We start from the raw sequence: 108,259 nt of genomic DNA, 5'->3' as shown, positions 1-108,259 counted from the left end.
TCCACCAGGGAGCCCCGCGAGCTGTAGGGGGAAGGCATCAGCAGGGCCTGGACCTGCTCTCCCCCTAATGCAGCCGCCGCAATCACCGCCACTAGGGCCGAATCAATCCCGCCACTGAGGCCCAGCAGGGCCTGGCGGAAGCCGCATTTGTGGGCGTAGTCGTGAACACCGAGCACCAGGGCCCGAAACAGCTGCTCAGGGGCTGCTGGTAGGGGCGGCGTTGCTGAATAGGAGGGGCAATCCCAAATACCCACCTGCTCTCGGCAGCAGGCCAGCTGGGCCACCAACGCACCTTGGGCGTCCACCACGAAGCTGGCGCCATCGAATACCAATTCGTCGTTGCCACCCACCTGGTTCACGTAGACCACTGGGCAACCGAGGCCCTGGGCGGCCCGGGCCGCCAGCTGGTGGCGCAGTGAAGCCTTGGCCTGGCCAAAGGGTGAGGCCGAGAGATTGAGCAGGAGGTCGATTTTGTGGGGCCGCATGGCGGCAATGGGATCGGGCCCCACCAGCCGGTGGCCCTGTAGTTCTTCCTCCACCCAGAGGTCTTCGCAGATGGTCAGGCCCAGGCGCCAGCTGTGGCCGGCCCGCTGGAGCTCTAAAACCGCCTCCTCCTGGCCGGGCCGGAAATAGCGCTGTTCGTCGAAAACGTCGTAGGTGGGCAGCAGGCGCTTGCGGGCCACGATCCGCCATTGCCCTGCCTCGACCAGGGCAATCGAGTTGTAGAGGTTGGGCAGTTCAGCCGCCTCGATCGGTTCGGCAACGCCCACCAGCACTGCCAGGTCGGGGCAGGTTGCCGCCAGCTGACCGCTGAGCCCATCCAAAACTATTTGCTGTTGCAGCTGCAGAGAGCGGCGCAGCAGCAGGTCCCGGGGCGGGTAGCCCCAAAGAGACAGCTCGGGCGTCACTACCAGGTCGGCGCCTGCTGTTGCCGCCTCTTGGCAGGCGGCCAAAATTCGCGCCCCATTGCCCGTCAGGTCGCCCACCAATGGATTGATTTGGGCCAGGGCAAATCGCATTAGGGCTGCTCGAAATCTTCCTGCTCTAAACCTGCCTGCCCCTGCAGGCCATAGAGATTGTGCTGCAACAGGGTGGGTTGGAGGGCGGGCGGAATTTGGCTGGGATCGTGCTGCTGGCGAACCCGGGAGCTGGCGGTGGCGGGAATGGTGAGGGCTAGCTCGATCACCTGGCCGCCGATGGCCTCGAGGGCTTGGCGCTGCTCACAAGTGAACGGCCAGCCGGCCCGGGGTGCAATGGCCAGGCGGCAGCCCTGCAGCAGTGCGCTGGCCTGTTTCCAGCGGGGGATTTGGCCGGCCAGATCGCTGCCCACCACAAAAACCAGCCCGGCCTGGGGCCAGCGTTGCCGGGCCCTCTGCAGGGTTTCGATCGCCCAAGGACTACTCAACTCCTGGACCATCTGCAGGCGGGGATTGCCAATCGAATCGACCAGAACAGCCAGTAGGGCGGCCCTTTGGGCCAAGGGTGCCCCGTGGGCCTTGAGGGGGTTGTCGCTAGCCCAAGTGGCCACCACTGGATAGGTGGCGAGGAGTCCCTCCAGCAGGGCCTGGTGGCCGTAGGTGGGGGGATCGGCGCTGGTGCCAAATAGGGCGACTTGATTCACTGCAGGCAGCTCAGGGCAGCAGGGCCAGCAGGTGCATGCGGGCCTGCTGCGGGCCAACGCCGTCGCCTGGATTCACCTGCCAGGTGCTGAGCCAGGCCCCCACGGCAGGATCGCTTAGGGCGAGTCTGCGCAGCAGGGCCCCTGGCCGGCCTCCCCGCTCGGCACCCTTGAGCAATTCAGCTGCGGCCAGCCGGCCGGTTAGGCGGGTGGTGTGCACGGCCAGGGCGGCCTGGGCCATCGCCACCGGGGCAGCTGGGGCCAGGCTTAAGCCTCCGGTCAGGGGGGCGGCCATCAATAGCAGTTGGCGGATCAGGCCCAATACCAATTGGATGCCCAGTTGGGCGCCCCCCAGCAGGGCGCTGTGGCCGGAAAGGCGGGTTAGTAATTGCCTGGCACCGCTGGTCTGCATCTTCAGGCCATAGAGCTGGCAAAGCTGCAGGACCAGGGCTGTGTCGCAGGCCATGCCCGCTGCCAGATCAAGCAACACGAAGGGATTGGCGGCCACGCCGGTGGCCTTTAGGGCTGCATAACGGCCAATCAGGCTCTGGGCCGCCTGGCGACTGTGGCTAAGGCGCCAGTGTTGACGCTGCTGCTCGAGCCGATCGGCGGCCCGGAGGGCATTGATGGCCAGCAGCAGGCTGCCGTGCCGGCTCAGCAGACCGATTAGGGATTGGCGCAGCGGACCCATCTGGGGGGAGCTGGCCTCGCTGCGCACCCTGCCATCGGCGAGGAGCTGGGCCCGTCGCGGTGCTGCTGCCACAGGAATTAGTTCCAGCTGGCGGGCCTGGATCGGCAGGCGCCGGCGGATGCTGGCGATCAATTGGTCCCTTTCTGCTTCTGGCCAGCAATCGCAGCGGTTAAGGGCCAGCAGCAGCGGTTTGCCGCTAGCTAAAAGCACATCGAGGGCTTCTAGTTCCACCCGGTTGAGGTCGCCGTCAAGCACCAACAGCACCAGGTCGGCACCTAGGGCCACCCGGGCGGCCAGGCGCGCCCGGCCGGCGGCGGCAATTTCATCAATGCCGGGGGTGTCGACCAGCTCCACCTGCTCTAGCCCTGGGATTGGCTGATCCCAGGGCTCGCTCGCCTGGTGGCGGGTGCAGCCATGGGCCACATCCGTGGCGAAGGCCCCATGGCCCAGCAGGGCATTGAGCAGGCTCGATTTGCCCACTCCGACCCGCCCAAAAACAGCCAGCTTGAGCCGCTTCTGCTGCAGACGTTCGAGTTGGCGATCTACTGCTGCCAGCTCTCCTGCCAGCACCGAATTTTCCCGGCCGCTTAGTTGCAGCTGGCCGCGCCACTGCTCCAGGCCCAGGCGACAGCGCTCGGGGGTGGAGGGAGCTGAAGGGGGTGGGGCATGCCTCATGGGCCCTGGCCCTCGCCCGCAAATTGGGGCCGGCGCCACCAACCCGCCAGTACGGCCAAAACAGCCTCGGCGCCGATCACACCCACAAATCCACCAAATTCATCTACCACCACCCGAACGCCAGTGCTGTTGCGGCGGAAGCCGGTGAGCAGCCGGTCGGCTCGAATCATTTCCGGCACAAATTCCACCGGCTCACCGAGGGCCGCAGCGGTCAGATGGTCGTTGCCTTTCAAGAGGGCGGTGAGCAGGGCTTCCCGGCTGGCCACACTTAGTACTTCGTCTACTTCTTCGCCAAGCACCACCCACCATTCGGAGTTGTTGGCCAACAGTTCGGAGCGCAGCTGCTCCAGGGTGGCGTTGCCGCTCAGGCTTGGCGCGGCCACCCTCGGCACCATCAAATCCCTGGCGGTGAGGTCGTTTAGCTGGAACACCTTGGCAATCATCGCCGCCTCATCGGCTTCGATTTGTCCCTTTTGGGAGCCCAGCTTGGCCAGTAGGCGGATCTCGTCCTCGTCGGTGCTGATTTCGTTTTCGGCCGTAATCGCAGGCAGTAGGCGCTCGAGAATCAGTACCAGGGGCAGATTCAGCTGACTGAGCAGGTGCAGGGCAGGGGCACTGGCGAGGGCCACCGGCATGGCAAAACGGCTGCCCATCGATTTGGGCAGGATTTCACCTAGCAGGATCACCAGCACCGTCAGGCCCACTGAAAACAGCGGCAGGGCCACCTCAGGGAAGTCGTGCCTGTGGAACACCACCGCCGCCAGGCCGCCCAGCATCAGGCTGCCAAAAATGTTGAAGCCGTTGTTGGCGATCACAAGTACGGCCAGGGTGCGACCCAGGCGCTGGCGCAGTTGGGCCAGCCGCCTAGCCCCCCGCACCGGATGGGGGCGGTTCGCCAATTCATGGACCCTCGCCGGATTCACGGTCAGCACTGCCGCCTCAATGCCAGAGGCCAGGGCAGAACCTGCGATCACCACCACCACCAGCACCGCTAGGCCAACGATGTCGTTCATTCAGGGAGGGGTTGGAGCACGGGAATTGGCCTCTGGACCCCATTTAATCGGCTCTGCCAACAACTGCAGTTGGGGTTGAACCAAACTGGCATCGAACCGTTGCCCTTTCGGGCGCCATTTGATGACAATTTTCGCCCAGCGCCGCAGCCGATTTTTCGCGGAATTGGGCGGTGCTGCAGCGGTGATACCGGCAGCACCGATGGTCGTGCATCACGCCGATTGCGAGTATCCATTCCGCCAAAACAGCGACTTTTGGTACCTGACTGGTTTTGATGAGCCGGGCGCGGTGGCCCTGTTTTTGCCCCATCGCGACGATGTCCGCTTCGTGCTGTTTGTGGAGCCCAAGGAGCCCACGGCCGAGGTTTGGAATGGTTTCCGCTGGGGCTGCCAGGGGGCGGTGGCTGAATTTGGCGCCGACATGGCCCACCCCCTAGCTGAATTGCCCCAACGCCTGGCGGAGTATCTCAAGGGCGCCGAGGGGATTGCCTTTCGGGTCGGCCGCCATCCCTCCGTGGAGCCCCTCGTGCTGCAGGCCTGGGGTGAGCAGCTGGATCGGGCACCCCGCAGCGGCTCGGCGGCCCTGGGGTTGGTGGCCCCTTGTCCGCTATTACATGGCCTGCGGCTGCGCAAGGGGCCGGAAGAGCTAGAGCGCCTGCGGGAGGCGGCCCGCATCTCCGCGGAGGCCCATGAGTTGGCGCGGCAGGTGACCCGCCCAGGCCTCAGTGAGCGCCAGGTGCAGGCGGTGATCGAGCAGCACTTCCTCGAGCAGGGGGCCCGGGGCCCCGCCTATGGCTCGATTGTGGCCGGCGGCGACAACGCCTGCGTGCTCCACTACACCGCCAATGGCTCCACCCTGCGCGACGGCGATCTAGTGCTGATCGATGCCGGCTGCAGCCTCAGCGACTACTACAACGGCGACATCACCCGCACCTTCCCGGTGGGGGGACGTTTTTCCGCCGAGCAGCGGGCCCTCTACGAGCTGGTGCTGGCGGCCCAGGAGGCGGCGGTGGCCTCGGTGGCGCCGGGCTTTACCGCCGAGGGCGTGCACGGGACCGCCCTGCGGGTGTTGGTGGCCGGGCTGGTGGATCTGGGGCTACTGGTGGGGGATGTGGATGGCCTGATTGAGCAGGGCGCCTACAGGCACCTCTACATGCACCGCACGGGCCATTGGTTGGGCCTGGATGTGCACGATGTGGGGGCCTATCGACTCGGTGAACACCACGTGGAGCTCGAGGCCGGCATGGTGCTCACGGTGGAGCCCGGTTTGTACGTAAGCGACCGGCTGCCCGTGCCCGAGGGGCAACCGGCCATCGATGGGCGCTGGAAAGGGATAGGTATCCGCATCGAAGACGATGTGGCCGTAACCGATCGCGGCCACGAGAACCTGACGGCGGCCGCCCTCAAAACCACCAGCGCCATGGAGCGTTGAGTTCAGGGCAGGGCTTCAGCCCAGCTGCGGATGATTCGCAGGCCATCAACCTGGTGAAAATGCTCATCAAAGCTGCAAAGAATGGAGCCCATCTCCATGGCACTGGCGGCGATCCAAATGTCGTTGGTGGGGATCGGTCTGCCCTTACTCCTTAAATCCCGATAGACCAGGGCATAGGTGTCTGCGGTGGCAAGGCTGGAGGGGCATTGCCCTACCCGTGGTGAAGCTAGAAATTGGCTTAGTTCTTCCCGATTGCGTGCTTCTTGGCTGCCACAGGCAAAGCCCGCCAGCAATTCACCAATCACGGTGCTGCTGATCAAAAGTCTTTCTGCCCTATTGATTATTTCCACGCATGGCGCTGAGCCTCGCTTGAAATTGACGTAGGCATTGGTGTCGAGGGAAATGGGTCGCATGCCCTCAGCTCCAGAGCTCCAGATCCACCTGCTCTAGCGGAGCGATGGCAGCCTTAAAGGCATTGCCTTCCTCCTCAGACCAGGTGCCAGCCAGGTCTTCAAGATCACGATGGAGTCCGTCCACCGGGTGTTGCTCCCCGGTCAGCCGGCTCAGGGCTAGTCGATTAAGGCTGATGCCCTGATGGTGGGCTTGGTCTTTCAGTTGGCGCAGCTGGTCGTCGCCAAGGCCTCGGACGCTGATGGCAGCCATGGGGTGTAATCACTTTTGCTAGCAAGCTAGCGCCTGCTGATGGCATCTAATTGCTCCAGGCTGCCCAGCAGCTCTTCGGTGCTGGCGATCACCTGGTCGGCACCGGCGGCCAGGAGGCGGGCCTCGTAGGACCTGCGGGCCTCCGGGTTGCCATGGAGGTGGGGCGGTGCCACCGCCAGGCTGATGAAGCGTTGGTTGGGTTGTTGGCTGCGGGCCCGCTGAACCGTGAGCACATCCGCCACGGTGTCCCCCAGGTAAACCACCGCCGGAGCCCCGGGCCCGAGGGGCTTGCCCGCGAGGGCCGCCGCCAGGTGCAGCAGGCCTGTGGGATCGGGTTTGTCGGGGGCATCCCCCATGGCGATTAGGGGGGGCTTGACCAGGCCCAGCCTGGTTTCGAGCACATAGCGGCAGGAGGGTGGTTCGGCGCCACTGACGAAACCCCAGGCCACACCAAGGGCACTGAGCTCAGCAAAAAAGCTGGGCTGCACCAGCAGGGGCTCGCTGCCAATGAAGCCTTGCCAGAGGCTTGGATCACCTTCGGGATCGCCGCCGAAATAAAACCCACCAAACACCTCCACCAGGCTGCCTAAATCCGGCAGGGGCGTGTGGCCGAGGCGCCGCAGCAGCTCCAGGGATGCCTCCCAGTCGTTGTTCCAGCAACCCTCGCCCTTGAGGCTGTCGATGGCGGCGGGCTCGGGCCTTTGCTGGCAGTAGTGCTGCACCGTTTCAACGATGGCCCGCCGATAGCTGCCGGCCACATCGCGAATTACCCCATCGATGTCGAACAGCACGATGGCCTTTGGTGTCATGCCGCCGCTGAGTTCAACCAGCTGCATCCTGCTCGAACTGGGCCGCCGCCGCCTCGGTGGCTTGGCAGCTGAATAGGGCCTCAGCAAGGTCGGGGCTGAGCGTGAAGGTGGTGAGCCCCTCTGCGGCCAGGCGGCTGAGATCCTCCTTCTGGCGGAGGCTGGCAACCAACAGGCGCAGCGATGAACCCAGCCCATCCAGGCAGCGCTGCATGCCAATCACCTCCCGATGGCCATCGCGGCCTTGATCACTGATGCGACCCAAGTAGGGGGCGATGTAATGGGCCCCGAGGGCGGCGGCCAGCAAAACCTGGGGCGCCTCGTAGCAGGCGGTAAAGGTGATCGGAATGCGGTTTTGGCTGATCAGTTGTTGGGCCACTGCCGCGCCCAGGGCTGTGATGGGCAGCTTCACCAGGATTTTTCCTGGCACCATTGCCGCCAGGGCCTGGCCGCATTCGGCCATGGCGATCTGATTCGCTCCCCAGGCCTGGAGGTGAATTTCCTGCGCACCGAATTCCTCTGCCTGACGACTGAGAACCGCCAGGTTGGCCGTGGTGCAGCTTTGGCCAGCCCGCCTAAGCAGGCTGGGATTGGTGGTGACTCCGTGGAACAGGCCGGTGGGCAGCCATTGCCGCCAGGCTTTGGGGTCGGCGGAATCGAGCAGTAGGCGCAGCGTCATCGCTGGAGATGGGGGGTAGCGCCTTGGCGGCTGGTAGGTTAGTCGTTTGATGCGTAGCCTTGAGCGTCGACCCCATGACAGCCACTGAGAGCGTCCCTGGCGCTGCCGTGGGCGAAGCCCCAGCAGCAGCTATCCCAGCCGCCGCAGCAGTAGTAGCAGAAGACACCACTACCCAGGGTCGGCCCGTGATGCGTGGGGGCACAGCTGCCCTGGCCACCGCCACTATCGACGAAGACGGGGTGCCCTCCGGCTACACCCCCAAGCCCGACGAAGGCCGCTTCCTGGTGAAGATCCTCTGGCTTCCCGACAACGTGGCCCTAGCTGTCGACCAGATCGTGGGTGGCGGCCCTAGCCCCCTCACCTCCTACTTCTTCTGGCCCAGGGAAGACGCCTGGGAAACCCTCAAGACCGAGCTCGAGGCCAAGAGCTGGATCACCGACAACGAGCGCGTTGAGATCCTCAATAAGGCCACCGAAGTGATCAACTATTGGCAGGAAGAGGGCAAGGGCAAGAACCTGGACGAGGCCAAGCTGAAGTTCCCCGACGTGACCTTCTGCGGGACCGCCTGATTGGTGGTTTCGGCATTTCGATCATGCGGCGCTCCCCTCGGGGGGCGCTTTTTAATGCCACTTTTCCCCAAAAAAAATCCCCCAGAAACCAGCACTGCTGAAATCTGGGGGATGGGAGCTTGTCTAGGAAATTTAGTTTTCCTTGCTGGCCTGCATGCGGGCCTTGGCCTTGGCTAGGGCTTGGCCAGCCTTCAGCTTTTCAGGGCTATTGGCCTGACCCTCAAATCCTGCCACTGCCAGTTGGGCGGCCTCAAACTCGGCCTCTGCAGCGGATGCATTGATATTGCTGCCCAGCTCGGCTGCATTCACCAGGATGGTGACTTCGTCTGCTTCCACTTCGGCAAAACCGCCCATCAAGGCAATCGAAGACCAGCCGTTGCCATCACGCAGACGCATTACGCCGGTGTCGAGGGCGGCAAGCATGGTCACGTGGCCGGGCAGGATCCCGAATTGGCCGGTGGTGCTAGGCAGGATTACCTCTTCGGCGCTGCCATCGAAAACGCTCTGGTCAGGAGCCAGAACGCGGAGGGTGAGACTCATGGGTGGGGTTCCTCAGATCAACCCTTGGCTTCGGACAGGATCTTGGCGGCCTTGGCCTTGACCTGGTCGATGTTGCCAACGAGATAGAAAGCTGCTTCGGGCAGGTCGTCGAGTTCTCCGGCCAGAATCATGTTGAAACCCTTGATGGTTTCTTCGAGCTTCACGTACTCACCTTTCTGACCGGTGAAGATCTCGGCCACAAAGAAGGGCTGGGAGAGGAACTTCTCGATCTTGCGGGCCCGATCCACGGTGCGACGGTCGTCTTCCGACAGTTCGTCGAGACCAAGAATCGCGATGATGTCCTGGAGCTCCTTGTAGCGCTGCAGAGTCGACTGGACGGCCCTGGCGGTGCGGTAGTGCTCATCACCCACCACGGCGGGCTGGAGCATGGTGCTGGTGGAGTCCAGGGGATCCACGGCGGGATAGATGCCCTTGGATGCCAGGCCGCGGCTCAGCACGGTGGTGGCGTCCAGGTGGGCAAAGGTGGTGGCGGGGGCGGGGTCAGTTAGGTCGTCCGCAGGCACATAGACGGCCTGGATCGAGGTGATGGAGCCCTCCAGGGTGGAGGTGATCCGTTCCTGGAGCATGCCGACGTCGGTACCCAGGGTGGGCTGGTAGCCCACGGCCGAGGGCATGCGGCCTAGCAGAGCCGAAACTTCCGAACCGGCTTGCACAAAGCGGAAGATGTTGTCGACAAACAGCAGCACGTCCTGCTTGTTGGCATCGCGGAAGTGCTCAGCCATGGTCAGGGCCGAGAGACCCACGCGCATCCGGGCGCCGGGGGGCTCGTTCATCTGGCCGTAGCAGAGGGCCACCTTCGACTTGCTGAGGTCCTCGGAGTTGATAACGCCGGATTCCTTGAATTCTTCGTAGAGGTCGTTGCCTTCACGGGTGCGCTCACCCACGCCAGCAAACACGGACACGCCGCCGTGCTCCTTGGCGATGTTGTTGATCAGCTCCTGGATCAACACGGTTTTGCCAACGCCAGCACCACCGAATAGGCCCACCTTGCCGCCCTGGCGGTAGGGAGCCAGGAGGTCGATCACCTTGATGCCGGTTTCGAAAACCGTGGGTTTGGTTTGAAGCTCGGTAAGGCTTGGTGCCGAACGGTGAATAGAGGCGGTTTCAGTGGTTTTGACCGGGCCCTGCTCGTCTACGGGTTCGCCGAGCACGTTGAAGATGCGGCCCAGGGTGGCCTCGCCCACGGGAACGCAAATGGGCGAGCCGGTGTCGAGGGCTTCCATGCCCCGAACCAGGCCGTCGGTGCTGCTCATGGCCACTGCGCGGACGCGGTGGTCGCCGAGCAATTGCTGCACTTCTGCAGTCAGGGCAACGTTCTGACCGGCAGAATTTTTACCCTCAATCCGAAGCGCGTTGTAAATCTTGGGCAGCTTGCCGGCCGGAAATTCAACGTCGAGCACGGGGCCAATGACCTGCCGGACGATGCCTTTGGTGCCGGTGGCGGTAGCAGCAGCCATAAATAAGTAAGACGCAGGGAGCGCACGGCGGGACCATCCCGCCTGAAGCGGCACGACCTTATCACCGCGCCTGGCCGCCCATGGGCGGTTCGGTCAACCGCACAGGACCGGCCTGGTCAGCGGCTCCAGGGCCCCATAGGGTTGGCACTCAGCGGGCTCGAGTGCCAGTTGGCTGCAATCCGTTGCAGCAAGCTGCCTGGCCCGTATCCCTGTGGCGTCTCAGACGTCATGCCGTTGCTCCCGCAATTTATTCATGGCTGCTGTTTCTCTCAGCGTCTCCACGGTCAAGCCCCTCGGAGACCGCGTTTTCATCAAGGTTTCCGAGTCGGAAGAAAAAACCGCCGGAGGCATCCTTCTTCCTGACACCGCCAAGGAAAAGCCCCAGGTGGGCGAAGTGGTGCAGGTTGGTCCTGGCAAGCGCAACGACGATGGCTCCCGCCAAGCCCCTGAAGTGGGCGTGGGCGACAAGGTGCTCTATTCCAAGTACGCCGGCACCGACATCAAGCTCGGCTCCGATGAGTTCGTGCTGCTGTCCGAGAAGGACATCCTGGCCATCGTCAACTGACTTGCTCAGCTGATAGGCACTGACTGATCAAGCTCTTCTGAGTTTGATCAAACCAAGCTTTTTCCCATCCTTTCGATAGATCGCCTTCCATGGCTAAGCGCATTATTTATAACGAGCAAGCCCGTCGGGCTCTCGAAAAAGGCATCGACATCCTTGCCGAAGCCGTTGCAGTGACCCTGGGCCCCAAGGGCCGCAACGTGGTGCTCGAGAAGAAGTTCGGCGCCCCCCAGATCATCAATGACGGCGTCACCATCGCCAAAGAGATCGAACTGGAAGACCACATCGAAAACACCGGTGTGGCCCTGATCCGTCAGGCCGCCAGCAAGACCAACGACGCCGCCGGTGACGGAACTACCACCGCCACCGTCCTGGCCCACGCCATGGTCAAGGCTGGCCTGCGCAACGTGGCCGCCGGCGCCAACGCGATCACCCTTAAAAAGGGCATCGACAAGGCTTCCGAATTCCTCGTCAAAAAGATCGAGGAGCACGCCAAGCCCATCAGCGACAGCACCGCCATTGCCCAGGTGGGCACCATCTCCGCCGGCAACGACGAAGAGGTGGGCCGCATGATCGCCGACGCCATGGACAAGGTGGGCAAGGAGGGCGTGATCTCCCTCGAGGAGGGCAAGTCGATGACCACCGAGCTGGAGGTCACCGAAGGCATGCGTTTCGACAAGGGCTACATCTCGCCCTACTTCGCCACCGACACCGAGCGGATGGAAGCGGTGCTCGAAGAGCCCTACATCCTTCTTACCGACAAGAAGATCGGCCTGGTGCAAGACCTGGTGCCCGTTCTTGAGCAGATCGCCCGCACCGGCAAGCCCCTGCTGATCATCGCCGAAGACATCGAGAAGGAAGCCCTAGCCACCTTGGTGGTGAATCGCCTGCGCGGTGTGCTGAACGTGGCGGCCGTCAAGGCTCCTGGTTTTGGCGACCGTCGTAAGGCCATGCTCGAGGACATCGCCGTTCTCACCAACGGTCAGCTGATCACCGAAGACGCCGGTCTGAAGCTGGAGAACGCCAAGCTGGAGATGCTGGGTACCGCCCGTCGCATCACCATCAACAAGGACACCACCACCATCGTGGCCGAAGGCAACGAGGCTGCGGTGAAGGCCCGCTGCGAGCAAATCCGCAAGCAGATGGACGAAACCGACTCCTCCTACGACAAGGAGAAGTTGCAGGAGCGTCTGGCCAAGTTGAGTGGCGGCGTCGCCGTGGTGAAGGTGGGTGCTGCCACCGAAACCGAGATGAAGGACAAGAAGCTGCGCCTGGAAGACGCCATCAACGCCACCAAGGCGGCTGTTGAAGAAGGCATCGTTCCTGGTGGCGGCACCACCCTGGCCCACCTGGCTCCCGCCCTCGAGGAGTGGGCCAAGGCCAACCTCTCCGGCGAAGAGCTGATCGGCGCCACGATCGTGGCTTCTTCCCTCACCGCCCCCCTGATGCGCATTGCCCAGAACGCTGGTGTAAATGGCGCTGTGGTGGCTGAGAACGTCAAGAACAAGCCCTTCAACGAGGGCTACAACGCAGCTACCGGTGAGTATGTCGACATGCTGGCTGCCGGCATCGTGGACCCCGCCAAGGTGACCCGCTCTGGCCTCCAGAACGCGGCCTCCATCGCCGGCATGGTGCTCACCACCGAGTGCATCGTGGCCGACATGCCCGATAAGAAGGACTCTGCTCCCGCCGGCGGCGGCATGGGCGGCGGCGACTTCGACTATTGATCTCAGGGCGATTGCTCTCAGGGCGGGTGGTCTTCGGATCACCCAATCTCCAATTCTTCAGTCGTATCAAGGGGACCTGCGGGTCCTCTTTTTTTATGCCCGCCCGCCGGAGCCCCTATTCGGTAGCGAATTGAACAGAAATTGGAGCTTTAGTAGCGACTGCTACTAAACGCTGCGCCTTGGCCCCGCAGCTTGGTTCTTTCGCTCCCGCCCCCGTAGTGCAAGCCTTACAAAGCGCCAACAACGGCTTTGTGCTGTTGTGCGCGGCCCTGGTGTTGATGATGACGCCGGCATTGGCGCTCTTTTACGCCGGTTTTGTGCGCAGCCGCAACGTGCTCAACACGATGGTGATGAGCTTCTCGGCCATGGCCCTGGTCAGCGTGCTGTGGGTTTTGTATGGCTACAGCCTGGCCTTCTCCCCTGGCTCTGGTCCTTCGGCTCCATTTATTGGCGGTCTGCAGTGGGCGGGCCTTAGCAACTGGTCTGTGGCCTATGGCGATGGCCAGCTCAGCCATGGGGCGGTGGCCTTTTTCCAGCTCACTTTTGCGATCATCACGCCAGCCCTGATCTCCGGGGCGGTGGTGGAGCGGATGAACTTCCGCGCCTGGCTGGCCTTTGTTGTGCTGTGGAGCACCTTTATCTATCTGCCCCTGGCCCACATGGTTTGGGGTCCAGGGGGCTTCCTGGGGGTGGAGGGCCTGGGCGCCCTGGATTTTGCCGGTGGCCTGGTGGTTGAGATGGCCTCGGGTGTGGGTGCTGCCGTGGCGGCCACTGTGATCGGCAGGCGCCGCTCCTATCCGGGCCATGGCGCCCCGCCCCACAACGTGCCCTTCATCCTTCTCGGTGCGGGTTTGCTCTGGTTTGGCTGGTTTGGCTTCAACGGCGGCAGCGCCCTGATCGCCGGCAACCTGGCGTCTTTGGCCTGTCTCACCACCAATACCGCCGCGGCGGCGGCGGCGGTGGGCTGGATGGTGATTGAAACGATCCAGCGGGGCAAGCCCACGGCGGTGGGGGTTGCCACGGGCGCGGTGGCGGGCCTGGTGGCGATTACCCCGGCCGCTGGTTTCGTGAGCCCCCTCGGGGCGTTGTTGATCGGGTTTATGGCGGCCTTGATTTGCAGCTATGCCCTGCAGTGGAAAAATCGCAGTGGTTTGGATGACAGCCTCGATGTGTTGCCCATCCACGGGGTGGCGGGCTTTCTGGGCATGCTGCTAACTGGTGTCTTTGCCCTGCAATCGGTCAATCCCGCCGGGGCCAATGGCCTGCTGGCGGGCAACTCCGGCTTGCTGGTGATTCAGCTGAAGGCCGCTGGCTTTACGGCCCTCTGGGTGGGGGTGGGCACCTACGTGGTGTTGAAGTTGATTGCCCTGGCCATACCGCTGCGGGTGAGCGACCAGGAAGAGCGCCAGGGCATGGACATCCAGGCCCACGGCGAGGAGGCTTATAACACCGAATTCACGGGCTAAACCCAGCCATTGCCAGCCTCAGCTGGCAATGAAGTTCAGCGCCACTCCGTTGTTGCAGTAACGCTTGCCCGTTGGCTTGGGGCCGTCATCAAAGACGTGGCCCTGGTGGCCGCCGCAGCGACGGCAGTGGTATTCACTGCGGGGCAGAAGCAGTTTGAAATCCAGCTTGGTGACCACTCCGCCAGCAAGGGGTTCCCAGAAGCTGGGCCAGCCGGTGCCGCTGTTGTATTTGGCCTTGGAGCTGAACAGGGGCAATTTGCAACCTGCGCAGACAAAGGTGCCAGCCTTTTTTTCGTTGTTTAGGGCACTGCTGAAGGGTTGCTCGGTGCCCTCCTGGCGCAGCACCACAAAGGCCTCCGGGCTAAGGCGCTTACGCCATTGGCTTTCACTGAGTTGCCAGGCGGGATCGCCCGCTTTTGAGGCGGCCACCGCCGCTTTGGCGCCGCCAAGGAGGGCGACAAAGCCGCTACTAAGGCTGGCCAATAGTCCGCGGCGGTTCATGCAGAAGTAATTAGAGAAGTTGTATGCAGTAAGTGAGGCCTATTTCAACCAGGCCTATTTCAGCCAGGCCTATTCAGCCAGGCCTATTTCAGCCAGCCGGCGCTGAGCACCACGGCCAGGCCCAGGAAGATGGCTAGCAGGGTCCAGCTGATGCGGTTGAGGGTGTCCTCGGCACTGCGGGCACTGGTGAACATTGAGCCGCCGCTAGAGGCCAGACCGCCCATGCCATCGCCCTTGGGGCTGTGCAGCAGCACGCTGATAATCAGCAGCACGCCGCTACCAATCCATACCCAGGACAAAACCGAGCTGATCATCTGGGCTACTAGCTGCTGAGCAATGGGGCCAGGCTAGATGGCCAGGGCTTGCTAGACGCCAAGTGCCTGGGGAATGCGGCTCGGTTCGCTGGTAACGCCGGCTGGAATTACCAGGGATTGGCCACTCATCATGGCGGGCTTGGTCAGTTCAAGAATTTCCAGCAGGGTGGGGGCTATGTCGGCCAGGCCGCCGCCATCGCGCAATTGCACATTTGTGCCATGGCCGGGCAACTTGCGTTTTTCACCCTCCACCAGGATCACTGGCACCGGATTGGTGGTGTGGGCAGTCCAGGGGCGGCCATCGGGGCCCTCCATGGTTTCGGCATTGCCGTGGTCTGCGGTGATCAAGATGGTCCCACCCAGGCGGTTGGTGGCTTCCATCAGGCGGCCCACGCAGGTGTCGACCGTGGTGATCGCTTCCTTAGCGGCCTCCATTTTGCCGGTGTGGCCGACCATGTCTGGGTTGGCGTAGTTGATCACCACCAGCGAATAGATGCCCTTCTGAATGGCCGCGATGCAGCTGTCGGTGAGTTGATCAGCCGACATGGCGGGAGCTTGGTCGTAGGTGGCAACCCGCGGCGAGGGCACCAGGTGGCGGTCTTCGCCGGGGAAGGCCTGCTCAATGCCTCCGTTCATGAAGTAGGTCACGTGGGGATATTTCTCGGTTTCGGCGGTGCGGAATTGACGCAGGCCCGCCTCCGAAACCACCTGGCCCAGCAGTCCATCCAGCGACTCGGGAGGGAAGGCGACGGCAACAGGCAGGCCCTTTTCATATTGGGTGAAGGTGACCACCTGCAAATCGGGGATGGCTGGGCGCTCGAATGCCTCGAAATCCTTAAGCACCAGGGCACGGATCAATTGGCGTACCCGGTCTGGACGGAAGTTGAAACAGACCAGCCCATCGCCGGGGGCAATTAGGTCGTCACTGAGCCGCAGCGGCTCCAGGAATTCATCGCCCACGCCCTCGCCATAGGAGGCTTCTATGGCCGCTATGGGATCCAGCTCGCTTACGGCCTCGGGTGCGGTCAAAAGCCGGTAGGCCTTTTCGGTGCGCTCCCAGCGGTTGTCGCGGTCCATCGCCCAGTACCGACCGCAGAGGGTGGCGATCCTGCCTATGCCGGCCGCTTTGATCAGCTGCAGCACCCGGTTGATGAATTCACCGGCACTGTTGGGAGCCGTGTCGCGGCCATCGGTGATCACGTGGATGCAGACATCCTTGAGGCCCCGCCCAGCAGCCCAAAGCAGCAGGCCGCCGAGATGGTCAACGTGGCTATGCACTCCGCCATCGGAGCAGAGCCCGATCAGGTGCAGGCTGCCTCCGCTGATTAGCAGCTGGTCCGCCAGGGCATTGAGGGCTGGATTGCTGGCAATGCTGCCGTCCTGGACGGCCTGGCTGATCCGAACCAATTCTTGGCGAATGATGCGTCCTGAGCCAATCGTGAGGTGACCCACCTCTGAATTGCCCATTTGCTGATCGGGCAGTCCGACCGCAGCACCACTGGCCTCGATCAAGCTGTGGGGATAGGCATGCCAGAGGGCATCCATCACCGGAGTTGCGGCCGCCCGAATTGCGTTGTGGGCGTCGCCTGAACGGTGCCCCCAGCCGTCGAGGATGGCGAGAACCACCGGCGCAATGGCCATATTTGTGCGCTTTGAAGCGAATGCGGGACTATCCCCGGGCCCGTTAGGGGCTTGGGAGTCCAACCACTGGACCTGCTGCTGGGAGGGAATTGAACTCACCCGTCTCACCTAGCGGCATGATCCATGCCTTCTTGACAACCTACATCGAACTACATCGAACGTTCCTTGGCGATCCCGCCGATCCCATTTGGGTCAGCTTTTGGCAACAGGGCCTTGGCCAATAGCATGGGCGGCGTGGCTTGGAGCCCATGAATCGGCGCGAAGTGCTTTCTGCCCCTGACCTGGGCCGCACGGTGGATCGCCTGGCCTCCCAGGTGCTGGAGGGGGTCGGCGATCCCAGGCAGCTGATTTTGGTGGGCATCCCCACCCGCGGCGTGGCCCTGGCGGAGGTGCTGGCGGCGCGGTTGCAGGCCATGGCGGGCCATCCGATTGATCAGGGCAGCCTGGATCCCACCTTCCACCGTGATGATCTGGAACGGGTGGGTACCCGGATGGTGCAGCCCACGGATTTGCCGGCCAGCCTGGAGGGCCGCCAGGTGGTCTTGGTGGACGATGTGATTTTTACGGGCCGCACGGTGCGGGCGGCCCTAGAAGCCCTGCAGACCTGGGGCCGGCCCAGGCGGGTTTATTTGCTGGCCATGGTGGATCGCGGCCATCGCGAGGTGCCAATCCAGCCTGATTTTTGCGGGCGGGTGATACCAACCAGCCGCCATGAGGTGATCCAGGTGGCCCTGCAGGGCATCGATGCAGAGGAAGGGGTGTTTTTGCTCCGGCCTGATTAGGCGGCTTTTATCTACACAGCTTCGATTTCGTCGGCCCTCAGGTGGGCCCGGAATTTGCCAAAGGCAACTATCACCGGCAGGGTTGGGCTGATCACCCGTCCTTTCCAGTCGTTGAGCACGGTAACCACTTCACCCTGCTGGCCCTGGAGATCAAAGGCAACGCCACGGTGCTGGGGATGGTGAAACACCACCACGCTCTGGCAAACCCGCACCTGTTGGCCTGGCTGCAGTTGATTTTCTTCCTGCAACTGATCTACTGGCTGCATCAGGCCTTAAGCGCTCGTTGGTGGCCAATCTTGTCATGGGGCCGCTAGCGCTGGCAGGCCGATTCCGGACCGGCTTCCACAACCTTGCCACCTAGGCCCTTGCAGGCAGCCTTAAAGGCAGACCATTCATCCATACCCTTGGCCAGGCGGGCTTGTACCTGGGCATCGAGTTGGTCGGCCGGCACGGTGTGGGGAAGGCTGCCGTGGCCATCGTGCTCCCGCTCATGGGCCGCCATTTTGTTGATCCCTGCCTGCACCTTGGCTTGGAGGGGTTGGGCCTGGCCCCTAAACCAGGGGTGATCCAGGCGGTTTAGGCCATCTAGGGCTTCCCACCAGCGGGCTTCAGCCACAAGCTTTTTGGCCCTTTGCAATTGCTGTTGGTTGCGGGCCCAGATCTCCTTGAAGTTGTCGCCGGCGGCGGTGCCAGTGCTGTTGTGGTCTTCTCCGATCACGGCCAGCAGTTTCAGGGCCCCGCCCAGGTCGCCCTGTTGGAAGCGATCGAGGGCCCGGGTTTGCAGTTCGGTTTGCCAGCCCTCGAACTGCCGCTGGTCGGCGGGGGTGCCGGCGGGGGAATTGACCAGCTGGACCTGCAAACGCAGGGCCGCCAGCCACTGCTCCTGTTGCCAGAGCTGGGCAGCCTTGAGCCTGCGGCATTGACCCTGCTCCTGGGGTGCACTGCCGCCAAGCCAGCGCAGGGCCTCTAGCTGGTCGCTATAGAGCAGGCAGGAATCCAGGTTGCCCCTGGCACCGGCCTGCTCAAGCTTCTGGGGTAATTGGCGCTCCCACCAGTAGGTCGCGCCAAGAAATGCCGTCACCAACCCCAGGGTGATTCCCAGCCAAAACCGCGGAAGCTTGTTCCGGCGTAGGGCCAAGACAGTTGGGGAGATAGGCAAGCTCTGTTGTATCAGGTACCTGGCTCGTGGGCTAATTGGTTAGCAAGTTGGTTTATTCAGCGCACTAGGCCCAGCAGGCGCTCGCCCAGGGGGCTGTCGGTTTGGAGGTCGTGGAGTTGGGCGCTGAGTTGGCCTGCGCCATTGATCGAAAGCCTGGCCCGGATCCGGTCGCAGCCCTGCACTCCTGATGGAAGCAGGGGGATGGCCGCCGGTTGCTTTTCCCAGGCCCGTACCTGGCTGGCGCCGGCGCGGCGTTGGCGCAATACGGGCAGGCCGTTTTGAAATACCACCTCCCCCCTTTGTTCGTTTTGGGGCTCGCCCAGGTGCATTTCCAGGGAGGTTTGACCCTCCTGGCTGCAGGCCAGCACCAGCTCAAAGGGCCGCTCCGTGGGCCAGCTTTGGCCGGGCACAAACAGGGGATGCCAGTGGTGGCGATTTGAGCGCTGGTCCCAGCAGCGCAGCGACACCCCATGGCTGAGCACATCCATCAACCGCACCCCCGGGGTGAGGGCCAGGGCCCCTAGGGCCACCGCCTCAACGGGCCGCTTGCCGCGCAGGGGCACCCCCTCCAGCCGTTGCTGGATCCATTGCTGCAAAAGGGGGATTTGGCTGCTGCCGCCTACGGGCAGTACGGCGGTGATATGTTTCGGGGTGATGCCGGCGCTGCGGCCGGCGGCCAGCACCTGATCGAGTAAGCCATCGAGCTGGTCGATTAGGCCCCGCTCTGCCAGAAGAGCCTCCAATTGGGGGCGGCCCATCCGCAGCCCAAGCGGGGGCCGGCCGGCTGGGCCGTAGATCACCAGCGCCTCCTCCTGGCTGCTCAGCAGGCATTTGAGCCGTTCGGCCGCCTCCAGAAGATCCGGTTCAATCGGCAAATGCGGGCACAGTTCGGCCGCTATCCAGTGGTCGAGGTCCCGGCCCCCCACGGCAAGGCCCGCCTTACCAATTACCCGGGCGCAGCGCAGGGCCTGCTGGCTGCCCTTGAGGTCGCGGCCGGCAAAGCGGAGCAGCTGGGCGATCGGTGCTGCCCGCCCCTCGCCACCCTCCAGGGTCACCAGGGCCAGGTCGACGGTGCCGCCGCCCACATCCACCACCAACACAGTGCTGCCGGGGGGTAGTCCGGCGCCAATGGCGGCAGCGGTGGGTTCATCCACCAGGGCCACCTCGGCCACATCCAGCTGGCTGCAGACCTGGCTGAGCCAGTGCCGGTAGCTGCGATAGGTGTCGATGGGGGCCGTCAATACCAGCCGCTGGGGTTTTATCTCGCTGGGTTTGGCGGCCCAGATCTGTTCCAGCAGCAGGGCCCCTGCCGCCTCTGCGGCGCTGGCTCCGGGGCCGCCCGAGCCGATCAGGCGTTTGAAATCCCGCCGCAGTTGGGGGCTATTGCTGCGGGCCAGGCCGGCGTCCAGCACCTGGCGGCCGATTAGGGGCTTGGCCTGCTCCCCACTGGCAATCCAGAGCAGGCTGGGTATTAGGGGAGGGTTCTGGCAGCTGTAGGGAGGAAGGGCAATCAGCTCTGGCGAACCACCGGCGGGCTGGTATGCCACCACGGTGCTGCTGCTGCCCAAGTCAATCGCCAGGGTGCCGGTGTTTTCCATCCCTCTGGCCGCGACTGCCCTACGATCATCGCTAGAGACAAGATCAGGTGCGTTTGGGCAAGATGCAAAGTGCAATCGGTGTGAATTACAAGGAATTGGCCCAGCGGGCCGACAGCCTGATTCGCTACTCCAGCAACCGCTACCTCACCACCGTGCGCATTGCCTTTAGGGCCAAGCAGCGCCGTTTCGATGATTTTGATGGCCTACTCGATGACTCGATGGTCAAGCCCGTGCAGCGGGCGATCATTGAACTCAGCGACGAGCAGGATCAACCCGATCTGCTGCCTGGCTGATAACTAGCCGGAATGCTGGTTCAACAGGGTGAGGGCTGGCGTTTTCTGGTCGATCCAAGGCGTCACCCTTATGTTGTGTTGGTGGGTGGCTGCGGCTGGGCCACGGAGCTCACCGCAGCAGAGGCCCAGGAGCTGCTGCAGGGCGTGGCCAAGCTGCAGTCCCAGCACAGGGACCTTGCGGATCAGTTGATGGCAGAGGAATCGATCACCCTTGAGTGGGAGTTGGGGGAGCTTTGGCTTGAGCTGGAAGGTGATCGAAATGGTTGGGGCCTGCGTTTCCTGCTCAGTCCAGAGGCCATGCCTGGCCCTGGCCCTAAAAGGCGGGCGGTGGAGGGGAGCTGGAGCCAGGGAGCGGCCCCAGCCTTTGCTCAAGCCTTGGCAGCGGGGCTAGCTGGGTTCAATCCAGCCTGAGACCGGTTTAGTTGGTTTTGGGTCGATCAGTAGCTCTGATGGTTGCTGGGGTATTGATCCCTCCCCAGCCCAGGGATGGAAATTCCCCAGCTTTTCCCCAGGCCAGGCTGCCGGCAGCTAGCGGCCACCTGGGCCCTGGGGATTACTTGGCTGGCTCGTCCGAGTCCCTTGACTCTCCAGGTTTTGGCTTGATGTCCGGCTAAGGCCTCGCCCCTGCTTGGTTGGGCCCCTGTGGGGTCAGGCGATCTCAGCTTGCGAACGGTGGGCCCACGGTTTTTTGCAGTTGGTTGACGCCCTTGGCGGGGTGGGGGCTAACTGGGTTGGCAATTGATGGCGGCAAATGGCCCTGGGCGTGGCGAAGGAGTTGGTAAAGCTTCCTAAGGAGCAAGTAGCCCAGGTCGAGGAGGGACTGGTCAGCTTTCGCGCCGAGGTGCCCGAAGCCCTGCTCAGTGCCATGAAGATCTTCATTGAAGGCCATCCCAATTGGGATCAATACCGCCTAGTGCAGGCGGCTGTGGCGGGTTTTTTAGTGCAAAACGGCCTGGAGGATCGGGGGGTTACCCGCTGCTACCTGGCCAATTTGTTTCCAGGCCAAGCCAGTTTTAAAGGGAATTGATCTCTGCGAATAGTTGCCCGTAGGCCGCTGCCAGGGTGCAGAAGGTCACCGGCAGGGCCACCAGCAGTCCCACGGGCAGCACCAAAAAACCGGCCAACAGAATCAGCAGCACCACCAGGGTCAGGCCCAGGGCATGGAGCCAGTGGGGATCGACGGCAGCCCGGCCGCTGCGGAAGGAGGCCAGGGGTGATAGCCCGCCGATCAGGGTGAGCGGCAGGCAAAGGATTTGATCGGCAGCCAGATAAACCGCCACCGCCACTCCCGCCACCAGGGGGATGGGAGCAAGCCAGGGCTGCAGCAGGGTCAGCAGCCAGGCACTGGCCTGGGCAAACCGCAAAATCAATGCATTGAGCACCAGGATCAACAACAAGGTGCCGCCGCAGCGGGCCATGGCCCGGCCATCAAGGCGCATTAGGTTCTGGAGGCTGGGTCTCTGGCCAGCTAGGGCGAGTTGGGCTCCCCGCATCAGGCCCACCACCAACCAGAGGCTGGTGGCTGCATAGGCCAGCCAGGCCAGGCCGGCCAGGGCAACGGCCAGGCCATCGGGATGGCCAAATAGACCCACGATGCGGCTGCTCTCGTAGCGATAGAGCAGCTGGCTCAGCAGGTTGGTACCCCCACTAACCAGGGTGAAGCCCATCAACACCCAGGGGCAGTGGCGGAAGGCTTTCCAGCCCCTCTCCAGGGCCCCTCGAATGGCGATTGCCGGGTGGTGTTGGTGTCTGGGCTGGGGCAGCTGCATCGCCAGGGGGGCTAGCTCCCCTCCAGGAGGGAGAAGAGCTTCTGGGCACTGGCCTCAGGCACCGGCAGGATTGAAAGGCGGTTGCCCCGTTTGACCACTCCAAGCTCCTCTGGGCCAAAGGATTCCTTGAGCTGATCAAGGCTGAGGAAATTGCTAAAGGTGCGCAAATAGCGCAAGCGGGCGCAATCCCAGCGCGGCTTGGCGGGGCTGGCAGCGGGGTCGAAATACTTTGATGCGGGATCGAATTGGCTGGGGTCGGTGAGCCCGGTTTCAACCACCTCCATCAGCCCCACAATCCCCGGTGGCTTGGTATTTGAGTGGTAGAAGAAGGCCTGGTCGCCCACCGCCATGCTGCGCATGAAGTTGCGGGCCTGGTAGTTGCGAATGCCATCCCAGAGGGTCGTGCCCTCGGCCTGGAGATGGCTGATCCCGTAGACATCGGGCTCGCTTTTCATCAACCAGTAGGCCATCGCCTCAATCCTTGTCGGGCAGGGAAGCTACCAACTGGCGGAAATGGTCGCCGCGGGCTTCGAAATCACTGTATTGATCGAAGCTGGCGCAGGCAGGTGAAAGCACCACCTCAGGACAACCCAGCCTTTCGGCTAGGGCGGCTGCCTGGGTGACGCCCGCCGCCAGCTCTGGGCAGCAGACCACCGTGCCGCCATAGCCAGCGGCATCAAGCAGGGCGGCAAATTCCTGTTGGGCTGCGCCAAAGAGCACCACTGCCCTGGCCTGGGCCTTGAGCCCCTCGATCCAGCCGCTGGCATCGCCCTGCTTGGAGGCACCACCCGCCAGCACCACAAGGGGGCCCTGCAGGGCTTTGAGGGCCACCTCGGCGGCGTCGTAGTTGGTGGCCTTGCTGTCGTTGAAGTAGGTCGCCCCCCTGTGGCAGCGCAGCCGCTCGAGCCTGTGGGGGACCCCTGGAAAATGGCGAAAGGCCTTTTCCATTTGCTGGCCGCTGAGGCCCGCCTCCAGGCCGGCCGCGGCAGCTAGCAGCAGGTTTTGGCGGTTGTGGGCGCCGGGCATGGCCAGGCAATCGGCCGCCATTAAATGCTCAGGCCCGCCAGGGCCCTGGCGCCACACCCCATCGCCCTCAATCCAGAGCGCCGGACCTATGTCCTCCGGCAGCTGCGACCGCAGGGCCAAGCGCGGCCCCGCCGTTACCCAGGTGGCCCGATCCCAGCTGCTGGCACGGCTAAGGAGGTCGGGGTCATCGCCATTGAGGATGCGCACTTCGCTGCGCTCCAGCAGGCTGCGCTTGATGGCCCGGTAGTTTTCGAGGTTGCCGTGGCGCTCCAGGTGGTCTGGGGTGAGGGTGGTCCAGATGCCGATTTTTGGTGCCACCTGGGCGGCTGCTTCGATTTGGTAGCTGCTCAGTTCCACCACCATCCATTGGGGCAGGGATTGGCCCGGTTGCAGGCGCTCGAGCACCAGCTCGGCGGCCGAGAAACCCACATTGCCGGCCATCGGTGCATCCAGACCTGCGCTTTGGAGCAGGTGGCTGACCAGGTGGGTCACGGTGGTTTTGCCATTGGTGCCGGTGATGCCAATCCAGGGGCTGCCAGTGCTGGCGCGCCAGGCGACGGCCACCTCCCCTTCCACGGCCATTCCCTGCTGGCGTAGGGCCACCAGGGTGGGTTGATCCCAGGGGATGCCGGGGCTCACCACCACGCGGTTGGGCCGGGTTGCCAGGGCGGTGAAAGTTTCTGCTGTGAGGGGTTTCGCCAGTTCTACGGCAATGCCGAGCTGGCGGAGGCTGCCGGCAAGGGCTTCTTGCTCCGCCCCGCTTTGGCTATCGATCACCAATACCGATCCACCCTGCTGGCGGAGCAATTTGGCGGCCCCCCTGCCCGACCTACCCAGGCCGACCACAACGGTTAAACCAGCTGCGGCCCCAGGGTTCTCAGACAACGTTGCCTACAGCGTGAACTGGAAAATGGGCGATACTGGAATCGAACCAGTGACTCCTACCGTGTCAAGGTAGTGCTCTACCTCTGAGCTAATCGCCCCAGAAGCGCCAGCAACCTAGCAGCGCACCATCACGACTCTCCAGCGCTCCCGCTTGGTGCGTTCGGCGGCCTCGAGGGTCAGTTCACCGCGGCCGCTCCATTGCACCCGATCCCCTGGTTTTAGTTCCTGGCTGGGGCTGCTGACTGATTGCCAATTGAGGCGCAGATCCCCCTGGCGAATTAGCCCGGCCATGCGGCTCCTGGACAGGCCAAAGCCAGCAGATGCCAGGGCATCGAGCCGTAGGGAGGCCTCCACGCTGTTCAGTCGCCGGGGCATCCGCTGGGCGGGTAGTTGTAATTCCCCCAGGGGTCTGGCCTGCAGCTGCACATCGATGCTGCGCACCTGGGCCTGCTGGTCATCGAGTAGGTCTGCCAGCTCCGTGCAAACAATGGCCTGGGCCCCCCGATCGCCCCGCACCCACACATCTCCCAGGGCGCTGGGGTCCACTCCTGCGCAGGCCAGCAGACCCGAGCGAAAGTCGGCGGCAGTGGCGGGATCAAACAGAAAATTGCCACTAATTTCCAGCCCGCCCAGCCCGTCTTCCCCGTGGCGCCCGTCGCCCTCGCCCAGAAAGGGGCTGCTCTCTTGGTGTTGCAGTAGCAGTCGCCGCCGTTCGGCCCCCGGATGGCCGCCCCAGCTCTGCACATTTAATTCGGCCAGCAGGGCCAGTTGCTGCTCGGTCTCCTCCCGCTGTTGGCCGTCCAGAAAACCAGTCCAGAGCGGCTCCCAGCTCCTGAGGGCCTGGGCTGCCAATTCCAAGATGGATTCGCTGTTGCTGGCCATTGCTTCAGTCGTCGAGGCGCACCACGGCCCTGGGTTTGGCCTGTTGCAGCAGGGCCCAGGGCATTTCCACCCCAAAGGGCGTTTCAACCAGCAGTAGCCAGTTGCCCTCCTCGAGCCGGTTGCGCAGGCTGCGGATCCGGTCGTCCTCTTCCGAGCTGACGCTGGCGGCGGCGGCAAAGCTGCCCATCCAGCCCGATCCCATGCCCAACAGGGCTCCCACCAGGTGCTGGCTCCACTCACCGGCAAAGGCAAAGGTGTCTAGATCGGTCATGTAGGTAAAGGTCAGACCGGCAAAAAAGCCAAAGGGAATCAGCCAGCGGGCCATGCTGCGCTGCCGCCGTTGGCGGGCGGCGGCGGGGTTTAGGCGCGCCACATCGGCGAAAGCTGTTTCGCCCTCGCCAATGGCCAGCAGCTGGACCATCGAGGGCTGGCGCTCAGCCAGCTGGCTGTGCAGTTGATGCAGCCGCTTGCGATCCGCCACAACGACCACCACGCTGGCCCCCACAGGTGTAGTCACCGCCAGAAACCTCCAGGAACAAGCCAACCGGTCACTACACTGCACCCCCGGCTCACCCACCCACCCGCCGGGCATGACAAAGGTTCTGGTTTCTGATCCGATTGACCAGGCGGGGATCGACATCCTCTCCCAGGTGGCCCAGGTGGATGTGAGGTCCGGCTTGCCGCCGGCCGAGCTGAAATCGATCATTGGCGAATACGACGCTTTGATGATCCGCTCAGGCACCCAGGTGACCGCGGAGATCATTGAAGCCGCAGACAAGTTGCGCATCATTGGCCGCGCCGGGGTGGGGGTCGACAACGTTGATGTGCCCGCCGCCACCAAGCGGGGCGTGATTGTGGTGAATTCGCCCGAGGGCAACACCATCGCCGCCGCAGAGCATGCCCTGGCCCTGATGCTCGCGCTTTCGCGCCACGTGCCCCACGCCCATGCGAGCACCATGGCCGGCGGCTGGGACCGCAAGAAATATGTGGGTAACGAGCTCTACAAGAAGAAGCTGGGGGTGGTGGGGCTAGGCAAGATCGGCTCCCATGTGGCCCGGGTAGCCAAGGCCATGGGCATGGATGTGATGGCCTACGACCCGTTCGTCTCGGCCGAGCGAGCCCAGCAAATGCAGGTGCGGCTGATGCAGTTACCGGCCCTGTTCGCCGAAGTCGATTACGTGAGCCTGCACCTGCCCCGCACCCCAGAGACCGAGAACCTGGTGAATGCGGAGCTGCTCAAAACGATGAAGTCCACTGCCCGCATCGTCAATTGCGCCCGCGGCGGCATCATCGATGAGGCGGCCCTGGCCCATGCCGTCCGCGACGGTGTGATCGGTGGTGCTGCCCTGGATGTGTACGCCAATGAGCCCCTGGAGGCCGATTCAGCCCTGCGCTCGGTGCCAGAGCGGCTAATCCTCACCCCCCACCTGGGGGCCTCCACGGAGGAGGCCCAGGAAAACGTGGCGATTGATGTGGCGGAGCAGATCCGCGACGTGTTGCTGGGGCTGCCGGCCCGCAGCGCCGTCAATATCCCTGGCCTCACCCCCGAGGTGATGGAGCAGCTAAAACCCCATCTGCAACTGGCCGAAACCCTTGGCCAGCTGGTCAGCCAACTGGCCGGTGGCAGCGTCGAGCAGCTGGAGGTGCGACTCCAGGGCGAATTTGCCAACCATCCTGCCCAGCCCCTGGTGATTGCGGCCCTTAAAGGCCTCCTCTCCACCGCCCTCGGGGACAGCATCAACTACGTGAATGCCGGGTTGGAGGCCAAGGCCCGCGGCATCCATGTGCTGGAGGTCAAGGATGAGGCCAGCCGCGATTTTGCCGGTGGATCCCTGCAATTGAGCAGCAAAGGGGCCCATGGCAGCCACAGCGTTACCGGCGCCGTCTTTGCCGATGGTGAGCTGCGCATCACCACCATCGATGAATTCCCGGTGAACGTGGCCCCCAGCCGCCACATGCTGATCGCCCGTCACCGGGACATGCCCGGCATCATTGGCCACCTGGGCTCGGTGCTCGGCGAGCAAAACATCAACATCGCCTCGATGCAGGTGGGTCGCCGCATCGTGCGGGGTGATGCGGTGATGGTGGTGAGCCTGGACGACCCGATCCCGGCCAGCCTGTTGGCAGCCATCAACGGCATCAACGGCATCCAACAGGCCCACACGGTCACTTTTTAGAGATGGCCTGGTGGAGGTTGGAGCTGGCCTCTGCGCCGGAGCTGGAGGAATCCCTGCTTTGGAAGTTGACGGCCCTGGGCATCCCCCGGGTGGCGATCCAGCACCGCCCGGAAACACCCCGCCAGCGCACCCTGCTGGCCTGGCTACCTGAAAGTGATTGGCCACCCGCAGAGCGCCAACACCTCGAGCAGGCCCTCGGGGCCCTGGCCGAGCCCTTTGGCCTGACCTTGCCCGCAATCAGCTGGAGCCAGCAGGCCGACGAGGACTGGAGCCTGAGCTGGAAGCAGCACTGGCAGGCTGATCCCGTGGGGGAGAGGTTTCTGATCCTGCCGGCCTGGCTGGATTGCCCCGAGGAGCACCGGCAGCGCCTGGTGATCTGCATGGACCCTGGCAGTGCCTTTGGCACCGGCAGCCATCCCACCACCCGCCTGTGCCTGGAGGCCTTGGAGGGCATGGATCTGGCGGGCCTGCGGGTGGCCGATCTGGGCTGCGGCAGCGGCGTCTTGGGGCTCGGGGCCCTGCGGCTCGGGGCGCTCAATGTGGCCGCCGCAGATACCGATTACCTGGCAGAGCGGGCCACCGGCGACAACGCAGCCCTCAATGGCCTGAGCGATCGGCTGGAGGTGGCCCTGGGGTCGATTGAGGTGCTTGAGGACCTGCTGGCAGGCCAGCCGGCCGACCTGCTGCTCTGCAACATCCTGGCGCCGGTGATTGAGGCCCTTTGCCCGAGCTTTGCCAGCGTTTTGGCACCAAGCGGCGTGGGTCTTTTGAGTGGCCTTTTGGTGGACCAGGCTCCAAACCTGCAACAGGCCTTGGCGGCACAGGGTTGGAGCTCCGAACTCAGCGCCCAACAGAGCCAGTGGGGCCTGATGAAGATCCGGCGTGTCACATAAGGCACACTGATCAGTGCCCTGTCTTTGATTGGCCTTCACCCCCTCAGCGCCAAAAAAGCCCTGGAAAGGCCTCTGGGGGATGTATGAATGGCGAGTCCTACAGACCTAGCCCTCCGGCTGTCTGTGAGCCCCAATCTTTTCCATGGCTTCCTACAAGGTCACCCTCATCGGCGAGAGCGAAGGCCTCAACAAAACGATCGAGGTACCTGATGATCAGTACATCCTCGACGCTGCTGAAGAGCAGGGCGTTGACCTGCCCTACTCCTGCCGCGCTGGTGCCTGCTCCACCTGTGCCGGCAAACTGACCGCAGGCACCGTCGACCAAAGCGACCAAAGCTTCCTCGACGACGACCAAATCGAAGCTGGCTTCGTGCTCACCTGTGTGGCTTACCCCACCAGCGATTGCACGATCAAGACCCACGCTGAAGAAGAGCTCTATTGATCGCTTGGGCCTTCGCCCAACGATTAATTCCAGCCATCAGGTCAAGCGGTTAATCCCCGCGATCAACGGCATCCAACCTTGCGTTGATCCCCACTCCTTTTTCTGCCACCCTGCGGGGTGGCTTTTTTATGGCCGCTTCGGCTTCCCCTATGCAAGGCCTCTTGGAGCATGGCACTGAGCACGCCAGCCCCGGCGGCCAGTTCAGCTATCGGGTGCTTGGCCCCTGCTGTCGACTATTCGATCGAGAGGAGCTCCCCTGGCCCTGCTGCAGGCTGGCCTGGCGCAGTAAGGAGCCCAGCTGGCGGCGCATCGGTCGGCGCTTTGTGCCCGACTTGGCATCCAGGCGTTGTCCCAGCTATGCGGTGGAGCTGCTCCTGCCCGGAGCGCGACCAACCCGCACGGTGATCACCCTCTTCCCGCAGCGGCTCTCCGGAGAGCTCCAGGAATGGTGGTACAGCAAAAAAGCCCCCTAGAGGGGGCTTGCTTTGGGGAATCAGAAGTAGATCTTGCCGCCGCCCCACTGGAGGCCCTGCACCTTGGGAGAAACCAGGATGTAGCCAGCCATCAGCCTGAGATCGTCGTCGTTCAGATCGCGCATCTTCACGAAGATGTCGCTGCTGCGCAGGCTTGGGTGTAGGTCGGCAATCGAGTATTCGCCGTCGTAGGAGGTGGGGTCCTTCATGTAATCCACCAGGGCCTCGACGTTGTCGCGGGCAGGGGTGGCCAGGGCCAGGGTTTCGGGGTCAAGACCCACGTTCTGGTTGGTCTTGGTGATGCCACCGGCGTGGCACTCACCACAGCTGTTGTTGAAGAGTTTGCGGCCCGCTTTGACTTCCTGCTCGTTGAAGGTCACCTCGGTGCCGTCAGGGGTGGCAGGCACGGTCAGTTGTTCGGCGCTCCATTGGGCTGCCATCGCCGGGGAAGCAAATCCCAGCAGCAGGGCCAGGGGCAAAACCAGCAGTGCACGGACCAGGTTGCCCGCAGCATTGCGGAAGGCAGCTAAGGAGAGGGAGGAGGCCATTGGGAGAAGCCGGAGGGGGCGGATCAACCGCATCGGAGACCTTGTATCACGGGGGAAGGGGCCTCCGGTGCGGAATCACGTGAACTGTTGCAAGCGCTAGCTGCCACTGGCGATTTCCAGGCTGAGGAAATCCTTGGCGAGCAGGCAGTTCGGGAAGATCGCCTGGGCTTCTGCGAGCAGGTCGTCTGGGGTGGTCTGGTTGCCCGGCATGTACCTGGGGCTCAGGTGGGTCAAGGCCAGTTGCCTTACCCCCGCCTCCAGGGCTGTCTGGGCCGCCATGGTGCTGGTGGAGTGCTGCCTCTGGTAGGCCAACTCCTGTTCCCCATGGCAGAAGGTGGCTTCGTGGATCAATAGATCGGCGCCCCGGGCCAGCTCAACGGCCGCTTCGCAAAACACCGTGTCGGTGCAATAAACCAGGCTGCAACCGCGACGCTCGGGGCCGCAGAGGGATGCTCCATTGATGATTCGGCCGTCTTCCAGCGTGATGGTGCGGCCAGCCTTGAGCTCGGCATAGATGGGCCCGGGGGCAATGCCCAGGGCCTGGGCCTGCGCCACGTCGAAGTGCCCTGGGCGTTTTTTTTGATCGACCCTGTAGGCGAAGGCCGGGATCCGGTGGGTAAGGGGGGCAACGCGTACGCTGAACTCCCCATCGTCGAATAGCAGCTCCCCTGAGCTGGCGGCCTGTTTTACCCGGTGGGTGCGCAGGGGGTAGGCAATCCGGGTGGAGGTGGTGCGCAGCACCCCTTCTAGGTAATCGCGCAGGGGATCAGGGCCGTAGAGATCCATGCCGCCGCAGCTGCCCGCCATCCCCAGGCTGGCCAGCAGCCCTGGCAGGCCCAGCACGTGGTCGCCGTGCATGTGGGTAATGAAGATCCGGCTGAGTTGGGAGACCCTCAGCTCGCTGCGCAAAAACTGGTGCTGGGTGGCTTCGCCGCAATCGAACAGCCAGAGCTCGGAGCGTTGCGGTAGCCGCAGGGCAACGGAGGAAACATTCCTGCCGCGGGTGGGAACCCCGGAGCTTGTGCCTAAGAAGGTGACCTGCATGCGGCCCCCAGCGCCTCTTCAGCATGCTGCCACGCGGCGCTGGCTATCCCCAGTCGAGCTGGGCACAATGGAAGCCCCTTGGCTGTTTTTGTTGTTGCCCGTGGCGCCGCCCCCATCCGCCAATTTGCGCTCCCGGCAGTGCCAGCGCCTGTGGGGCCTGCTGGGCGGATTGGGTTTGGCTAGCCATCCGGCCCTTGCCCTCGCCCAGGAAGGGCCTCTGCAGCCCGCCCCCACCACCTTTGGGGCCATCCAGAGGCAGTACATCCAGAGTCAGGACAGCCGTGAGCCCACGGTGCGGGTGTTGCTGGCTGAAGGCCCAAGCCTGCGCGTTAGCGCCACCGACTATCCCCTGGCCCTGCGGTTGGTGGGGGGCGCTGGTGCGGCTGGAGAGCGCCAGGTAATTGCCCCCGGAGCAGAGATCAGCCTCAGCCTGGAAGCTGGCAGCGTGCTGGTGCAGGCCGACCCAGGCGGCCCTACGACCGTGCTTTCGGTGCGCGAGATCTGGATAGAGCCCCTCGACAGTGGTTTTTCCCTGGGTGTGGCCAAGCCTGGCGGTGACTTTGCCCTCAAACAGCGCAGCTACCGCGGGCGCCTCCAGCTGTTGGTCAATCCCGCCATGCTCCAGGCGATCAACCATGTGGGTTTGGAGAGTTATTTGACCAGCGTGGTGGGTAGTGAAATGCCTGCCAGCTGGCCCCAGGCGGCACTGCGGGCCCAGGCGGTCGCGGCCCGCACCTATGCCCTCAGGCAGCGTTCGGCTGCCAAGGCCTTTGATGTGAGTTCCACGGTGGCCAGCCAGGTTTACAAGGGGGTTGAAGCGGAAACCCCCTCCACCCGGGAAGCTGTCGCCAAAACCCGCGGCCAGGTGCTGATGTACGGCCCAAGCCTGGTGAATGCCGTTTTCCACAGCAGCAGTGGCGGCAGCACCGAAAACAGTGGTGATCTTTGGAGAGAGCAGTTGCCCTACCTGGTGAGTGTGCCCGATGTGGACCAGGAAAGCCCGGTTGCCCGCTGGCAGCTGCAGCTGGAGCCGCAGGCCCTGCGCAAGGCCTTTGCCGAAACGGGAGGGGCCAGTCGCATTGACGTGCTCTCCACCACCCCCTCTGGGAGGGTGCGCCAGGCCCGGGTGGTGGGGCCCCTGGGCACCTTGGTGGTAACCGGCCCGGAGTTGCGCAGTCGCCTTGGCTTGCGCAGCACCATGGTCCATTTCCAATTGGCTGGGCCGGTGGCGATTGATCCAGACCAGGCCATTCTGCCGGTGCTGCCCCCACCCCTGGTGGAACCACAGCCCAGCGCTGCCCCCACCCTGATGGCGATTGGGCGTGGCTTTGGCCATGGTGTGGGCATGAGCCAATGGGGTGCCTACGCCCTGGCCCTGCGCGGGGAGGACTATCCCCAAATCCTGCGCTACTACTTCAGGGGCACCGAGCTAAAACCCTATGCAGCCCCATGAGCTGATCGCCCTGGCCGATGGGGCTGAGGTGGCCAGATGGGTGGCGGCCAGGCTGCTGGAGGCATCGACAGGCACCCTCGGCTTGGCAACGGGGCGCACCATGGAGCCGATCTATGCCGAGCTGGTGCGGCTGTGGTCGGAGCTGGATGGGACAGAGCAGGCGCATCGGCGCCAGTGCTGGCGCAGCTTCAACCTGGACGAATACGTGGGTTTATCGGAGCTCAATCCCCAATCCTTTGCATCCTTCATGGTCCGCCACCTGCGTGAACCCTTGGGCCTTGATCCCCGCCAGGTGCGGCTTCCCAATGGTGGGGCGTCCTCTGCTGGTCTGGAGGCGCAGCGCTACGCCGACGAGCTGGCGGCCGCCGGTGGGGTGGGCCTGCAGTTGTTGGGCCTGGGGCTCAATGGCCATGTGGGCTTCAACGAGCCCCCTTGCTCGCGGGATAGCCCCTGCCGCTTGGTGGAGCTCAGTGGGGCGACGCGCCAGCAAAACGCCGCTGCCTTTGGGGGGGATCCTAGGGCGGTTCCGCCATGGGCCATCACCCTGGGGATGGCGGAAATCCTGGCGGCTGACCAGGTGCTGCTGGTGGTGACCGGTGCGGCCAAGGCAGGGATTCTCCAGCAGTTGCTGAGCTCGGCACCGACGCAGCTACTGCCAGCCAGCTGGTTGGGCTTGCACCCCCTGGTCACCCTGGTGGCCGATCAGGCGGCGTTGAACACCAGTTTGGGCTGCAATAGGCCGCCTTCTACGGCCCGGGCCATGCCGGCCAAGCTCCCATCTGCCCCAACCACGACCACTGCTTGACCGGTCTGGAGCCCCGTGCCCAGCTCGGGGCTGGCCTCAAGCAAGCGGCCACAGCGCCAGCCCAACTCCTGGTCAGGGTCGAGCCTTTGTTGCTTCAGGTGGGCAAGGGCTGCCAGGGGATCTATCAGGGCCGGCGGCGGTGCTTGCTCGAGCTCCTCCAACGCCACCGCCCGGTCGAGGCGAAAGCCCAGGGCCCCGGTGCGACGCAACCGGGCCAGGCTGCCTCCGCAACCCAGGGCCTCCCCCAAATCTCTTGCCAGGGATCGGATGTAGGTGCCAGCGGTGCAAGCCACCTCCAGCTCCAGGCTGCCGCTGCTTGCATCCCAGGCCAACAGTTCCAGGCGGTGGATCGTCACGGCCCGGGCCGTCAATTCCAGGGTTTCGCCGCGCCGGACCCGGGCGTAGGCCCGCTCCCCATCCACATGCACCGCCGATACCTGGGGCGGCACCTGCTCAATGGCGCCGCGAAAGGCCGCCAGGGCTGCATCCAGTTCCCCTTCCCCGAGGGCGGGTACGGCCGAGCGGTCCAGCACCTCTCCCTCCAGATCGTCGCTACTGGTGCGAATACCCAGTTGGATTACACCCCGGTAGGTTTTATCGCCCTCCAGGTAGGGCAGCAGGCGGGTGGCAGGGCCAAGGGCGATCGGCAGCACCCCGGTCACGGCGGGATCGAGGGTGCCGCCATGGCCCACCCGCTTCAGGCCATAGGCCCGCCTAACCCTGCCCACACAGGCGTGGGAGCTGAGGCCGGCCGGTTTGTCGAGCACTAGGAAGCCGCAAGCCATCGATCGGGTGCCAGCAGTGCCTGCGGCCACTCTGCCCCTCTGCGGCCCACCATTGGGGCCATTGCCTGGGCCCTACGGTGAAGCCATGACCACCCTTCCTGTGCTCAATCCGCAACGCTTCCTGGCGGATGGCTTCGACCTCTCGGCGCAGTTGGCCCGATATTTGGACCTCAGCATCGAGGAATTGGCCGGGCGGCTGCCCAACAGCACCAACGACCTGGCGGCAATCCATCCCGGCGCCTTTGACCCGGAGCAGGCCGGCCGTTTCTACGAGGAAACAGTTGGTACGGGGCACCTGCTGGAGTTGGCGGCCTGGCACCTGGGCAGCGCCGACTACATCGCCGACACCCTGCGCCTTCAGGAAACCTTCGCCAAGGGCAGGGTGCTCGATTTTGGCGGCGGCATCGGCAGCCATGCCCTGGCTGCAGCGGCCCTGCCTGAGGTGGAGCGGGTGTGGTTTGTGGATCTCAACCCCCACAATCGCGCCTTTGTACAGGCTCGCGCTGTCGAGCTCGGCCTGGGCGCCAAGCTGAGCTGCTATCGGGATATGGCTGACCCGGCCCTGCCCGCGCGCTTCGACACGATCGTTTGCCTGGATGTGCTTGAGCATCTGAGCGATCCTGCCGACCAGCTTGCCCTGTTTGCCGAGCGCCTCGCCCCAGCCGGCATCGCCCTGCTCAACTGGTATTTCTTCAAGGGCTTTCAGGGTGAGTACCCCTTTCACTTCGATGCCCCAGAGCTGGTGGAGGCTTTTTTCCGCACCCTGCAGGGGCGTTTTCTGGAGGTATTCCACCCCTACCTGATCACCACCAGGGCCTATCGGTTGGCTTGAACGAGCCCGTGGGCTGGGCCATTAAAAAGCCGGCGGATGTCCGCCGGCAGCAAGGACTCCCTTTATTGGCCTGGGGCCAATTTCAGCCGATGGCAACGTTGATGCGCTTGCGGTTGCGCAGGCCGCGCTTGATGCTCTCGAAGTTGACTACGCCATCCACCAGTGCGAACAAGGTGTCGTCGGAGCCGCGACCAACATTGACCCCGGGTAGCACCGAGGTCCCCCGCTGACGGATCAGGATTGAACCGGCGCTTACGGTCTCACCGCCGTAGCGCTTAACGCCGAGGCGCTTGGAATTGGAATCCCGGCCGTTGCGGGTGGAGCCTGTGCCTTTCTTGTGGGCCATGGGGGGAGGAAATCAGGGTGAAATAGCTGGGGGTAAGCCTGGAAAGTGCAGGCTTGGATCAGGCCAGGGCTTTGCCGCCGACGGAGATGGACTGGACCATCACCCGGGTGAGCTCCTGACGGTGGCCGTTCTTGCGGCGGGTCTTCTTCTTGGGCCGCATTTTGTAAACGATCAGTTTGGGGCCGCGGCGATGGGCCATCACCTTCAGCTCCACGCTGGCGCCCTTGACGAAGGGTTGGCCGAGGGTGGCGGCCTTGCCGTCATTGACGAGGAGAACGTTCTCCAGGGTCAAGGTGCTGTCCACCTCGGCGCTGATCCGGTCGAGGTCGTAGTAGCGGTTTGGTTGCACCCAGAACTGTTGGCCGGAGGCCTCGACAATTGCGTAGGGGCTCGGAGTGGTGGGCCCGGGGGCCTCGGTGACTTTCTTGTCTGTCATGGCAGCAAGGGCGTGGCCAGGCTGAAGGAGGTAAGGCTCTGAACTCGGGCAAAGCCCAGGGTCGGCACAAAACCCGGGCCTTCATTGGGCCTGGCGCACAAATTGAAAAACAAACAATAATTCTCCAACTTCAGCCATCCTTTAGTCAATATTTGAACGCCAATTGTCCGGGGCCTGCCCGTTGCGATCGCGGTCCATGCCCGAGCCCGCCCTAACCATTGCCTCCCTGATTCGTGATCCGCTGCTCCAGGAGGCCTGCGGGCGCTGGTTGGACGGCGGCCCTTGCGAACTTGTTTGGCTCGATCTGCCCAACCAGCCAACCCCAAATCTGGCGGCCCTTCTCGAGGAGCGCCGGGATGCCTTTGATGCCCTGCTGCTGGAGCAGGGAGCGATTGCCCCTGAGGTGTACCAATCCCTGCTGGGGGCGGGCCTGGTGCTGCCGGCTGTGGTGGTGGGAGAGGTCAGTGGCCAACTGGAGTTCCACGATGCCGAGGTGCATCTGCCGCCAGACCAGCTCGAGCAATTGAGCTACAGCTTCGATGCGGCCGTATCCCGTTTCCTGCGCCGCGGTCGGTTGTCCGCCAGTAATGGCGCGGCTGAGCAGGCGCCCCCGGGCCCCCCGGAGCGCTGGAAGCTGGCCAATCGGCTCAAGGGCCGGCTAGGATATGTTGGGGTTTTTTATAAGCGGGATCCGGCTCGCTTTTTGCGAAATCTGCCGGAGCAGGAGAGGGAGGTGCTGATGCGTTCCCTTGAGCGCACCTACCGCGACTTGCTTTTGAGCTATTTCCGGGATCCGGCCGCGGCCAACCAGGCCCTAGAAAGCTTTGTGAACACTGCCTTTTTCTGTGACCTGGCGGTCACCAAAGCTGTAGAGATTCACATGAATCTGATCGATGGCTTCTCCAAGCAGCTCAAGCTGGAGGGACACAAGAACGACTTTCTGCAGGACTATCGCCTTGCCCTGCTTGATGTGATGGCCCATCTTTGTGAGATGTACCGCCGTTCGGTGCCTCCCGACGCGCCCTTGGGCGCCCAAGTTTGACCTTTTTGGCTCGACCCAGCAGGCCCCTGCCATGACCCCCAGAAAGACCTACATCCTCAAGTTGTATGTCGCCGGCAACACGCCCAACTCGATGCGGGCCCTCAAGACCCTGCGCAACATCTTGGAAACGGAGTTTCGTGGTGTCTATGCCCTCAAGGTGATCGATGTTCTCAAAAATCCCCAGCTGGCAGAGGAGGACAAAATTTTGGCTACCCCAACCCTCGCCAAAATTTTGCCGCCGCCCGTGCGCCGCATTATTGGCGACCTCTCCAACCGGGAGCGGGTATTGATCGGGCTTGATCTGCTCTACGAGGAGCTGGTGGAGGAGGACTTTGACGATGGCGAGATCGATGCCACCGAAGCCCCAGCTACCGGCGACTGAGCGCTCTTCAGCTCTTCTCCATGGTTTGGGCGCCACTTTCTGCCTAGCGTCGTCGTAAGCCCGTTTTTTCCATGCAGGATCCCAGCTCCACCGGTTCCTCCCTGATGCAGGTGCAGAAGCTCCCGACCGGGATAGAGGGCTTCGATGATGTCTGCCACGGCGGCCTGCCGATCGGCCGCTCCACCTTGATCAGCGGCACCTCTGGCACGGGTAAAACCGTCTTCTCGCTGAACTTTCTCTACAACGGCATTCGTCATTACAACGAGCCTGGAATCCTTGTCACCTTTGAGGAATCGCCCCTAGATATCCTGCGCAACGCCGCCAGCTTTGGCTGGAATCTCCAGGAGATGGTGGAGCAGGACAAGCTTTTCATTCTGGATGCTTCTCCCGATCCAGAGGGCCAGGATGTGGCCGGTAGTTTTGATCTTTCAGGTTTGATTGAGCGAATCAACTACGCGATTCGTAAATATAAAGCCCGCCGGGTGGCGATTGATTCGATCACAGCAGTGTTTCAGCAATACGATGCTGTCTCGGTGGTAAGACGTGAGATTTTTCGCCTAATTGCCAGGCTCAAGGAAATCGGTGTCACCACGGTGATGACCACCGAGCGCATTGATGAATATGGCCCTATCGCCCGCTATGGCGTCGAAGAATTTGTCTCCGACAACGTGGTGATTCTGCGCAACGTGCTGGAGGGGGAGCGCCGTCGCCGCACCGTGGAAATTCTCAAACTAAGGGGCACCACCCACATGAAGGGTGAGTTCCCCTTCACCATGGGCAGCCATGGCATCAGCGTCTTCCCCCTGGGCGCCATGCGCCTCACCCAGCGCAGTTCGAATGTGCGAGTGAGCTCGGGTGTGCCCCGTCTAGATGAGATGTGCGGAGGGGGATTCTTCAAGGATTCGATTATTTTGGCAACCGGTGCCACCGGTACGGGTAAGACACTGCTGGTAAGCAAATTCGTTGAGAATGCTTGCGCCAACAAGGAGCGGGCAATCCTATTCGCCTACGAGGAATCACGGGCCCAGTTGCTGCGTAATGCCACCAGTTGGGGCATTGACTTTGAGCAGATGGAGCAGGACGGGCTGCTCAAGATCATCTGTGCCTATCCGGAATCCACGGGCCTAGAGGACCATCTCCAAATCATCAAAACCGAGATCAGTCAGTTCAAGCCATCCCGGATGGCTATCGATTCCCTATCTGCCTTGGCCCGGGGGGTCAGCCATAACGCCTTCCGCCAGTTTGTAATCGGTGTGACCGGTTATGCCAAGCAGGAGGAAATTGCCGGCTTCTTCACGAACACCTCCGAGGAGTTTATGGGTAGCCATTCGATCACCGATTCCCATATCTCCACGATTACGGACACAATCCTGTTGCTTCAATACGTGGAAATCTGCGGTGAGATGGCCCGCGCCCTCAACGTGTTCAAGATGCGCGGCTCATGGCACGATAAGGGAATCCGCGAATTTGTGATAACTAGCAACGGCCCTGAGATCAAGGATTCCTTTTCTAACTTTGAGCGGATTATCAGTGGTGTTCCCCACCGCATCAGCACCGATGAGCGCAGCGAGCTATCGCGCATAGTGCGCGGTGTGGCCGACGACGATTAGCTCCGGGTCAGGCTGCTGGCTTCGTAGTCGTAGCGGCGGCGATCAGCTTGCAGCTGCAATTCATCGGAATCGGAATCTTCCAGGGCCAGGTCAAACCAGAAGAGGGTGCCTACCCCCAGCCCGCTTGCCATCTTGATGAAGCTGCCGTGCTTCTCCAAAATGCCGCGCACAATCGCCAGGCCAAGGCCCGTGCCAGCTTCCGTATGTACCGCGTTTTCTACCCGGTAGAAGCGCTCAAAGATGCGACTTTGATCGGCTTCTGAGATGCCACAACCACTGTCGGCAATTTCAATGCGCAGCCTGGGCAATGGGGAGGTGAGTTCACAGCTCGGGTTGTCATTTAGGCTGTCGCTTGAGTTATTGCTGGAGCCGTCACTGGAGTTGTAAGTGAGCTGACATTGATCGGGCCAGGGGTAGACCCGCAGCATTAATTGCCCCCCCTGGGGGGTGAATTTGAGTGCATTGCCCACCAGGTTGTCGAACACCTGCAGTAATAAATCCCAATTGCCTAGAACCCGAGGCAGTTGGGCCTCGGCATCAAAGCCCAGTTTGACGCCCTTTTCTTCGGCGTTTAGGCGGTAGGTGCGCAGGGTTTGCTCAATTGCTGGTGCCACGTCCAGGGGCTCCAGGGTGCATACCCGCTCGCTCTCTAGCCTGGATAGGTCCAGAACATCATTCACGAGGCGGGTGAGCCTGTCGGTTTCGTCGTTGGCAATGCCAAGGAATTCTTTTTTCTCCGCTTCCGTCAGTTGGTCCCCCATGTCATGGAGGGTCTCCACGTAGCTCTTGATGTTGAAAAGAGGAGTACGCAACTCGTGGGAAACGTTGCTGATGAAACGGCTTTGGGCCGCATTTAGCTCCACCTCCCGCGTGAGATCTTGGATGGTCATCGCTATACCTTTAAGGCTTTCACCACTGGCATCTTTAACGGCCTGCAGCACTATCCGTAGGGTGCGGGCCGGCTCGCCAAAGCTGCAGCGCACATCGGCGGAATCCTTGCTGTTGCTGACCATGCTTTCCAGGGCGGCCTGCAGCTCTATTGCCAGGACCTCGGGGAGCTCGGCGATCAGGTCTTTGCTTTCTAGGTTGCGACCTTCCCAGCGAAACAGCCTTCGGGCAGTGGGGTTTACCAGCACAATTGCCCCTTCGGCATCTAGTAAAACTGCCCCATCGGCCATCGTTGCGATTAGGGATTGCTGCTTGATCTGGGCAGCGGTGAGCTCTTCGATGTTTGCCGCTTTGTAAACTTCTAGCTGGGTAGCCATCATGTTGAAGCCGCCGAGCAGTTCCCCCAGTTCGCCGCCCACCGGCAGTGAGAGGCGCGTTTCAAAATCGCCGCCGGCAATAGAGCGGACCCCCTCCAGTAATTCTTTTACGGGCCGAGTGATTGTGAGGGCGTTGAACACTGCGCCCAGGATCACAAGCACCCAGATTGAGATGAACACCGCCACGGTTACTTCCCTGGTCAGGGCGGCGCTGGTGAGCAGGGTTTCGTTGGGGTTGATGCCCAGGGCCAATACCCCCAGGTAACGCCCCTGGCTCACGATTGGTACAAATACATCGGTCACCTTGCCGTCGGGGCTGAGGTGCTGGCGGATTAGGGGGTTTTCCGGGCGCTTTTGGATGTCGGCTGGCAATTCCAGCCGGCGGGTAAGTAACTGGCTGCTGCTGCCGGCAGTGCCGCCAATCGGAATACCCAGGTAAATGACCCCTTCCGGGTCGGCGAAAAAGATGTAGCGGAGGCTGCGGCTAGAGCGCCAGAAGCGATCGGCCACCGCGGCCAGTTCGCGGTCGTTGCCCTCGGCCACCAGCGGCGTCACGTTGGCGGAAAGCAGCAGACCCAGGTCGCGGGCGAAGCGGGTGTCACTGCGTTGGGCATCCCTTTGGATGCTGTTGAGGGCAAAGAAGGTGATGCCTGTCATCAGCAGGCTCACCACCAGGGTTGCCACCACCAGCAGCTTGGTTTGCAGGCTGAATTCAGCCCACCATTGCCCTAACCGCGCTTGCCAGCTCATCGGTGGCGCACCTGGTGGCCGATGTCTCGGCGGAAGGTTATTCCCTCAAAATGCACCTGCTTAAGGCCGGCGTAGGCCCGCTCAAAGGCCCCATCGAAATCCTCCGCCTGGGCAACCACCGCCAGCACCCTGCCGCCACTGGTGTGGCATTGGCCGCTGGCATTGCGTTGGCTGCCGGCGTGGAATAGCTGGAGGTCGTTTTGGTTTTGGAGGCCGCTGGAGATCGGATCACCGCTGCGGATTTCGCCGGGATATCCCTGGGCTGCGGCGATCACGCAGGCGCTGCAGCGGGGGGAAACGCTCAGTTTGGGAGCGCCTTCCAGGTTGCCTGAGGCGCAGGCCAGCAGCACTGGGGCCAATTCAGGACCCATCAGGGGCATCAAGGTTTCACATTCTGGATCGCCAAAGCGGCAGTTGAATTCGATCACCTTGGGGCCCTGGGCGGTGAGCATCAAACCCGCATAGATAACGCCCCGGTAATCAATTCCGCGCCCCTGCAGGGCCGCCAGGATGGGCTCAAGCACAAGGGTGCGCACATTTTCCAGGCCTGCCCCATCGAGCAGGGGGGCAGGGGCATAGGCGCCCATGCCGCCGGTGTTGGGCCCGGTGTCTCCTTCGCCGATACGCTTGTGGTCCTGGGCCGGGGGGAGCAGCACCATGCCGGAGCCATCGGTAAGGGCAAACACCGACACCTCCGGGCCGCTCAGCCGCTCTTCCAATACCAGGGATGCGCCGGCCTCGCCAAAACGGCCAGCGAATATCTCCTCAATGGCCGCCATCGTTTCTTCGATGTTTTCCGCCACCGTGACCCCCTTGCCAGCGGCCAAACCATCCGCCTTGACCACAAAGGCCTGCTGTTCGCGATCCACCACTGCCAGGGCCTCTTCGCGGCTGTTGGCGGCCCAGTAGCCCGCCGTAGGTACGCCCGCCTCCAGCATCAGGGCCTTGGCCCACTGCTTGCTGGCTTCCAGCTGGGCCCCATCGGCCCCGGGGCCAAAAACTGCGAACCCGGCACTGCGCAATGCGTCGGCCAGGCCTGAGGCCAGTGGGGCTTCCGGGCCCACCACCACCAGTTCGATCTGGTGCTGCTGGCAGGCCTGCACCAGGGCGGCCTGGTCGCCTTCGGCGATGGCGAGCTGGCCAACTCCCACCAAATCAGCGGTGCCGCCATTTCCCGGTGCTATCCACACATGCTCCACACCTGGGCAGCGGCCCAGGGCCCAGCCCAGGGAGTTTTCCCGGCCTCCGCCTCCCACCACCAGGATCCGGGCTGGGCTTTGGCTTGCGGCTGGAGCCATCTACTTGGGGGGGATGGGGGTTGGAAGGAGCGCAGCAGCTCCCTTAGGTTGGGCGCCGCATTGCGGGCCGCCGTGCCCACCTTCTCTACATGCCGGCCCGGCCTTATCCATTTTCAGCCCTGGTAAAGGTAGGCCTTTCCAGTTTGGTGGTCCTGGCGGTCGGCCAGCCTGGAGTCGCCCAACCTGGAGCTGGCAAAGCTGGACTCTCCCAGTCTGGAGCTGGGCAGGATCTCGCCAGCGCCTGCGAGGAGGCCATTGCCAAGGGCGACAGCAGCACCGTCCAGCTGCTGCAGGAGCGATTGATGACAATCAAGCCAGCGCCCCAGCCCTTGGCGGTGGTGCTGGCCAATGCCCAGGTTTTGCTGACTTGCGAGGCTCCGGATTTGGCGCTGCAGGTTTTGGCCCGTTTTTCGCCAGCGCCAGGGGCGGAGCGAAACCTTTGGATGGAAATGCAGTGGCGGGCTGCTGCGGCCGGTCTCCATCACGGCCTGGCGGCCCAGGCCCTCCAAAACTTGGCTTCAGGGCCCATTACCAGCCTGGAGCTGCGCCAACTGCCCCTCAAGCAAAAAGAAGACGGCAGCTGGATCACCCGTTCGGCCCTGGATCTATTGGCGAGCCATCTGGAGAGCCTGGGGCGTAACCGCGAAGCGGCGGAGGTGCTGCTCTCTGGCCGTCAGGGCGGAGCGGTGCGGGCCGAGCGCATCGCCCTGGCCGTGGCCCTTCTGGAGGCTTTGCCCCCCCAAGACTCCTTGCCAAGGGGGCAAAAACAGCGGCTGCTGGAGTTGGCCCTGGAGCAGGCCGCAGCCTCAGGCTCCTGGGGACTGGTGGCAGAGCTGCTAGATCGCCAGCTGGATCTGGATGCTGCCAATGCCCCAACTCCAACTGGAAATAAAGCCGAAGGGGGGCTGGGCCGTTCCGTGGCCATGCAGCGACGCCTAAAACTCAGTGGCCGCATCGACGATGCCTACGGTGAATGGCAGGCACGCCGGCGCCAAGCCCCAATTACTGAACCAGCCCCATTAGCGCGAGCTGATCGGGAGCGGTTGGCAGCCCTGGAACTGCAACTGCGCTCCCCCCGGTCCGCCGGCGGCCACGCAGCTGCTCTCCAGCCCCAAAACCCGCCCCAAACCCAGCTTCAAAGCAAGCCATGAGCGCCTACACCCTCGGCCCCCTGCTCTACGAGGGCAAGGCCAAACGAGTGCATGCCACCAACCACGACGACGTGGTGGCGGTCGAATACAAGGACGACGCCACCGCCTTCAACGCCCTCAAAAAGGCCCAGCTGGCTGGCAAGGGTGAGCTCAATTGCCGGATCTCAGCACTGGTGTTTGAACGCTTGGCTGCCCGGGGGGTGCCCACCCACTACCTCGGTGTGGATGGATCCAACTGGATGTTGGTTAGGCCGGTGCGGGTGATTCCGATCGAGGTGGTGATTCGCAATATCGCGGCGGGCTCCCTCTGTAAGCAGATGCCAATTGGGGCGGGGACTCCGCTGGATCCCCCCTTGCTCGACCTCTATTACAAGGACGATGCCTATGGAGACCCCCTGCTCACTGAGGCCAGGTTGGAACTGCTGGGCCTGGTCAGCCCGGTGCAACGCCAGGCAATCGAAGACCTCGCCCGCCTGGTCAACCGGGAATTATTGGAGCTTTTTACGGAAGCGGGGCTAATCCTGGTCGATTTCAAAATTGAGCTGGGCCTAACCCAATCAGGTGAGCTGGTCTTGGCAGATGAGATCAGCCCGGATACCTGCCGTCTCTGGGATGGGGCTGTGGCCGACGACCAGGACCGCATCCTCGACAAGGACAGATTTCGCCAGGATTTAGGGGGAGTTGTCGAGGCCTACGGGCAGGTCTGCAAACGGGTCCAAGGGGTGTGTCCTGAGCCGAGACATTACGGCTAAGGTCACTCAAATTTGCGGCCTAGCCGCTCCCTAGTGTTTTCCATGGCTGGCTCGCTTGGTTTTAGGGCCTCTGCCCTTCCCGCCATTGGGGCAGCCCTTCCCGCCATTGGGGCCATGATTTTGGCCTCTGCACCAGCGCTGGCCCAGGCTCCGCCAGGAAACAAGCCTGCACCAAAAAACCAGCCTGCCAAAAAAAATCTTCCTGCAGCGGCAGCCAAAACCCCTCCGGCCGAAAAGCAGGTACTGATTTCCGAGGTGGCCATTGAGGGCCTTCAGGGCCATCCGGAGCGGGAGCGCCTGGAGTTGGCTGCCTATGCGGCGATGGTGACAACCCCTGGCACCAGGGTGACCCGCAGCCAGCTGCAAAACGATCTCTCGGCCATCTACGCCAGCGGTTGGTTTTCGGATGTGCAGATCAAGCCCATCGATGGCCCCTTGGGCGTGCGCCTAGTGGTCACCTTGGTGGCCAATCCGGTGCTTACCAAGGTCAGCCTTGACCTGGCCAAGCCCAAACTGCCGCCCCAGGTAATCAAGGAGACCTTCGCGGCCGACTACGGCAAGACCCTCAATCTCAACACCCTGCAGCAGCGCATGCAGGAACTGCAGAAGTGGTATGCAGACCAGGGCTACTCCCTGGCCAGGGTTACGGGGCCTGGCCGGGTCAGCCCCGATGGTGATGTTCAGCTGCAGGTGCGGGAGGGCACCGTGGCCGGGGTGGACGTGGAGTTCATTAACAAGGAAGGCTCCACCACCAACGACAAGGGTCAGACTATTAAGGGCAAGACCAAGTTGTACGTAATTACCCGCGAGGTGTCCCTTAAGGCTGGTGCCCTGTTTAATCGCCGCACCTTGGAAGAGGACATCAAGCGCCTCTACGGCACGGGCCTATTTGGCGATGTCAAGGTGACCCTTAAGCCCCTGCCCTCAGAACCGGGCAAGGTAACCGTGGTGCTTGGCATTGTCGAGCAGTCTTCAGGCTCTTTGTCTGGTGGTTTGGGCTATAGCCAAAGCCAGGGTGTATTTGGTCAGATCCAATTGCAGGACTCCAACCTTTGGGGTAAGGCTTGGGATCTTTCAACAAACATCTCCTATGGACAATATGGGGGATTGGGTGATATCAGCCTCTCCAATCCTTGGATTAAGGGGAATAAATATCGCACCTCAATGCGCACTAGGATTTTCTTCAGTAGGGAGGTGCCGCAAATCTTTCAAAGTGAAAATAACAGTTACTTTGCCACGTTAAATGGCGATTCCCCGCCCACTAATACCGGCAATGAGGTGGCGGTACAGCGCATTGGTGCCAGCGTTCAATTCGTGCGGCCCCTGAATGGCGGCAATCCTTTTAAAAAGGCACCCTGGAATTTGATCCTTGCTTTTGGTGGCCAAAAAGTAACCCCGATGGATTATTCCGGAACGGCTGCTGCTAGGGCTTCCATAGCTGGCCAGCCCAACTCGAATATTTGTTTGGCTTATAATTGTGCAACTGAAAACCAACTGCTCAGCTTTCGCCTAGGCACCGCCTACAGCACCCTCAACGATCCCCGTAACCCCACTAAAGGCAATTTCTTTACGGCAAGTACCGAGCAGTTCATGTCGGTTGGCCCCGATTCGCCAACTTTTAACCGCTTGCGAGCCAGTGCCACCCATTACATCCCGGTTAACTGGATAAAAATATTCAAGGGCTGTAGGCCTAAAAATGGCGAAACCCCAGACTGTAAACAGGCCCTTGCCTTCCAGGGAACCCTGGGCACGATGGTTGGAGATGTCCCCCCCTACGAAGCGTTCTGTCTGGGTGGTGGCAACTCAGTTCGCGGCTACTACACCTGCGACTTGGGCGTGGGTAAGAGCATGGCAGAGGCCACGATTGAATACAGATTTCCACTTTTCAAGATTATTAGCGGCGAACTTTTTGTGGATGCTGGCACTACTTTTGGCAGTCAGGCAGATATCAGTGGCAATCCAGGTGGAAAGCTTGGTAAGCCAGGTGATGGTTTCTCCGTGGGTACGGGCTTGATTGTCAACACCCCGGTAGGTCCCCTGCGCTTGGAAATCGCGACCCAGGATTTCACCAGCAACTACCGCTTCAACCTTGGTGTGGGCTGGAAGTTCTAGTGCTGCCCGGTCTCGATTCCTATCCCTGGCCAGAGAATTACGGCGAAGCCCATACCCTCGCTGGCCCAGTCGAGCGCAGCGGGGTGGGCCTCCACAGCGGCATTGCGGCCAGAGTCAGGCTCCAGCCCTCCGAGAGGCCGGGTTACTGGGTTGGCTGGCTAAGTAAGCCATTCCATCCCCTAGTGCGGCTTGAGCCTTCCCAGGTCGCCGACACCGAGCTCTGCACGGCCCTTCAGCTCGAGGGCGGGCGGCTAGCCACGGTGGAGCATCTTTTGGCCGCCTTGGCTGGCACCGGGGTGAGTCAGGCAGAAATCCTGGTGGAGGGGGAGGAGGTGCCCCTGCTGGATGGCTCGGCCCTTCCCTGGGTGGAAGCAATCGCTGAGGCTGGTTTGGCCCCCCTAGGCACGTCCGTGACTGCCCCAATGGTGGAGTCACCCGTCACTCTTCAGCAGGGCAGCAGTTTTGCCACTGCCCTACCTGCCGCCTGTTTCCAGGTGGGGGCAGCCATTGAATTCCAGGATCGGGCCATTGGCCGCCAGCTCTTCTCCCTAGGCCTCACCCCCCAGAACTTTGTTGCGGAGATCGCCCCAGCCCGCACCTTTGGCCTGCGCTCCCAGGTGGATCAGTTGCTGGCAGCAGGTTTAATCAAGGGAGGTTGCCTGGAAAATGCCCTGGTTTGCGATGGCGACCAGTGGCTCAACCCCCCCCTGCGTTTTAACGATGAACCGGTACGCCATAAAATCCTCGACTTGATTGGCGATCTGGCGCTTGTTGGCTTGCCAAGGGCCCAGGTGTTTGCCTATCGGGGCTCCCATGGGCTTCACACTTCCCTGGCCGCTGTCTTGGCAAGCTGCCCCCAAAGCCTGGCGGCCTAGGTTCGCTTTTCCACGCTCCCCTGCCCCATAAATCCTTGTCTGAGCCAGAAACCGCAACCTCTTTAGTTGTGCTCAGTGCCGAGCAGATTCAGGGTCTATTGCCCCACCGCTATCCCTTTGCCCTGGTGGATCGGGTGATTGAGCACGACCCTGGCAAGAGGGCGGTGGCCATCAAGAATGTCACCATTAACGAGCCCCAATTCCAGGGGCATTTCCCCGGGCGCCCCTTGATGCCAGGCGTATTGATTGTGGAGGCGATGGCCCAGGTGGGCGGCCTGATCGTTACCCAGATGCCAGATCTCCCGAAGGGGCTGTTTGTATTTGCGGGCATTGATGGGGTGCGCTTTCGCCGGCCCGTGGTGCCTGGAGACCAGCTATTGATCACCTGCGAATTGCTGAGTCTCAAGCGCCAGCGCTTTGGCAAGGTGAAGGCCGAAGCAACGGTGGATGGCCAACTGGCCTGTTCCGGTGAATTGATGTTCTCCTTGGTGGCGTGAGCGATGGCGACCTCCATCCATCCCACCGCTGTTGTTGATCCCAAGGCCCAATTGGGTGAAGGGGTTCGGGTAGGCCCCTATGCGGTTATTGGTGCCGATGTGGTGATCGGTGCGGCCAGCACGATTGGCCCCCATGTGGTGCTGGATGGTCGGGTGCGCATGGGGGAGCGCAACCACATTTTTCCCGGTGCCTGCATCGGCCTTGAACCCCAGGACCTCAAATACTCAGGTGACCCCACCGCCGTGGTGATGGGGGATGACAACACGATCCGGGAGTGCGTAACCATCAACCGTGCCACCACCGGCGAACAGGAAACGCGGCTGGGTAATGGCAACTTGCTGATGGCCTACAGCCACCTGGGCCACAACTGTGAGCTGGGCGATCGAATAGTGATTGCCAATGGGGTGGCCGTGGCCGGCCATGTGGTGGTGGGCGACCGGGCCGTGATTGGCGGAGTGCTGGGCATCCACCAGTTCGTCCATATCGGCACCCTGGCGATGGTGGGTGGCATGAGTCGGATTGAGCGGGATGTGCCCCCCTTCACCATGGTTGAGGGCCATCCCTCGCGGGTGCGGGCGCTCAACAAGATCGGCCTCCAGCGCAGTGGCCTGGCCGAGGCCAATGCGGGCCAGCAGTTGACTGAACTCAAGCGCACCTGGAACCTGATTTATCGAGAGGGTGTGCCCCTGGCCCAGGCCCTCGAAAGGTTGCGCAGCCAATCCCTGGGCGGCGCGGCTGAACAGCTGGTGGCCTTCCTGGAGGCCTCCCTGGCCCCCTCTAGGAGGGGGCCCATCCCCGGGGCGCGTTGATGCTGCGCCTTTTGGTTAGTACCGGTGAGGTTTCCGGGGATCTCCAGGGATCCCTGTTGGTGAAGGCCCTGTATCAAGAGGCCCAGCGCCGCGGATTGCAGTTAGAGGTGGTGGCCCTGGGTGGTGAGCGGATGGAAAGGGCAGGGGCTGTCCTGTTGGCCAACACCACCCGGATGGGGGCGATTGGTCTGCTCGAGGCCATCCCTTTTGTGCTGCCCACCCTGAAGCTGCAGCGCCGTCTCAAGCGTTGGTTCAAGGGAGAGCCCCCCGATGGGGTTGTCTTGATCGATTACATGGGCCCCAACGTGAGCCTTGGCCTGAGGCTGAAGCGCAAATTCCCCCAAGTGCCCGTCACCTATTACATCGCTCCCCAGGAGTGGGCCTTCAAATTTGGCTCCAAGGGCCGCAGCAACCTGATCAGTTTCACCAATCAAATCCTGGCGATCTTCGAACAGGAGGCCCGTTTTTACCGCTGCCGTGGCGCCAACGTCACCTATGTGGGCCACCCCCTGCTGGACACGATCGGCGAGCTGCCAACAAAGACCGATGCCCGGCGGCAGCTGGGCCTGGCCGTTGATGCCCCAGTGCTGCTACTGATGCCCGCCTCTAGGCGCCAGGAGTTGCGCTACATGCTTCCCAAAATTGCCGCTGCGGCCGCTTCCCTGCAGCGCCAGGATCCCAACCTGCAGGTGGTGGTTTCCACCGGTTTGCCTGGGTTTGAAAGTCACCTGGCTAGGCACCTGGATCAGCTGGGCGTCAGGGCCCTAATCATTCCGGCCGCCGATTCCGATCGACTTAAACCAGCCCTCTGTGCTGCCGCTGATGTGGCGATTGCCAAGTCGGGCACCGTCAATTTGGAGTTGGCCCTGCGCGGTGTGCCCCAGGTGGTGGTCTATCGGGTTAGTCGGGTGACGGCTTTCCTGGCACGCCATATCCTGCGCTTCAACGTGCCCCACATCTCTCCGGTCAATTTGGTGCTGGGGGAGCGCCTGGTGCCAGAGCTGCTGCAGGAAGGCCTAACGGTCAAAGCGATCCTCCAGCAGGCTTTTCCCCTGCTTGCAGCTGATTCGGCCCCTCGCCAGAAGATGCTCGTTGGCTACGGACGCCTGCGCAGTGAGTTGGGCGAACCTGGGGTTACCCAGCGGGCGGCAAGGGCGATCCTGGATCAGGTACTGGAGGTTTCGCTTTGAAGGCAAATTGGCGCATTGCCCACGGTTTGTTCAGCTTTTTTCTTGCCCTGTTTTGGCTGGCACCGCTGGCCTATGCAGCACCTCCTACCCAGGAGGCGGTGCTGGCTGGGGGCTGTTTTTGGTGTTTAGAGCACGATTTGGGAAAACTGCCCGGGGTGGTTAAGGCCGAAAGCGGCTACAGCGGCGGCAGCTTGGCCAATCCCACCTATCAGCAGGTATCTGGAGAGGGAACGGGTCATCAGGAGGCAGTCTTGGTGCGTTTTGATCCCAAGCGCATCAGCTACCCCGCCCTACTGCGCAGCTACTGGCGCAATGTGGACCCCCTTGATGGCAAGGGACAGTTCTGTGATCGCGGTGATTCATACCGGCCGGTGATCTTTTTCAATTCACCCCAGCAGCGCGCCGCCGCCGAGGCGAGCCTGAAGGCAGCGGCGGCGGAATTGAAGAGGCCTGAGGCGGCGATCCGCGTTGAGATCAAGCCCCTGCAGCGCTTTTGGCTAGGGGAGGGCTACCACCAGAACTATGCCGATCGCAACAGCGTCAAATACAACTATTACCGCTGGGCCTGCGGTCGGGACCGCCGCCTGGATTCCCTTTGGGGAAACAAGGCCCGCACAGGAGCCGCCTGGTAACTGGGCTTATTGATTGCCCAGTAGGCCCATAGGTTTAATTGCGGCCCGGATAGCCCCGCAGCAGACCGCTCTCGATCATCAGGCCCACGCCGGCGTTGATCAGGATCAAACCAAGGGTTCCGTACCAAAACCAGGGCCCTGGGTTGGCCAAGGTTTCGATTTTTCCCGAGGCAGCTAAAACCTGAATGCCCTTGCGGATCACCGCTTCGCCAAACAGGCACAGGCCCGCCGGCAACAGCAAAACCCCCAATTGGGCTTTGACATACCAGCGGATCTTCTGAACGGCCATGGGATTTCAGATGGGGAGGTAGGTGGCTTTAAACCTAGGTGGCTGCCCCCTGGCAGACCCAATGCACCAGGGTGCGCACGCCAAAACCTGTGGCCCCAGCGGGATCCATGCCCCTGCCCTTGTCGCTCCAGGCGGTGCCGGCGATATCCAGGTGGGCCCAGGGCAGGTTGGGGCTGACGAAGTCCTGAAGGAACAGGGCTGCAGTGATCGAGCCACCGGGCCTGGGTCCGGTGTTTTTCATGTCTGCAATGGAGCTCTTAAGGCCCTGTTTGTAGGAGGGCCTGAGGGGCATGCGCCAGAGCGGCTCGCCGCTGCTGTCGCCGGCGCCAAGCAGGGCAGCCGCCAACCCATCGCTACTCGACCACAGCCCAGCAATCTCTTCGCCGAGGGCAATTAGGCAGGCACCCGTAAGGGTTGCCAGGTCCACAACCGCATCGAGATCGAGCTTGCAGGCGTAAACAAGGGCATCGGCCAGGGTGAGCCGCCCTTCCGCATCGGTGTTGTTGATCTCGATCGTTTTGCCGTTGGAGGCGGTCAGGATGTCGCCGGGGTGCATGGCGCCGCCACTGACCATGTTTTCGCAGGAGGCCACGATGAAGTGCACCTCCACGCCTTCCGGCTGGAGCTGGCCAATGGCCCTCGCCGCCCCCAATACGGCGCCACTGCCGCCCATGTCGAACTTCATCATTTCGATCTGGGAGCCGGCAGTTTTGAGGTTGTAGCCGCCTGAATCGAAGGTGAGCCCTTTGCCCACCAGGGCCACCCTGCGGCTGGAGCCCCCCTGGGGCCTGTAGGTGAGATGGATGAACTTGGGTGGCAGATCGGATCCCTGGGTCACTCCAAGAAAGGCACCCATGCCTAGGGCCTGGCAGTCGGCCCGCTCAAGCACCTGGTACTGGAGACCAAAATCTTGGGCGATCTGCGAGGCGGTATCGGCGAGGTGCTGGGGGGTGGCCACATTGGGGGGAGCGGCCACCAATTCCCTGGCCAGCTCCACCCCGGAGCAGATGGCATCGACGGCCTCCAGGGCCCGGTTGATCTCCTTGAGGTCACCGCCTAGGCCGAGCAGGCACACCTCGCTGGGCAAATTGGGGGCTTCACTTTCACTTTTGAAGCGCTGGTCTTGAAAGAGGCTCAAACGCACGGCCTCGGCCATGGCCTGACCAGCGGCTTCAGCAGGTATTTCACCGGTTGGTAGGGCCAGGCCCAGCTGGCCCACTCCCGCCGCCACGGCGGCCTTGGCGCCGGCTGCGCCGGCCTGGCGCAGACGATCAAGATCCCATTGGTCTTCGTTGCCGAGGCCCACCAGGATCAGGGTTTGGGGTTTTGCCCCCAGGCGCTCGATGCAGATCGATGCGCCGGGCTTTGCCTTGAAGCGGCGTTGCTCTAGCCGTTCCAGGAGTTCGGGCCCAAATCTCTGGACAAGGGCTTGATGGGTTGTGGCCTGGTGGCCCAGGGCCTTTGCTTCAGCGAATAACCCCACCACCAGTCCGTCGCCTTCCCAGCTGGCAATGGCATTGCCGAGGTCCTGGGGCAGGCAACGAAACTGCATGAATGGGGATGCAAACGGTCCTTAATTTAGGAGCCCGTTTTGGTTTCGGCGGTGAAGGGGGTGCTCCAGCGACCGCGGGTTTCCTTGTTGAAAGGTGGGAGCCAGCGCTGGATCAGGGCCTGTTCCAGGCAGCGGCGGGGCTTGATGGTTTCCGGTACATCAAGCCAAAAACGAATGCTCAGCTGGCAACGGAGATCGGCTTTTTGGAGGGCCTCCTGATAGGCCGCTAAATAGCTTTTGCAGTCGTGCTCGCCTTTCCAGCGCTGGTCGGCCTTGGCGGTTTCACCCACGTAGAGCAGCAGGGCTGGGGCTGGGTAGGCCGTGGCTGGGCCTGAATCTGGGCGATCGATCACGAAGTACAGGGCGGCACCCTGCTGGGGCGCCTGGGGCCAGCGCCAGAAGGAGAGGGCCTGGGGTTGGAGGCCTAGGGGGCTAAAGCTGCTGGCCAGGTGCGTCGCATCACCTGGACCAGGCTCAAAAAGCAGACCTTGGCCGCTGCTGGGTGCTGCTTCCCCCGCAAAAAGCGGGCCTTGGTGGGCCAGCAGGCGCTCTTGCCAGCTGAGCAATTGGTGCCGCAGTAGGGGCAGGTCCCCAGGGATTTGAACCGGCTGCAGGGTGTCTGCAGCGGCAAATAGATCGCCCTGGATAGCCATTAACCCCTGGCCTTGGGCGGTGCCAGGGGCAGGGCCGGCCCCCCCTTGTGGGGGCTCGCTGCAGCCGGGCCAAAGCGCACCCGGCCAATCCACTGTTCCACCAATGCCGCAGGCAGCTGGAGCCGGTGCTGGAGATCGGCTAAATCCTGGAAGGGTTCCCTGGCCCTTTCCCAGATCAGCCTTTGGGTCCGCTCCTGGGAGAGCCCGAGGCCAATGAGCTCTGGCGATCTGGCGTGGTTCAAATTGACCCGAGGGGGCTGGGCTGGGCTGCTTGGTGGTTCGCCATACCAACGGAAATCCAAAACCGGTAACCAGCCTTCGATTTTGGCGCTGGGCAATTCCAAGGCCCGCTCCAGATCTTCGGCTCCCGTTAGCTGCACGCCGCCCTGTTGTAGGCGCAATAAAAGATCCACCTGGTCTGGGCCGATGCCGGGCAGGCGTAGCCAATCGGCGGCGGTGGCTCGGTTCACGTCTAGGCGCCAACCCAGGGCTCCGGCGTGGCGGACCTCTTCGGCGCTGCCTAGGCGCAGGGCTGGGTTTTGGCGCAACTTCAGGGCCAGCAGCTCCCTCTCCACATCCCCATCTTTATCCCCATCTTTGTTGATTGCTCCAGTCGGATCGGTTGCTCCCGCCGCCAGGAGCAACCTGCGGGCTAAGGGATCCAGCCAGGGGCGTTGGGCCATCTCTACACAACCTAGCGAGGCCAATCCATCTCAGGCCAGTCGATCAGCCCCCAGCGCAGACCAATTACGGCGGCTTGGGTGCGGTCCTGGGCCTGGAGCTTGCGCATCACGTTGCTGAGGTGGGTCTTGACTGTGTCGGCTGAGATGTAGAGCTCTGAGCCGATCTTGCTGTTGCCCTTGCCCTTGGCCACCAGGGCAAGCACCTCCAACTCCCGGGCCGTGAGCGGTTCGATCGGCGCGCCATGTTCGTGGCCGCGACGGAAGATCTCCTGCAGGCTTTTGTCGATAAAAATGCCGCCGCCGCCCACGGCGTTGAGGGCGGCCACCCCCATACCCAGGCCCAGCTTCGATTCCAGCAAAATGCCATCGCAGCAGGCATCTATCGCGGCCTTGATCTGGTGTTGACGCTGCTCCTGGCAGATCAGCAGGATGGTGTGCATCTGCGGCCAACGGCCCTTTATCCGCTGCACCAGCGAAATGCCATTGCCCTGCTCCAGGCGGTCGCTGAGCAGCACCATCTGGGGCTGATGGGTCTCCACCAGCTGGAGTGCTTCCGCTTCGGTGGTGGCAGCTCCCACCACCGAGGCATGGTTGGCGGTCCAGCCGAGAAATGCCACCAGGAGGGCCCTGCTGCCAAAGCACGCCACGATTCGGACGTCCTTCAACAGCAGGTTGGCCTGGTCGTTATTGCGGCAAACCTGGTCGATTAGGGGTGTTAAATCCAGGGGTGGCGGGCAATTAGTGGCCCCATTTTTGCCCACTTGCCGCCCATACGTGGATCCGCACTATGCAGACCTGGCGCCTGTCTCCAAAATTGATTGATCACGGCCCTGGCCCTGGACGATGGCGTTCTTCGAATCCGAAATTGTTCAAGATGAGGCCAAGCGCCTTTTTGTTGATTACCAGCAGCTGATGGAGCTGGGTGGCGAGTACGCCAGGTTTGATCGGGAGGGCAAAAAGCTCTACATCGAGAGAATGGAAGAAATGATGGAGCGCTATCGGGTGTTCATGAAGCGTTTTGAGCTCTCGGAAGACTTCCAGGCAAAGTTGACCATTGAGCAGTTGCGCACCCAGTTGGGCCAGTTTGGACTCACTCCTGAAACGATGTTTGGGCAGATGAACCAAACCCTCGAGCGCATGAAGGGCGAGCTTGATTGATGGCAGCAGCAGATTGGTCAACGGGAGCTGGGGCCATGCCGGAAGCTTTGGCCAGGGGTGTGGCCGATCTTTTCCCCTGTGGAGCGGCGGCTGGGTCGGCCAGCGATGGTGATCAACAATTGGCCGCGAGGCTCCAGGAAGCTGCCAGCGAGGGCCGGCCCCTGCGGATCAAGCTCGGCATTGACCCCACCGGCACGGATATTCACCTGGGGCACTCAATCCTGTTTCGCAAGTTGCGGGCCTTCCAAGATGAGGGCCATACGGCGGTTTTGATCCTGGGCGATTTCACCGCCCGCATCGGTGATCCCACGGGCAAGAGCGCCACCAGGGTGCAGCTCAGCGCTGCCGAGGTGGAGGCCAACGCCGAAACCTATCTGCAGCAGCTGGGCCAGGGTCAGGACCCTGCCCATGCCCTACTTGATTTTGAGACCCCCGGTCGACTGGAGGTAAGGCGCAACAGCGACTGGCTTTCGGGTTTGGATCTGCCTGAGGTGATTGAGCTGCTGGGCACCACCACCGTGGGCCAGATGCTGGCGAAAGAAGATTTTGCTAACCGCTACGGCTCGGGCACGCCGATTTCCTTGCACGAGTTTCTATACCCCCTCTTGCAGGGCTACGACTCAGTGGCAATTAGCGCCGATCTGGAGCTGGGCGGCACCGACCAGAAGTTCAACGTGGCCATGGGCCGCGATCTGCAGCGTCACTTCGGCCAGCGACCCCAATTTGCGATGCTCCTGCCGATCCTGCCGGGCCTTGATGGGGTCCAGAAGATGAGCAAAAGCCTGGGCAACACCGTGGGCCTAGCCGAAGACCCGCTCTCGATGTATTCGAAGCTTGAGAAGGTGCCCGATGCGGTGCTCTCCGACTACATCACCCTGCTCACCAACTTGGATTTGGCTGGCTTGCCCGCCAATCCCCGGGAGCGCCAGAAGGCCCTGGCCCTTGAAATCACTGGCCAGCGCCATGGACTGGCTGCCGCCCAGGCGGCCCAGGCCGATGCGGCCAAGCTGGTGGGGGGAGCGGCTGGCGTGGGTGCGGCCGATGCAGATGTGCCCGAGGCCTCTATGGACGGGGTGAATTTCCCGGCCAAGGCCTTTTACTTGCTCAGTGCCATTGGCATCTGCTCCGGCAGTAGCGATGCCCGCCGCCAGATCCAGGGCGGTGGGGTCAAGCTCGACGGGATCAAGCTGGCCGACCCGAATCAGGAGTTCGCTGCGGCAACTGAGCTGGAGGGCAAGGTGCTGCAAATCGGCAAGAAAATTTTCCGGCGCCTGGTGGCGAGCTGATGGCGCCCTTAGCTGCTCCCTTTGCGGCTGCCGATCCGGCCGAAAGGATCATCGTGGCCCTCGATGGCATGGATCCCGAGCAGGCCCTCGCTTTTGCCGTTGGCTTGCCAAAGCTGCGTTGGGTCAAGGTGGGCCTGGAGCTGTACGCAGCCGGCGGACCGGTGGTGGTGCAACAGCTGCATGACCAGGGCAAGCAGGTATTCCTCGATCTCAAGTTCCACGACATCCCGGCCACCATGGCCGGCGCCTGCCGCAGCGCGGCCCGCCTGGGCGCCCAGCTGATCACCGTGCATGCCTGCGCCGGCAGCGAGGCCCTGCGGGCTGCCCAGGAGTCGGCCCAGGAGTCGGCAGGGGCCGCAGGCTTGCCCGCGCCGACGCTCTTGGCGGTGACGGTGCTCACCAGCTGGGATCCGGCCCGTTTTGCCGCTGAATTGAAGATCACTGAGCCATTGGCCAACTACGTGCCCCAGCTGGCCCAGCTGGCTGCCCAGGCGGGCATTGGCGGCTGTGTGTGCTCTCCCCTGGAGGTGGCTCAGCTGCGGGCCGACCACCCCGTGCCCTTCCACCTAGTGACCCCAGGCATACGCCCCGCCGGTGTGGCCCTTGGGGACCAGCAGCGGGTGCTGACCCCCGCCCAGGCGATTTCAGCTGGTTCCAGCCAGTTGGTGATTGGCCGGCCGATCACCGCTGCCCCAGACCCGGCAGCGGCCTTTGCGGCCTGTTGTGCTGAGGTGGGGGCAGCTCTAGCTTGAGGCGGGGCGCCAGCTCGGCATAGAGCCTCTCCAGCTGGTCGATGTTGCCCTCCAGGGTGTAGCGCTCCAGGGCCCGGGTGCGGGCCTGCCGCCCCAATTCGGCCGTGAGTACGGGTTGGTCGCGTAGCACCGGCAGCAGGGTGCGCAATTGGGTGGTGACGCCCTGGGTGCTGATCACGATGCCGGCTCCCCCCTCTAGTACCTCGCCATCGGCACCGGCATCGGTGGCCACGCAGGCGGTGCCGGAGGCCATGGCTTCCAGTAGCGCCAACGACAGCCCCTCCACCAGGGAGGGGAGCAGGAATACCTCCGCCAGCTGCTGGAGGGCCACGCGCATTTCCAGGCGGGGTTCATAGCCCCACCAGACCACATCGTTCTCTTCCGTTGAGGTCTGCAGGGCGCTGCGCAGGGGGCCGTCCCCCACGATTAACAGCACGCAACCGGCAGGCCGCACCAGACGCCAGGCCTTGAGCAGGGCCTCCACATTTTTTTCGGTGGCTACCCGGCCCATGTAGAGAAATACCCGCCGGCCTGCAAAGCGCCTGCGCAGGTCGGCCAGATCTGGGCTGATGGCCGTTGGGATGGCTGGTTTCCAAGTTCCCACATCCACGCCGTTGGGGATTACGGCCAGGCGGTCGGATCGCAGGCCCAAGCGCATCAACAGCTCAGCCTGGAGTTCGGAGAACACAATCACCCGATCAAACTTGGCCAGGGCCGGCGCATAGAGCTGGTAGGTGAGCTGCTGGGTGCCGGCGGTGATGTTGCGCAGGCTGGCGTCAAAGGCTGGGTGGAAGGTGGCCACCAGCGGCAGCCCCAGTTGTTGGCATAGGTCTGGTAGGCGGAAATCCAGGGGTGAGAGGGTCAGGCTGGCGTGCACCAGATCGGGCCGCAGTCGCTCCAGTGACTCCCTCAGCTCCCGCTGGGCCCCCGGGGAGGGGATTGTGTACACCTGGGATTTGACCAGGTAAGGCAGGGAAACATCGGGCCCGCCGCCGCTGCTCATGGTGCCGGCGGGCGTGTCGAAATGGATAAAGCTGATTCCATGCCCGCGACTGCGCAGGGCGTGGGTGGTGCTGAGGCCGTAGGTGACGTTGCCGCAGAAGGGGGATTTCTTGCCTAGCCAGGCAATGTGGGCCACCAGGGCTGAAGCATCCGGCATCTCAAGCTAACAGCGCCGCCAGGGTCGCTCCATGAGGGCCGCCCCTAGGGCAATTGCCGCCAGCACCCAGAGCACCGGCATCAGGCCATAGCGGCTCACCACGGTGCCGGCGAGCACCAGGGGCAGGCTCAAGGCGATATTGATCAGGTTGTTTTGGAGGCCAAAAACCTTGCCCCGCATCGCTTCTGGGGTGTCTTCCTGGATCGTGGTTTGGGCTGGGATGGCCAGCAGGGCAGCACCTATGCCAAGCACGGCGCAAAGGCCCAGGGTGAACCACAAATTGCCGCGCAATTGCCCCAACAAAACCAGGCTGAAGGCAATTGTGCCAAGGCCAGCTGAGGCCAGACTGCGCCGGTTGATGCCATTGCCCAGCTGGGCCACCGCCACGGCTCCCACTGCCAGGCCCACGCCGCTCATCGCCAGCAAGGTGCCGAATTGGGTGGGCCCCAGGCCCTTGATGGCGGAAGCCAGGCTGATTGCCAGCACATAGAGGGCCGCCAGCAGGCTGTAGAGCAGCACCAGCTGGACCATGGCACTGCGCACACTGGCCCGCTCCTTGAGCACCTGCAGACCATCGCCAATTTCCTGCCAGATGCTGTCGCTGCTCTCGCTGCGCGCTGGTTCCTGGACGTGGATTCGGGCGATGAATAGGGCTGCCAGGCCGTAGCAGAGGGGCAGCAATACGAATTCGCCGTCGTGGATGCCAACCCCATTGAGCAGCCTTTGCAGTAGGCGCAGGATTGGATCGCCCAGGGCAAAGCCAACGATCGTGGCCCCCATGCTGGTGGCTTGATAGAGGGAATTGGCCGCCAGGAGCTGGGGCTGGGGCACCAGCATCGGGATGGCGGCCTGTTCAGCAGGGGCAAAAAACTGGGTGAGTACCGATTCCAGGAAGGTGATCAGCAGGAGGGCCCAATAGCCCCAACTCAATCCCAGCCAGATGGGTCCCTCCACCAGACAAAGGGGGACCAATAGGACCAGGCCGGCCCGCAGGGCGTTGGAGGCCACCATCACCTCCCGCTTGCGCCAGCGATCGGCCCACACCCCTGCCACCAGGCCCAGCACCATCGCCGGAATTGTGTTGGCCACATAGATGCCTGTGGCCAGCAGGGTGATCAGTTGGGCCCGGCTATCGATGTTGAATTTGAAGGCGTCGGCGGCCTCGGCAAGGGCTCCGCCCGTGGGGGGTGCAGTGCCCACCCAGTACTGGGCGATCAGGAACACCATCAAGACGATGTAGAACTTGTCGGCCAACTGGCTGAAGATCTGTCCAAGCCAGAGCTTTCGAAATTCAGGTAGGGCTAAGACGCCCGCTATTCCCACGGTGACTTTGGGGCCGCTCAATCGGGGTGATCCATCACGATCTGGCTGTTCATGATGCTCCAAAGCCAGTTCTCAGTAGTTGGAAGGCTCTTGGTTTGCGGCCCAGGTGCTCGCTGCACCAGCTCTCCACGAGGGAAAGCAAATGGAGCCAAACCGCCTCAGGGCCCATCAGTTCCCCGTCGCGTTTGCGGGGAAGGGCTGGCCTGAGCAACCTTTGCAAAAGCGCCAATTCGGAGGCGTTGAGCATGATCCGGGCCCCGGCAATGGCACCTATGGCCAGCCCCTCGCTGGGCAGCAGGCTGCAGCGCCACTCCCAGTTGCCGATCGGTGGCTCCAGGAGATCGCCGCTGCGGCTGCAATGGGCCAGCGGCAGGGCATAGCCGCCAATGGCCAAGAGGTGGACGGCGCCCTGCACCGCCGTGGCCAGGGCCTCCAAATTTGGACCCTTCTCCCTCAGCAGCTCCTCCAGTCGGCCGATTTGCACCAGAAGGGCATTGAGCATGCCGGGGGCGGGGCTGCCGCTCGGCACCAGGGCCAGGCAGATTTCGGCCAAGGCCTGGGCTGCGGCGAGGGTTTCTAGGCGCTGGCCCAGCAGGCTGTAGTTGCGCACAACCTTGAGTTGGCGCACCCGTTTGAGGCCGGTGCCACTGCTGCCGCCCCCCCCCACCTGCAGCCGTAGGTGGGCCAGGGGTACGGCCGCGGCCAAGCTGCTTTTGGGTCTGCGGGCGCCAGGCACTGCCAGGCGAGTAAGCCCCTCTTCTTCGCTGAGCAGGGTCAACAGTCGGTCTTGCTCCCCTAGCGGTTTGCAGCTGAGGGCCAGGCCCTCGAGGCGCTGTTCAGCCACGGCTGCGCCAGGCTTCCATCAGGGCCAGGCTGCGGCTGGTGCCCAGGCGCGTGGCGCCGGCCTCCACCAGATCCAGGGCGTGCCAGAGGTCGCTGATCCCCCCGGAGGCGGAAACTGCGGCCCGGCCCCTGGCCAGGTCCCGCAGGGTTTGCACCTGGGCCGCGCTGACGGGGGGGGCAAAGCCACTGCCGCTTTTCAGGAAGAGGGCACCGGCGTCTATGGCGATCTCCACTAACAGCTCCAGGTTCTCTGGGGAGAGCTTTCCCACCTCCAGGATCACCTTGACGGGCCGATCCAGTTCGCAGATAGCCGCCAGTTCATCCAGCACGGCGCCACTGTTGCCATCGGCCAGGGCTCCGAAGTCGGGCACCACATCCAATTCATCGGCGCCTGCCTCAATGGCCGCTTCTGCCTCGGCCTGCTTGATGGGCTGGGGCACGGCTCCAAAGGGGAACCCCACCACGCTGATCAGCCGCGGCGACTGGCCACTCCCTCTGCCACTGCCAGTTCCGGAGAGGGGCAGCCGTTCGCGGGCCACCTCGAGCCAGCGGGAGGCCACGCAAACTCCGGCAAAGCCGAAGTGGCGGGCCTCATCACAGCAGCGGATGACGGCCTCCCTGCCCTGGTGGGGATCCAGCAGGGCGTGATCCAGGAGGGCAGCCAAATCACCTACGGAGGTCCGATGGGGATGGTCCCGATTCAAGACTCCCTGGTTTGTATCAAGCCAAATCCCCCATGGTTGCGGCGATAGACCACCTGGATTTGGCCACTGTCCGCATCGCGGAAGACATAGAAGTCGTGGTCGATCAGCTCCAGCTGGAGCACGGCGTCGTCGAGGGCCATCGCCGGCATGGCGAAGTACTTGCGCCGCACCCCCCGGTTGGGCAGTTGGGGCTCCTTGCCATCGGTTAGGGCTCCCTCAACCACCTGCTCATCCACCACTTGCTCGGTGCCGGGAGTGGGTGTTGCCCGGTGGCCAGGGCTGTGGTGGTGATCCTTGAGGCGATCGTGGTAACGATTCAGTTGGCGGTGAAGTTTGTTGGCCGCCAGGTCGATGCTGGCGTAGAGGTTGTCGCTGTGTTCTTGGGCTCGAATAACAGTGCCATTGGCATAGACCGTGACTTCCACGGTCTGCTGGGGTACCCGGGGATTGCGGGCAACGGAAAGGTGCACATCGGCCTCCTTCACCATTCCCTCGAAATGGGTGATAGCTCGACCCAACTTGGTTTCGGTGTACTCCCGAATGGCTGGGGTGACGTCAAGATTGCGTCCATGGATCAGCAGTTTCATCAGGTGCCTACTTCCTCCGGTGCTGGTGCTCATCAACGCTAGGAACGCCAACCCATGGGGACAACGGTCGACGCAATCCTTTTTGAAGCAGGCGAGCCCCTGGCCTTTGAAAAGGGTTGGCGAGCCCAGAAGCAACTGCAGCAGCGCCTGTTGCTGGATCCCGATGGCCCCGATGCGGTGCTGCTGTTGGAGCACCAGGCCTGCTACACCCTCGGGCGGGGCGCCGATCCGAATTTTTTGCTTTTTGATCCGGCCCATCCCCCCCTACCGCTGCATCGCATTGATCGGGGCGGTGAGGTGACCCACCACCTGCCGGGCCAGCTGGTGCTCTATCCGGTGTTCAACCTGCTTCGCCATGGAGCCGACCTCCACGCCTACCTGCGGGGCCTGGAGCAGGTGGTGATTGAGCTGTTGGCCGAGCTGGATTTGCGGGGGGAGCGCCTGGAGGGCCTCACCGGTGTGTGGCTAAGGGGCAAAAAGGTGGCGGCGATCGGCGTGGGGGCCAAGCGCTGGGTGAGCCAGCACGGCTTGGCCCTGAATGTGAGCTGTGCCCTTGAGGGGTTTGCCCAGGTGGTGCCCTGTGGCATTGCCGATCGGCCGGTGGGGCGGCTGGTGGATTGGCGGCCGGAGCTCAGCACCGGGATGCTGCGCCCCCTGTTGCTTGCGGCCCTAGCCCGCCAATTTGGCTTGAATTTGCGCCCCCCCATGCCCCAGGAAGCCCTCGATGGATGGTAATTCTTAGGGCAGAACAGATCGGTTGTGCCCCTTCCCGTGACTGCTCCTGCCCTGCCAAAGGCCGAAATTCACTGGCGGGCCACCCGCCGCGATCGGCGGGCCCTTGCCCTGCGCGACGACTGGAGCCACCTCAGCGGGCTGGAGCAGCTATGGCCAGTTTTGGCCGGTCGCTATGGAGAGGCCCAGGCCCTCGATGCTCCCCACAGCCAGCCGCCCGAACGGCTCAGTTTTCGCCAGCTCCACCAATCGATTGAGCAGGCAGCCCTGGGCTTTTCCCTTCTGGGGGTAGGTCCTGGCTCCGTGGTGGCGCTATTTGCCGAAAATGGCCCCCGCTGGTTGCAGGCAGACCAGGGCTTGATGCGGGCCGGCGGCGCCGATGCGGTGCGGGGCAGTTCGGCACCGCTGGAGGAGCTGCGCTACATCCTGGCCGACTCCGGCGCCATGGGCCTGGTGCTGGAATCGGGGGTCCTGCTGGCCAAGCTCCAGGCCGCCGGGGTGTTCGAGGATCCAGCGATCTCCCTGCGCTTTGTGGTGCTTTTGGAGGGGGAACCGGATCCTGGCCCAACCGGCCTTGGGGCCCTACCACCAGCACTGCCTTGCCTGGGCTGGTCGGAGTTGATGGCCCAGGGGGCAGGGGCTGGAGTGATGCGGCCCCCCAGCGACGACCCCCACCGCCTGGCGACGATCCTTTACACCTCAGGTACCACGGGCCAACCGAAGGGGGTGCCCCTCAGCCACGCCAACCTCTTGCATCAGATCCGCACCCTCGGCGTGGCGGTAATGCCCAGGCCAGGTGACCACGTGGTGAGCGTGCTGCCGATCTGGCATGCCTACGAGCGGGCCGCCGAGTATTTGCTGCTCGCCTGTGGTTGCCAGCAGACCTACACCACGCTCAAGCACCTGCGCGCTGATTTGCAGAAGGTGCGTCCCCACTACTTGATAAGTGTCCCCAGGCTTTGGGAGGCCCTGCTGTCGGGCTTCGACGATGCCCTGGCTGCCATGCCCCGGTCGCGCCAGCGGCTGCTGCAGGTGGGCTTGGCCAACAGCAGGGCCCATGCCTGGCGGCGCCGCCAGGCCCTCAATCTCACCCTCTCAGACGAGGCCTGGTGGGTGCGCTCGGCTGCGGTAATCGAAGCCGTTTTGCGTTGGCCCCTACACCGGTTGGCGGCAGGGGTGCTCTGGCCAGCTTTGCGGCGCCAGTTGGTGGGGGGGCGGCTGCGGACCGCCATCAGTGGCGGCGGAGCCTTGGCCATGCATGTGGATGGCTTTTTCGAGGCGATCGGCATCGAATTGCTGGTGGGCTACGGCCTCACCGAAACCTCGCCCGTTCTCACCTGCCGCCGTCGATGGGCCAACCGCCGCGGCAGTGCGGGCCAACCCCTGCCGGGCACGGCCCTGCGGATTGTGGATCCCCAGGGCCACCAGCTTCTCTCCATTGGCATGACAGGCCTGGTGCAGGCCAAGGGCCCCCAGGTAATGGCGGGCTATTTCCACAAACCAGAGGCCACGGCCCAGGTTCTCGATGGCGACGGCTGGTTTGACACCGGCGATTTGGGGCATCTGCTCAAGGACGGCACCCTGGTGCTCACTGGCCGCGCCAAGGACACGATCGTGCTCAGCAGCGGCGAAAACATCGAGCCAGGCCCCCTGGAGGAGGCCCTGGTGGCCAGCCCCCTGGTGGAGCAGGTGATGGTGGTGGGCCAGGACCGCAAGCAGTTGGGCGCCCTGGTGGTGCCCCGCGCCGATGCCCTGGCGGCCTTTGGCTCCCAGCAGGGGCTGGCCGGGGATGCCTTGCTGCGTGCCCTCACCCGGGAATGCAACCGGTTGCTGGCGGCCCGGCCCGGCTCCAGGCCCGACGAGCGCCTGGCGGGGGTGGCCCTGGTGGAGCCCTTCAGCTTGGAAAATGGCCTGCTCACCCAAACCCTTAAGCAGCGCCGCGATCGGATTGGGCTGCGAGATACGGGGGCAATCGCTTCCATCTATGGAGCCCGCTGAGGTTGACCCGGGCAGTAGGCGCTGACAACCTGGGCGCTGCTTTGCAAATTCCATGGCCGACGGCACCCTTTCGATTAAGCGCACCATCACCGTGCGTGCCGTGGTTACCCCCCGCTGGAAGGAGGACGCCGAGCGGGAACTGAGCAGCGCCCTAGCTGGCTCCGATTCCCAGCTGGCCCAACTCGAGCAGGAGGGCCAGCAATTGGTTGATGAGATTCGCCGCCAAAGCGCCAACCCCCTTGACCCCCGGGTGCAGGAACAGGTGGGTTCGGTCCAGCAGCAGGTGGCCGCCAAGCGGGCCGAACTGGAGGAGCAAAAGCGCCAGATGCTCGAGCAACAACGCCAGGTTCGGGACCTGGAAATGGAGCAGATCGTGGAGCAGGGCCAGATTGAGAGCTTCTGCGAGGTGCGGGTGGGCGACAACCTGGTTGAAAAACTCCAGGCAGCTGTGCTGGTTCGGGATGGCGTGATTGAAGCGTTAGAAGGCGCCGATTAGGAGGCCATGCCGCTCTGAGTCTGGTGAGCCCTCCAAGGCCATCTCCTTTGTATTGTTGTCCCCTTTCCCCAATCCCATGACCGAACTTGGCAAGTGCCCCGTTAACCACGGTTCTGCCCCCAAGTCGGTGGCGGGCCAGGGACCTTCGCCGCGGGATTGGTGGCCCCAGCAGGTGAATCTGGCGATCCTTGATCAGCACGGAGTGTCCTCCAACCCCCTCGGCGCTGATTTCAACTACGGCAAAGCCTTTCAACAGCTCGACTACCAGGGCCTCAAGCAGGATTTGCTCGCCCTGATGACCGACTCCCAGGAGTGGTGGCCCGCCGACTGGGGCCACTACGGCGGTCTGTTCATCCGCATGGCCTGGCATAGCGCCGGCACCTATCGCACCGCCGATGGCCGCGGCGGCGCCGGCACCGGAAACCAGCGCTTCGCGCCCCTCAACAGCTGGCCCGATAACGGCAACCTCGACAAAGCACGCCGGCTGCTCTGGCCGATCAAGCAGCGCTACGGCAACCGCGTCTCCTGGGCGGACCTGATCATTCTTGCGGGCAATTGCGCCCTGGAATCGATGGGTATGCGCACCTTTGGCTTCGCCGGCGGCCGCGCCGACATCTGGCAACCGGAGGAAGACATCTATTGGGGCAACGAAAACACCTGGCTAGGCGATGGGCGCTACAGCGGCGATCGCCAGCTGGAGCACCCCTTGGCGGCGGTGCAGATGGGTCTGATCTACGTGAACCCTGAGGGGCCCAATGGCGAGCCCGATCCGGTGGCCTCCGGCCGCGACGTGCGCGAGACCTTCGCCCGCATGGCGATGAACGATGAAGAAACCGTTGCCCTTACCGCCGGCGGCCACACCTTTGGTAAGGCCCACGGTGCCGCCAGCGAAGAGTTTGTCGGACCAGCTCCAGAGGGGGCGCCCATGCAGGAAATGGGTCTGGGTTGGGCTAACAGCCACGGCAGCGGCAAGGGTGCCGATGTCATCACCAGCGGCATCGAGGGGGCCTGGAAGCCCAACCCCACCCGCTGGGACATGGGCTACTTCGACATGCTCTTTGGCTACGAGTGGGAACTGATCAAGAGCCCCGCCGGCGCCTGGCAGTGGCAGGCCAAGGACTGCCGTGAGGAGCACCTGATTCCCGATGCCCATCGCCCGGGCATTAAGCATCCGCCGATGATGACCACCGCGGATCTGTCGCTGCGCTTCGATCCGATTTACGAGCCAATCTCCCGCCACTTCCACCAGCACCCGGAGGCCTTCGCCGATGCCTTCGCCCGGGCCTGGTTCAAGTTGACCCACCGCGACATGGGCCCGAAGAGCCTCTACCTGGGGCCTGAGGTTCCCGCCGAAGACTTGATTTGGCAAGACGCGATTCCAGCTCTCGACCATCCGGTGGTCGATGCGGCCGCCATCGCCGACCTCAAAGCCCGCGTGCTGGCAACGGGATTGTCCAACTCCGAACTGGTGAGCACCGCCTGGGCTTCCGCCTCCACTTTCCGCGGATCCGATAGGCGGGGCGGCGCCAATGGTGCGCGGGTGCGCCTGGCTCCCCAGGCCGTGTGGCCGGTCAACCAGCCCCAGCAGTTGCAGCGCGTGGTCGGCTACCTAGAAAGTGTTCAACAGTCCTTCAATGGCTCCCGGAGTGGGGGGATGCGGGTGTCGCTCGCAGACCTGATCGTGTTGGCCGGTGGCGTGGGTGTGGAGCAGGCCGCCGCCGCCGCAGGCCACCCCATCAGCGTGCCCTTTACCCCCGGCCGAATGGACGCCAGCCAGGAGCAGACCGATGGGGCCTCCTTCGCGGTGATGGAGCCCCAGGCCGATGGCTTCCGCAACTGGCAAAAGGGACCGATGAGCGTTTCCGCAGAGCACCTGCTTGTCGATCGCGCCCAGCTGCTGGGGTTGAGTGCCCCGGAGATGACCGTGTTGGTCGGTGGCCTGCGGGTGTTGGGCGCAAACACCGATGGGGTCCGTCACGGTGTGTTCACCGAGCGGATCGGTGCGCTGAGCAATGACTTCTTCGTGAACCTGCTCGACATGGCGACCAGCTGGTCGCCGAGCGATGGGACCGGCGAACTGTTTGAGGGCAGCGACCGCGCAAGTGGTAGCAGGCGTTGGACTGCGACCAGGGCGGATCTGGTATTTGGCTCTAACTCCCAGTTGCGGGCCATTGCCGAGGTGTATGCCCAGAGCGACGGGGCCGCCAAGTTTGTGGCCGACTTCGTGGCGGCCTGGGTCAAGGTGATGGATGCGGATCGTTTTGATCTGGGAGTTGATTAATTGGGCTGGCATCTCGCCTGTTAGGCGGCCAAACCCATCCTGGCGGGCAGCCCGCTGCCCTTCTAAAGTTGAAGTAAGAGCTGCTTTCACTGCGTTTGCCCCACCCTGGGCCTGCCGCAGACCAGATTGCCGCGACTCTCTTTAACCCCAGGCGGAGACAGGACTTTGGCAACCCACGAAATCTTCATGCCGGCCCTCTCGTCGACGATGACCGAGGGCAAGATTGTGGAGTGGCTCAAAAAACCTGGCGAGAAGGTTGAGCGCGGTGAATCCGTGCTGGTGGTGGAGTCGGATAAGGCGGATATGGATGTGGAGTCGTTTAACGAGGGTTACCTGGCGGCGGTGTTGATGCCCGCCGGTGGCACTGCGCCCGTGGGCGAAACGATTGCCTTGATCGTGGAAACCGAGGCTGAAATTGCCGAGGTGGCGGCCAATGCGCCTGCCGCTCCAGCTGCGCCGGCTGCCGCTCCTGCAGCTGCACCAGCCCCTCCAGCCCCTGCGGCTGCCCCCGCGGCAGTGGCCGTTTCTACGCCTGCGGCAGCGCCCGTGGCCCCACCAGCTCCTGTGCTGGCGGTGGCTTCCAGTGCCAGTGGTCGGCTGGTGGCATCCCCCCGGGCTAAGAAACTCGCCAGCCAGCTCGGTGTGGCGCTGGAGGCGCTGCGCGGCAGTGGACCCCATGGTCGGATCCAGGCCGAGGACGTGCTCAAGGCCACCGGCCAGCCGATCACCGTTCCCAGGGTGGCTGAGGGCAGCGGTCCGGCCGTCAGCGCGGCTGGTGTTAACGGCTCCGCAGCGCCCGCCCCTGCAGGTGAGGCCTTTGGGGCCCCCGGTGACAGCGTGGCCTTCAACACCCTCCAAAACGCGGTCAACCGCAACATGGTGGCCAGCCTGGCCGTGCCCTGTTTCCACGTGGGTTACACCATCACGACCGACAAGCTGGATGCTTTCTATAAACAAGTGAAAAGTAAGGGCGTAACCATGACGGCCCTGTTGGCTAAGGCCGTGGGTGTCACCCTGGCTCGCCATCCCCAGGTCAATTGTGCAATTTCCGCCGATGGATCTGCCATGTCTTATCCCACGGCTGTAAACGTGGCAGTGGCTGTGGCCATGGGGGATGGGGGCCTGATTACGCCAGTGCTTGCCAACGCCGACAAAACCGATATCTATTCGATGGCGCGTAATTGGGTTGATTTGGTGGCCCGGGCCCGCTCCAAGCAGCTGCAACCCCAGGAATACAGCACCGGCACCTTCACCCTTTCCAACCTCGGCATGTTTGGTGTTGATCGCTTCGATGCGATCCTTCCCCCGGGTACCGGTGCCATTCTCGCGGTGGCTGCCTCCCGTCCGGCAGTGGTGGCCGGCAAGGATGGCTCCATTTCCGTTAAGCGCCAAATGCAGGTAAACCTCACCGCTGACCACCGGGTGATCTATGGCGCCCAAGGGGCAGCTTTCCTCAAGGACCTGGCCCAACTGATCGAGACCAATCCCGAAAGCCTGGCAATCTGAGCCTCGACAAGGGCCAATGTGATTTGATGGGCGTTAGATATTTACCCGTTCAATTCGGCTGAATGAAGAATTCATTACAGGTCCAACTGCTCGGTAAGCCAATTCCGCGGGCCGCGACCGAATCCAAGACCTTGCCAAGTTTTCAGGCGCTGCCGATTTTGTCTTCGGATGCGCTTTCCTCTGTGGCCTATGCCACGGAGGCGGCCCTTGGGGTGTTAATCCTGGCCGGCAGCCAGAGGTTGTCATTGTCATTGCCAATTACCCTGGCAATTGTTATATTAATTGCCATTGTGGTGATGTCCTATAGGCAGACGATTGCTGCCTATCCTCAAGGAGGCGGAGCCTATATTGTTGGTCGTGAAAATTTAGGTGTGCTGGCAAGTCTGGTGGCGGCTGCCAGCCTATTAATTGATTATGTGCTCACCTCTGCTGTCAGTTTGATGGCGGGAACCCAGGCCCTTTCTTCCCTGGTGCCTGGCCTGTTGCCCTGGGAAGTGCCAATTGCCTTGCTGCTTCTTGTATTGGTGGGTTGGGCAAACCTGCGGGGAGCGGGGGATACGGGCCGCCTGTTTGCTTTGCCCACCTATGCCTTTGTTGTAATGGTGGCCTTGCTTGGCGTGGCAGGTTTCCATGATTTGGTTACCAGCCATGGTTGGACCCCCGATCCACCACCCTTGCTCAGAGCGGTGGAGCCCCTGGGTCTGTTTTTGATTTTGAGGGCTTTTAGTTCGGGTTGTTCGGCCATGACCGGCATTGAGGCGATTGCCAATGGGGTGCAACTCTTTCGCGACCCGGCGGCAAAGCGGGCCAGGGCAACACTCTTGGTAATGGGCTTGCTTTTGGCCAGCATGTTTTTGGTGGTGAGTGGTTTGGGGTTCATGTATGGAATTGCCCCCAATCCGGATGTCACCGTGATGGCCCAGATCGGCATGCGCCTATTTGGAGCTAAAAGTGCCTTGTTTGTGCTGTTGCAGGTGACGACCCTGCTGATATTGATGTTGGCGGCAAATACGGCATTCGCTGATTTTCCCAGGCTTTCAGCCCTGCTGGCCCGGGACAACTTCTTGCCGCGTCAGATGGGCTGGGTTGGGGATCGTCTGGTTTTTCAAAATGGTATTTTTGCACTTCTAGTTGTAACTGGATTTATCATCCTTGTATGCCAGGGTAATACTACTATTGCCGTTAATCTTTACGCCATTGGTGTGTTTTTAGCCTTCACCATTTCCCAGGGCGGCATGGTGGTGCACTGGTGGCGTAAGCGTGGTCAAAGCTGGTTGGCGCGGGCCCTAATGAATGGTGTTGGTGCAATCAGCACCTTATTGGTGCTGATTGTGATTGTGATCAGCAAATTTGGGGAAGGTGCCTGGACCGTGGTTGTGGCGATACCGCTTTTGGTGATGGCGCTGGTAAAAATTCGTGCCCGCTATCGCAAGGTTTATCAAGAAATAGGTATTGCGCCCGGGGAAGTGTCTGCAATCAATGTGCCAGCTCGGGATTTAAAAATTGGCAATATAAGTGTGGTTTGGATTGCCGCTTGGACTAAGCCCACAGTGCAGGCATTGAGATATGCAGCCACCGTTTCAGATCGGGTGATTGGCGTCTGGGTGCAGCCAGATGGGGAGAGCGAGGAGCCTTTGTTGGCAGCTTGGCGCTCAAGTGTTGGCAGCGATCCCAACCTGGAGTTGCAAATCCTTGAAAGTCCATACTCATCCTTGATAAATCCATTTGCCGATTACGTCGATGGCCTCTCGAAGCTTTGGGGTGATACCACTATCACCATTGTCATGCCCTTAGCGATACCTCGCTATCGATTTGATTCTTTGCTGCTCAATCAGAGGGGTATTAATTTGCGCCAAGCCCTGGCCGAGCACCAGCAATTGGTATTTACCTTGGTCCGTTTCTATCTACCTGCTTGATGCTTGATCCAGCTGATCTAAAACTCTCCAGTTATAACTTTGATCTGCCTGAGGAGCGCATCGCCCAGCTGCCGGCGGAGCCCCGCCACGGGGCCCGATTGCTTTTGGTGGAGCCAGGGGAGGGCGCCCGCCACCGAACCGTGTGGGACCTGGCAGACGAGCTGCGCCCAGGTGATCTGCTCGTGGTTAACGACACCAGGGTTTTGCAGGCCCGCCTTTTGGCGCGGCGCGCGACTGGTGGTGCGGTCGAAATTCTGGTGCTGGAGCCCGTGGGGGATGGGCGCTGGCTTTGTTTGGCCAAGCCCGCCAAAAAACTTAAGCCGGGGGATGTATTGAGTGTGGAGGCCAGCGGCGAGCCCGCCCTGGAGCTATTGGTTGTGGGCTTCGATCAGAAAACAGGTGGCCGCATCCTGCAATTCCCCGCGAACTGCGCAGATGCGGCGGCGTTGGAACCATTGCTTGTGCGCTATGGCTCAGTGCCATTGCCGCCCTACATCCACCAGCACAGTGACCGGGATCAGGAGCGCTACCAAACCCGCTATGCGACAACCCCGGGAGCAGTGGCAGCACCCACGGCAGGTCTTCATCTCAGCGATGCCCTATTGGAGCGATTGGAGGCTCGGGGTGTGGAGCTGGGCCGTATCACCCTGCACGTGGGCCTTGGCACCTTCCGGCCCCTCGAACATGAGGATCTCAGTGAACTCCAGTTGCACCAGGAATGGGTGGAGGTGAAGCCTGAGTTTGTGGAAGCTGTGAAGGCCTGTAGGCAGCGGGGTGGGCGGGTGATTGCGGTGGGTACCACCAGCGTGCGCAGCCTGGAGGCCGTGGCAGCACTTAATGGGGGCCAGCTCCAACCCCACCAGGGACCGGTGAACCTGGTGATCCAGCCGGGCTATCGCTTTGCCGTGGTGCAGGGGCTACTAACCAACTTCCACCTGCCGAAAAGTTCGCTCTTGTTGCTGGTCAGTGCCCTAATTGGCCGCGGGAGGCTGCTCAATCTCTATGCCGAAGCAATTGGGCAGCGCTATCGCTTTTTCTCCTATGGGGATGCCATGTGGATCCCGCCGGAGGCGGTGCTTAGTTCAGCAGCGCCAGTTTGACTTCAGGCGGCAGCCAGATTTGCTGCCACAAAGTCCCAGTTGACCAGCTTCTCAAGGAAGGTGGTCATGTAGTCGGGGCGGCGGTTCTGGTAGTCGAGGTAGTAAGCGTGCTCCCAGACATCCATGGTCAGCAGGGCGGTTTGACCGTGGGCCAGGGGCAGGTCGGCGTTGGCGGTTTTGGTGACCTTGAGGGTGCCGCCATCGAGCACCAACCAGGCCCAACCGCTGCCGAACTGGGTGGCACCGGCGGTTTTGAACTGCTCCACGAAGGCTTCGTAGCTGCCGAAGTCAGCGGTGATCTTCTCGGCCAGTGCGCCAGTGGGTTGGCCACCACCACCGGGCTTCATGCACTGCCAGTAGAAGCTGTGGTTCCAAACCTGGGCGGCGTTGTTGAACACACCGGCCTTGCCAGCATCACCGGCAACTGCCTTGACGGTGTCTTCGAGGCTTTTGCTTTCCAGGTCTGAGCCCGCCACCAGGTTGTTGAGGTTGGTGACGTAGCCAGCGTGGTGCTTGCCGTGGTGAAACTCCAGGGTGGAGCGGGAAATATGGGGCTCGAGCTCATCGAGGCCGTAGGGCAGCGCGGGCAGCGTGTGGGCCATGGGTTCAGGTAGAGCGTTTTGCCGTGGGCAAATCCTACCGATGGCTTTTCGCTGCCCTGGCTGGGGGCAGATCGGTTAACCGCCCACTTTCAGTAATTCCACCTCAAAAATCAAGGTGGCGTTTGGCGGAATTACGCCGCCAGCACCGCGCTCGCCGTAGGCCAGATCCGGGGGAATTACCAATTTGCGCTTGCCGCCAACTTTCATCCCGGCCACGCCTTCATCCCATCCACGAATCACCCGGCCGCCGCCAAGGGGAAAGGAGAAGGGGCCCCTGCCATAGCTGCTGTCGAACTCCTTGCCGTTTTCGAGGGTGCCGCGGTAGTTGACGCTCACGTTTTGGCCGTTTACGGCCTCTGCCCCTTCACCCACAACTAAATCGGTGATGCTGAGGCCGCTGGGGGTGATGCGGGCCTTGGGGGAGGAGATGTCGCCGCCCAGGTCACTGGCTTGGGCGATGTCGGTTGCCATGGCAAAAAGGATGGGGTTGGGATCTTCCGGATCGACTTCTAAACGGTTATTGATCGCGGGTGCGGCAACGGCATTCATGAAGCCGCTGGTTGTCTCTGCAACGGGATTGGCCGCTGCCACGATGGTCGGGTTGACCAATTGACTCACCAGGGCCAGCAGCAGGCAGGCCACACACACGGCCGAGCTGATCAGGATGTCGCGCATGGCGAAGTGGCGAAATCGCGCCGGAAGATTGGCTGATTCTGCCTACCTGGCGCCCCTAGGCTCGCCGGCCATGGGCGGTGTTTCGGCTGGGTTAGTTGCTGGAGCGCTGGCGGGGCTGGCCCTGCCGCCGTTGGGTTTGCCTCCTCTGTTGTGGCTGGCCCTGGTGCCCCTTTGGTCATTTGCCGCTGCAGAGGGCGGCCAGCGGCGCCCAGCCATTGGTGCTGCTGCCATCTGGGGGGGGCTGGCGGTGCTGGTGAGCCACCGCTGGCTACTGGCCCTCCATCCCCTCGATTGGATTGGGGTTCCCATGGCCTTGAGCCTGCCGCTCTGTTGGTTGCTCTTGCTCTTCTGCGCGGCAGCTGGGGCGCTGCTGGTGGCTACCTGGGTTGCCCTGGCCCAGCGCCTGCATGGGGCTCGGCCCAGCTCAGCTCTGTTGATGTCTGGCCTCTGGGGGCTGGTGGAGGTGGCCCTGGCCAAGGGGCCCCTGTTTTGGATCGGCCTGGGCGGGGCGGCCCTGCCGGGCGACCGGGCCCTGGCGGGGTTGGCCAGTTGGGGGGGGGCTGGCCTGTTGGCGGCCGTGCAGTTGGCCATTGGCTGGTGCCTTTGGCAGCTTTGGCGGGCGGGCCCCGGCGGACGGCGCAAATGGGCCTCGATCAGCGCCCTGGTTGTGCTGGTCGCCCATGGACTAGGCGCCTGGGCCCTGGCGGCAATTCCCCTGGTGGGCCCGGCCACAGAAAAGGTGTTGGTGGTGCAGCCAGCAATCCCCACCCGCCAGAAGTTTCAAGCCGCCGAGCAGGCGCTGTTGGATAGGCGCCTGGCCCTGGGCCTGGAGGAGGGCCGGCGCCTGGGGGTGGATGCGGTGCTTTTGCCGGAGGGGGCCATGGGGGTGGATCCCCTGTTGGCTGAGCCGGCACCGGTGCAGCTGATCAGCGGGGGGTTCCGCTGGCAGGAAAGGGGCAGGCAATGGGAGCAGCGCAGCAGCTTGCTGCGTTTCGAGCCCGGCGAGAGCAGGGCCGGCGCGGCCCTTGATAAGCACCGTCTGGTGCCCTTGGGGGAATGGGTGCCCCTGGGCGGATTGCTGCGCTGGAGTGGCCTTTCGGCCGTCGGCGGCCTCGAACCAGGGGAGCCTTCGCGCTTGCTGCCCAGACCCCAGGGGGCAATTGGGGCGGCCATTTGCTACGAGCTATCCGATGGCTCGGCCCTGGCCGCCGCCACCAGGGAAGGGGCGCGTTGGTTGCTGGTTAGCGCCAACCTCGATCCCTATCCGCCCTTGCTGCAGGCCCAATTTGAGGCCCTGGCCCAGTTGCGGGCAATCGAAACCGGCCGGGCCCTGGTGAGTGTTGCCAACACCGGCCCCAGTGGCCTGGTCAATGCCCGGGGCTTGGTGGTGACGAGGTTGCCGGTAAATGGGGCGGCCACCGGCCTGGTGAAGGTGCCCCAGCTCAGCGCCCTTACCCCCTACGACCGCTGGGGTGAAATGCCCCTGCTGGCCTTAACCCTGCTGGCGGGTCTGTGGAGGGTAAATCGGACCGGAGTGGCAAGAGGGGATCGCCCTAGGGGAGAGCCCTAGGGGCCCTTGGTGATTGCCAGATGGCAATTATTTTGTTGGTTATTACTCTTCGTCTGAACCACCCAAGGGGGTCAGCTTGATCTCGTTGCGGTTGAGCTTGATTTCGAACTGGTCACCTGGCTTGTAGCCCAGCTCTTCCATGTAGGCCATGCCAACCATCAAGTTGCCATTGAAGTGCACCTTGGCGGTATAGCTAAGGCTGCGGCCGCCTTTGCCCTTGCCGCGCTGATCACCGAGGTTCAGGCCTTTTGCATCGAGGAGGGCTTCATAGAAGGCGGTGAAATTAAGCCTTTCGCTGCCGTCTTTTTTGGTGCTGACGTATCCGCAACTGCGAACCATGTCGGATTTGGAAGATTCGCCCAGCTCTCTTACTTTTGCTACAAGTTCAGCTCCGGTCAGCGCCATGCAGAAATTGCATAAGTTATGAAAAGGTTAACCCAAGGCTCAGGCACCCGAGAAGCATGATGAAATTGTCGATCACCCTCTGTTACTGCCGCCCCGGGCGATGGGCATGCAGAAATGGAGGGTGATATCGAGGGTAAAATTTGAATGGAGCCAAGCGGATTCGAACCGCTGACCCCCTGCATGCCATGCAGGTGCTCTACCAGCTGAGCTATGGCCCCATAGTTACGTTTGGCGGGATGAACGCTGGTCGTTCTGCCTTGGCCCGAGGGCCTTGCCTGGCGTTAGCAGAGCTTACAACGCCAGGTCACACCTGGCGCCAGACGGCCACCAGTTTCCCCTGAACGGCCACCTGCTCTGCCGGGATCACGATCGGTTCGTAGGCCGGGTTGGCGGCCTCGAGATGCACCTCGCTGCCCTTGCGATGGAAGTGTTTGAGGGTGGTGCCACTGCCCGGCACAAGGGCGCTCACGATCGTTCCCGCCTTGATCCGGCTTGGGTCGGTTACGGGCTCCATCAGCACCACATCACCGTCGGCAATGTGGGCATTCACCATCGAGTCTCCGTTCACGGTTAGGGCGAACAGGCCCCTCGTTTCCAGCACGGGGGCGAGGTCGAGCCGCTCGCTTACATCGTCGAAGGTGTCGATTAGGCCCCCTGCGGCCACCGAGCCCAGCACGGGGATGCCGCCCGTCAGGCCGCCAAGTAGCTGCAGGGTCCGGGCCTGGCCCTCTTGCCAGGTAATCCAGCCCTTCTGTTGGAGATGGCGCAGGCGGCTCTGGATCGGGGCCGGTGAGCGCAGGCCCATGGCCTCCATCATCTGGCGGATGGAGGGGCTGTGGCGGTTGTTGCCGATGTAGTCGCTCAACCAGTCGTAGAGCTCCTGCTGGGCCGAGGTGAGGGCTTCTTGGTCGGGGTGACGCACGGCGGGGGATTGGCTCAGGGAAGGGGGCAGCGCGATTGGGCGCGCGGGGCCTCGCTAATACAGATGTACCGCCTTCCGGGCGTTTTGTCTAGCTTTTGGTCCCGATCTGCCAGCTGCCCTGTTAGTTGGCCAGTAGGGCGGCGAGCAGGGCCTGTTGGGCGTGCAGGCGGTTTTCGGCCTGGTCGAACACCCTGCTGCTGGAGCCTTCCATGGCGCCTGCGCTGATTTCTTCGCCCCTGTGGGCAGGCAGGCAGTGGAGCACGATCGCCCGGCCATCGGCTTCTGCCACCAGGTCTTCACTGAGGCACCAGCCCGCGAAGGCCTCTTCCCTGGCCTGCTGTTCCTGCTCCTGGCCCATGGAGGCCCAGACGTCGGTGTAGAGGCCATGGGCGCCCCGCACCGTGGCGACGGGATCGTGCAGCACCTCTATCTGGCAGTGGCCTGCCGCCAGGCTGCGGGCCTGCTCCAGCACCGCTGCACTTGGTTCAAAACCCTTGGGGCAGCCAATCCGCACGTTTACCCCCAGCAGGGCACCGCAGAGCATGAGGGAATGGGCCACGTTGTTGCCATCGCCCACGTAGGCCATGGTCAGGCCTGGAAGGTCGTTGAAGGCTTCCTGCAGGGTGAGGTAATCGGCCAGGGCCTGACAGGGATGCTCCAGGTCGGTGAGGGCATTGATTACGGGAATGGAGGCCCAATGGGCATATTCGGCCAGCTCCTCCTGGGCGAAGGTGCGAATTGCCAGCGCATCCACGTAGCGGCTCAATACCCGGGCGGTGTCGGCCACCGGTTCGCCCCTACCCACCTGGCTTACCTGGGGATTGAGATCAATGGTTTGCCCGCCTAGCCGGGCCATCGCCACCGTGAAGCTGACCCGGGTGCGGGTGGAGGCCTTGCTGAAGATCAGGCCGAGACAGCGGCCACCAAGGTGGATGGTTGTGCGCTCCGCCTTGAGGTCGGCGGCGAGCCGCAGCAGCTGCCTGGTCTGATCAGCGGTGATGTCCGCCGAAGAGAGGAAGTCACTCCCCTGGAGTTCCGCCAAGGCGGGGTAGCCGCTGCTGGCAGCCATCGGCCTATGTCAAAGAACCCTTATCCGGGATTGGGGGCCCCGCCGTCAAGTGTTTTGGTTCAGGCGGGCACTGCTCCGGGCAGGATTGAGGAGGCGAGCAGGTCCTTGAGTTCATCTCCTTCGATCACCTCTTTCTCGAGGATTTTTTGGGAGATTGACTCGAGCAGGCCGCGGTTGTGGCGCAGGATGTCGAGGGCCCTGCCGTGGGCTGAATCCACCAGGCCGCGCACCTCCTTGTCGATTGCCTGGGCCGTGGCATCGCTAACTACGCGCCTGGGATTGCCGCCGCCACCAAGGAAGCGGCTGCCCCCCTGCTTGTCGTAGGCGAGGGGGCCGAGGGTTTCGCTCATGCCGAAGGTGCCGACCATTTGCTCGGCGATGTCGGTGGCCCGTTGCAGATCGTTGGCGGCACCGGTTGTGACCTCACCAAAGACAATTTCCTCGGCGCTGCGGCCGCCCAGCAGGGTGGCGATCTGGCCCTCGAGGTCTTCCTTGGAATTGAGGAAGCGCTCTTCGGTGGGGAGCTGGAGGGTGTAGCCCAGGGCGCTCATGCCCCGGGGCACAATCGAAATCTTGGCCACCTTGCTGCCGCCTGGCATCAGGTGCCCGACGATGGCGTGCCCCACTTCGTGGTACGCCACCACCTTTTTCTCATCGTCCTGTAGGACCCGGCTCTTTTTCTCCAGGCCAGCCACCACCCGCTCGATAGCCTCATTGAGGTCGCCCTGTTCCACTTCGGTGCGGTAGGAGCGGGCGGCCAATAGGGCAGCTTCATTTACCAGGTTGGCCAGGTCAGCACCGGCAAAGCCACTGGTGGCCTGGGCAATTTTGTCGAGGTCAACGGCGCTGGAGAGCTTCACCTTTTTGGCGTAGATATCCAGGATCAATTTGCGGCCGGAAAGGTCTGGGCGATCGACCAGCACCTGGCGGTCGAAGCGGCCCGGGCGCAGTAGCGCCGCGTCGAGGGTTTCCGGTTGGTTGGTGGCCGCAAGCACGATCACCGGTTTGTCCTGGCCGGCGAAACCGTCCATTTCGGTGAGCAGTTGGTTGAGGGTCTGCTCACGTTCGTCGTTGCCGCCCACCACTCCCATTGAGCCGGAACGGCTCTTGCCGATCGCGTCAAGTTCGTCGATGAAGATGATGCAAGGGGCCTTTTTCTTGGCCTCTTCAAACAGGTCGCGCACCCGGGCTGCGCCAGCCCCCACGAACAGCTCGACGAACTCCGAGCCTGAAATAATGAAAAAGGCCACGCCCGCTTCGCCGGCTACAGCCTTGGAGAGCAGGGTTTTGCCCGTGCCAGGGGGGCCCACCAGCAGCACACCCTTGGGGATGCGGGCGCCGATGGCGGCATAGCGCTCGGGCTTCTTCAGAAAATCGACGATCTCGGCTAGTTCGGCCTTTGCCTCATCCACCCCAGCCACATCGGCGAAGGTGACCCTCGACTCCTCATCGGGCACGTAAACCTTGGCCTTGCTCTTGGTGAAGCTCAGGGCCCCCTGGGCACCGCCCATCTGGCGGCGGGCAAAGAACTGAAGCACCAGGATGAAGATCAGGGGGGGCACCACCCAGCTCAGGGCGGTGGTGATGAAGCTGGGACGCTTGGGCGGAGCGGCCGCAAATTCCACCCCATGGGCCTCGAGCCTCTGGGGCAGATCCATGTCGAAGATCGGCGTGGTGGCGAGAACGGATGGCGCCCCGTCTTCCACGGTGGTGAGTTCGTAGCGGATCTGGTCTTGGGTGATGAAGGCCCGTTTGACGTTGTTGCCGTTGACCTGGTCAATGAACAGGGAATAGGGCACCCGCGGCACCTGGGTCGCCGGGTTTGGCAGGAAATTGCTAACTAGCAGCAGCACGCCGAAGCCGATCAGGATGATGTTGATCAAGCCGAATCGCCGCGTGGGGCGGTTGTCGTCCTGGCGGATCGCCATTTTGCGGCTGCTCTTGGTGTATCCAAACTAGGGCGGCTGCTCACCCCACTGAATTGATTCCCGGTTGGGAGAACCGAACGCTGGTGGGCCTGGGCTAGACCTGGGACCAAATCGGCTATCGGAGGCCGCCAAACCATGAGCCTTGCGCAATTGGATGCCTTTTTGGCCCAAGCCCGCAGCTGCCAGAAGCTGCAACAAAGCCTGGCCGAACCCCTGGAATTGGAAGCCTTCTTGGCCCTGGCCCGCGGGGCGGGTTATCCCCTTGATGAGGCTGATGTAATCGCCGCGCAGCAGCGCCAGGAATCCAGCCTCAGCGATGGCGAGCTGCAGGCCCGGGCCGGGGTGGAAGCCCGCAAGCTGCGCAATTTCATTCAAGCTTGAGCTGCCAAAGCAGGTCTGGCCCGAGGCTTTGGGGCGGTTGGCTGCCCCAGCCCACCAGCTGATCCATGGCGGTATGGCCCAACTCCCCCAGGGGGGTTTGGGCTGGCAGACCCCCCAGCAACTTGGGGGCGATCACCGCCGCCAGCTCCTGGACGCAGCCCGCCGCCACGGCGGCCGTTGCCAGGCCAGGGCCGCATTCCCACAACACCTGGTTGCAGCCCCGCCCCGCCAGGGCCTCCAGCAGGGCCAGGGGGCCGCAGTTGGCCAGTTCGAGGCGCTCCAGCCGTTCTGAGCCGGGCTTTTGGGCCAGCTGGTCAATGGCTTGCCGCCTAGCCGGGGTCGCCTCGGGTCCATGGACCACCAGGGTTGGGGCCAGGTCCGTTTGCCAAAGCTGGGCCTCGGCCGGCAGTTCGAGGCTGCGGCTCAGTACCACCCGCAGGGGCTCGGGGCTGCGCCTGCCGCGGGAGGTGAGCAGGGGGTTGTCGGCGCGCAAGGTGCCACCGCCGACGATCACCGCATCGCATTGGGCCCGCAGCTGGTGGACCCAGGCGCGGGCCTGGGGGCCGCTGATCCATTGGCTGGCGCCATTGCTGAGGGCCGTGCGGCCATCCACACTCATCGCCCACTTCAGGATCGCCAGGGGCCGGCCATGGGCGAGGCGATGGCAGAAGGCCCGATTTAGTTGGAGGGCCTGGGCTTCGCCGATCCCCACGATCACCTCCAGGCCGGCCTGCTGCAGTTCGGCAATGCCGCCACCAGCCACCTTGGGGTTGGGGTCGGCCATTGCGATAACTACCCGCCGCAGTCCGGCTGCGATTACGGCCGCGCTGCAGGGGGGGGTGCGCCCCTGGTGGCAGCAGGGCTCGAGGGTTACCACCAGGGTGCCGCCCCGGGCCCGATCGCCCGCCTGGGCCAAGGCCCCCACCTCGGCATGGGGTTCACCGGCTTTGGCGTGGAAGCCTTCGCCCACCAGTTGGCCGGCGCCATCGAGCACCAGGGCTCCCACCATGGGGTTGGGGCTGGTGCGGCCGGCGCCCAGGGCGGCCAGTTGCAGGGCCCGCTCCATCAAGGGCAGCCAGGCGCTCATGCCTTGGCCTTGGCCAAGCTGCGCCATTCCTCCACCACAAAGGGCGGCACCGGCAGTTCCACGAACACCCCGTTTAGGGCCAGGCGCAGCGGGCGATCTTGCTTCAGGTCGGCCAGGAGGGGCGCCAAATCAAATTCCGCGGCGGCGGCTCGACCATCCCCCAGCAGCTGGGGATTGGCCAGGGTGACATCCTCTAAATCCCAGTGCTGGCGCCCACTTTTTACCCGTAGGGCCGTGGGGTGATCGAGCCGCACCTTGCCGGGATAGCCCACGATCCGCAGGATCAGGGGGCCGCCTGGGGGCCCTTCCCTGTAGGCCACCAGCTGCCAGCTCTGGTAGTCGAGGTCGCGCAGGCTCTCGATGCTGCGCATCACCGGGGGGGAATTGTTGTCGCTGTGGAGCTGGGCCTGGGCCGCCGGGGGCGCCAATAGAAATAGGGCCGCCGGGGGCGCCAAAAGCAATAGGGCCAAAAGCAGGCTGGCCAGCAGGGCCTGGAGCCCCTTTTGAAGCAGCCTTTGAAACCGGTTCATGCCCTTTCGCTGGCAATTGCCGGCCGCTCGGCGCCGGGAATGGGCTGCCAATTGGTGTGGGTGGCCCACAGGGCCCAGATCGCCATCGCCCGCAGGTAATGGCAAGCCCGGAAGGTGTTCACCGCCGTAATCGCCTCTGGGGTGCGGAATTGCAGGCCACCGGCATACACCTGGTTGACCACAGCCAAGCAGATCGCCTCAGCGGTTTTGCCATCGCCCATCAGCCTGTAATAGGCGGCCAAGCCGAAGTTGATGCCTGTCCATACCTCCAGGGGGTGGGTGCCGTTGGGATCGAGGGGGGTGCCATCGCGGCGCAGGCCATTGGCGACCCCCAGCTGGCCGCCTTGGAAGCCGAGGAAGCAGGCCTCCTTGACCGCCTGGAGCGAGGAGCTGGCGCGCTCGTCGGCCACCACCGCCGGCAGGCCCAGCAGCCTGGCGTAGAAGTCGCCGCAGAGTTGGTCGGCCATCACCACGGGGGTGCCGCTCTCGGCATCTATCCGGTAGTACTCGCCATTCCAGAGCAGGGCATCGAAATTGCGGCGCGACTGGCCCAGCCAATCTCCAAATTCCCGCTGTTCGGAGGAGGTGTCGAGCCCGCTCTCGAGTTGCAACCTTTGGGCCATGGCTAGGGCCGCTTCCAGGGCCGCGATCCAGAGGGCGCCGCAGTAGGCACTGACCCCTTTGAGGGGCCAGTCATCGAAGGTTTGGTCGGGGGCGCCGCCGTTGTCGGGCAGGCCGTCGTTGTTGACATCAAAGCGCTTGAGATAGCGCAGGGCCTGCACGCAGGCGGGCCAGCAATCGGCCAAAAAGCGCAGATCATTGCCGTTGGGGGCCAGGCAGAAGGTGCGCCAAACCTGCAGCACGAAGTCGCTGGCCAGGTCTTTCCAGAGGTTGCAATCCTGGTAGGCGGTGTAGTTGGTGGCCTCAAACGGCAGCTCGTTGGGGGCCCCTAAATCGTGGGGTGTGGCACCTGCGACCTTGCGGGCGGCCTCGACCCGCCCCTTGCCCTGGGTGAAATACCAGCCAATGGGCCTGGGGGTGGCATCGGCGGCGGGAATGGCCCGGGCAAAGCTGCGCAGCACGGCCTTGTCGAGCTCGGGCCAGAGCTGCAGCAGGGCGAAGGAGCCGTAGAGCCGCACATCCAAGCTCTCGTACCAGGAGTAGTCCAGGCACTCGAGCACCCCGAATTGACCCACCGGGTCGAGGGGGCTGGAGGCGGTCCAGAGGCTGCCGCCACTGGCGAGGTCGTAGAGCTCATTGAAGAGCGCCATCCGCAGGGTTTCGGGCAGATCCGTGCGTTCCAGCACCGGCTTTTGCCAGGCCTCAATTTGGCTGTGCCAGCTGGGCCAATCCCGCAGGGCCTCGGCGGCGATCGCAGCGGCATTGGTGCCTTCAGTAGCGCCTTCCGTGGCGCCGGCCTTGCCGCCAAAAAAGTCGGTGTAGCGCCGCAGGGCTCGGGTGCCGGTGGCAAAGGCAGTGACCGGTAGGTCCCAGCTGATCACCACTGGAATTTCCATGCTCTGGCCAGGGGCGAGTTGGCAGCGCAGCGCCATGGCGGCACTGGCCGGATCGGCGGCCCCACTCACCCGGGTGTCGTTGCCCTGGGGGATGGAGCCGTCCTGGGAGAATGGTCCCCAGATCTCACTGCCATCACCGCTGGGGTCCCAGCGGCTGCAGCGTTGAATTTCCACCCCGGCCTGGGGGCTGGTGGCGATGCACCACTGCCCCTGGCCCTCGGCGATCGGGCTGGAGCGCCCAGCTTCGAGCAAAATTCCCTGGAGATCGGCCTGGTCCACCAGCTGCTGGCGTTGGCCCTGGGTGCTGCCAATCGCCGGGGCGTAGTTGTGCTCAGGGCTGCCGTCGTCGCGGAACTCGACCGCCGCGCTCGGGTCGGTATTGGTGAACCAGCCTGAAATGTTGCGCCAACTCAGCAGTAAGGAGAGATCAAGGGGCTTGTTGGTGGGGTTCTTCAGCCGCCAAACGAACACGGCGACCGGGTAGCTGGTGCGCTGGTAATCGCCGGGCAGGATTGGACTGAAGGCCTCGCAGCTCACTTCGGCGTCAAAGACCCCCGTGTAGTTGGTGCTGCTGAGTGGGTAGCGGGCCGCATAGGTGCCCGTGGATTGTTCAGGCTTACTGGCGGGATACCACTGCCAGGCGGCCAGGGGCTCGCCGCTTTCCGGCCGGCTGGCATCTTGATCCGGCTTGACCGCCAGGGCATGGGCCCGGCTGCTGCGGCCATTGCTCTCGAATAGGGCGAACTGGCAATCGGGGATCACCCCAAACCAGTGCTCACCGCCATCGAGGTGCCAGAGGTTGAAGTTGCCATCGGGCGCCCTGCCGATGCAGCCAGCCCCAAAGCCGCCGAGGGGCATGCCATGGCTGGGGCCGTCGTCGAGGTTGCTGGCGTAGCGCACCGTGTAGGGCTGCTCCCAGCCCAGGCCGATGGGGCGCTGCCAACTGGCGGCAGGGGCTTTCCAGCTGCTGGCGCCAGGTCGCAGGAAGTAAGCTCGCCGGGAGCCAATACCCCGCAAAAGCGATTTGAGGGCGGAAAGGCCGAAGCGCGCCATGGGGCCAAAAAAGATGCGCCCAGCTTGTCAGAGGTTGCTGGCTGTTTCCTGATCCACGAGGGCATCGAGGGTCACGGCGGTTCGCACCAGGGCGGAGTAGCGCTGCACCAGGCGGCGGTTGCGATCTAGCCAGCCGGCCGCATCGGTGCCGGCGGGAGCGAAGCCGTTGTCGTGGCCATCGAGCAATTCGAGCTCGCCCTTTTGGCCCAGCAGGGCTACCACCAATTCATGGATGCGCTGTCGGCGGTCGCTCATGGCGGCAACATGACCACACTTGCCCCATTCTGCTGGCGCTTTGACGATCACCGATTCCGCCGGCTGCATCGACGTGGTGGGTTGCGATGCCTCGGGCTTGGCCAGCCTCAATCCAGAGCTGCGCAGCCTGGTGGAGAGGGCCCAGCTGGTGGCGGCCCCCAGCCGCCTGCTGGCCCAGGCCGAACTGGCCGGTGGCCCTGGGGCTGCCTGGATCAGCAGCGACCAACCCCAGCCGTTGATTGCGGCCCTGCAGCAGGCCCTGGCGGCGGGCCGGGCGGCGGTGGTGCTCGCCAGCGGCGATCCGCTTTGGTTTGGCATTGGTCGGGTGCTGCTGCAGGCCTTTGGGGCGGACCAGCTGCGCTTCCATCCAGCCCCCAGCTCCCTGCAGCTGGCCTTTGCCCGCATCGGCCGCCCCTGGCAGGACGCCAGCTGGGTGAGCCTCCATGGCCGCGATCCCGAACCCCTGGCCCTGGCTTTGCAAGGTCGGCCGCCGGCCCTGGCGGTGCTCACCGACCCGGGCCGCGGCGGCGCCCAGGCGGTGCGCCAGATCCTGCGGGCTTCTGGCCTGGAGGCCGCCTATGGCTTCTGGCTATGCGAGCGCCTCGGCCATCCCCAGGAGCGGGTGCAGCGCCTTAGTGCTGCAGCACCGCTGCCCCAGCAGATCGACCCCCTGCACCTGGTGCTGTTGATCGCTGAAGCTCCAGCGGCCATCGAGCCGGCAGCTCTGCCCCTGTTTGGCCTCGACGACGGCCTCTGGCTGCAGCTGCCGGATCGGCCCGGGCTAATGACCAAACGGGAGGTGCGTATCCAGTTGTTGGCGGATCTGGCCCTGCCCGCCCAGGGGGTGCTCTGGGACATCGGGGCGGGGGTGGGCAGTATTGGCCTGGAGGCCCTGCGGCTGAGGCCGGAGCTGCAGCTTTGGGCCCTTGAATCCCGCGGCGGCTCCGCTGGCCTGATCGCTGCCAATGCCGGACGGCTGGGCGTCGAACCCGCCGGGATTAGGGAAGCCCGGGCGCCCGATGGCCTGGCGGACCTGCCGGATCCCGATCGGGTGGTGATCGGCGGCGGCGGAGAGGGGCGCTCGGCGATCCTGCTGGCGGTGCTGGAGCGCCTGCGGCCCAAGGGGGTGGTGGTGATTCCCCTGGCCACGGTGGAGGCCCTGGGCGAGCTGCGCTCCGTAATGGACGGGGCCGGGATGGAAGTGAAGGTGGCCCAACACCAGGCCTGGCGCGGGGCCCCCCTGGCCGGCGGCACGCGCTTGGCACCCCTCAATCCCGTGTTCGTGTTGCGGGGGGAACGGGCTTAATCGTGACGGGGCTGCCGATGCCAATCCCCAGCTGCTGGCTGCGGCCGGCTGCCAGTTCAATCACCCCATCCACGGGTAGGTCGGGGCCATAGCTGCGGCATGGCAGGTGCATGCAGGGCGGCACCTTGGCTTCGATCGCCAGCACCTGGCCGTTTCTCACAAACAACATGTCGAGGGGTTCGGGGGTGCGGTGCATCCAGAAGCGCTGGACGCCGGCCGGTTCAAAGCGAAACCACATGCCCCGCAGGGGCGAAAGGGGCGGACGCAGCTGCAGGCCCCAGGCATATTGCTGCGGAGTGTTGGGCACTTCGAGCTGGATGCAGGGGCCCTTGGCCAGGCACCACTGGGCCTCCACCGGCAAATATTGGGGCGGAGCAGCCCAGCTGGCCCCTGCCAAAATTGGCGCTAAGGCAAGGGCTGCCCTGATTAGTTTTTTGGCGCTAGGGGGCATCGGTTGGCTCCAGGTGGGGCAGGCGCTCGCTGAGGCAGTAGCCCTGGCCCCGCACAGTGTGGATCAGGCGACGCTCGCCGCCGCCTTCCAGTTTTTGGCGCAGGTAGCGCACATAGACCTCAATCACGTTGCTGGAGGCGCCCTGCTGGTCTGCCCAAATCAGGCGCAGGATTTGCTCGCGGCTCACCACGGTGCCCTTGCGCTCCAGCAGCAGCAGAAGCAACTGGTATTCGCGGGCGGTGAGATTGACCGTGCGGCTGGCGAGTTTTACCTGGCGGGCGCTGGGGTTCACCACCAGATCCCCCACCTGCAGCAACTGGATCGGAATGCTCACTTGCTGGCTCAAGTTGAGGTGGAGCCGCAGGCGCATCAGTAGGTCGCTGGGCCCCAGGCAGGAAAGCCAAAAGTCGTCGGCGCCGGTGCTGAGGCAAAGGGAGCGGGCTTCGATGGTGTCTTGCTCCACATCCAGCAGCAGGGGCACCCTGCCCAATTGCTGGCGCAGCCAGGGGATCTGGCCTGCTTCAGCGGCGGAGATCAGCACCGCATCTGGAGCAATGGTTAGCTCTGGATGGCCGCCTGGGGGGTGCTCGCAGGTGAGATAGCCCGAGGCTTCCAGCCTCGGGGCAAGGCAGCTGGCCTCCTGGCCCAGCAGCAGGATCAGGGCCTCAGCCATTGCCGGGTTTGGCCACATGGGGCAGGCCCCAGCCCAATTTGTTGCGCAACACCTGGAAAAACTCGTGGTCGGCCAGCCGCACGAAGCGCACCGGCTGGTCACTGCGGCGGATCAGCACCCGATCTTCTGGCCAGATGTAACAACCGGCGCTGCCATCCACCACCATCATCAGCCGCTCCGGAGTGGCCGGAAAAACCGTCACCGGTTCGCTGTCGCTAAAGACCAGGGCCCGAGAGGCCAGCGAGTGGGGTGCAATTGGCGTTAGCTGCAGCACCGGGCAGTCGGGACTGATCACCGGACCGCCGGCGCTGAGGGCATAGGCGGTGGAACCGGTGGGGGTGGAGAGGATCACGCCATCGGCGGCGATATCCACGGGCACGTGGCGGCCGATGGCAATTTCGAAATGGCACATGCTCGTGAGGGGCTCGCGGTGCAGGGCCATCTCGTTGAGGCAGAGCACCTCCCAGCGCCTTTGGTCGCCGCGCATCACGCTGACGATCAACATGGTGCGCTCTTCCACGCTCCACTCGCCACTGAGCACCTGGTCGAGGGCCTGGTCGAGTTCGTTGAGATAGGCCTCGGCCAAAAAACCAAGGTGGCCGGTGTTGATCGTCAGGATCGGCACCCCAATCGGTGCGGTTTGGCGGGCCGCCGAAAGCACGGTGCCATCACCCCCAAGCACCACCGCCAGGGCCATCTCGCCATCAAAGCTGGCGGGCACACATCCGGCATGGCCGCGGGTGCGCAGGTGTTGGTCGGGGTTGGCGAAACCGACCATGCCGCCGGCGCTGCTGACCCGCGCCACCCCATAGCCCGCCTTGGTGAAGCGGGCCTCAATGGCATCGGCAGTGGCCATGGCCACGTCCTTGCCGTCATTAACGATCAGACCAACCCGGGGCACCGCTCGGGTGGCGAAGGTTGCCTGAGTTTATGGGCGCTGCCGGCTTTTCCTACTCAGAACTGCTCGAGGAAGCGCAGATCGCTGGTGTAGAGCCTGCGGATGTCGTCGATGCCGTGGCGCACCATGCAGAACCGCTCCACCCCCAGGCCGGCGGCAAAGCCGCTCCAGCGCTCCGGATCCAGGCCCATGCCGCTGAGCACGGCCGGGTCGACCATCCCACAGCCCATCACCTCCAGCCAGCGGCCGCGCCACTGCACATCCACCTCGGCCGATGGTTCGGTGAAGGGGAAGTAGCTGGCGCGAAAGCGCACCGGTAGGTCGCCAAAGAACTGCTGCAGGAAGGCAGTCACCGTGCCGCGCAGGTGGGTGAAATCGAGGCCCTCATCAATGGCCAGCACCTCCACCTGGTGAAACACCGGCGAGTGGGTGGCATCCACCGCATCACGCCGGTAAACCCGGCCCGGTGCAATCACCCGCACCGGCGGGGGGTTGTTTTCGAGATAGCGAATCTGCACCGGTGAGGTGTGGGTGCGCAGCAGGCGGCCGTCACCTAGGTAAAAGGTGTCCTGCATGTCCCGGGCTGGATGGTGCTCGGGGATGTTGAGGGCGGTGAAGTTGTAGTAGTCGGTCTCAATCTCAGGGCCCTCCGAGACCCGGTAACCCAGGCCGGCAAAGATGTCGACAATCTCTTCTGTGGTGCTGATCAGGGGGTGGCGGTGGCCGGCGGGGATGTAGCTGCTTGGGGCAGTTACATCAAGGGTTTCGGTGGCAATGCGCTCGGCCATGGCGGCCCCCTTTAATCCGCCCAGGCGCTCAGCTAGCAGGCCCTGCACCTGCTCCTTGAGCACGTTGGCGCGCTGCCCCACCAGGGGTCTCTCCTCGCCCGGCAATTTGCCCATGGCGCCGAGTACGCCCGAAAGCTTCCCCTTTTTGCCAAGCAGGCCCACCCTGAGCTCCTCTAGGTCGGCCGGGGTGGCTGCGGCGGCAATCGCTTGGGCCGCCTCCGCTTCCAACGACTCCAGTTGGGCGGTGAGCTGCTGCAGGGACACGGTGGCGCTCACGGCAGGGGCGAAAGGATCTGAGACTGTAAGGATGCGACCCGGCAACCACGCCTTTCCCCCATGGCACCCCTCAAGATCCTGATCAGCAACGACGACGGGGTCTTCGCCGAGGGCATCCGCACCCTGGCGAATGCGGCCGTGGCCCGCGGCCACCAGGTGAGTGTGGTCTGCCCGGATCAGGAGCGCTCGGCCACCGGCCATGGCCTCACCCTCCACACCCCGATCAGGGCGGAGCGGGCCGATGAATTATTTGACGATGGGGTGCGGGCCTGGGCCTGCAGCGGCACCCCCAGCGATTGCGTCAAGTTGGCCTTGTTCAGCCTGCTGGATGAGTGGCCCGATTTAGTGCTCTCCGGCATCAACCATGGCCCCAACCTCGGCACCGACGTGCTCTATTCCGGCACCGTTTCGGCGGCGATGGAGGGCACGATCGAGGGGCTAAACGCCCTGGCTGTCAGTAGCGCCGATTTCCAGTGGCGCCAGTTCGCTCCGGCGGCCCAGATGGCCCTGGATGTGGCAGAGCAGATGCTGCAACGGGGCTGGCCCGAGGGAATGTTGCTCAACCTCAACGTGCCGCCGAGGCCCCTGGAGGCGATTGGGCCCCTGCGCTGGTGTCGCAATGCGGTGCGCCGCTACACCGATCAATTCGATCAGCGGGTTGATCCCCGGGGCCGCACCTACTACTGGCTGGCCGGCGAGGTGGCCAATGATTTAGATGCCGTGGTTTCAGGGCCCGTCGATTGGCCGACCGATGTGGCCCATGTCCATGCCGGTGGTGCCTCGCTCACCCCCCTGCAACCGGATATTTTCTGGCGGGGCGCCAGCTCCGACCTACCTGAGTTGGGCGGCATCCACGGCTAGGAGGGCCGGTAGATCCTCTGCAGCAGCCAGAGGCTGATCACCAGGCCAAGCAGGTGGGCAAACAGCACCTGGGTGTTGCCCAGTACGGAAAACATCTCAATCGAGGTGATCGGCAGCCCCACCACTGAGCCCCGGCCACCGGCGGCGCCCTGGATTTGGGCCCCAAAGAAACCTGGCACCTGTTGGGAGGCCTGCACAAAGAGGCTGCCGGCCAAGGACTGATAGCCCACCACCGCAAGGGTGAGGCCCACCAGGTCGGCGATTAGGCCCCGCTTGATCAGGCGGGCCGTTTCCCCCTTGCTGGGCCGGGCGGCGCTATCGAGGGCGCGGCCGCATTTGATCATCAGCCAGCCCTGCCAGAGGCACCAGAGCAGCACGAAGAAAGACAGGGTCGTCAGGGAAATGCCCGGGCCCAGGCCCAGGGCCCTGGAGGAATTGGCGGCCATGCGTCCGCCGATGTTGTTGAACACCAGCACCCCCACCACCACTACGGACAGCACCACCTGGATCCAGAACCGAATCCAGCCCATCCGTCGCAGCGCCGCGGAGATCAGCTGGAGGTCGAGACGGTCGGCCATCGCGGTGCAGTCGGTTGCCCCCAAAGTTGCCATGGGAGGATCGTTTTAGCCCGCATTGCCTTTGGGTTCCGTAGCGTTGATATCCCTGCGATCACCCCAGGACGTTGACCGTCCCACAGCGATTGCCCTGGGCAGTTTTGATGGCTTGCACCATGGGCACCGGCGGGTAATTGCCGCGGTGACTGGCTCAGAACCCGCCCTAGGCCCAGTGCCAACAATTGTCAGCTTCTGGCCCCACCCCAGGGAGGTGCTGCACGGTGAGGCTCGCCTGCGCCTCGATCTGCCCTCGGAAAAGTTGGCCTTGCTGGAGCCCCTCGGGATTCGCCAGCTGGTGCTTGTGCCCTTTGATCGGGCCCTGGCCGTCTTGACGCCAGAGGCCTTTGTGGAGCAGGTGTTGGTGGCCCAGCTGGCGGCCCAAAGCATTGCCGTAGGCGAAAACTTCCGTTTTGGCTCCGGCCGCAGCGGCGATGCCCAAACCCTCAAAACCCTGGGCGAGCGCCATGGCATGGCAGTGCAGGTGCTGCCGATGTTGTGGGATGGCCCCGAGCGGGTGAGTAGTAGCCGGATTCGCCGGGCCCTGGCCGCCGGGGATGTGGCGGAGGCGCGGCGCCTGCTGGAGCGCCCCTATCGCTTTAGTGGCCGGGTGGTGCGCGGCCGCGGCCTGGGCCGGGAGCTGGGCTGGCCCACCGCCAACCTGCAGGTGGATGGCCGCAAGTTTCTGCCTAAGGAAGGGGTCTATGCGGCCCTGGCGGCGGTGGGGGATGGCCCCACCTGTGCGGCGGTGATGAACCTGGGCCCCCAGCCGACCGTGGATCCGATGGCCCCCTCAGCCGTGGAGGTGCATCTGCTCGACCAGGGCGAGGAGTTGGTTGGGGTGGAGCTGGCCGGGCGGGAGTTGACGGTGGAACCCCTGGCCTGGCTGCGTACCCAGATGAAGTTTGGGAATTTTGAGGCCCTCAGCGCCCAAATTGCGGCTGATGCGGCCCAGGCCCTGCAGCTGGGCCAGGCGGAGCTGGCCGCTATGGGCTCGGGTAGGCATGGGTGAGACCCCAGCCGATGAAGGTGGCGATGCCGCCCAGCAGCAGAATCCCTGAAATCAAGACCAACATCGGGCTGCCCTGGTCCATAGCTACAGCCCTTGTGCACTGGACCAACCCTAAACAGCTTGCGCCGTTTCGCCATGTCGCTTTCCACACCACCTGATCCGGGGCTCCTTGCGGTGCAGCGGTTGCTGGACGCCAACCTGGATCGGGCCCGGGAGGGGCTGAGGGTTCTGGAGGATTGGGCCCGCTTTGGCCTGGATCGGGCCGACCTGGTGGCCCGCAGCAAGGACATGCGCCAAAGGCTGGGCCGCCTGCACCGAGACGAATACAAATTTGCCCGCCATAGCGCCACCGATCCGGCCGCCGGCATGGCCCATCCCGCCCAGGCGGAGCGCCAGGCCCCAAGCCAGGTGGTGGGCGCCAATGCCGGCAGGGTGCACGAGGCCCTGCGGGTGCTGGAGGAATTTGGCCGCAGCCTGGATGGCGAGCTTGCCTCTGAGGCTTCCCTGTTGCGCTACGCCCTCTACGACCTGGAGGTGGACCTTTTGCAGGCCTGCCGGGGCGGCCAGGAGCGCCGGCTCCAGCTGGCCCAATGCCGTCTCTACCTAGTTACGAGCCCCAGCAACCGGATCGAGGAAATGGTGGAGGCGGCCCTGCAGGGAGGTGTGCGCCTGGTCCAATACCGCTCAAAAAGTGGTGGTCCAGATGGCAGCCAGGATCTTGATGACAGCCAGAAATTGGGGCAGGCCCGCAACCTGCGCCAGCTCTGCAGCCGCCATGGCGCCCTGTTTGTGGTCAACGACCGCATCGACATCGCCCTGGCGGTGGATGCCGATGGGGTGCACTTGGGCCAGGGGGATTTGCCGCCGGCCATCGCCCGCCAGCTCCTGGGGCCAGCCAAGTTGATCGGTCGCAGCACCCATTGCCTGGAGCAGCTGCGCCAGGCCGTGGCCGACGGTTGCGACTACGTGGGGGTGGGCCCGGTGAACGCCACCCCCACCAAGCCCGGCCGGGAGCCGGTGGGCCTCGACTATGTGCGTCAGGCCGCGGCCGAGAGCCCCCTGCCCTGGTTTGCGATTGGTGGCATTGACCAGACGGCCATTGCTGCGGTGCGCCAGGCGGGCGGCCAACGGGTGGCCGTGGTGCGGGCAATCACCGAGGCGAGTGATCCCAAGGCCGCCACCCATGGCCTGTTGCAAGCCCTGGGGCAGGGGGCCTGAGCCGGTGATGGGGGGGAATGGGGAAATGCCAAACACCACGATCACGATCCAGCTCAATGGAGAAGCGCGCCCTTGCCCGGCGGGATTGGCCCTGCCGGAACTGCTGGAGCAGCTGGGCTACCGCCCCCAGCTGGTGGTGGTGGAGTTCAACGGCGTGATCTTGCCCCGCCAACTTTGGCCCCAGCAGGTGGTGGTGGAATCCGATGTGCTGGAGGTGGTCACCATCGTGGGGGGTGGTTCCTAGATTTTGGTCACTTGCAGCTGCGCCTTGGCGCTCCCATCCAAATCATCAGTGGGCCGCCGATGGAGCCGGCGCTTGAGCTGGATGGTGTTGCCGCTGTTCACGGTTGTGCTGCTGCTGGCCAGGCCTGATCCCAGCTGGGCAGCAAGTGGTGGCCGAATTGGTGGAGGCAGCTTTCGCTCTGCACCATCGATGCCCCGCAGCTACGGGGGTGGTGGCTACGGCGGCGGCTATGGGGGTGGCGCCCGCGGTGGCTACGGCGGCGGCATTGGTTTTCCCTTCCTGATTCCACTTTTTGGTTTTGGTGGTGGCGGCCTGTTTGGCTTTTTGGTGCTGATGGCCGTGGTGGGCTTGCTGGTCAATGCGGTGCGGGGGGGAGGTGGCGGTGCGGTTGGCAGCGGCCGCTCCGCACTTGTGCCCCGTGAGGACAGCCGCCGGGTTGATGGCCCGGTGGCGATTGCCCAGCTGCAACTTGGTCTTTTGGCTTCGGCCCGCGATCTGCAAACCGACTTGCGCCGCCTGGCTAGCCGGGCAGACACCAATAGCCCCGGTGGCCTGCAGCAGGTTTTGCAGGAAACCAGCCTGGCGCTGCTGCGTAATCCCGATTTGTGGGTTTACGCCAATGCAGAAGTGGGCCAGGTGCCCTTCACCAGTGCTGAGAGCACGTTTAACCGCTTGTCTGTGGCAGAGCGCAGCAAGCTCGATCGCGAGATCACCAGCAATGTGGCCGGTCAACTGCTGCCGGCGGGCACGGTTGAGGCTGGAGATAGTGATGCCAGCAGTGATTTCATCGCCATCACCCTGCTGGTGGCCAGCCGCAGTCGCTTGACCCTCAGCGGTGCAGGCTCGGCTGATCAGCTCAGGGAATCGCTGCAGCAGCTAGGTGGGGTGGGTGCGGAAGACTTGATTGCACTGGAAGTGATCTGGCAGCCCGATGGGGCCGGTGAGGTGCTCAGCACCGATGCCCTGATCACGGCCTATCCCCAGCTCCAGCACCTCTAAACGGGCTTGATGGGGCTGCGGCTATTGAGGATTCTTAGGGCCGCCATGGCTGCTCCGTAGCCGTTGTCGATGTTGACCACGCTGAGGCCCGGGGCGCAGCTGGCCAGCATGCCGTTTAGGGCCGCATGGCCGCCAGCGCTAACGCCATAGCCAACAGCCACCGGTACACCGATCACCGGTTGGGGAAGGAGCCCGGCGACCACGGTGGGTAGGGCCCCCTCCATGCCGGCGCACACCAGCAGCACATCGGCCTTGGCTATGGCGGGGAGTCGACCGAGCAGGCGATGGAGGCCGGCCACGCCCACGTCGAGCTCGAGGCTGGTGGCAATTCCATGGCAGCCCAGGGCTAGCTGGGCTTCGCTGGCTACGGTCAGATCACTGGTGCCGCCGCTGAGAATCGCCACGGCTCCCCGGCTTGGATCGGCCGCTGGCGGCGCTCCCGCAGTCAGGCAGCGGGCCTGGGGATGGTGCTGCAGGGCCATCGCCTTTTGTACCGCCCCATCCAGGGCAGCAGCTACGGCCTCGGCCTTCTCTGGGCTGATGCGGGTGGCCAGGGCTAACTCACCAGCTGTATGGAGCTCGGTAAGAATTTGGGCGATCTGCTCGGCACTTTTGTGCTCCCCCCAGATCGCCTCCACCATGCCTAGGCGCTGGCGACGGCCGAGATCGAGTCGGTGCTGGATGCTCATTGCAGCTCCCACACCATTTCCACCAGGGCCGGGGTAACCCACAAGCTTGCATGCTGCCTTGCCCAGTGGAGTTCAGCCTCCAGGGCTTGCTGTTCATCGGCGCTCCAGCAGCCGGCTGCCATCAACTGGGCCGGATAGCTGCCTAGAAAATCCTGCAGCCAGAGCGCCTTGGGATTGTCACTGGGGGCGCAGGCCATCAGGCTCTGGCTGTGCAACAGCCTGAAGCCGCGCTCTTCCAGCAGGGCCGGTAGCCGCTGGGCGACGTCGGGATCGCCGCCATGGGAGCGCCAATGGCCAATGCAACGCCCCACAAACAACTCCAGGTTGCTGCCGCGCGGATGCAGGGAGAAGGTGTCCCAGCGCAGGTATTCATGCATCACCAACCTGCCGCCGGGCCGGAGGGCCTCAAGCAGGAGGTCGAGCATGGGCTCAAGCTGGGGCAGGAACATCGCCAGCCAGCGGCACCAGGCCCCATCCCAGCCACCAGAACCAGGTTCATTCAGCAGGGCGTTGCTGGATAGGGGGTTGCTGAGGTTGTGTTCAAGGGTCCGCAGCTGCGGTAGCTGACGCTGGAGGCACTGGTGCTCCAGCTGGGCCAGGAAAACCGCTGAGCTGTCGATCGCCAATACGCTGCCTGTGGGGCCCACCAGTTCAGCCAGCTCGAGGCTGGCGTGGCCGGGGCCGCAGCCCAAATCCAGCAGCCGCTGGCCGGCGCTAATGCCGGCCCGTTGCCATCCGGCCCGCATCTCTGCGCTCCAGGTGGCGTGCTGCCTGGCCAGGCGCCCCTGTTCTTCGGCATCGCAGCCGAGCACATAGGCCGCCGAGCTCATGGCAGCCGCAGCTCTCCTTCAAAAACCAGGGGGAAGGGGTTGCCGAGGGCGGTTTTGGTGCCTGCGCGGGCCAGTTCTTCGAATCGTTGCTGCACGGCGGATAGGTCGGCCTCTGGGATGGCTTTCCACTGTTCGCGGCTGGCCCAGCGAATCAGCAGGGTGCCCTCCTGGCGCTGGGGATCCCAGAGCAATTGGCGCCCCAGGAAGCCCGGTTGCTGCTCCAGCCAGGGCTCCCAGCTGCCCTGTTCCGCCTCAAGCCAGGCCTGGCGAGATTCGCTTGGCACTTTTAGGCGCAATTGCTCAACCACGACCAGGTCGTAGCTGCCGTCTGGTTCGTTGAAGGCCGCCACCACTGGGGCCGGATGGGCTGCCAGCAACAGCAACGACAGACATATACAAAACAAGCGGATCATGGCATCTGCAACAGGGCTACGGCGTGGCAGGAGATGCCTTCTTCCCGGCCCTCTGGACCCAACTTTTCATTGGTGGTGGCCTTTACCCCCACCTGTTCAGCTGTAATGCCGATGCGGCTGGCAATGGCGGCCCGCATCGCTTCGATGTGGGCTTTGAGCTTGGGCCGTTCGGCGATCACCACTGAATCCACATTCACCACGCTCCAGCCACGCTGGCGCACCAGGGCAACCACCTGCTCCAGCAGCACCAGGCTGTCGGCGCCTTGCCATTGGGGATCGTCGGGCGGGAAGTATTTGCCAATATCGCCGAGGCTCAGGGCGCCCAGCAGGGCATCCATGATTGCGTGCACCAAGACGTCTGCATCGCTGTGGCCATCCAGCCCCAGCCCATCGGGATGCAGCAGGGTTTGGCCCCCCAGGATCAGCGGCCGGCCAGTTACCAGGCGGTGCATGTCGTAGCCGTTGCCGATGCGGAGCTGCATGGAGATCCCTTTGCTGGATTGGGTTTCTGGACAGTGACTTTGGGCTGTCACCCAGCTGCCTATGAATTCAACACGAGACAGGATGTCCGCTAGGATTACATGTAACTTTCGGTGGCTGGTGATGGCTGCAGAAACGACTCCTGATACCGATCGACAGGATGCCCGTCGCGCTGCCATACGCAGCAAGGTGAACGCCCACCGGCAGCGACTGCGGGCCCAGGGAATGAGGCCGATCCAGATCTGGGTGCCAGATGTGCGGTCCCAACAATTTGCCACTGATGCGCGGCGGCAATCGCAGCTTGTGGCGACAGGCCCAGACGAGGTCGATATCCAGGCCTTTATCGACTCCGTTTACGAATGGCCTGACAACAGCAGCCAGTGAAGCGAGGTGAGCTTTGGACCATGGCAGGAGGGCCTGGCTATGCCGGTAAACCCAGGCCTGTACTTGTGGTGCAGGACGATGCCTTTGATCAAACCGATTCGGTGCTGATCTGCCCCCTCACCACTCACGCCATCGAAGCACCGATCCTGAGGGTTGATGTGTCTCCTTCGCCGGCGAATGGTTTACGTAGTCCCAGCTGCCTGATGGTGGACAAACTCACCACCGTGCCCCGCAGTCGACTAGGCAAGTGCATAGGTCAGCTGAGTGACGATCAATTGCTGCGCCTAAACCGCTCCCTAATGGTGGTTCTTGGCCTGGCCCGTTGATTTGGTTGCCACAGATCCGGAGCGCCAGGGTGGGGTTGCAGGAGTTTCCGGAGAGATCAGGTCGGCGGCTTTGCGGGCATCGCTGAGCACCTGAAACAACACCTTGGGCGACTCCTTAAGCAGCTCCACCACAAGCTCCTCACGGGCATAGGCCTTGCCGCCGGAAAGATCGCGGGCCAGCCGCGAGCTGTGGCCTGAGGAATGGATGGCTTCATGGACCCAGGTGGCATAGAGGGCCCCGGCGGAATGGAAGGTGCTGCGATCAGGCAGCTGGATGCGATCGAGGCTGGGCAAGTAACAGGTCCGATCACCGCCAAAGAGCACCTCAACTGGTCACGAACTGAGCACCGTCTCTGCCGCCACCAGCCGCTCCGGCTCGGGCCGCAACACAGCCCCCTCACCTTCCAGATCGACGACGTTGAATACCGCCACGGAGCGATAGCTGACCCAGCTGCCGCCGGGGTTTGCCCCGTCTGTGGAGCTGGCATCAACCAGCCGTCCCTCGCCCCGCTGATGAACTTGGGGCCGCAGCACATGCACCGCCTTGCTGCCCTTGCGGGGAAAGATTCCCAAGGCCTTGGCTTCTTGAAACCCGCACCAGTAGGGGATGGCGGAACCCCGTAGGTGCAGGCCCAGGGTGAGCAACACCGGATTAGCGCCGCGGTAGCGCCGCCCTGAAAGCAGATTTAGATGATGGCCGCCAGAGGCGCCGTCCCATTCCCGCCGCCAGGGGGTTGTGCCCGCTTCCAGCAGGGCAATCAGGGCGGCCACCAGCTTTTCTTCTTGGGAAACCTTCGGGGAAACAACAGCCACAGGTGATAAGGGCAGCACTCAAACCACCCAGTGCCCAGGTCGTCCCATCGCCAGTCGCGGCAGCTGCCCTGGCATCCGATTGACTCCTTAGGCTCTTTTGATCTGGCAGCGAGCTGTGGCAAGTACCCCTGCAACGACCGACAAGCCTGGTACTGGCTCAAAGCGGTTTCCCCTAGTCCACAAGCTTGTCCAGTTCGCTGATCTGAGGCGCTACTACGGAGAAATGCGTGAGGCATTGAAGGCCTCCAACCGCCAGGCAGGTGCCTACAAGGGGTGGGTAACGCGTTGGAAAACCACTGCTGAGGGCCTGGAACTTGAGCGCAAGCGCCTTGAGGTGGAGGTGGAGACCCATCTTCACGACAAGAGGGTGCTGTCGACTCAGCTGGAGGCCATCAGCAAGGACTACCAATCGATGGGTACTGTCCTGGCCAAGCTCGAGCACTTTGAAAACGCAGTGGATGAGCTTCGCCGCCTGAAGCTGGTGGCCGATGAGCAAAGCCTCTCTGCCGGTTATTGGTCAGCCAATGCCCAGAACGACCTGCGCTCCGGCGTGGACGATTTCCTAGAGGCAGTCGACCAACTGATGGACGACGAATGGGTGGCTCCTTCGCAAAGCTCCACAGCCAGCTAGTGGCAAAGAAGCTCCTATCCGATCAGTTCCGAGAACAGCTCCAGTCACTGGGTTCGTCTCTTGGTGCCCACACGAGATCGCTTGAGCAGCACTTCGAGAACCAGGAAGCATTCCTGGCCTTGCGCCATCGAGACCTTGAGGAGACTTCAACGGCAAGCCTTCCAGCGGCCCAGAGCGCCGAAGCAGCCCTGGAAGCTGCCCTTGCACCGATCGTGAAGGGTGACCTAGCCCTGTTGCCGGTTACGGAGCTGAAGCGCCTTTGCTCTCGAACTGGGCTTAAGGGCTACTCAAAATATAAAAAGCAAGAACTGATCTCGCTGCTGAAAGCTATTGGTGTCACAGCACCACCCCTGCAGGTGAAGAAGCTCACAAGGAGCCAGCTTGAAGCCATTGCCAATGCGGTTTTGGCAACAAGGGGCTGAACCCGCAATATGGGGGCTGGCTCCCCCATCCCTTGGCCGACACCAACCTCTCCGCCTTCATCTGGTCCGTCGACGACCTGCTGCGGGGCGACTACAAGCAGAGCGACTACGGCAAGGTTATTCGCAACAAACTCCTCGAATCAAAGACCCTGCAACAGCAGGCTGCGAGCAATAGCCGCGAGCAGTTCGCCAATTCCCCAGGCCTAGCTCGAGCCCAGCAGGATGCAATCATCGACGCCCTCGACGCGCAGCAAGCCATCAGCAGTCAGGCCCTAAACACCCCCGAGCTAAAGAAGCGGATGCTGGAGCTCTTACTAGGGAGCTTCAACCTTTGGGAGGCTCTGAAGGAGAAGGCCACTGCCACCAATGGCGCCAGCGATGCCTGAAGCAAAAAAGACACTCAAATTAAGTTCAGATGAGCAGCCCTGCTTCAGAGACACGTGCCAGTTGATCTTGTTCTTTGCCCGCCAAGAATTAGCAATCTTTGCCATGAATATTGATGAGCCTGGGCCGTAACTGCCTGCAATGCGTCTAGCGTTGTCACCGCCGAGGGAATGGCTGAGGTGCTTGCTCTTATCCGCACAAATGCCTCCTGCCGGCAGGCGGCATTCTTGCTTGTGATGGCGGGGTTGGGGTAATCCCCTTCTCTCCTGCAGGAGGCCTTTCATCACTAGCCCTAAGTAAGGCCCATCGGATCGTTCGACAGGAGGGCAAACCATAGTTGGCTCGTGGTATCAGCTACTCCAGCCTATAGGCCATTCTGCCCGTGGTCTTTCCCATGCTCAGCTGCTGGTCAGCATGGTCAACAACCCATCCAATCATTCACGGAAAAAACAGCTAGGATTGGACCAACGCTGGCAAATCATTATGAAAACCGAAGACCTGATTCTGGAAATTCAATCACTACCCGTAGAGGAACGGACTCGAGTAGCTGATTGTATTCTCCGTTCCCTCAATCCAACGGTCTCTGATGTTGATCGGCGGTGGGCTGATCTGGCTGCAAAGCGATTGAAAGACATTCGTACTGGCGCCGTTAAGCCCGTTGCTGGTGATGACGTTTTTGATGAGATCTGGCGGCGATTGAACTGATGCAGATCGTCTTCCATCCTGACGCACGGGAAGAGCTCAATCGTGCCATCAGCCACTACGAGGACAGCGAGCGAAGACTTGGATATCAATTCGCCGTCGAGATATTCGCGGCCGTTGAGCGAATCAAGATCAACCCAAATCTATGGCCCATGCTGGATTACGAGGTTCGTCGCTGCCTGGTTCACCGCTTCCCCTATGGCGTGATCTATTTCGTTGATGAGAAACGATCAACAGTTCTGATTCTGGCCGTCATGCATCTCCATCGACAGCCTGGCTATTGGAGTGATCGAGCATGACATTTCCCCTTACCAGGCTGACTGAAGCCAACCCCAAGGTCGAGCCGATGCCTGCCACCACCTTTGCTGAATTTGCCGGCTGCGCCGCCTATTCGCTGCTGGATGCCTTGCAGGTGGATCCCCAGGCCAGCGGCGATGGCCTGGATCACCGGCCCCGCCAGGTGTTCTCCGGCCACTACGTGCCGGTGACGCCGAAGCCGCTGCCGCAGCCGCGATACATAGCCCACAGCCCATCCCTATTCAATGAACTCGGCTTGGCTGATCAGTTGGCCCACGACCGGGCCTTCCGCCTGCTGTTTTCCGGCGACATCAGCGTTGCCACGGAGCCGATGCGGCCGTTTGGCTGGGCCACCGGTTATGCCCTCTCGATCTACGGCACCGAATACATCCAGCAGTGCCCCTTCGGCACTGGCAATGGCTACGGCGATGGCCGGGCCATCTCCATTTTTGAAGGCCTGTTCAATGGCAAGCGCTGGGAGCTGCAGCTCAAGGGCGGCGGCCCAACGCCCTACTGCCGCGGCGCCGATGGTCGGGCCGTGTTGCGCTCCAGCGTGCGCGAGTTTTTGGCCCAGGAGTTGGTGCATGCCCTTGGCGTGCCCACTTCGCGCTCCTTGACGCTCTATGCGTCTGGCTCCGAAACTGTGCGCCGGCCCTGGTATTCCCCCAACTCCAGCTCGTTTGATCCCGACATCCTGGTGGACAATCCAGCGGCGATCACCACCCGGGTGGCGCCGTCTTTTCTGCGGGTGGGCCAGCTGGAGCTGTTTGCCCGCAGGGTCCGCAGCAAGGCCCATCCAGCTGCACTGGGCGAACTGCGCATGATCGTGGCGCACCTGATTGAGCGGAACTACCGGCCTGAGATCGATCCAAACCTGGACTTCACCGACCAGGTGCTGGAGCTGGCCGGTTTGTTTCGCGCCCGACTCACGTCTCTGGTGGCCCACTGGCTGCGGGTGGGCTACTGCCAGGGCAATTTCAACAGCGACAACTGCGCCGCTGGCGGCTACACCCTCGACTACGGCCCCTTTGGTTTCTGCGAACTATTTGACCCTGGCTTCCAACCCTGGACCGGTGGCGGCGAGCATTTCAGCTTCTTCAACCAACCACTTGCCGCCGAAGCCAACTACCAGATGTTCTGGTCTGCGATCCGGCCCCTGCTTGAGGGCAACACCCAGGCCCTGACGCGACTTGACCAGATCCGCGAGGGCTTTGCTGAGGCGATGAACCGGTCGCTCGAGGCGATGTGGGCCAGCAAGCTCGGCCTAGGCAGCCCCGATGCCGCCCTGGTGAACGAACTGCTTGAGCTGATGCTTGCTTCCAAGTTGGATTACACGATCTTTTTCCGCCGCCTGTCAGAGATGCACGCCACCATCCCCGAGCAGTACGCGGCTTTGCAGGAGAGCTTCTACCTGCCCAGCTCAGCAGAGCTAGATCGGCAATGGGGCGATTGGCTTAAGCGTTGGCGTGGGCAGATCTCAGCCAACGGCGATTTGGCTGCCACATCTGCGGCCATGAAACGCGTCAACCCCGCCATCACTTGGCGTGAGTGGCTGGTCGCTCCGGCCTATGAACAGGCGGCCCAAGGGGACACGACCCTGATCCAGGAGCTGCAGGCCCTGTTCAGCCAGCCCTACGAAGCACCACCGGCGGATCTGGCGTCGCGATACGACCGCCTCAAGCCCAGGCAGTTCTTCAACGCCGGCGGCGTGTCGCACTACAGCTGCTCTTCTTAACCAGCCTTTGAATCCAATCTGGACGGCCCCAGATTCCAATCTGGCCGCTGGCAGATTCCAATCTGGACGCTAACTTGGACCAATCTGGACGGGGGGAGAGCATGGCGAATAGGCCGCTGTTGACGCGCCGTCTCACCCCCTTGCTGCGGGAGGCCCTTGCCGATACGCCGGTGCTGCTGCTCAACGGACCGCGGCAGGCGGGCAAGACCACCTTGGCCAGCTCCCTTGCTGCATCAATGGCTTCGGATGGCTTTCGGTATCTCAGTCTCGACGATGCCGCCACACTGCTCTCGGCCAGGGAGGATCCCACTGGTTTTGTGGAGAGCCTGAATAGGGCCGTGATCGATGAGGTCCAGCGAGCCCCAGAGCTGCTGTTGGCGATAAAGAGAACTGTGGATACCGACCGCAGACCGGGTCGTTTCCTGCTGACGGGGTCAGCTGATCTGCGCACCCTGCCCGCCGTGGCCGACTCCCTAGCCGGGCGCATGGAGGTGCAGACCCTGCTGCCGCTGGCTGGTTGTGAACTTGAGGGCAGCGAAGGGCTATGGCTGGAGATGGTCTTCAACGGAGAGGTCCCCCGGCTAGCTGGCGGTCGAATGGTTGCCGACCAGGGCGATGGGCTGGTGGAGCGGGTGCTGCGCGGCGGCTATCCAGAAGCCGTGGCCCGAGAGTCAAGTAGGCGGCGTGAGTCTTGGCTGCGTCAGTACACCGGTGCTCTGCTCAGCCGCGATGTTCGCGACATTGCCCATATAGACAAGCTTGAGCAGCTGCCTCGACTGTTGCGCGCCCTGGCATCAATGGCAGGTCAGCTCACCAATGTGAATCAGCTGGCTGGGCAGGTGGGATTGGACCACAAGACGGCATCGAAATATTTGGGGGTGTTTGAGCAATTGTTTTTGTTGCGGCGTATCCAGCCCTGGTGGAGCAACCGCCTCTCGAGAATCGTGAAAACCCCGAAGCTGCATTTCCTGGATTCCGGCCTGCTGGCCAACCTGCTCGGCTGCAACACGGCCAGCCTGCAGAGTGACCGTTCCCGCTTTGGTCCATTGCTCGAGAGCTTTGTGGTCAGTGAGTTGATCAAGCTGGCCAGCTGGAGCAATGGTGATCTGCAGATGCTGAGCTATCGCGACAGGGACCAGAGGGAGGTGGATGCGGTAATTGAAAACAGTGCTGGCCAGATCGTGGGGGTTGAGGTGAAGGCCAAGGCCTCGGTGCAGGGCCGGGATTTCGATGGCTTGCGGCGATTGGCTGATCTGGCTGGGGATTCGTTTATCGGGGGCTTTGTGCTGTATGACGGCAGTGAGACCTTGCCGATGGGTAAGGGGTTATGGGCGGTCCCGCTCGCCACTTTGTGGCGCATTTAGGGGTTGCTGTTTTCAATTACGGGCCGCTCTAAGCCACTTTTCTAAACCTGATCAGAGCTTTTTGGCTGACATGCGCCTCGCCTCTACGAGCCTCTGGTTCAGGCTCCAATAAGCAGGGGAATTTCCATCAACCATTTTTTCCCCACCCCCCGCGGCCTGAGACCAGGCGCTATTACCTCAGCTGAGCGGGATGCGATTCGGCTGCTGCTCTTCCCAGCGGCTGAATAGGTCTGGGCGGCGCTGTGCCGTGCGCTCCTGCTGTTGTTGGTTGCGCCAGCGGGCAATGGCGCCATGGTCGCCGGAGCGCAAAACCGCTGGCACCTCCATGCCCCGGAAATCTGCCGGACGGGTGTAGTGGGGGTGCTCGAGCAGCAGGGTGCTGTGGCTTTCCTCCTCTAGGGAGGCGGCCGTACCCACGGTGCCGGGTAGCAGTCGCACGACCCCATTGATGATCACGGCGGCGGGTAACTCCCCACCGGTGAGCACGAAATCACCGATCGAAATTTCCTCATCGGCAAGGCTGCGGATGCGTTCGTCGAAGCCCTCGTAGTGGCCGCAAAGGAAGACCAGCTGCCCATAGCCCGTTGCCCAGCGGCGTAAATCGGCCTGCTCCAGCGGTTTGCCCTGGGGGCTCATCAACAGCACCCGTCGCTGCAGCTGCAGGGGGATGGATTCAAAGGCCGCAAAGACCGGCTCCGGTTTGAGCACCATCCCCGCCCCACCGCCATAGGGCTCGTCGTCGACCTTGCGGTACCGGTCCGTGGCGAAGTCGCGGGGGTTGTGGGTATGGAGTTCGGCGATGCCGGCACTAAAGGCGCGGCCGATAACCCCCAGCGCCAGCAGCGGCATGAAGGCCTCCGGGGCCAGGCTGACCACATCCAGTCGCATCACAGCGCAAAACCCATGGGCTCTAGGTCTTGCTGACCCGGCGAATTTCCGAGCTGAAGTAGGCCTGGCTTGGCAGGCCGCCGGTAGGTGTGTGCACCCAGGAGCGCAGCCGCAAATTGGGCTTGGTGAACCAAATCCGTTCGCGCCGCTCGCCGCCTGCCAGCACCAGCTCGAGGCCTCCATCGGTACCCAGCTCCCAGCTGCCCTCTTCGCTGCTTTGCCCGCCGGCCTGTGGGTTTATGCAGCGGTAGTTCCCCTGGCTTTCAAAAATCAGTTTCTGGGCCAGCCCGCCCTTGGCACCCATGCTCAGGCCGCCGGGTTCACCGGGGCTCTCGGGTTCGAGGTAGGCAACAACCAATTCGCCCCGTTCACTGCTGTGCCAACTGTTGTCGTCTTCGCTGGCATCTGGGGCGCCCAGCACAAAATCGCTGTTTAGGGCCATCCATTCGCCAGCGCAGAGGCGCAAAAAGGCCCCGATCTCCTCGGGCGGAAAGGGGGTGCCGTTATCGCTCATCGACCGATTCTCTCAGTTGCCTGGCGCTGGGTTACCCACCCACGTCACCGCTGGGCCATAGCCGCTGAGGTCTCTAGGCAACTTTGCAGGTGGGCGTTCCGGGTCTATTGCCAGCCAGAGCAGCAGTTGGGTGTCGAGCAGTTGCGGGTTCAAATTTGGTTTGCTTGGGCTGGTTGTCTCCATCATCCGAACATCGCCTCGATGTCCTTCTGGAAGTCGGCTTTGAGCTCGCAGTCGAGAACAGCAGCCCCCTGCAGAAAGCCGAGCTCGCGCTTGCGAGGGGTCTCATCCACCGGCACTAGGCGCACCAGGGCCTGCTCTACATAACGGGAGAGATGGGTTTTGGCGTCGTGAAGGTTCACTTGTATGCAATGAGCTTGGTTGGCTTTTGCCGCGTTAGTCGCCTCGATAGCCCAGCTCGGCCAGGCGGGCCGCACTGCGCCGCCAGCCCGGCACCACTTTTATAAACAGCTCTAGATACACGGGCCCGGAGAAAACCTTCTCCATCTGCAGCCGGGCCCCCTGGCCAATGGTGCGCAACATTGACCCACCCTTGCCAATCAGGATGCCCTTCTGGCTTGCTCGCTCCACCAGCACCGTGGCCAAGATCGCCGTCCTGGGTCCGTCATCCACCACCCGATCGATGCTGACGGCCACCGAGTGGGGCACCTCTTCCCTGGTGTGGCTGAGCACCTGTTCGCGAATCAATTCAGCCATCAGCAACTCCTCCGGCTGGTCGCTGACCGCATCGGCTGGATAGAGGTGCGGACCGAGGGGCAGATCGGCGGCCAGGGCCTCCACCAGCTCCGCCGTGCCATCACCCTGAAGGGCGCTGACCGGGTGCAGCGGCCAATCCGCCAGGTCGCGGTAGCTCTGGGCCAGGGCTCCTGCCTGGTCCGGATCCACTAAGTCGTTTTTATTGAGGGCCACATGCACAGGCACCTGGCGCTGGCGCAGCAGTTCCACGATGAAGCCATCGCCCCGGCCGGCGGGTTCGCTGCCATCCACCAGCAGCAGCACCACATCCACCTCGCCAATGGCACCCCGGGCGCTTTGCACCAGCCGCTCCCCCAGCAGGTGATGGGGTTTGTGGATGCCTGGCGTGTCGAGCAGCACCAGCTGGGCCGTGGGGGTTGTCAGGATTGCCCGCAGCCGGTTGCGGGTGGTTTGGGCCACAGGGGAGGTGATCGCCACCTTCTCTCCAACCAGTTGGTTGAGCAGGGTGCTTTTGCCCACATTGGGCCGGCCAATTAGGGCCACAAAACCGGAGCGAAAATCCTCAGGCGGCTCCGGCATGCGGATCGCAGCAGCTGGATCCGGGATCGGTAGCCCTTGAAAAGCAGGGGGGTGGCTTGGCTCCATAACCTCAACACTGTCAGCCCGCCGCCCCAAATGACGGATTCAGCCCCAGATAAGCCCGTAAAACCCAGTTTTCAGCAGGCGATGGAGATCACGGCCCAGTGGTTGTTGCTGTGGGAGCAGGGCGAACTCAGCGATGAGGTGCTCGCCGATCGGGTCGGGGAGCTGGTGGAGAGCCGTGACGGCGCCCGCGGCTTTTTCGTGGTCAGCCTCGCTGGCGATAGCCCCCTAATGGACAGGCTGCCCGAACCCCTGGTGCTGCAGCTGCGCCTAGCTGGTGAAGGGGTCGTCGATCTCTCGGCCCGCAACCTGGCGATGAGCACGGCGATGGCCATGCACCACGGCCGCGTTGGCGATGCGAGTCAGCAGCAGGGCTCCCAAAGGGTGCAGGGGCGCTGCACCGAGCTACTGCGCCTGCTTGAGCCCCTGGCGGTGAAGCAGCGGCTGGAGCAGCTGTTGGCGGCCACCAACGGCGAAGGAGAGGATGTGGCCTTCCTGGAGCGCTGGGGCTACGACGACGAACAAAAGGCCTCGATCGCAGCTGCGATCGAGGCCGTGGCCGAGTGAAAAGGGCCTAGTCGCGGCGACCGCCACCATTGAGGGCGATGATCAGGCGCAGGATGAAGATGAACAGGTTGATGTAGGTGAGGTACATGCCCAGGGCGCCGGCCAGGTACTGGTCGTCGCTGTAGGTGCGGGGCATGGTGTAGAAGTCGACGAAGGCCGCTCCCACAAACAACACGGTGCCAAAGCCGGCGATCAGCAACTCAAAGGTGCCGCCGTGGAAGATGCCGGGGGCAAAGATGCCTCCAATGATCTGCACCACCATCGCGACCAGCAGGCCAACGATCCCGAGGCCCACCACTGCAGTCAGCGATTGGCCGACGCTGTCGCTCATGCGCCGACCAACCACTGAAGCCACCACAAAGGTGACTCCGGTGGCCAGTGCCGCCACCCCAATGGCCCCAATCCCTGCGGTGCCAATGGCCATGGCCACGATGCCGCTGAGGGTGAAGCCGGTGAGCAGGCTGTAGGCGGTCAGCAACGGCAGGGCCGTGCCGTTATTGCCCTTCATGGCGACGTTTTGCGCCACGAAGAAGAGGATGAAGTTGCCGATCAGGGCCACCCAAAAGAGCGGCATGAAAAGGGGAGGGTTGCTAGCCATAAGGGCGAGGCCACCCATCACTCCTGCGGCTGTGAGCACCATGCCGCCGCCCACGAAGGGCAGGGCCTTGTTGACCACATTGGGCCCCACAAGGGCGCTGCTTTGCGCCTCGCGGATGGCCTGTTGAAAATTGCTGCTGGCCGGCATGGCGCACCAGGGGGATGAACTGGAGCCATCCTGGCAGTGATGATTAGTTGTTGGTTGGCCTGGGGGTGCGGATCTCCCCATGGCTGCTTGCGTCCAGGGCGGCATAGGCATCCACCAGCCGCTGCACAAGGGGGTGGCGCACCACATCGGCGCTGGTAAGCCGGCAGATGGCAATCCCTTCAATACCTTCCAGCACCTGGGCCGCCTCCGTCAGTCCGCTGGCCACCCCCCTTGGTAGGTCGACCTGGGTGGGATCACCGGTGACCACCATCCGCGAGTTTTCGCCGAGGCGGGTCAAGACCATCCGCATTTGGGCACAGGTGGTGTTTTGGGCCTCATCGAGGATCACAAAGGCGTCTGCCAGGGTGCGGCCACGCATGTAGGCCAGCGGCGCCACTTCGATTACGCCCTTCTCCAGTAGGGATGTGGTGCGCTCTGGGCCGAGTAGGGCGTGGAGGGCGTCGTAGAGGGGGCGCAGGTAGGGGTCAACCTTCTGCTGCAGGTCGCCGGGAAGGAAGCCAAGGCGCTCGCCTGCCTCCACCGCCGGCCTGGTCAGCACCAGCCGCTCCACCTTGCGTTCGCTCAGCATCCGCACCGCATGGACGGTGGCCAAGAAGGTTTTGCCCGTGCCAGCGGGCCCCAGGGCCAGGGTGAGGTCGTGGCGCTCCATCGCCTCCACATAGGCCTTTTGTTTGAGGGTGCGGGGCCGCAGCAACTTGCCGCTCTGGCTCCTGGCCAGCACCTGCTTGCCCAGTTGTTGGTGCTCCTCACCACGCCCGGCATCTAGGGCCTGCAGGGCGATTTGCACATCCACCTGGCCGACCGCCTGGCCTTCCTGCCAGAGGGGTCTAAGTAGTTCCACCAAGGCCGCCGCCCGCTCCAGCTGGTTGGGTTGGGCCCGGATTACCAAATCCAAACCCCGCAAAACCAGCGATGCCCCGGTGAGGGCTTCGAGGCGATGCAGGGTGGAGGCCCGCTCATCACCGGCGATGGCCAGGGCCGCCGCCGGATTGGGCAGGGTGATTGAAAAAGTGATCAGGCCCTCGGCTTCAGCCATGGGGCGGCTGATCAAGCTTCGGCTGCTTCTTCGGCAGGGGCTTCTTCAGTAGCAGCAGTTGCGGCGGCAGCTTCAGCTTGGGCAGCAGCTTCAGCCTTGGCCGCAGCCTCAGCTTCTGCTTGGGCGGCAGCTTCAGCTTTGGCCGCAGCGGCTGCATCGGCAGCTTCCTTCTTGGCCTGCTTATCAGCAGCTTCACGGGCCAGGGCCTGCTTTTGCTTGCCAACGGTTTCAGCGGCACGCACGGTCTTCTCGACCAGGCCACCTTTCTCCAGCAGGGAGAGGACGGAATCGGTGGGTTGGGCGCCCTGGCTCAGACGGGCCCGAATGGCTTCGGTGTCGAGACGGGTTTCCTTGGTGCGGGGGTTGTAGTAGCCCAGCTCTTCTAGGGGCCGGCCATCCCGACGGGAGGTGCTGTTGGTCGCGACGAGGCGGAAACTCGCTTCCCGCTTCTTACCGAACCGCTTCAGGCGGAGCTTGATCATCGAGGCCTAACCACTAGGTGTCCAGTGGACCAATGTACCTCTTGGGGTGCCTAGAGCTGTCCGAAGCCCTTGCGCTTTTTGGGTGGCTTGTGGGATTTGCGCGAGCCAGCAGCGGCACCGCCACCGGGCCCTCCACCCATGGCAGGCATTCCGGGCATTCCGGGCATTCCGGGCATTCCCCCCATGCCCGGCATCCCGGGCATGCCGCCGCCCCGGGTCATCTGCTGCATGAAGCCACGCATTTTTTGGAAGTCGGCCAGCACCTTGTCCACATCTGCGCTGGTGTGGCCGCTGCCTGAGGCGATGCGCCGCCTTCTGGACGGTTGCGAGGCGAGCAGCTCGGGCTGATTGCGCTCGGCTTCGGTCATCGAGCCGATCATCGCTTCAATTTTTTTGAGCTGCTGCTCCCCCTGCTTGAGCATGCCGTCGTCGAGCTTGTTCATGCCCGGAATCATTTTCATCAGGCCGCCTAGGGAGCCCATGCGCTTGATCAGGCGCATCTGCTGGAGGAAATCGGAGAAGTCGAAGCTGGCTTCCTGCAGCTTTTGCTGCATCCGTTCCACATCGGCCAGTTCCACCTCCTTTTGGGCCTTCTCCACCAGGGTGAGCACGTCGCCCATGCCCAGGATCCGGCTCGCCATCCGCTCAGGGTGGAAGGGCTGCAGCGCCTCCACCTTTTCGCCCGTGCCGATGAATTTGATCGGAGCGCCACTCACCTTGCGGATCGAAAGGGCCGCGCCACCCCTGGAGTCGCCGTCGAGCTTGGTCAGCACCGCCCCGGTGATGCCCACCTGTTCATGGAAGGCCCGGGTTAGGTCGGCGGCCTCCTGGCCGATCATCGAATCCACCACCAGCAGCACTTCGTCGGGAGCTGCTGCTTCGCGGATGCGAACCATCTCCTCCATCATCGCCTGATCGATCTGGAGTCGGCCGGCGGTGTCGACCAACACGGTGTCGAAACCCTCCGCCTTGGCCTTAGCAATACCGGCGGCAGCAATGGCCTCGGGCTTGGCATCGGCCCCCAGACTGAATACCTCCACGCCGATCTGGCTGCCCAGGGTGGTGAGCTGGTCGATGGCGGCGGGGCGGTAGACATCCGCAGCCACCATTAGGGTTTTGCGCCCCTGGTCCTTGAGATAGAGGCCGAGCTTGGCGGTGGCGGTGGTTTTACCTGCCCCCTGGAGGCCCGCCATCAGCACCACGCTGGGCCCCTGCCCCTCGGGCTTGGCTGGGGCCAACGGCGCGTTTTCGCCGCCCATGATCTCGACCAGCTGGCCGTGCACCAGCTGGATGAATTTCTGGTCGGGGCTAATGCCACGAACCACCTCCTCACCCACGGCCTTGCGCCTTACTTCGGCCACGAAGTCCTGCACCACCGGCAGGCTCACATCGGCCTCCAACAGGGCCCGGCGCACCTGTTTGAGGGCGCCCTCCACATTGGTTTCGGTGATGCTGGCCTGGC

At 63.2% G+C, this 108,259-nt stretch carries 121 protein-coding genes, 2 tRNA genes and 1 pseudogene (2 of these 124 only partly in view); 55 read left to right on the top strand and 69 right to left on the bottom strand.

Annotated elements, in window-relative coordinates; all coding sequences use genetic code 11:
• The 4 genes in view from KBY49_RS06460 to KBY49_RS06445 are tightly spaced (at most 1 nt apart) and all read right to left on the bottom strand, a layout consistent with a single transcriptional unit that may run on beyond the window.
• On the bottom strand, positions 1-1,019 hold the 5' portion of the coding sequence (locus KBY49_RS06460) for an NAD+ synthase (protein ID WP_254933896.1). It extends 670 nt beyond the left edge of the window; 1,019 of the gene's 1,689 nt are visible here — the first part of the coding sequence; it begins with the start codon at positions 1,017-1,019; its stop codon lies off the left edge, out of view.
• Positions 1,019-1,630, bottom strand: coding sequence for a nicotinate-nucleotide adenylyltransferase (locus tag KBY49_RS06455; RefSeq protein ID WP_261346362.1), 612 nt, complete (start codon positions 1,628-1,630; stop codon positions 1,019-1,021). The genes KBY49_RS06460 and KBY49_RS06455 overlap by 1 nt, the downstream gene beginning before the upstream one ends.
• 1 nt (position 1,631) lies before the next feature.
• Positions 1,632-2,984, bottom strand: a complete 1,353-nt coding sequence (locus KBY49_RS06450; protein WP_254933894.1) for a GTP-binding protein — start codon at positions 2,982-2,984, stop codon at positions 1,632-1,634.
• Positions 2,981-3,997, bottom strand: coding sequence for a CNNM domain-containing protein (locus KBY49_RS06445; RefSeq protein WP_254933893.1), 1,017 nt, complete (start codon positions 3,995-3,997; stop codon positions 2,981-2,983). Before KBY49_RS06445 ends, KBY49_RS06450 begins: the two co-directional genes overlap by 4 nt.
• A gap of 121 nt (positions 3,998-4,118) precedes the next feature.
• Between KBY49_RS06445 and KBY49_RS06440 the strand changes: the two genes are divergently transcribed.
• Entirely contained in the window at positions 4,119-5,426 is a 1,308-nt protein-coding gene (locus KBY49_RS06440) for an aminopeptidase P N-terminal domain-containing protein (RefSeq protein ID WP_254933892.1), read from the top strand.
• A gap of 2 nt (positions 5,427-5,428) precedes the next feature.
• Here the strand turns inward: KBY49_RS06440 and KBY49_RS06435 are convergent, their stop codons facing one another.
• From KBY49_RS06435 to KBY49_RS06420, 4 genes are read right to left on the bottom strand one after another with little or no spacing between them, the layout of a single operon-like run.
• The gene (locus tag KBY49_RS06435; RefSeq protein ID WP_254933891.1) at positions 5,429-5,839 is read right to left on the bottom strand and encodes a type II toxin-antitoxin system VapC family toxin; all 411 of its coding nucleotides are present in this window, start codon (positions 5,837-5,839) and stop codon (positions 5,429-5,431) included.
• 4 nt (positions 5,840-5,843) lie between these two features.
• Complete coding sequence (locus KBY49_RS06430) at positions 5,844-6,089, bottom strand: hypothetical protein (protein ID WP_254933890.1); 246 nt, start codon at positions 6,087-6,089, stop codon at positions 5,844-5,846.
• Positions 6,090-6,115: 26 nt separating this feature from the next.
• Positions 6,116-6,898 (bottom strand): TIGR01548 family HAD-type hydrolase, encoded by a 783-nt coding sequence (locus tag KBY49_RS06425; RefSeq protein WP_254934052.1) that lies wholly within the window; start codon positions 6,896-6,898, stop codon positions 6,116-6,118.
• A gap of 13 nt (positions 6,899-6,911) precedes the next feature.
• The gene (locus KBY49_RS06420) at positions 6,912-7,574 is read right to left on the bottom strand and encodes a transaldolase family protein (protein WP_254933889.1); all 663 of its coding nucleotides are present in this window, start codon (positions 7,572-7,574) and stop codon (positions 6,912-6,914) included.
• 74 nt (positions 7,575-7,648) lie between these two features.
• On the opposite strand from KBY49_RS06420, the gene KBY49_RS06415 reads away from it, so the two are divergent.
• On the top strand, positions 7,649-8,143 hold the full coding sequence (locus KBY49_RS06415) for a 30S ribosomal protein PSRP-3 (RefSeq protein WP_254933888.1): 495 nt from the start codon (positions 7,649-7,651) through the stop codon (positions 8,141-8,143).
• A gap of 132 nt (positions 8,144-8,275) precedes the next feature.
• Here KBY49_RS06415 and atpC read toward each other — a convergent pair whose 3' ends face one another.
• Both atpC and atpD read right to left on the bottom strand, forming a co-directional pair.
• Entirely contained in the window at positions 8,276-8,683 is a 408-nt protein-coding gene (atpC, locus tag KBY49_RS06410; RefSeq protein WP_254933887.1) for an ATP synthase F1 subunit epsilon, read from the bottom strand.
• Positions 8,684-8,700: 17 nt separating this feature from the next.
• Positions 8,701-10,161, bottom strand: a complete 1,461-nt coding sequence (gene atpD / locus KBY49_RS06405; protein ID WP_254933886.1) for a F0F1 ATP synthase subunit beta — start codon at positions 10,159-10,161, stop codon at positions 8,701-8,703.
• Positions 10,162-10,414: 253 nt separating this feature from the next.
• Between atpD and groES the strand changes: the two genes are divergently transcribed.
• From groES to KBY49_RS06390, 3 genes are all read left to right on the top strand, one after another.
• Positions 10,415-10,726: a co-chaperone GroES gene (gene groES / locus KBY49_RS06400; RefSeq protein ID WP_254933885.1), complete on the top strand. Its 312-nt coding sequence runs from the start codon at positions 10,415-10,417 to the stop codon at positions 10,724-10,726.
• An 89-nt stretch (positions 10,727-10,815) separates the two neighbouring features.
• A complete protein-coding gene (gene groL / locus KBY49_RS06395; protein WP_254933884.1) occupies positions 10,816-12,450 on the top strand; it encodes a chaperonin GroEL in 1,635 nt (544 codons plus the stop codon).
• Between the two features lie 218 nt (positions 12,451-12,668).
• The gene (locus KBY49_RS06390; RefSeq protein WP_254933883.1) at positions 12,669-13,916 is read left to right on the top strand and encodes an ammonium transporter; all 1,248 of its coding nucleotides are present in this window, start codon (positions 12,669-12,671) and stop codon (positions 13,914-13,916) included.
• An 18-nt stretch (positions 13,917-13,934) separates the two neighbouring features.
• Here the strand turns inward: KBY49_RS06390 and msrB are convergent, their stop codons facing one another.
• The 3 genes from msrB to gpmI form a co-directional block, all read right to left on the bottom strand.
• Positions 13,935-14,417, bottom strand: a complete 483-nt coding sequence (gene msrB / locus KBY49_RS06385) for a peptide-methionine (R)-S-oxide reductase MsrB (RefSeq protein ID WP_254933882.1) — start codon at positions 14,415-14,417, stop codon at positions 13,935-13,937.
• Positions 14,418-14,500: 83 nt separating this feature from the next.
• A complete protein-coding gene (gene secG, locus KBY49_RS06380; RefSeq protein WP_254933881.1) occupies positions 14,501-14,731 on the bottom strand; it encodes a preprotein translocase subunit SecG in 231 nt (76 codons plus the stop codon).
• 51 nt (positions 14,732-14,782) lie between these two features.
• On the bottom strand, positions 14,783-16,372 hold the full coding sequence (gene gpmI / locus KBY49_RS06375; protein ID WP_254933880.1) for a 2,3-bisphosphoglycerate-independent phosphoglycerate mutase: 1,590 nt from the start codon (positions 16,370-16,372) through the stop codon (positions 14,783-14,785).
• Between the two features lie 248 nt (positions 16,373-16,620).
• On the opposite strand from gpmI, the gene pyrR reads away from it, so the two are divergent.
• Positions 16,621-17,154 carry a bifunctional pyr operon transcriptional regulator/uracil phosphoribosyltransferase PyrR gene (gene pyrR / locus KBY49_RS06370; RefSeq protein WP_254933879.1) on the top strand — a complete coding sequence of 178 codons (534 nt, stop codon included), beginning with the start codon at positions 16,621-16,623 and terminating at the stop codon, positions 17,152-17,154.
• Positions 17,155-17,165: 11 nt separating this feature from the next.
• Here the strand turns inward: pyrR and KBY49_RS06365 are convergent, their stop codons facing one another.
• The 3 genes from KBY49_RS06365 to KBY49_RS06355 form a co-directional block, all read right to left on the bottom strand.
• Positions 17,166-17,384, bottom strand: a complete 219-nt coding sequence (locus KBY49_RS06365) for a ferredoxin-thioredoxin reductase variable chain (RefSeq protein ID WP_254934051.1) — start codon at positions 17,382-17,384, stop codon at positions 17,166-17,168.
• A gap of 80 nt (positions 17,385-17,464) precedes the next feature.
• Positions 17,465-18,292 carry a hypothetical protein gene (locus KBY49_RS06360; protein WP_254933878.1) on the bottom strand — a complete coding sequence of 276 codons (828 nt, stop codon included), beginning with the start codon at positions 18,290-18,292 and terminating at the stop codon, positions 17,465-17,467.
• Positions 18,293-18,369: 77 nt separating this feature from the next.
• A complete protein-coding gene (locus KBY49_RS06355; RefSeq protein WP_254933877.1) occupies positions 18,370-19,911 on the bottom strand; it encodes an Hsp70 family protein in 1,542 nt (513 codons plus the stop codon).
• 62 nt (positions 19,912-19,973) lie between these two features.
• Between KBY49_RS06355 and KBY49_RS06350 the strand changes: the two genes are divergently transcribed.
• From KBY49_RS06350 to KBY49_RS06340, 3 genes are all read left to right on the top strand, one after another.
• Entirely contained in the window at positions 19,974-20,204 is a 231-nt protein-coding gene (locus KBY49_RS06350) for a DNA-directed RNA polymerase subunit omega (RefSeq protein WP_254933876.1), read from the top strand.
• A gap of 12 nt (positions 20,205-20,216) precedes the next feature.
• Positions 20,217-20,615 carry a DUF1818 family protein gene (locus KBY49_RS06345; protein WP_254933875.1) on the top strand — a complete coding sequence of 133 codons (399 nt, stop codon included), beginning with the start codon at positions 20,217-20,219 and terminating at the stop codon, positions 20,613-20,615.
• Positions 20,616-20,955: 340 nt separating this feature from the next.
• A complete protein-coding gene (locus KBY49_RS06340; protein ID WP_254933874.1) occupies positions 20,956-21,231 on the top strand; it encodes a DUF2811 domain-containing protein in 276 nt (91 codons plus the stop codon).
• On the opposite strand, the gene KBY49_RS06335 is transcribed toward KBY49_RS06340, so the two are convergent.
• The 6 genes from KBY49_RS06335 to KBY49_RS06310 form a co-directional block, all read right to left on the bottom strand.
• On the bottom strand, positions 21,218-21,973 hold the full coding sequence (locus KBY49_RS06335) for a hypothetical protein (RefSeq protein ID WP_254933873.1): 756 nt from the start codon (positions 21,971-21,973) through the stop codon (positions 21,218-21,220). The two genes, KBY49_RS06340 and KBY49_RS06335, sit on opposite strands and share 14 nt — an antisense overlap.
• 11 nt (positions 21,974-21,984) lie before the next feature.
• Positions 21,985-22,443 carry an EVE domain-containing protein gene (locus tag KBY49_RS06330; protein ID WP_254933872.1) on the bottom strand — a complete coding sequence of 153 codons (459 nt, stop codon included), beginning with the start codon at positions 22,441-22,443 and terminating at the stop codon, positions 21,985-21,987.
• A 4-nt stretch (positions 22,444-22,447) separates the two neighbouring features.
• Positions 22,448-23,884: a UDP-N-acetylmuramoyl-L-alanine--D-glutamate ligase gene (murD, locus tag KBY49_RS06325; protein ID WP_254933871.1), complete on the bottom strand. Its 1,437-nt coding sequence runs from the start codon at positions 23,882-23,884 to the stop codon at positions 22,448-22,450.
• 26 nt (positions 23,885-23,910) lie between these two features.
• Positions 23,911-23,982, bottom strand: a tRNA-Val gene (locus tag KBY49_RS06320).
• Positions 23,983-23,998: 16 nt separating this feature from the next.
• Positions 23,999-24,766: a photosystem II S4 domain protein gene (locus KBY49_RS06315; protein WP_254933870.1), complete on the bottom strand. Its 768-nt coding sequence runs from the start codon at positions 24,764-24,766 to the stop codon at positions 23,999-24,001.
• 4 nt (positions 24,767-24,770) lie between these two features.
• Positions 24,771-25,283, bottom strand: a complete 513-nt coding sequence (locus tag KBY49_RS06310) for a hypothetical protein (RefSeq protein ID WP_254933869.1) — start codon at positions 25,281-25,283, stop codon at positions 24,771-24,773.
• 73 nt (positions 25,284-25,356) lie between these two features.
• Here KBY49_RS06310 and serA point away from each other — a divergent pair, with 73 nt between their 5' ends.
• The 4 genes from serA (at position 25,357) to KBY49_RS06290 (ending at position 28,751) form a co-directional block, all read left to right on the top strand.
• A complete protein-coding gene (gene serA, locus KBY49_RS06305; protein WP_254933868.1) occupies positions 25,357-26,943 on the top strand; it encodes a phosphoglycerate dehydrogenase in 1,587 nt (528 codons plus the stop codon).
• A gap of 2 nt (positions 26,944-26,945) precedes the next feature.
• Positions 26,946-27,836, top strand: a complete 891-nt coding sequence (gene prmA, locus KBY49_RS06300) for a 50S ribosomal protein L11 methyltransferase (RefSeq protein ID WP_254933867.1) — start codon at positions 26,946-26,948, stop codon at positions 27,834-27,836.
• A 142-nt stretch (positions 27,837-27,978) separates the two neighbouring features.
• Complete coding sequence (locus tag KBY49_RS06295; protein WP_254933866.1) at positions 27,979-28,278, top strand: ferredoxin; 300 nt, start codon at positions 27,979-27,981, stop codon at positions 28,276-28,278.
• A 128-nt stretch (positions 28,279-28,406) separates the two neighbouring features.
• The gene (locus tag KBY49_RS06290; RefSeq protein WP_396099482.1) at positions 28,407-28,751 is read left to right on the top strand and encodes a hypothetical protein; all 345 of its coding nucleotides are present in this window, start codon (positions 28,407-28,409) and stop codon (positions 28,749-28,751) included.
• 20 nt (positions 28,752-28,771) lie between these two features.
• Here the strand turns inward: KBY49_RS06290 and psbV are convergent, their stop codons facing one another.
• A complete protein-coding gene (gene psbV / locus KBY49_RS06285; protein WP_254933864.1) occupies positions 28,772-29,299 on the bottom strand; it encodes a photosystem II cytochrome c-550 in 528 nt (175 codons plus the stop codon).
• A gap of 96 nt (positions 29,300-29,395) precedes the next feature.
• Positions 29,396-30,343 carry a ribonuclease Z gene (gene rnz / locus KBY49_RS06280; RefSeq protein ID WP_254933863.1) on the bottom strand — a complete coding sequence of 316 codons (948 nt, stop codon included), beginning with the start codon at positions 30,341-30,343 and terminating at the stop codon, positions 29,396-29,398.
• A gap of 67 nt (positions 30,344-30,410) precedes the next feature.
• On the opposite strand from rnz, the gene KBY49_RS06275 reads away from it, so the two are divergent.
• On the top strand, positions 30,411-31,796 hold the full coding sequence (locus tag KBY49_RS06275) for a SpoIID/LytB domain-containing protein (RefSeq protein ID WP_254933862.1): 1,386 nt from the start codon (positions 30,411-30,413) through the stop codon (positions 31,794-31,796).
• Positions 31,783-32,601: a glucosamine-6-phosphate deaminase gene (locus tag KBY49_RS06270; RefSeq protein WP_254933861.1), complete on the top strand. Its 819-nt coding sequence runs from the start codon at positions 31,783-31,785 to the stop codon at positions 32,599-32,601. The genes KBY49_RS06275 and KBY49_RS06270 overlap by 14 nt, the downstream gene beginning before the upstream one ends.
• Here the strand turns inward: KBY49_RS06270 and truB are convergent.
• On the bottom strand, positions 32,499-33,386 hold the full coding sequence (truB, locus tag KBY49_RS06265; RefSeq protein ID WP_254934050.1) for a tRNA pseudouridine(55) synthase TruB: 888 nt from the start codon (positions 33,384-33,386) through the stop codon (positions 32,499-32,501). The two genes, KBY49_RS06270 and truB, sit on opposite strands and share 103 nt — an antisense overlap.
• A gap of 85 nt (positions 33,387-33,471) precedes the next feature.
• Between truB and KBY49_RS06260 the strand changes: the two genes are divergently transcribed.
• Positions 33,472-34,218 (top strand): bifunctional 2-polyprenyl-6-hydroxyphenol methylase/3-demethylubiquinol 3-O-methyltransferase UbiG, encoded by a 747-nt coding sequence (locus KBY49_RS06260; protein ID WP_254933860.1) that lies wholly within the window; start codon positions 33,472-33,474, stop codon positions 34,216-34,218.
• Between the two features lie 82 nt (positions 34,219-34,300).
• Here the strand turns inward: KBY49_RS06260 and rpmA are convergent, their stop codons facing one another.
• Positions 34,301-34,564 (bottom strand): 50S ribosomal protein L27, encoded by a 264-nt coding sequence (gene rpmA / locus KBY49_RS06255; protein WP_254933859.1) that lies wholly within the window; start codon positions 34,562-34,564, stop codon positions 34,301-34,303.
• A gap of 58 nt (positions 34,565-34,622) precedes the next feature.
• Entirely contained in the window at positions 34,623-35,000 is a 378-nt protein-coding gene (gene rplU / locus KBY49_RS06250; RefSeq protein WP_254933858.1) for a 50S ribosomal protein L21, read from the bottom strand.
• A gap of 196 nt (positions 35,001-35,196) precedes the next feature.
• Between rplU and KBY49_RS06245 the strand changes: the two genes are divergently transcribed.
• The 3 genes from KBY49_RS06245 to kaiC all read left to right on the top strand — a co-directional run bounded on the left by KBY49_RS06245 (position 35,197) and on the right by kaiC (position 38,034).
• Complete coding sequence (locus KBY49_RS06245; protein WP_254933857.1) at positions 35,197-36,042, top strand: circadian clock protein KaiA; 846 nt, start codon at positions 35,197-35,199, stop codon at positions 36,040-36,042.
• A gap of 31 nt (positions 36,043-36,073) precedes the next feature.
• Positions 36,074-36,424 (top strand): circadian clock protein KaiB, encoded by a 351-nt coding sequence (gene kaiB / locus KBY49_RS06240; protein WP_254933856.1) that lies wholly within the window; start codon positions 36,074-36,076, stop codon positions 36,422-36,424.
• A gap of 71 nt (positions 36,425-36,495) precedes the next feature.
• A complete protein-coding gene (kaiC, locus tag KBY49_RS06235; protein WP_254933855.1) occupies positions 36,496-38,034 on the top strand; it encodes a circadian clock protein KaiC in 1,539 nt (512 codons plus the stop codon).
• Here the strand turns inward: kaiC and KBY49_RS06230 are convergent.
• Together KBY49_RS06230 and purD are read right to left on the bottom strand one after the other, a co-directional pair.
• Positions 38,031-40,049 (bottom strand): ATP-binding protein, encoded by a 2,019-nt coding sequence (locus KBY49_RS06230; protein WP_254933854.1) that lies wholly within the window; start codon positions 40,047-40,049, stop codon positions 38,031-38,033. The genes kaiC and KBY49_RS06230 overlap by 4 nt on opposite strands.
• On the bottom strand, positions 40,046-41,347 hold the full coding sequence (purD, locus tag KBY49_RS06225) for a phosphoribosylamine--glycine ligase (protein ID WP_254933853.1): 1,302 nt from the start codon (positions 41,345-41,347) through the stop codon (positions 40,046-40,048). The genes KBY49_RS06230 and purD overlap by 4 nt, the downstream gene beginning before the upstream one ends.
• Before the next feature lie 146 nt (positions 41,348-41,493).
• Here purD and KBY49_RS06220 point away from each other — a divergent pair, with 146 nt between their 5' ends.
• From KBY49_RS06220 to msrA, 8 genes are read left to right on the top strand one after another with little or no spacing between them, the layout of a single operon-like run.
• Positions 41,494-42,498 carry a hypothetical protein gene (locus tag KBY49_RS06220; RefSeq protein ID WP_254933852.1) on the top strand — a complete coding sequence of 335 codons (1,005 nt, stop codon included), beginning with the start codon at positions 41,494-41,496 and terminating at the stop codon, positions 42,496-42,498.
• A complete protein-coding gene (purC, locus tag KBY49_RS06215) occupies positions 42,495-43,250 on the top strand; it encodes a phosphoribosylaminoimidazolesuccinocarboxamide synthase (protein WP_254933851.1) in 756 nt (251 codons plus the stop codon). The genes KBY49_RS06220 and purC overlap by 4 nt, the downstream gene beginning before the upstream one ends.
• A gap of 42 nt (positions 43,251-43,292) precedes the next feature.
• Positions 43,293-45,362 (top strand): BamA/TamA family outer membrane protein, encoded by a 2,070-nt coding sequence (locus tag KBY49_RS06210; protein ID WP_254933850.1) that lies wholly within the window; start codon positions 43,293-43,295, stop codon positions 45,360-45,362.
• On the top strand, positions 45,362-46,237 hold the full coding sequence (gene lpxC / locus KBY49_RS06205) for a UDP-3-O-acyl-N-acetylglucosamine deacetylase (RefSeq protein ID WP_254933849.1): 876 nt from the start codon (positions 45,362-45,364) through the stop codon (positions 46,235-46,237). Before KBY49_RS06210 ends, lpxC begins: the two co-directional genes overlap by 1 nt.
• Before the next feature lie 35 nt (positions 46,238-46,272).
• A complete protein-coding gene (gene fabZ, locus KBY49_RS06200; RefSeq protein WP_254933848.1) occupies positions 46,273-46,734 on the top strand; it encodes a 3-hydroxyacyl-ACP dehydratase FabZ in 462 nt (153 codons plus the stop codon).
• Between the two features lie 3 nt (positions 46,735-46,737).
• Positions 46,738-47,544: an acyl-ACP--UDP-N-acetylglucosamine O-acyltransferase gene (lpxA, locus tag KBY49_RS06195; RefSeq protein ID WP_254933847.1), complete on the top strand. Its 807-nt coding sequence runs from the start codon at positions 46,738-46,740 to the stop codon at positions 47,542-47,544.
• Complete coding sequence (gene lpxB / locus KBY49_RS06190) at positions 47,544-48,734, top strand: lipid-A-disaccharide synthase (protein ID WP_254933846.1); 1,191 nt, start codon at positions 47,544-47,546, stop codon at positions 48,732-48,734. The genes lpxA and lpxB overlap by 1 nt, the downstream gene beginning before the upstream one ends.
• Positions 48,731-49,366: a peptide-methionine (S)-S-oxide reductase MsrA gene (gene msrA, locus KBY49_RS06185; protein WP_396099475.1), complete on the top strand. Its 636-nt coding sequence runs from the start codon at positions 48,731-48,733 to the stop codon at positions 49,364-49,366. The genes lpxB and msrA overlap by 4 nt, the downstream gene beginning before the upstream one ends.
• 34 nt (positions 49,367-49,400) lie before the next feature.
• On the opposite strand, the gene KBY49_RS06180 is transcribed toward msrA, so the two are convergent.
• From KBY49_RS06180 to KBY49_RS06160, 5 genes are read right to left on the bottom strand one after another with little or no spacing between them, the layout of a single operon-like run.
• Positions 49,401-49,655, bottom strand: coding sequence for a hypothetical protein (locus tag KBY49_RS06180; protein WP_254933845.1), 255 nt, complete (start codon positions 49,653-49,655; stop codon positions 49,401-49,403).
• 34 nt (positions 49,656-49,689) lie between these two features.
• Positions 49,690-51,207, bottom strand: coding sequence for a leucyl aminopeptidase (locus tag KBY49_RS06175; protein ID WP_254933844.1), 1,518 nt, complete (start codon positions 51,205-51,207; stop codon positions 49,690-49,692).
• Positions 51,208-51,233: 26 nt separating this feature from the next.
• Positions 51,234-51,860 carry a GIY-YIG nuclease family protein gene (locus tag KBY49_RS06170; protein WP_254933843.1) on the bottom strand — a complete coding sequence of 209 codons (627 nt, stop codon included), beginning with the start codon at positions 51,858-51,860 and terminating at the stop codon, positions 51,234-51,236.
• The gene (locus tag KBY49_RS06165) at positions 51,860-52,543 is read right to left on the bottom strand and encodes a hypothetical protein (RefSeq protein WP_254933842.1); all 684 of its coding nucleotides are present in this window, start codon (positions 52,541-52,543) and stop codon (positions 51,860-51,862) included. Before KBY49_RS06165 ends, KBY49_RS06170 begins: the two co-directional genes overlap by 1 nt.
• An 11-nt stretch (positions 52,544-52,554) precedes the next feature.
• Positions 52,555-53,304 carry a response regulator transcription factor gene (locus KBY49_RS06160; protein WP_254933841.1) on the bottom strand — a complete coding sequence of 250 codons (750 nt, stop codon included), beginning with the start codon at positions 53,302-53,304 and terminating at the stop codon, positions 52,555-52,557.
• Positions 53,305-53,386: 82 nt separating this feature from the next.
• On the opposite strand from KBY49_RS06160, the gene KBY49_RS06155 reads away from it, so the two are divergent.
• From KBY49_RS06155 to pyrF, 3 genes are read left to right on the top strand one after another with little or no spacing between them, the layout of a single operon-like run.
• Positions 53,387-53,701, top strand: a complete 315-nt coding sequence (locus KBY49_RS06155) for a DUF1825 family protein (protein ID WP_254933840.1) — start codon at positions 53,387-53,389, stop codon at positions 53,699-53,701.
• A gap of 35 nt (positions 53,702-53,736) precedes the next feature.
• Positions 53,737-54,987: a tyrosine--tRNA ligase gene (tyrS, locus tag KBY49_RS06150; RefSeq protein WP_254933839.1), complete on the top strand. Its 1,251-nt coding sequence runs from the start codon at positions 53,737-53,739 to the stop codon at positions 54,985-54,987.
• Positions 54,987-55,739 carry an orotidine-5'-phosphate decarboxylase gene (pyrF, locus tag KBY49_RS06145; protein ID WP_254933838.1) on the top strand — a complete coding sequence of 251 codons (753 nt, stop codon included), beginning with the start codon at positions 54,987-54,989 and terminating at the stop codon, positions 55,737-55,739. The genes tyrS and pyrF overlap by 1 nt, the downstream gene beginning before the upstream one ends.
• Here the strand turns inward: pyrF and KBY49_RS06140 are convergent.
• From KBY49_RS06140 to hpf, 5 genes are read right to left on the bottom strand one after another with little or no spacing between them, the layout of a single operon-like run.
• Positions 55,669-56,877, bottom strand: a complete 1,209-nt coding sequence (locus tag KBY49_RS06140; RefSeq protein ID WP_254934048.1) for a glycosyltransferase family 4 protein — start codon at positions 56,875-56,877, stop codon at positions 55,669-55,671. The two genes, pyrF and KBY49_RS06140, sit on opposite strands and share 71 nt — an antisense overlap.
• Before the next feature lie 27 nt (positions 56,878-56,904).
• Positions 56,905-58,242 carry an MFS transporter gene (locus KBY49_RS06135; RefSeq protein WP_254933837.1) on the bottom strand — a complete coding sequence of 446 codons (1,338 nt, stop codon included), beginning with the start codon at positions 58,240-58,242 and terminating at the stop codon, positions 56,905-56,907.
• A 28-nt stretch (positions 58,243-58,270) separates the two neighbouring features.
• Positions 58,271-59,065, bottom strand: coding sequence for a DNA repair protein RecO (recO, locus tag KBY49_RS06130; protein ID WP_254933836.1), 795 nt, complete (start codon positions 59,063-59,065; stop codon positions 58,271-58,273).
• Positions 59,058-59,768, bottom strand: a complete 711-nt coding sequence (deoC, locus tag KBY49_RS06125; protein ID WP_254933835.1) for a deoxyribose-phosphate aldolase — start codon at positions 59,766-59,768, stop codon at positions 59,058-59,060. The genes recO and deoC overlap by 8 nt, the downstream gene beginning before the upstream one ends.
• Positions 59,765-60,355, bottom strand: coding sequence for a ribosome hibernation-promoting factor, HPF/YfiA family (gene hpf / locus KBY49_RS06120; protein WP_254934047.1), 591 nt, complete (start codon positions 60,353-60,355; stop codon positions 59,765-59,767). Before hpf ends, deoC begins: the two co-directional genes overlap by 4 nt.
• A gap of 54 nt (positions 60,356-60,409) precedes the next feature.
• On the opposite strand from hpf, the gene lipB reads away from it, so the two are divergent.
• The 7 genes from lipB (at position 60,410) to queA (ending at position 70,384) form a co-directional block, all read left to right on the top strand.
• On the top strand, positions 60,410-61,090 hold the full coding sequence (gene lipB, locus KBY49_RS06115; RefSeq protein WP_254933834.1) for a lipoyl(octanoyl) transferase LipB: 681 nt from the start codon (positions 60,410-60,412) through the stop codon (positions 61,088-61,090).
• A gap of 36 nt (positions 61,091-61,126) precedes the next feature.
• Positions 61,127-63,085, top strand: coding sequence for an AMP-binding protein (locus KBY49_RS06110; protein WP_254933833.1), 1,959 nt, complete (start codon positions 61,127-61,129; stop codon positions 63,083-63,085).
• A gap of 52 nt (positions 63,086-63,137) precedes the next feature.
• Positions 63,138-63,581 (top strand): YlqD family protein, encoded by a 444-nt coding sequence (locus KBY49_RS06105; protein WP_254933832.1) that lies wholly within the window; start codon positions 63,138-63,140, stop codon positions 63,579-63,581.
• Between the two features lie 76 nt (positions 63,582-63,657).
• Positions 63,658-65,862: a catalase/peroxidase HPI gene (gene katG, locus KBY49_RS06100; protein ID WP_254933831.1), complete on the top strand. Its 2,205-nt coding sequence runs from the start codon at positions 63,658-63,660 to the stop codon at positions 65,860-65,862.
• Positions 65,863-66,027: 165 nt separating this feature from the next.
• Entirely contained in the window at positions 66,028-67,368 is a 1,341-nt protein-coding gene (locus tag KBY49_RS06095; RefSeq protein WP_254933830.1) for a dihydrolipoamide acetyltransferase family protein, read from the top strand.
• A gap of 62 nt (positions 67,369-67,430) precedes the next feature.
• Positions 67,431-69,284 (top strand): APC family permease, encoded by a 1,854-nt coding sequence (locus KBY49_RS06090; protein WP_254933829.1) that lies wholly within the window; start codon positions 67,431-67,433, stop codon positions 69,282-69,284.
• Complete coding sequence (gene queA / locus KBY49_RS06085; RefSeq protein ID WP_254933828.1) at positions 69,284-70,384, top strand: tRNA preQ1(34) S-adenosylmethionine ribosyltransferase-isomerase QueA; 1,101 nt, start codon at positions 69,284-69,286, stop codon at positions 70,382-70,384. Before KBY49_RS06090 ends, queA begins: the two co-directional genes overlap by 1 nt.
• Positions 70,385-70,386: 2 nt before the next feature.
• Here queA and KBY49_RS06080 read toward each other — a convergent pair whose 3' ends face one another.
• A complete protein-coding gene (locus KBY49_RS06080) occupies positions 70,387-70,986 on the bottom strand; it encodes a superoxide dismutase (protein WP_254933827.1) in 600 nt (199 codons plus the stop codon).
• Between the two features lie 75 nt (positions 70,987-71,061).
• On the bottom strand, positions 71,062-71,661 hold the full coding sequence (locus KBY49_RS06075) for an FKBP-type peptidyl-prolyl cis-trans isomerase (RefSeq protein WP_254933826.1): 600 nt from the start codon (positions 71,659-71,661) through the stop codon (positions 71,062-71,064).
• Positions 71,662-71,731: 70 nt separating this feature from the next.
• On the opposite strand from KBY49_RS06075, the gene KBY49_RS06070 reads away from it, so the two are divergent.
• The gene (locus tag KBY49_RS06070) at positions 71,732-73,231 is read left to right on the top strand and encodes an apolipoprotein N-acyltransferase (RefSeq protein WP_254933825.1); all 1,500 of its coding nucleotides are present in this window, start codon (positions 71,732-71,734) and stop codon (positions 73,229-73,231) included.
• 42 nt (positions 73,232-73,273) lie between these two features.
• Here KBY49_RS06070 and KBY49_RS06065 read toward each other — a convergent pair whose 3' ends face one another.
• The 5 genes from KBY49_RS06065 to ftsH form a co-directional block, all read right to left on the bottom strand.
• Positions 73,274-73,636, bottom strand: a complete 363-nt coding sequence (locus KBY49_RS06065; protein ID WP_254933824.1) for an AbrB family transcriptional regulator — start codon at positions 73,634-73,636, stop codon at positions 73,274-73,276.
• A 145-nt stretch (positions 73,637-73,781) separates the two neighbouring features.
• Positions 73,782-73,854: transfer RNA gene (locus KBY49_RS06060), tRNA-Ala, on the bottom strand.
• Positions 73,855-73,940: 86 nt separating this feature from the next.
• Complete coding sequence (gene lexA / locus KBY49_RS06055; RefSeq protein ID WP_254933823.1) at positions 73,941-74,558, bottom strand: transcriptional repressor LexA; 618 nt, start codon at positions 74,556-74,558, stop codon at positions 73,941-73,943.
• 121 nt (positions 74,559-74,679) lie between these two features.
• On the bottom strand, positions 74,680-75,627 hold the full coding sequence (argF, locus tag KBY49_RS06050; protein WP_254933822.1) for an ornithine carbamoyltransferase: 948 nt from the start codon (positions 75,625-75,627) through the stop codon (positions 74,680-74,682).
• 59 nt (positions 75,628-75,686) lie between these two features.
• Positions 75,687-77,555 carry an ATP-dependent zinc metalloprotease FtsH gene (gene ftsH / locus KBY49_RS06045; protein ID WP_254933821.1) on the bottom strand — a complete coding sequence of 623 codons (1,869 nt, stop codon included), beginning with the start codon at positions 77,553-77,555 and terminating at the stop codon, positions 75,687-75,689.
• 135 nt (positions 77,556-77,690) lie between these two features.
• Between ftsH and KBY49_RS06040 the strand changes: the two genes are divergently transcribed.
• Positions 77,691-77,936 (top strand): Nif11-like leader peptide family RiPP precursor, encoded by a 246-nt coding sequence (locus KBY49_RS06040; RefSeq protein WP_254933820.1) that lies wholly within the window; start codon positions 77,691-77,693, stop codon positions 77,934-77,936.
• Here the strand turns inward: KBY49_RS06040 and ribD are convergent.
• From ribD to KBY49_RS06020, 4 genes are read right to left on the bottom strand one after another with little or no spacing between them, the layout of a single operon-like run.
• On the bottom strand, positions 77,923-79,023 hold the full coding sequence (gene ribD, locus KBY49_RS06035; RefSeq protein WP_254933819.1) for a bifunctional diaminohydroxyphosphoribosylaminopyrimidine deaminase/5-amino-6-(5-phosphoribosylamino)uracil reductase RibD: 1,101 nt from the start codon (positions 79,021-79,023) through the stop codon (positions 77,923-77,925). The genes KBY49_RS06040 and ribD overlap by 14 nt on opposite strands.
• Positions 79,020-79,553 (bottom strand): DUF3122 domain-containing protein, encoded by a 534-nt coding sequence (locus KBY49_RS06030; RefSeq protein WP_254933818.1) that lies wholly within the window; start codon positions 79,551-79,553, stop codon positions 79,020-79,022. The genes ribD and KBY49_RS06030 overlap by 4 nt, the downstream gene beginning before the upstream one ends.
• Positions 79,550-82,123, bottom strand: coding sequence for a GH116 family glycosyl hydrolase (locus tag KBY49_RS06025; RefSeq protein WP_254933817.1), 2,574 nt, complete (start codon positions 82,121-82,123; stop codon positions 79,550-79,552). The genes KBY49_RS06030 and KBY49_RS06025 overlap by 4 nt, the downstream gene beginning before the upstream one ends.
• Before the next feature lie 27 nt (positions 82,124-82,150).
• Positions 82,151-82,378 (bottom strand): hypothetical protein, encoded by a 228-nt coding sequence (locus tag KBY49_RS06020; RefSeq protein WP_254933816.1) that lies wholly within the window; start codon positions 82,376-82,378, stop codon positions 82,151-82,153.
• Between the two features lie 40 nt (positions 82,379-82,418).
• Here KBY49_RS06020 and cbiE point away from each other — a divergent pair, with 40 nt between their 5' ends.
• Positions 82,419-83,684, top strand: a complete 1,266-nt coding sequence (gene cbiE, locus KBY49_RS06015) for a precorrin-6y C5,15-methyltransferase (decarboxylating) subunit CbiE (RefSeq protein ID WP_254933815.1) — start codon at positions 82,419-82,421, stop codon at positions 83,682-83,684.
• Here the strand turns inward: cbiE and KBY49_RS06010 are convergent.
• The 4 genes from KBY49_RS06010 to pheS are packed head-to-tail and all read right to left on the bottom strand — an operon-like array spanning position 83,647 to position 86,770.
• A complete protein-coding gene (locus KBY49_RS06010) occupies positions 83,647-84,135 on the bottom strand; it encodes a DUF192 domain-containing protein (protein WP_254933814.1) in 489 nt (162 codons plus the stop codon). The genes cbiE and KBY49_RS06010 overlap by 38 nt on opposite strands.
• Positions 84,125-84,808 (bottom strand): winged helix family transcriptional regulator, encoded by a 684-nt coding sequence (locus KBY49_RS06005; RefSeq protein WP_254933813.1) that lies wholly within the window; start codon positions 84,806-84,808, stop codon positions 84,125-84,127. Before KBY49_RS06005 ends, KBY49_RS06010 begins: the two co-directional genes overlap by 11 nt.
• On the bottom strand, positions 84,801-85,709 hold the full coding sequence (locus tag KBY49_RS06000) for an NAD(+) kinase (protein ID WP_254933812.1): 909 nt from the start codon (positions 85,707-85,709) through the stop codon (positions 84,801-84,803). The genes KBY49_RS06005 and KBY49_RS06000 overlap by 8 nt, the downstream gene beginning before the upstream one ends.
• A 53-nt stretch (positions 85,710-85,762) precedes the next feature.
• On the bottom strand, positions 85,763-86,770 hold the full coding sequence (gene pheS, locus KBY49_RS05995; protein WP_254933811.1) for a phenylalanine--tRNA ligase subunit alpha: 1,008 nt from the start codon (positions 86,768-86,770) through the stop codon (positions 85,763-85,765).
• A 60-nt stretch (positions 86,771-86,830) separates the two neighbouring features.
• Here pheS and surE point away from each other — a divergent pair, with 60 nt between their 5' ends.
• Entirely contained in the window at positions 86,831-87,631 is an 801-nt protein-coding gene (surE, locus tag KBY49_RS05990) for a 5'/3'-nucleotidase SurE (RefSeq protein WP_254933810.1), read from the top strand.
• On the opposite strand, the gene KBY49_RS05985 is transcribed toward surE, so the two are convergent.
• Entirely contained in the window at positions 87,628-88,209 is a 582-nt protein-coding gene (locus KBY49_RS05985; protein WP_254933809.1) for a DUF3611 family protein, read from the bottom strand. The genes surE and KBY49_RS05985 overlap by 4 nt on opposite strands.
• A gap of 76 nt (positions 88,210-88,285) precedes the next feature.
• Between KBY49_RS05985 and ribF the strand changes: the two genes are divergently transcribed.
• From ribF to KBY49_RS05965, 4 genes are all read left to right on the top strand, one after another.
• Positions 88,286-89,254, top strand: a complete 969-nt coding sequence (ribF, locus tag KBY49_RS05980; protein WP_254933808.1) for a riboflavin biosynthesis protein RibF — start codon at positions 88,286-88,288, stop codon at positions 89,252-89,254.
• A 135-nt stretch (positions 89,255-89,389) separates the two neighbouring features.
• Positions 89,390-90,472 carry a thiamine phosphate synthase gene (locus tag KBY49_RS05975; protein WP_254933807.1) on the top strand — a complete coding sequence of 361 codons (1,083 nt, stop codon included), beginning with the start codon at positions 89,390-89,392 and terminating at the stop codon, positions 90,470-90,472.
• Between the two features lie 25 nt (positions 90,473-90,497).
• On the top strand, positions 90,498-90,716 hold the full coding sequence (gene thiS / locus KBY49_RS05970; protein WP_254933806.1) for a sulfur carrier protein ThiS: 219 nt from the start codon (positions 90,498-90,500) through the stop codon (positions 90,714-90,716).
• A gap of 81 nt (positions 90,717-90,797) precedes the next feature.
• Positions 90,798-91,715 carry a DUF1517 domain-containing protein gene (locus tag KBY49_RS05965; protein ID WP_254934046.1) on the top strand — a complete coding sequence of 306 codons (918 nt, stop codon included), beginning with the start codon at positions 90,798-90,800 and terminating at the stop codon, positions 91,713-91,715.
• Between the two features lie 14 nt (positions 91,716-91,729).
• On the opposite strand, the pseudogene larB reads toward KBY49_RS05965, so the two are convergent.
• From larB to ispF, 4 genes and pseudogenes are all read right to left on the bottom strand, one after another.
• Positions 91,730-92,404, bottom strand: a pseudogene (larB, locus tag KBY49_RS05960) (nickel pincer cofactor biosynthesis protein LarB); the annotation flags it as partial.
• Positions 92,401-93,234, bottom strand: a complete 834-nt coding sequence (locus tag KBY49_RS05955; protein WP_254933804.1) for a methyltransferase domain-containing protein — start codon at positions 93,232-93,234, stop codon at positions 92,401-92,403. The gene KBY49_RS05955 and the pseudogene larB, both read right to left, overlap by 4 nt.
• Positions 93,231-93,647, bottom strand: coding sequence for a TIGR03792 family protein (locus KBY49_RS05950; protein WP_254933803.1), 417 nt, complete (start codon positions 93,645-93,647; stop codon positions 93,231-93,233). Before KBY49_RS05950 ends, KBY49_RS05955 begins: the two co-directional genes overlap by 4 nt.
• On the bottom strand, positions 93,644-94,129 hold the full coding sequence (ispF, locus tag KBY49_RS05945) for a 2-C-methyl-D-erythritol 2,4-cyclodiphosphate synthase (RefSeq protein ID WP_254933802.1): 486 nt from the start codon (positions 94,127-94,129) through the stop codon (positions 93,644-93,646). Before ispF ends, KBY49_RS05950 begins: the two co-directional genes overlap by 4 nt.
• A gap of 121 nt (positions 94,130-94,250) precedes the next feature.
• Here ispF and KBY49_RS05940 point away from each other — a divergent pair, with 121 nt between their 5' ends.
• Together KBY49_RS05940 and KBY49_RS05935 are read left to right on the top strand one after the other, a co-directional pair.
• A complete protein-coding gene (locus tag KBY49_RS05940) occupies positions 94,251-94,511 on the top strand; it encodes an antitoxin MazE family protein (RefSeq protein WP_254933801.1) in 261 nt (86 codons plus the stop codon).
• Between the two features lie 20 nt (positions 94,512-94,531).
• Entirely contained in the window at positions 94,532-94,837 is a 306-nt protein-coding gene (locus KBY49_RS05935; RefSeq protein WP_254933800.1) for a type II toxin-antitoxin system PemK/MazF family toxin, read from the top strand.
• Here KBY49_RS05935 and KBY49_RS05930 read toward each other — a convergent pair.
• A complete protein-coding gene (locus KBY49_RS05930) occupies positions 94,808-95,161 on the bottom strand; it encodes a zincin-like metallopeptidase domain-containing protein (RefSeq protein ID WP_254933799.1) in 354 nt (117 codons plus the stop codon). The two genes, KBY49_RS05935 and KBY49_RS05930, sit on opposite strands and share 30 nt — an antisense overlap.
• Positions 95,162-95,170: 9 nt before the next feature.
• Positions 95,171-95,650, bottom strand: a complete 480-nt coding sequence (locus KBY49_RS05925) for an ArdC-like ssDNA-binding domain-containing protein (RefSeq protein ID WP_254933798.1) — start codon at positions 95,648-95,650, stop codon at positions 95,171-95,173.
• Between the two features lie 223 nt (positions 95,651-95,873).
• On the opposite strand from KBY49_RS05925, the gene KBY49_RS05920 reads away from it, so the two are divergent.
• From KBY49_RS05920 to KBY49_RS05890, 7 genes are all read left to right on the top strand, one after another.
• Entirely contained in the window at positions 95,874-96,281 is a 408-nt protein-coding gene (locus KBY49_RS05920) for a hypothetical protein (protein WP_254933797.1), read from the top strand.
• Positions 96,281-96,703, top strand: coding sequence for a Rho termination factor N-terminal domain-containing protein (locus tag KBY49_RS05915; protein WP_254933796.1), 423 nt, complete (start codon positions 96,281-96,283; stop codon positions 96,701-96,703). The genes KBY49_RS05920 and KBY49_RS05915 overlap by 1 nt, the downstream gene beginning before the upstream one ends.
• A gap of 32 nt (positions 96,704-96,735) precedes the next feature.
• The gene (locus KBY49_RS05910) at positions 96,736-97,089 is read left to right on the top strand and encodes a type I restriction-modification system subunit M N-terminal domain-containing protein (protein WP_254933795.1); all 354 of its coding nucleotides are present in this window, start codon (positions 96,736-96,738) and stop codon (positions 97,087-97,089) included.
• Between the two features lie 481 nt (positions 97,090-97,570).
• The gene (locus tag KBY49_RS05905; protein WP_254933794.1) at positions 97,571-97,792 is read left to right on the top strand and encodes an addiction module protein; all 222 of its coding nucleotides are present in this window, start codon (positions 97,571-97,573) and stop codon (positions 97,790-97,792) included.
• On the top strand, positions 97,792-98,088 hold the full coding sequence (locus KBY49_RS05900; RefSeq protein WP_254933793.1) for a type II toxin-antitoxin system RelE/ParE family toxin: 297 nt from the start codon (positions 97,792-97,794) through the stop codon (positions 98,086-98,088). The genes KBY49_RS05905 and KBY49_RS05900 overlap by 1 nt, the downstream gene beginning before the upstream one ends.
• A gap of 47 nt (positions 98,089-98,135) precedes the next feature.
• The gene (locus KBY49_RS05895; RefSeq protein ID WP_254934045.1) at positions 98,136-99,821 is read left to right on the top strand and encodes a YdiU family protein; all 1,686 of its coding nucleotides are present in this window, start codon (positions 98,136-98,138) and stop codon (positions 99,819-99,821) included.
• Positions 99,822-99,922: 101 nt separating this feature from the next.
• Positions 99,923-101,185 carry an ATP-binding protein gene (locus KBY49_RS05890; RefSeq protein ID WP_254933792.1) on the top strand — a complete coding sequence of 421 codons (1,263 nt, stop codon included), beginning with the start codon at positions 99,923-99,925 and terminating at the stop codon, positions 101,183-101,185.
• A gap of 177 nt (positions 101,186-101,362) precedes the next feature.
• Here KBY49_RS05890 and trmD read toward each other — a convergent pair whose 3' ends face one another.
• The 4 genes from trmD to era all read right to left on the bottom strand — a co-directional run bounded on the left by trmD (position 101,363) and on the right by era (position 103,949).
• Positions 101,363-102,073 carry a tRNA (guanosine(37)-N1)-methyltransferase TrmD gene (gene trmD / locus KBY49_RS05885; protein WP_254933791.1) on the bottom strand — a complete coding sequence of 237 codons (711 nt, stop codon included), beginning with the start codon at positions 102,071-102,073 and terminating at the stop codon, positions 101,363-101,365.
• 22 nt (positions 102,074-102,095) lie between these two features.
• Positions 102,096-102,587: a phycobiliprotein lyase gene (locus KBY49_RS05880; RefSeq protein WP_254933790.1), complete on the bottom strand. Its 492-nt coding sequence runs from the start codon at positions 102,585-102,587 to the stop codon at positions 102,096-102,098.
• A 182-nt stretch (positions 102,588-102,769) separates the two neighbouring features.
• Entirely contained in the window at positions 102,770-102,949 is a 180-nt protein-coding gene (locus tag KBY49_RS05875) for a type II toxin-antitoxin system Phd/YefM family antitoxin (protein WP_254933789.1), read from the bottom strand.
• Between the two features lie 34 nt (positions 102,950-102,983).
• A complete protein-coding gene (gene era, locus KBY49_RS05870) occupies positions 102,984-103,949 on the bottom strand; it encodes a GTPase Era (RefSeq protein ID WP_396099455.1) in 966 nt (321 codons plus the stop codon).
• Positions 103,950-103,979: 30 nt separating this feature from the next.
• Between era and KBY49_RS05865 the strand changes: the two genes are divergently transcribed.
• Positions 103,980-104,513 (top strand): hypothetical protein, encoded by a 534-nt coding sequence (locus KBY49_RS05865; RefSeq protein WP_254933788.1) that lies wholly within the window; start codon positions 103,980-103,982, stop codon positions 104,511-104,513.
• A gap of 7 nt (positions 104,514-104,520) precedes the next feature.
• On the opposite strand, the gene KBY49_RS05860 is transcribed toward KBY49_RS05865, so the two are convergent.
• The 4 genes in view from KBY49_RS05860 to ffh are tightly spaced (at most 50 nt apart) and all read right to left on the bottom strand, a layout consistent with a single transcriptional unit that may run on beyond the window.
• A complete protein-coding gene (locus KBY49_RS05860; RefSeq protein ID WP_254933787.1) occupies positions 104,521-105,258 on the bottom strand; it encodes a Bax inhibitor-1 family protein in 738 nt (245 codons plus the stop codon).
• Positions 105,259-105,301: 43 nt separating this feature from the next.
• Positions 105,302-106,315: a PhoH family protein gene (locus KBY49_RS05855; RefSeq protein ID WP_254933786.1), complete on the bottom strand. Its 1,014-nt coding sequence runs from the start codon at positions 106,313-106,315 to the stop codon at positions 105,302-105,304.
• Between the two features lie 11 nt (positions 106,316-106,326).
• Entirely contained in the window at positions 106,327-106,797 is a 471-nt protein-coding gene (gene rpsP / locus KBY49_RS05850) for a 30S ribosomal protein S16 (protein ID WP_254933785.1), read from the bottom strand.
• Positions 106,798-106,847: 50 nt separating this feature from the next.
• Positions 106,848-108,259: the 3' portion of a signal recognition particle protein gene (gene ffh / locus KBY49_RS05845; protein ID WP_254933784.1), read on the bottom strand. 52 nt of this gene lie beyond the right edge of the window; only the last 1,412 of its 1,464 coding nucleotides appear in the window; its start codon lies off the right edge, out of view — the gene reads right to left on this strand; it ends in the stop codon at positions 106,848-106,850.

Origin of the sequence: Cyanobium sp. WAJ14-Wanaka (assembly GCF_024345375.1) — a bacterium.
GTDB lineage: Bacteria > Cyanobacteriota > Cyanobacteriia > PCC-6307 > Cyanobiaceae > Cyanobium_A.
The sequence above is the reverse complement of the archived record's forward strand: the minus strand, read 5'-3'. Positions and strand labels throughout refer to the sequence as shown.

Coding starts and splice junctions, on each gene's coding strand:
- KBY49_RS06450 (WP_254933894.1), bottom strand. CDS start 2,984: ATGAGGCATGCCCCACCCCCTTCAGCTCCCTCCACCCCCGAGCGCTGT.
- KBY49_RS06445 (WP_254933893.1), bottom strand. CDS start 3,997: ATGAACGACATCGTTGGCCTAGCGGTGCTGGTGGTGGTGGTGATCGCA.
- KBY49_RS06440 (WP_254933892.1), top strand. CDS start 4,119: ATGACAATTTTCGCCCAGCGCCGCAGCCGATTTTTCGCGGAATTGGGC.
- KBY49_RS06435 (WP_254933891.1), bottom strand. CDS start 5,839: ATGCGACCCATTTCCCTCGACACCAATGCCTACGTCAATTTCAAGCGA.
- KBY49_RS06430 (WP_254933890.1), bottom strand. CDS start 6,089: ATGGCTGCCATCAGCGTCCGAGGCCTTGGCGACGACCAGCTGCGCCAA.
- KBY49_RS06425 (WP_254934052.1), bottom strand. CDS start 6,898: ATGACACCAAAGGCCATCGTGCTGTTCGACATCGATGGGGTAATTCGC.
- KBY49_RS06420 (WP_254933889.1), bottom strand. CDS start 7,574: ATGACGCTGCGCCTACTGCTCGATTCCGCCGACCCCAAAGCCTGGCGG.
- KBY49_RS06415 (WP_254933888.1), top strand. CDS start 7,649: ATGACAGCCACTGAGAGCGTCCCTGGCGCTGCCGTGGGCGAAGCCCCA.
- atpC (WP_254933887.1), bottom strand. CDS start 8,683: ATGAGTCTCACCCTCCGCGTTCTGGCTCCTGACCAGAGCGTTTTCGAT.
- atpD (WP_254933886.1), bottom strand. CDS start 10,161: ATGGCTGCTGCTACCGCCACCGGCACCAAAGGCATCGTCCGGCAGGTC.
- groES (WP_254933885.1), top strand. CDS start 10,415: ATGGCTGCTGTTTCTCTCAGCGTCTCCACGGTCAAGCCCCTCGGAGAC.
- groL (WP_254933884.1), top strand. CDS start 10,816: ATGGCTAAGCGCATTATTTATAACGAGCAAGCCCGTCGGGCTCTCGAA.
- msrB (WP_254933882.1), bottom strand. CDS start 14,417: ATGAACCGCCGCGGACTATTGGCCAGCCTTAGTAGCGGCTTTGTCGCC.
- secG (WP_254933881.1), bottom strand. CDS start 14,731: ATGATCAGCTCGGTTTTGTCCTGGGTATGGATTGGTAGCGGCGTGCTG.
- gpmI (WP_254933880.1), bottom strand. CDS start 16,372: ATGGCCATTGCGCCGGTGGTTCTCGCCATCCTCGACGGCTGGGGGCAC.
- pyrR (WP_254933879.1), top strand. CDS start 16,621: ATGAATCGGCGCGAAGTGCTTTCTGCCCCTGACCTGGGCCGCACGGTG.
- KBY49_RS06355 (WP_254933877.1), bottom strand. CDS start 19,911: ATGGAAAACACCGGCACCCTGGCGATTGACTTGGGCAGCAGCAGCACC.
- KBY49_RS06350 (WP_254933876.1), top strand. CDS start 19,974: ATGCAAAGTGCAATCGGTGTGAATTACAAGGAATTGGCCCAGCGGGCC.
- KBY49_RS06345 (WP_254933875.1), top strand. CDS start 20,217: ATGCTGGTTCAACAGGGTGAGGGCTGGCGTTTTCTGGTCGATCCAAGG.
- KBY49_RS06340 (WP_254933874.1), top strand. CDS start 20,956: ATGGCCCTGGGCGTGGCGAAGGAGTTGGTAAAGCTTCCTAAGGAGCAA.
- KBY49_RS06335 (WP_254933873.1), bottom strand. CDS start 21,973: ATGCAGCTGCCCCAGCCCAGACACCAACACCACCCGGCAATCGCCATT.
- KBY49_RS06330 (WP_254933872.1), bottom strand. CDS start 22,443: ATGGCCTACTGGTTGATGAAAAGCGAGCCCGATGTCTACGGGATCAGC.
- KBY49_RS06315 (WP_254933870.1), bottom strand. CDS start 24,766: ATGGCCAGCAACAGCGAATCCATCTTGGAATTGGCAGCCCAGGCCCTC.
- serA (WP_254933868.1), top strand. CDS start 25,357: ATGACAAAGGTTCTGGTTTCTGATCCGATTGACCAGGCGGGGATCGAC.
- prmA (WP_254933867.1), top strand. CDS start 26,946: ATGGCCTGGTGGAGGTTGGAGCTGGCCTCTGCGCCGGAGCTGGAGGAA.
- KBY49_RS06295 (WP_254933866.1), top strand. CDS start 27,979: ATGGCTTCCTACAAGGTCACCCTCATCGGCGAGAGCGAAGGCCTCAAC.
- KBY49_RS06290 (WP_396099482.1), top strand. CDS start 28,407: ATGGCCGCTTCGGCTTCCCCTATGCAAGGCCTCTTGGAGCATGGCACT.
- psbV (WP_254933864.1), bottom strand. CDS start 29,299: ATGGCCTCCTCCCTCTCCTTAGCTGCCTTCCGCAATGCTGCGGGCAAC.
- rnz (WP_254933863.1), bottom strand. CDS start 30,343: ATGCAGGTCACCTTCTTAGGCACAAGCTCCGGGGTTCCCACCCGCGGC.
- KBY49_RS06275 (WP_254933862.1), top strand. CDS start 30,411: ATGGAAGCCCCTTGGCTGTTTTTGTTGTTGCCCGTGGCGCCGCCCCCA.
- KBY49_RS06270 (WP_254933861.1), top strand. CDS start 31,783: ATGCAGCCCCATGAGCTGATCGCCCTGGCCGATGGGGCTGAGGTGGCC.
- truB (WP_254934050.1), bottom strand. CDS start 33,386: ATGGCTTGCGGCTTCCTAGTGCTCGACAAACCGGCCGGCCTCAGCTCC.
- KBY49_RS06260 (WP_254933860.1), top strand. CDS start 33,472: ATGACCACCCTTCCTGTGCTCAATCCGCAACGCTTCCTGGCGGATGGC.
- rpmA (WP_254933859.1), bottom strand. CDS start 34,564: ATGGCCCACAAGAAAGGCACAGGCTCCACCCGCAACGGCCGGGATTCC.
- rplU (WP_254933858.1), bottom strand. CDS start 35,000: ATGACAGACAAGAAAGTCACCGAGGCCCCCGGGCCCACCACTCCGAGC.
- KBY49_RS06245 (WP_254933857.1), top strand. CDS start 35,197: ATGCCCGAGCCCGCCCTAACCATTGCCTCCCTGATTCGTGATCCGCTG.
- kaiB (WP_254933856.1), top strand. CDS start 36,074: ATGACCCCCAGAAAGACCTACATCCTCAAGTTGTATGTCGCCGGCAAC.
- kaiC (WP_254933855.1), top strand. CDS start 36,496: ATGCAGGATCCCAGCTCCACCGGTTCCTCCCTGATGCAGGTGCAGAAG.
- KBY49_RS06230 (WP_254933854.1), bottom strand. CDS start 40,049: ATGAGCTGGCAAGCGCGGTTAGGGCAATGGTGGGCTGAATTCAGCCTG.
- purD (WP_254933853.1), bottom strand. CDS start 41,347: ATGGCTCCAGCCGCAAGCCAAAGCCCAGCCCGGATCCTGGTGGTGGGA.
- purC (WP_254933851.1), top strand. CDS start 42,495: ATGAGCGCCTACACCCTCGGCCCCCTGCTCTACGAGGGCAAGGCCAAA.
- KBY49_RS06210 (WP_254933850.1), top strand. CDS start 43,293: ATGGCTGGCTCGCTTGGTTTTAGGGCCTCTGCCCTTCCCGCCATTGGG.
- lpxA (WP_254933847.1), top strand. CDS start 46,738: ATGGCGACCTCCATCCATCCCACCGCTGTTGTTGATCCCAAGGCCCAA.
- lpxB (WP_254933846.1), top strand. CDS start 47,544: ATGCTGCGCCTTTTGGTTAGTACCGGTGAGGTTTCCGGGGATCTCCAG.
- KBY49_RS06180 (WP_254933845.1), bottom strand. CDS start 49,655: ATGGCCGTTCAGAAGATCCGCTGGTATGTCAAAGCCCAATTGGGGGTT.
- KBY49_RS06175 (WP_254933844.1), bottom strand. CDS start 51,207: ATGCAGTTTCGTTGCCTGCCCCAGGACCTCGGCAATGCCATTGCCAGC.
- KBY49_RS06170 (WP_254933843.1), bottom strand. CDS start 51,860: ATGGCTATCCAGGGCGATCTATTTGCCGCTGCAGACACCCTGCAGCCG.
- KBY49_RS06165 (WP_254933842.1), bottom strand. CDS start 52,543: ATGGCCCAACGCCCCTGGCTGGATCCCTTAGCCCGCAGGTTGCTCCTG.
- KBY49_RS06155 (WP_254933840.1), top strand. CDS start 53,387: ATGGCGTTCTTCGAATCCGAAATTGTTCAAGATGAGGCCAAGCGCCTT.
- tyrS (WP_254933839.1), top strand. CDS start 53,737: ATGCCGGAAGCTTTGGCCAGGGGTGTGGCCGATCTTTTCCCCTGTGGA.
- pyrF (WP_254933838.1), top strand. CDS start 54,987: ATGGCGCCCTTAGCTGCTCCCTTTGCGGCTGCCGATCCGGCCGAAAGG.
- hpf (WP_254934047.1), bottom strand. CDS start 60,355: ATGAAACTGCTGATCCATGGACGCAATCTTGACGTCACCCCAGCCATT.
- lipB (WP_254933834.1), top strand. CDS start 60,410: ATGGGGACAACGGTCGACGCAATCCTTTTTGAAGCAGGCGAGCCCCTG.
- KBY49_RS06105 (WP_254933832.1), top strand. CDS start 63,138: ATGGCCGACGGCACCCTTTCGATTAAGCGCACCATCACCGTGCGTGCC.
- katG (WP_254933831.1), top strand. CDS start 63,658: ATGACCGAACTTGGCAAGTGCCCCGTTAACCACGGTTCTGCCCCCAAG.
- KBY49_RS06090 (WP_254933829.1), top strand. CDS start 67,431: ATGAAGAATTCATTACAGGTCCAACTGCTCGGTAAGCCAATTCCGCGG.
- queA (WP_254933828.1), top strand. CDS start 69,284: ATGCTTGATCCAGCTGATCTAAAACTCTCCAGTTATAACTTTGATCTG.
- KBY49_RS06080 (WP_254933827.1), bottom strand. CDS start 70,986: ATGGCCCACACGCTGCCCGCGCTGCCCTACGGCCTCGATGAGCTCGAG.
- KBY49_RS06075 (WP_254933826.1), bottom strand. CDS start 71,661: ATGCGCGACATCCTGATCAGCTCGGCCGTGTGTGTGGCCTGCCTGCTG.
- KBY49_RS06070 (WP_254933825.1), top strand. CDS start 71,732: ATGGGCGGTGTTTCGGCTGGGTTAGTTGCTGGAGCGCTGGCGGGGCTG.
- KBY49_RS06065 (WP_254933824.1), bottom strand. CDS start 73,636: ATGGCGCTGACCGGAGCTGAACTTGTAGCAAAAGTAAGAGAGCTGGGC.
- argF (WP_254933822.1), bottom strand. CDS start 75,627: ATGGCTGCCAGCAGCGGCTACCCCGCCTTGGCGGAACTCCAGGGGAGT.
- ftsH (WP_254933821.1), bottom strand. CDS start 77,555: ATGGCGATCCGCCAGGACGACAACCGCCCCACGCGGCGATTCGGCTTG.
- KBY49_RS06040 (WP_254933820.1), top strand. CDS start 77,691: ATGAGCCTTGCGCAATTGGATGCCTTTTTGGCCCAAGCCCGCAGCTGC.
- ribD (WP_254933819.1), bottom strand. CDS start 79,023: ATGAGCGCCTGGCTGCCCTTGATGGAGCGGGCCCTGCAACTGGCCGCC.
- KBY49_RS06030 (WP_254933818.1), bottom strand. CDS start 79,553: ATGAACCGGTTTCAAAGGCTGCTTCAAAAGGGGCTCCAGGCCCTGCTG.
- KBY49_RS06025 (WP_254933817.1), bottom strand. CDS start 82,123: ATGGCGCGCTTCGGCCTTTCCGCCCTCAAATCGCTTTTGCGGGGTATT.
- KBY49_RS06020 (WP_254933816.1), bottom strand. CDS start 82,378: ATGAGCGACCGCCGACAGCGCATCCATGAATTGGTGGTAGCCCTGCTG.
- KBY49_RS06010 (WP_254933814.1), bottom strand. CDS start 84,135: ATGCCCCCTAGCGCCAAAAAACTAATCAGGGCAGCCCTTGCCTTAGCG.
- KBY49_RS06005 (WP_254933813.1), bottom strand. CDS start 84,808: ATGGCTGAGGCCCTGATCCTGCTGCTGGGCCAGGAGGCCAGCTGCCTT.
- surE (WP_254933810.1), top strand. CDS start 86,831: ATGGCACCCCTCAAGATCCTGATCAGCAACGACGACGGGGTCTTCGCC.
- KBY49_RS05985 (WP_254933809.1), bottom strand. CDS start 88,209: ATGGCCGACCGTCTCGACCTCCAGCTGATCTCCGCGGCGCTGCGACGG.
- KBY49_RS05975 (WP_254933807.1), top strand. CDS start 89,390: ATGTCGCTTTCCACACCACCTGATCCGGGGCTCCTTGCGGTGCAGCGG.
- thiS (WP_254933806.1), top strand. CDS start 90,498: ATGCCAAACACCACGATCACGATCCAGCTCAATGGAGAAGCGCGCCCT.
- KBY49_RS05965 (WP_254934046.1), top strand. CDS start 90,798: ATGGTGTTGCCGCTGTTCACGGTTGTGCTGCTGCTGGCCAGGCCTGAT.
- KBY49_RS05955 (WP_254933804.1), bottom strand. CDS start 93,234: ATGAGCTCGGCGGCCTATGTGCTCGGCTGCGATGCCGAAGAACAGGGG.
- KBY49_RS05950 (WP_254933803.1), bottom strand. CDS start 93,647: ATGATCCGCTTGTTTTGTATATGTCTGTCGTTGCTGTTGCTGGCAGCC.
- ispF (WP_254933802.1), bottom strand. CDS start 94,129: ATGCAGCTCCGCATCGGCAACGGCTACGACATGCACCGCCTGGTAACT.
- KBY49_RS05940 (WP_254933801.1), top strand. CDS start 94,251: ATGGCTGCAGAAACGACTCCTGATACCGATCGACAGGATGCCCGTCGC.
- KBY49_RS05935 (WP_254933800.1), top strand. CDS start 94,532: ATGGCAGGAGGGCCTGGCTATGCCGGTAAACCCAGGCCTGTACTTGTG.
- KBY49_RS05920 (WP_254933797.1), top strand. CDS start 95,874: ATGCGTGAGGCATTGAAGGCCTCCAACCGCCAGGCAGGTGCCTACAAG.
- KBY49_RS05905 (WP_254933794.1), top strand. CDS start 97,571: ATGAAAACCGAAGACCTGATTCTGGAAATTCAATCACTACCCGTAGAG.
- KBY49_RS05900 (WP_254933793.1), top strand. CDS start 97,792: ATGCAGATCGTCTTCCATCCTGACGCACGGGAAGAGCTCAATCGTGCC.
- KBY49_RS05895 (WP_254934045.1), top strand. CDS start 98,136: ATGCCTGCCACCACCTTTGCTGAATTTGCCGGCTGCGCCGCCTATTCG.
- KBY49_RS05890 (WP_254933792.1), top strand. CDS start 99,923: ATGGCGAATAGGCCGCTGTTGACGCGCCGTCTCACCCCCTTGCTGCGG.
- trmD (WP_254933791.1), bottom strand. CDS start 102,073: ATGCGACTGGATGTGGTCAGCCTGGCCCCGGAGGCCTTCATGCCGCTG.
- KBY49_RS05880 (WP_254933790.1), bottom strand. CDS start 102,587: ATGAGCGATAACGGCACCCCCTTTCCGCCCGAGGAGATCGGGGCCTTT.
- era (WP_396099455.1), bottom strand. CDS start 103,949: ATGGAGCCAAGCCACCCCCCTGCTTTTCAAGGGCTACCGATCCCGGAT.
- KBY49_RS05865 (WP_254933788.1), top strand. CDS start 103,980: ATGACGGATTCAGCCCCAGATAAGCCCGTAAAACCCAGTTTTCAGCAG.
- KBY49_RS05860 (WP_254933787.1), bottom strand. CDS start 105,258: ATGCCGGCCAGCAGCAATTTTCAACAGGCCATCCGCGAGGCGCAAAGC.
- KBY49_RS05855 (WP_254933786.1), bottom strand. CDS start 106,315: ATGGCTGAAGCCGAGGGCCTGATCACTTTTTCAATCACCCTGCCCAAT.
- rpsP (WP_254933785.1), bottom strand. CDS start 106,797: ATGATCAAGCTCCGCCTGAAGCGGTTCGGTAAGAAGCGGGAAGCGAGT.